General features: G+C 72.1%; 102 protein-coding genes and 1 pseudogene (2 of these 103 cut by a window edge). 67 read left to right on the top strand and 36 right to left on the bottom strand.

The genetic code is table 11. The features are described 5' to 3' along the window. The 3 genes from BLR04_RS15110 to BLR04_RS15100 all read right to left on the bottom strand — a co-directional run. Positions 1–84: the beginning of a TetR/AcrR family transcriptional regulator gene (locus tag BLR04_RS15110; protein WP_090764470.1), read on the bottom strand. The gene continues 486 nt to the left of window position 1, outside the view; only the first 84 of its 570 coding nucleotides appear in the window; its start codon is at positions 82–84; its stop codon lies off the left edge, out of view. Positions 85–119: 35 nt separating this feature from the next. Continuing rightward, positions 120–2,120, bottom strand: coding sequence for a SpoIIE family protein phosphatase (locus tag BLR04_RS15105; protein WP_090764467.1), 2,001 nt, complete (start codon positions 2,118–2,120; stop codon positions 120–122). A gap of 113 nt (positions 2,121–2,233) precedes the next feature. Beyond that, a complete protein-coding gene (locus BLR04_RS15100) occupies positions 2,234–3,391 on the bottom strand; it encodes an erythromycin esterase family protein (protein ID WP_245740258.1) in 1,158 nt (385 codons plus the stop codon). Positions 3,392–3,509: 118 nt separating this feature from the next. On the opposite strand from BLR04_RS15100, the gene BLR04_RS15095 reads away from it, so the two are divergent. The 7 genes from BLR04_RS15095 (at position 3,510) to BLR04_RS15065 (ending at position 10,446) form a co-directional block, all read left to right on the top strand. Continuing rightward, positions 3,510–4,037, top strand: coding sequence for a DUF488 domain-containing protein (locus BLR04_RS15095; RefSeq protein ID WP_090764462.1), 528 nt, complete (start codon positions 3,510–3,512; stop codon positions 4,035–4,037). A gap of 191 nt (positions 4,038–4,228) precedes the next feature. Further along, complete coding sequence (locus BLR04_RS15090; RefSeq protein ID WP_090764459.1) at positions 4,229–5,269, top strand: tellurite resistance/C4-dicarboxylate transporter family protein; 1,041 nt, start codon at positions 4,229–4,231, stop codon at positions 5,267–5,269. 268 nt (positions 5,270–5,537) lie between these two features. Beyond that, positions 5,538–6,365, top strand: coding sequence for a multicopper oxidase domain-containing protein (locus tag BLR04_RS15085; RefSeq protein WP_218128942.1), 828 nt, complete (start codon positions 5,538–5,540; stop codon positions 6,363–6,365). After that, positions 6,365–7,525: a ZIP family metal transporter gene (locus BLR04_RS15080; protein WP_090764453.1), complete on the top strand. Its 1,161-nt coding sequence runs from the start codon at positions 6,365–6,367 to the stop codon at positions 7,523–7,525. Before BLR04_RS15085 ends, BLR04_RS15080 begins: the two co-directional genes overlap by 1 nt. Before the next feature lie 200 nt (positions 7,526–7,725). Beyond that, positions 7,726–8,985, top strand: a complete 1,260-nt coding sequence (locus tag BLR04_RS15075) for an Nramp family divalent metal transporter (RefSeq protein ID WP_143022052.1) — start codon at positions 7,726–7,728, stop codon at positions 8,983–8,985. A 27-nt stretch (positions 8,986–9,012) separates the two neighbouring features. Next, entirely contained in the window at positions 9,013–9,297 is a 285-nt protein-coding gene (locus BLR04_RS15070; RefSeq protein ID WP_090764447.1) for a hypothetical protein, read from the top strand. Positions 9,298–9,303: 6 nt separating this feature from the next. After that, positions 9,304–10,446: an oxalate decarboxylase family bicupin gene (locus BLR04_RS15065; protein WP_090764443.1), complete on the top strand. Its 1,143-nt coding sequence runs from the start codon at positions 9,304–9,306 to the stop codon at positions 10,444–10,446. Positions 10,447–10,491: 45 nt separating this feature from the next. On the opposite strand, the gene BLR04_RS15060 is transcribed toward BLR04_RS15065, so the two are convergent. The 3 genes from BLR04_RS15060 to BLR04_RS15050 all read right to left on the bottom strand — a co-directional run bounded on the left by BLR04_RS15060 (position 10,492) and on the right by BLR04_RS15050 (position 13,576). Further along, a complete protein-coding gene (locus tag BLR04_RS15060) occupies positions 10,492–11,097 on the bottom strand; it encodes an HD domain-containing protein (RefSeq protein ID WP_090764811.1) in 606 nt (201 codons plus the stop codon). A gap of 90 nt (positions 11,098–11,187) precedes the next feature. Continuing rightward, on the bottom strand, positions 11,188–11,952 hold the full coding sequence (locus BLR04_RS15055) for an SDR family oxidoreductase (protein WP_090764808.1): 765 nt from the start codon (positions 11,950–11,952) through the stop codon (positions 11,188–11,190). Positions 11,953–12,151: 199 nt separating this feature from the next. Then, on the bottom strand, positions 12,152–13,576 hold the full coding sequence (locus BLR04_RS15050; protein WP_245740257.1) for an MDR family MFS transporter: 1,425 nt from the start codon (positions 13,574–13,576) through the stop codon (positions 12,152–12,154). 200 nt (positions 13,577–13,776) lie between these two features. On the opposite strand from BLR04_RS15050, the gene BLR04_RS15045 reads away from it, so the two are divergent. Continuing rightward, positions 13,777–14,376: a TetR/AcrR family transcriptional regulator gene (locus tag BLR04_RS15045; protein ID WP_090764437.1), complete on the top strand. Its 600-nt coding sequence runs from the start codon at positions 13,777–13,779 to the stop codon at positions 14,374–14,376. A 28-nt stretch (positions 14,377–14,404) separates the two neighbouring features. Here the strand turns inward: BLR04_RS15045 and BLR04_RS15040 are convergent, their stop codons facing one another. After that, on the bottom strand, positions 14,405–17,221 hold the full coding sequence (locus BLR04_RS15040) for an AfsR/SARP family transcriptional regulator (RefSeq protein WP_143022051.1): 2,817 nt from the start codon (positions 17,219–17,221) through the stop codon (positions 14,405–14,407). Positions 17,222–17,573: 352 nt separating this feature from the next. On the opposite strand from BLR04_RS15040, the gene BLR04_RS15035 reads away from it, so the two are divergent. Further along, positions 17,574–19,073: a glycerophosphodiester phosphodiesterase family protein gene (locus BLR04_RS15035; protein WP_090764429.1), complete on the top strand. Its 1,500-nt coding sequence runs from the start codon at positions 17,574–17,576 to the stop codon at positions 19,071–19,073. 124 nt (positions 19,074–19,197) lie between these two features. Here the strand turns inward: BLR04_RS15035 and BLR04_RS15030 are convergent, their stop codons facing one another. The 3 genes from BLR04_RS15030 to BLR04_RS15020 form a co-directional block, all read right to left on the bottom strand. Continuing rightward, positions 19,198–25,371: an RHS repeat domain-containing protein gene (locus tag BLR04_RS15030; RefSeq protein ID WP_090764426.1), complete on the bottom strand. Its 6,174-nt coding sequence runs from the start codon at positions 25,369–25,371 to the stop codon at positions 19,198–19,200. Between the two features lie 82 nt (positions 25,372–25,453). Beyond that, positions 25,454–28,723, bottom strand: a complete 3,270-nt coding sequence (locus tag BLR04_RS15025; protein ID WP_090764425.1) for a LamG-like jellyroll fold domain-containing protein — start codon at positions 28,721–28,723, stop codon at positions 25,454–25,456. 326 nt (positions 28,724–29,049) lie between these two features. Beyond that, a complete protein-coding gene (locus BLR04_RS15020) occupies positions 29,050–29,769 on the bottom strand; it encodes an SDR family oxidoreductase (RefSeq protein WP_090764422.1) in 720 nt (239 codons plus the stop codon). Between the two features lie 125 nt (positions 29,770–29,894). On the opposite strand from BLR04_RS15020, the gene BLR04_RS15015 reads away from it, so the two are divergent. The 4 genes from BLR04_RS15015 (at position 29,895) to BLR04_RS15000 (ending at position 33,670) form a co-directional block, all read left to right on the top strand. Beyond that, a complete protein-coding gene (locus BLR04_RS15015; protein WP_090764419.1) occupies positions 29,895–30,755 on the top strand; it encodes a LysR family transcriptional regulator in 861 nt (286 codons plus the stop codon). A 20-nt stretch (positions 30,756–30,775) separates the two neighbouring features. Continuing rightward, a complete protein-coding gene (locus tag BLR04_RS15010) occupies positions 30,776–31,927 on the top strand; it encodes a sensor histidine kinase (protein ID WP_090764416.1) in 1,152 nt (383 codons plus the stop codon). Further along, on the top strand, positions 31,924–32,583 hold the full coding sequence (locus tag BLR04_RS15005; protein WP_090764413.1) for a response regulator: 660 nt from the start codon (positions 31,924–31,926) through the stop codon (positions 32,581–32,583). Before BLR04_RS15010 ends, BLR04_RS15005 begins: the two co-directional genes overlap by 4 nt. A 97-nt stretch (positions 32,584–32,680) precedes the next feature. Beyond that, a complete protein-coding gene (locus BLR04_RS15000) occupies positions 32,681–33,670 on the top strand; it encodes an NAD(P)-dependent alcohol dehydrogenase (RefSeq protein ID WP_090764410.1) in 990 nt (329 codons plus the stop codon). Positions 33,671–33,729: 59 nt separating this feature from the next. Here BLR04_RS15000 and BLR04_RS14995 read toward each other — a convergent pair whose 3' ends face one another. After that, on the bottom strand, positions 33,730–34,122 hold the full coding sequence (locus tag BLR04_RS14995) for a winged helix-turn-helix transcriptional regulator (protein WP_090764409.1): 393 nt from the start codon (positions 34,120–34,122) through the stop codon (positions 33,730–33,732). 83 nt (positions 34,123–34,205) lie between these two features. On the opposite strand from BLR04_RS14995, the gene BLR04_RS14990 reads away from it, so the two are divergent. Then, entirely contained in the window at positions 34,206–35,108 is a 903-nt protein-coding gene (locus BLR04_RS14990) for an SDR family oxidoreductase (RefSeq protein ID WP_218128940.1), read from the top strand. Here the strand turns inward: BLR04_RS14990 and BLR04_RS14985 are convergent. Next, positions 35,041–36,285 (bottom strand): MFS transporter, encoded by a 1,245-nt coding sequence (locus tag BLR04_RS14985; protein ID WP_218128938.1) that lies wholly within the window; start codon positions 36,283–36,285, stop codon positions 35,041–35,043. The genes BLR04_RS14990 and BLR04_RS14985 overlap by 68 nt on opposite strands. A gap of 76 nt (positions 36,286–36,361) precedes the next feature. Here BLR04_RS14985 and BLR04_RS14980 point away from each other — a divergent pair, with 76 nt between their 5' ends. Further along, on the top strand, positions 36,362–37,210 hold the full coding sequence (locus BLR04_RS14980) for a helix-turn-helix transcriptional regulator (RefSeq protein ID WP_090764402.1): 849 nt from the start codon (positions 36,362–36,364) through the stop codon (positions 37,208–37,210). Between the two features lie 15 nt (positions 37,211–37,225). Here the strand turns inward: BLR04_RS14980 and BLR04_RS14975 are convergent, their stop codons facing one another. Both BLR04_RS14975 and BLR04_RS14970 read right to left on the bottom strand, forming a co-directional pair. Then, complete coding sequence (locus BLR04_RS14975; protein ID WP_218128936.1) at positions 37,226–38,170, bottom strand: hypothetical protein; 945 nt, start codon at positions 38,168–38,170, stop codon at positions 37,226–37,228. 183 nt (positions 38,171–38,353) lie between these two features. Beyond that, on the bottom strand, positions 38,354–39,154 hold the full coding sequence (locus BLR04_RS14970; protein ID WP_090764394.1) for an SDR family NAD(P)-dependent oxidoreductase: 801 nt from the start codon (positions 39,152–39,154) through the stop codon (positions 38,354–38,356). A gap of 225 nt (positions 39,155–39,379) precedes the next feature. Between BLR04_RS14970 and BLR04_RS14965 the strand changes: the two genes are divergently transcribed. Then, entirely contained in the window at positions 39,380–39,913 is a 534-nt protein-coding gene (locus BLR04_RS14965) for a helix-turn-helix domain-containing protein (protein ID WP_218128934.1), read from the top strand. 25 nt (positions 39,914–39,938) lie between these two features. Here BLR04_RS14965 and BLR04_RS41310 read toward each other — a convergent pair whose 3' ends face one another. Then, positions 39,939–40,103 carry a hypothetical protein gene (locus BLR04_RS41310; protein ID WP_218128932.1) on the bottom strand — a complete coding sequence of 55 codons (165 nt, stop codon included), beginning with the start codon at positions 40,101–40,103 and terminating at the stop codon, positions 39,939–39,941. 46 nt (positions 40,104–40,149) lie between these two features. Between BLR04_RS41310 and BLR04_RS14955 the strand changes: the two genes are divergently transcribed. Then, positions 40,150–41,301, top strand: a complete 1,152-nt coding sequence (locus BLR04_RS14955; RefSeq protein WP_090764391.1) for an RNA-guided endonuclease InsQ/TnpB family protein — start codon at positions 40,150–40,152, stop codon at positions 41,299–41,301. A 94-nt stretch (positions 41,302–41,395) separates the two neighbouring features. Further along, positions 41,396–41,749 carry an MmyB family transcriptional regulator gene (locus tag BLR04_RS14950; RefSeq protein ID WP_176903096.1) on the top strand — a complete coding sequence of 118 codons (354 nt, stop codon included), beginning with the start codon at positions 41,396–41,398 and terminating at the stop codon, positions 41,747–41,749. Positions 41,750–41,751: 2 nt separating this feature from the next. Here BLR04_RS14950 and BLR04_RS14945 read toward each other — a convergent pair whose 3' ends face one another. The 6 genes from BLR04_RS14945 to BLR04_RS14920 form a co-directional block, all read right to left on the bottom strand. After that, positions 41,752–42,327, bottom strand: coding sequence for a YHS domain-containing protein (locus BLR04_RS14945; RefSeq protein ID WP_090764388.1), 576 nt, complete (start codon positions 42,325–42,327; stop codon positions 41,752–41,754). Positions 42,328–42,416: 89 nt separating this feature from the next. Further along, positions 42,417–43,091 (bottom strand): hypothetical protein, encoded by a 675-nt coding sequence (locus tag BLR04_RS14940; protein WP_090764385.1) that lies wholly within the window; start codon positions 43,089–43,091, stop codon positions 42,417–42,419. Positions 43,092–43,182: 91 nt separating this feature from the next. Next, positions 43,183–45,207, bottom strand: a complete 2,025-nt coding sequence (locus BLR04_RS14935) for an ABC transporter ATP-binding protein (protein WP_090764383.1) — start codon at positions 45,205–45,207, stop codon at positions 43,183–43,185. 15 nt (positions 45,208–45,222) lie between these two features. Continuing rightward, positions 45,223–46,107 (bottom strand): ABC transporter permease, encoded by an 885-nt coding sequence (locus BLR04_RS14930; RefSeq protein ID WP_090764381.1) that lies wholly within the window; start codon positions 46,105–46,107, stop codon positions 45,223–45,225. Continuing rightward, positions 46,104–47,063, bottom strand: coding sequence for an ABC transporter permease (locus BLR04_RS14925; RefSeq protein WP_090764378.1), 960 nt, complete (start codon positions 47,061–47,063; stop codon positions 46,104–46,106). The genes BLR04_RS14930 and BLR04_RS14925 overlap by 4 nt, the downstream gene beginning before the upstream one ends. Positions 47,064–47,069: 6 nt before the next feature. Then, complete coding sequence (locus BLR04_RS14920) at positions 47,070–48,788, bottom strand: peptide ABC transporter substrate-binding protein (RefSeq protein WP_218128929.1); 1,719 nt, start codon at positions 48,786–48,788, stop codon at positions 47,070–47,072. Between the two features lie 212 nt (positions 48,789–49,000). On the opposite strand from BLR04_RS14920, the gene BLR04_RS14915 reads away from it, so the two are divergent. Together BLR04_RS14915 and BLR04_RS14910 are read left to right on the top strand one after the other, a co-directional pair. Beyond that, entirely contained in the window at positions 49,001–50,137 is a 1,137-nt protein-coding gene (locus BLR04_RS14915) for an ROK family transcriptional regulator (RefSeq protein ID WP_090764372.1), read from the top strand. Between the two features lie 11 nt (positions 50,138–50,148). Further along, positions 50,149–51,588 (top strand): M81 family metallopeptidase, encoded by a 1,440-nt coding sequence (locus BLR04_RS14910; protein WP_090764369.1) that lies wholly within the window; start codon positions 50,149–50,151, stop codon positions 51,586–51,588. 94 nt (positions 51,589–51,682) lie between these two features. Here the strand turns inward: BLR04_RS14910 and BLR04_RS14905 are convergent, their stop codons facing one another. Then, positions 51,683–52,612, bottom strand: a complete 930-nt coding sequence (locus BLR04_RS14905; protein ID WP_090764366.1) for a LysR substrate-binding domain-containing protein — start codon at positions 52,610–52,612, stop codon at positions 51,683–51,685. A 183-nt stretch (positions 52,613–52,795) separates the two neighbouring features. On the opposite strand from BLR04_RS14905, the gene BLR04_RS14900 reads away from it, so the two are divergent. Beyond that, on the top strand, positions 52,796–53,260 hold the full coding sequence (locus BLR04_RS14900; RefSeq protein ID WP_090764363.1) for a transcriptional regulator: 465 nt from the start codon (positions 52,796–52,798) through the stop codon (positions 53,258–53,260). Then, positions 53,257–54,756: an FAD-dependent oxidoreductase gene (locus BLR04_RS14895; RefSeq protein WP_090764360.1), complete on the top strand. Its 1,500-nt coding sequence runs from the start codon at positions 53,257–53,259 to the stop codon at positions 54,754–54,756. Before BLR04_RS14900 ends, BLR04_RS14895 begins: the two co-directional genes overlap by 4 nt. Here the strand turns inward: BLR04_RS14895 and BLR04_RS14890 are convergent. Both BLR04_RS14890 and BLR04_RS14885 read right to left on the bottom strand, forming a co-directional pair. After that, entirely contained in the window at positions 54,654–55,073 is a 420-nt protein-coding gene (locus BLR04_RS14890) for a tautomerase family protein (protein ID WP_090764805.1), read from the bottom strand. The two genes, BLR04_RS14895 and BLR04_RS14890, sit on opposite strands and share 103 nt — an antisense overlap. Before the next feature lie 320 nt (positions 55,074–55,393). Then, positions 55,394–56,077 (bottom strand): TetR/AcrR family transcriptional regulator, encoded by a 684-nt coding sequence (locus tag BLR04_RS14885; RefSeq protein ID WP_090764358.1) that lies wholly within the window; start codon positions 56,075–56,077, stop codon positions 55,394–55,396. Positions 56,078–56,368: 291 nt separating this feature from the next. Between BLR04_RS14885 and BLR04_RS14880 the strand changes: the two genes are divergently transcribed. Continuing rightward, the gene (locus BLR04_RS14880) at positions 56,369–57,424 is read left to right on the top strand and encodes a cytochrome P450 (RefSeq protein WP_090764802.1); all 1,056 of its coding nucleotides are present in this window, start codon (positions 56,369–56,371) and stop codon (positions 57,422–57,424) included. 647 nt (positions 57,425–58,071) lie between these two features. Beyond that, positions 58,072–58,494 carry a hypothetical protein gene (locus tag BLR04_RS14875; RefSeq protein ID WP_090764355.1) on the top strand — a complete coding sequence of 141 codons (423 nt, stop codon included), beginning with the start codon at positions 58,072–58,074 and terminating at the stop codon, positions 58,492–58,494. Between the two features lie 87 nt (positions 58,495–58,581). Here the strand turns inward: BLR04_RS14875 and BLR04_RS14870 are convergent, their stop codons facing one another. The 3 genes from BLR04_RS14870 to BLR04_RS14860 form a co-directional block, all read right to left on the bottom strand. Then, positions 58,582–59,535: an NAD(P)-dependent alcohol dehydrogenase gene (locus tag BLR04_RS14870; RefSeq protein ID WP_218128927.1), complete on the bottom strand. Its 954-nt coding sequence runs from the start codon at positions 59,533–59,535 to the stop codon at positions 58,582–58,584. 20 nt (positions 59,536–59,555) lie between these two features. Further along, positions 59,556–60,878: an MFS transporter gene (locus BLR04_RS14865; RefSeq protein WP_090764349.1), complete on the bottom strand. Its 1,323-nt coding sequence runs from the start codon at positions 60,876–60,878 to the stop codon at positions 59,556–59,558. A 166-nt stretch (positions 60,879–61,044) separates the two neighbouring features. After that, positions 61,045–62,031 (bottom strand): aldo/keto reductase, encoded by a 987-nt coding sequence (locus tag BLR04_RS14860; RefSeq protein ID WP_090764346.1) that lies wholly within the window; start codon positions 62,029–62,031, stop codon positions 61,045–61,047. 107 nt (positions 62,032–62,138) lie between these two features. On the opposite strand from BLR04_RS14860, the gene BLR04_RS14855 reads away from it, so the two are divergent. Beyond that, a complete protein-coding gene (locus BLR04_RS14855) occupies positions 62,139–62,693 on the top strand; it encodes a TetR/AcrR family transcriptional regulator (RefSeq protein WP_176903094.1) in 555 nt (184 codons plus the stop codon). Between the two features lie 46 nt (positions 62,694–62,739). On the opposite strand, the gene BLR04_RS14850 is transcribed toward BLR04_RS14855, so the two are convergent. Beyond that, positions 62,740–63,339, bottom strand: coding sequence for a TetR/AcrR family transcriptional regulator (locus BLR04_RS14850; protein ID WP_090764340.1), 600 nt, complete (start codon positions 63,337–63,339; stop codon positions 62,740–62,742). Between the two features lie 87 nt (positions 63,340–63,426). Here BLR04_RS14850 and BLR04_RS14845 point away from each other — a divergent pair, with 87 nt between their 5' ends. Further along, entirely contained in the window at positions 63,427–64,194 is a 768-nt protein-coding gene (locus BLR04_RS14845; protein ID WP_090764337.1) for an SDR family oxidoreductase, read from the top strand. A gap of 5 nt (positions 64,195–64,199) precedes the next feature. Here BLR04_RS14845 and mdlC read toward each other — a convergent pair whose 3' ends face one another. After that, positions 64,200–65,801 carry a benzoylformate decarboxylase gene (gene mdlC, locus BLR04_RS14840; RefSeq protein WP_090764800.1) on the bottom strand — a complete coding sequence of 534 codons (1,602 nt, stop codon included), beginning with the start codon at positions 65,799–65,801 and terminating at the stop codon, positions 64,200–64,202. Positions 65,802–65,947: 146 nt separating this feature from the next. On the opposite strand from mdlC, the gene BLR04_RS14835 reads away from it, so the two are divergent. From BLR04_RS14835 to BLR04_RS14820, 4 genes are all read left to right on the top strand, one after another. Further along, entirely contained in the window at positions 65,948–67,462 is a 1,515-nt protein-coding gene (locus BLR04_RS14835; protein WP_176903093.1) for a sensor histidine kinase, read from the top strand. 19 nt (positions 67,463–67,481) lie between these two features. Then, a complete protein-coding gene (locus tag BLR04_RS14830; protein WP_218128925.1) occupies positions 67,482–68,159 on the top strand; it encodes a response regulator in 678 nt (225 codons plus the stop codon). 87 nt (positions 68,160–68,246) lie between these two features. Further along, positions 68,247–68,966, top strand: a complete 720-nt coding sequence (locus BLR04_RS42745; protein WP_090764334.1) for a hypothetical protein — start codon at positions 68,247–68,249, stop codon at positions 68,964–68,966. 211 nt (positions 68,967–69,177) lie between these two features. Beyond that, positions 69,178–70,644: an aldehyde dehydrogenase family protein gene (locus BLR04_RS14820; protein WP_090764331.1), complete on the top strand. Its 1,467-nt coding sequence runs from the start codon at positions 69,178–69,180 to the stop codon at positions 70,642–70,644. Positions 70,645–70,677: 33 nt separating this feature from the next. On the opposite strand, the gene ligM is transcribed toward BLR04_RS14820, so the two are convergent. From ligM to BLR04_RS14805, 3 genes are all read right to left on the bottom strand, one after another. Beyond that, a complete protein-coding gene (gene ligM / locus BLR04_RS14815; protein WP_090764327.1) occupies positions 70,678–72,078 on the bottom strand; it encodes a vanillate/3-O-methylgallate O-demethylase in 1,401 nt (466 codons plus the stop codon). A gap of 85 nt (positions 72,079–72,163) precedes the next feature. Continuing rightward, the gene (locus tag BLR04_RS14810; RefSeq protein WP_090764323.1) at positions 72,164–72,859 is read right to left on the bottom strand and encodes a 4-carboxy-4-hydroxy-2-oxoadipate aldolase/oxaloacetate decarboxylase; all 696 of its coding nucleotides are present in this window, start codon (positions 72,857–72,859) and stop codon (positions 72,164–72,166) included. Beyond that, positions 72,856–73,578: a PIG-L deacetylase family protein gene (locus BLR04_RS14805; RefSeq protein ID WP_090764320.1), complete on the bottom strand. Its 723-nt coding sequence runs from the start codon at positions 73,576–73,578 to the stop codon at positions 72,856–72,858. The genes BLR04_RS14810 and BLR04_RS14805 overlap by 4 nt, the downstream gene beginning before the upstream one ends. 286 nt (positions 73,579–73,864) lie before the next feature. Between BLR04_RS14805 and BLR04_RS14800 the strand changes: the two genes are divergently transcribed. The 6 genes from BLR04_RS14800 (at position 73,865) to BLR04_RS14775 (ending at position 78,652) form a co-directional block, all read left to right on the top strand. Next, positions 73,865–74,761 (top strand): methylenetetrahydrofolate reductase, encoded by an 897-nt coding sequence (locus BLR04_RS14800; RefSeq protein WP_218128924.1) that lies wholly within the window; start codon positions 73,865–73,867, stop codon positions 74,759–74,761. A gap of 28 nt (positions 74,762–74,789) precedes the next feature. Next, positions 74,790–75,134, top strand: coding sequence for a protocatechuate 3,4-dioxygenase (locus BLR04_RS14795; RefSeq protein ID WP_090764318.1), 345 nt, complete (start codon positions 74,790–74,792; stop codon positions 75,132–75,134). Continuing rightward, positions 75,127–75,978 (top strand): class III extradiol dioxygenase subunit beta, encoded by an 852-nt coding sequence (locus tag BLR04_RS14790; RefSeq protein ID WP_090764316.1) that lies wholly within the window; start codon positions 75,127–75,129, stop codon positions 75,976–75,978. The genes BLR04_RS14795 and BLR04_RS14790 overlap by 8 nt, the downstream gene beginning before the upstream one ends. After that, a complete protein-coding gene (locus BLR04_RS14785; protein ID WP_090764313.1) occupies positions 75,975–76,682 on the top strand; it encodes an alpha/beta fold hydrolase in 708 nt (235 codons plus the stop codon). Before BLR04_RS14790 ends, BLR04_RS14785 begins: the two co-directional genes overlap by 4 nt. 14 nt (positions 76,683–76,696) lie before the next feature. Continuing rightward, positions 76,697–76,975, top strand: coding sequence for a muconolactone Delta-isomerase family protein (locus BLR04_RS14780; protein ID WP_090764789.1), 279 nt, complete (start codon positions 76,697–76,699; stop codon positions 76,973–76,975). Positions 76,976–77,299: 324 nt separating this feature from the next. After that, positions 77,300–78,652 (top strand): sensor histidine kinase, encoded by a 1,353-nt coding sequence (locus BLR04_RS14775; RefSeq protein WP_090764310.1) that lies wholly within the window; start codon positions 77,300–77,302, stop codon positions 78,650–78,652. A 53-nt stretch (positions 78,653–78,705) separates the two neighbouring features. Here BLR04_RS14775 and BLR04_RS14770 read toward each other — a convergent pair whose 3' ends face one another. After that, positions 78,706–82,146, bottom strand: coding sequence for a phosphodiester glycosidase family protein (locus BLR04_RS14770; RefSeq protein WP_176903092.1), 3,441 nt, complete (start codon positions 82,144–82,146; stop codon positions 78,706–78,708). 252 nt (positions 82,147–82,398) lie between these two features. Here BLR04_RS14770 and BLR04_RS14765 point away from each other — a divergent pair, with 252 nt between their 5' ends. The 17 genes and pseudogenes from BLR04_RS14765 (at position 82,399) to BLR04_RS14695 (ending at position 97,428) form a co-directional block, all read left to right on the top strand. Next, entirely contained in the window at positions 82,399–82,791 is a 393-nt protein-coding gene (locus tag BLR04_RS14765; RefSeq protein ID WP_090764303.1) for a GntR family transcriptional regulator, read from the top strand. Beyond that, positions 82,788–83,678 carry an ABC transporter ATP-binding protein gene (locus tag BLR04_RS14760; RefSeq protein ID WP_090764300.1) on the top strand — a complete coding sequence of 297 codons (891 nt, stop codon included), beginning with the start codon at positions 82,788–82,790 and terminating at the stop codon, positions 83,676–83,678. Before BLR04_RS14765 ends, BLR04_RS14760 begins: the two co-directional genes overlap by 4 nt. Further along, the gene (locus BLR04_RS14755) at positions 83,675–84,751 is read left to right on the top strand and encodes an ABC transporter permease (protein WP_090764297.1); all 1,077 of its coding nucleotides are present in this window, start codon (positions 83,675–83,677) and stop codon (positions 84,749–84,751) included. The genes BLR04_RS14760 and BLR04_RS14755 overlap by 4 nt, the downstream gene beginning before the upstream one ends. Beyond that, entirely contained in the window at positions 84,748–86,178 is a 1,431-nt protein-coding gene (locus BLR04_RS14750; RefSeq protein ID WP_090764295.1) for a S41 family peptidase, read from the top strand. The genes BLR04_RS14755 and BLR04_RS14750 overlap by 4 nt, the downstream gene beginning before the upstream one ends. Continuing rightward, complete coding sequence (locus BLR04_RS14745) at positions 86,178–87,326, top strand: alpha/beta hydrolase family protein (RefSeq protein ID WP_090764293.1); 1,149 nt, start codon at positions 86,178–86,180, stop codon at positions 87,324–87,326. Before BLR04_RS14750 ends, BLR04_RS14745 begins: the two co-directional genes overlap by 1 nt. A gap of 154 nt (positions 87,327–87,480) precedes the next feature. Then, positions 87,481–88,752, top strand: coding sequence for a sensor histidine kinase (locus BLR04_RS42330; protein WP_090764290.1), 1,272 nt, complete (start codon positions 87,481–87,483; stop codon positions 88,750–88,752). After that, positions 88,749–89,399, top strand: coding sequence for a response regulator (locus BLR04_RS14735; protein ID WP_090764287.1), 651 nt, complete (start codon positions 88,749–88,751; stop codon positions 89,397–89,399). Before BLR04_RS42330 ends, BLR04_RS14735 begins: the two co-directional genes overlap by 4 nt. Positions 89,400–89,551: 152 nt before the next feature. Continuing rightward, a pseudogene (locus BLR04_RS42740) lies at positions 89,552–90,019 on the top strand (SDR family NAD(P)-dependent oxidoreductase); the annotation flags it as partial. Between the two features lie 16 nt (positions 90,020–90,035). After that, positions 90,036–90,329: an SDR family NAD(P)-dependent oxidoreductase gene (locus BLR04_RS41300; protein WP_425413437.1), complete on the top strand. Its 294-nt coding sequence runs from the start codon at positions 90,036–90,038 to the stop codon at positions 90,327–90,329. A gap of 91 nt (positions 90,330–90,420) precedes the next feature. Further along, the gene (mdcA, locus tag BLR04_RS14725; RefSeq protein WP_090764284.1) at positions 90,421–92,079 is read left to right on the top strand and encodes a malonate decarboxylase subunit alpha; all 1,659 of its coding nucleotides are present in this window, start codon (positions 90,421–90,423) and stop codon (positions 92,077–92,079) included. A gap of 5 nt (positions 92,080–92,084) precedes the next feature. Continuing rightward, positions 92,085–92,996 (top strand): triphosphoribosyl-dephospho-CoA synthase, encoded by a 912-nt coding sequence (locus tag BLR04_RS14720; RefSeq protein ID WP_090764788.1) that lies wholly within the window; start codon positions 92,085–92,087, stop codon positions 92,994–92,996. Next, positions 92,984–93,298, top strand: coding sequence for a malonate decarboxylase subunit delta (locus BLR04_RS14715; protein WP_090764281.1), 315 nt, complete (start codon positions 92,984–92,986; stop codon positions 93,296–93,298). Before BLR04_RS14720 ends, BLR04_RS14715 begins: the two co-directional genes overlap by 13 nt. Continuing rightward, a complete protein-coding gene (locus BLR04_RS14710) occupies positions 93,295–94,167 on the top strand; it encodes a biotin-independent malonate decarboxylase subunit beta (protein WP_218128920.1) in 873 nt (290 codons plus the stop codon). The genes BLR04_RS14715 and BLR04_RS14710 overlap by 4 nt, the downstream gene beginning before the upstream one ends. Then, positions 94,164–94,970 (top strand): biotin-independent malonate decarboxylase subunit gamma, encoded by an 807-nt coding sequence (mdcE, locus tag BLR04_RS40640; RefSeq protein WP_176903091.1) that lies wholly within the window; start codon positions 94,164–94,166, stop codon positions 94,968–94,970. Before BLR04_RS14710 ends, mdcE begins: the two co-directional genes overlap by 4 nt. Continuing rightward, positions 94,961–95,572 (top strand): malonate decarboxylase holo-ACP synthase, encoded by a 612-nt coding sequence (locus BLR04_RS40635; RefSeq protein WP_176903090.1) that lies wholly within the window; start codon positions 94,961–94,963, stop codon positions 95,570–95,572. The genes mdcE and BLR04_RS40635 overlap by 10 nt, the downstream gene beginning before the upstream one ends. Next, the gene (mdcH, locus tag BLR04_RS14700) at positions 95,557–96,534 is read left to right on the top strand and encodes a malonate decarboxylase subunit epsilon (protein ID WP_090764278.1); all 978 of its coding nucleotides are present in this window, start codon (positions 95,557–95,559) and stop codon (positions 96,532–96,534) included. Before BLR04_RS40635 ends, mdcH begins: the two co-directional genes overlap by 16 nt. 57 nt (positions 96,535–96,591) lie before the next feature. Then, on the top strand, positions 96,592–97,428 hold the full coding sequence (locus tag BLR04_RS14695; protein WP_090764275.1) for an alpha/beta hydrolase: 837 nt from the start codon (positions 96,592–96,594) through the stop codon (positions 97,426–97,428). On the opposite strand, the gene BLR04_RS14690 is transcribed toward BLR04_RS14695, so the two are convergent. After that, positions 97,367–98,284, bottom strand: a complete 918-nt coding sequence (locus tag BLR04_RS14690; RefSeq protein ID WP_090764273.1) for a PrsW family glutamic-type intramembrane protease — start codon at positions 98,282–98,284, stop codon at positions 97,367–97,369. The genes BLR04_RS14695 and BLR04_RS14690 overlap by 62 nt on opposite strands. Before the next feature lie 101 nt (positions 98,285–98,385). Here BLR04_RS14690 and BLR04_RS14685 point away from each other — a divergent pair, with 101 nt between their 5' ends. After that, a complete protein-coding gene (locus tag BLR04_RS14685; protein ID WP_090764269.1) occupies positions 98,386–99,114 on the top strand; it encodes a MerR family transcriptional regulator in 729 nt (242 codons plus the stop codon). On the opposite strand, the gene BLR04_RS14680 is transcribed toward BLR04_RS14685, so the two are convergent. Then, positions 99,111–101,927, bottom strand: a complete 2,817-nt coding sequence (locus BLR04_RS14680; protein WP_090764266.1) for a helix-turn-helix transcriptional regulator — start codon at positions 101,925–101,927, stop codon at positions 99,111–99,113. The genes BLR04_RS14685 and BLR04_RS14680 overlap by 4 nt on opposite strands. Positions 101,928–102,217: 290 nt before the next feature. On the opposite strand from BLR04_RS14680, the gene BLR04_RS14675 reads away from it, so the two are divergent. From BLR04_RS14675 to BLR04_RS14645, 7 genes are all read left to right on the top strand, one after another. Beyond that, positions 102,218–103,645 (top strand): sensor histidine kinase, encoded by a 1,428-nt coding sequence (locus BLR04_RS14675; RefSeq protein ID WP_090764264.1) that lies wholly within the window; start codon positions 102,218–102,220, stop codon positions 103,643–103,645. A 40-nt stretch (positions 103,646–103,685) separates the two neighbouring features. Next, a complete protein-coding gene (locus BLR04_RS14670) occupies positions 103,686–104,618 on the top strand; it encodes a hypothetical protein (RefSeq protein ID WP_090764778.1) in 933 nt (310 codons plus the stop codon). An 88-nt stretch (positions 104,619–104,706) separates the two neighbouring features. After that, entirely contained in the window at positions 104,707–105,546 is an 840-nt protein-coding gene (locus BLR04_RS14665; RefSeq protein WP_090764262.1) for an ABC transporter ATP-binding protein, read from the top strand. Beyond that, positions 105,543–106,391, top strand: a complete 849-nt coding sequence (locus tag BLR04_RS14660; RefSeq protein ID WP_245740255.1) for an ABC transporter permease — start codon at positions 105,543–105,545, stop codon at positions 106,389–106,391. Before BLR04_RS14665 ends, BLR04_RS14660 begins: the two co-directional genes overlap by 4 nt. Beyond that, positions 106,367–107,581, top strand: coding sequence for a sensor histidine kinase (locus BLR04_RS14655; protein WP_143022050.1), 1,215 nt, complete (start codon positions 106,367–106,369; stop codon positions 107,579–107,581). The genes BLR04_RS14660 and BLR04_RS14655 overlap by 25 nt, the downstream gene beginning before the upstream one ends. Next, positions 107,582–108,211 carry a response regulator gene (locus BLR04_RS14650; RefSeq protein WP_090764257.1) on the top strand — a complete coding sequence of 210 codons (630 nt, stop codon included), beginning with the start codon at positions 107,582–107,584 and terminating at the stop codon, positions 108,209–108,211. It abuts the gene before it with no gap. A 130-nt stretch (positions 108,212–108,341) separates the two neighbouring features. Then, on the top strand, positions 108,342–109,205 hold the full coding sequence (locus tag BLR04_RS14645; protein ID WP_090764254.1) for a universal stress protein: 864 nt from the start codon (positions 108,342–108,344) through the stop codon (positions 109,203–109,205). Here BLR04_RS14645 and BLR04_RS14640 read toward each other — a convergent pair. Further along, entirely contained in the window at positions 109,168–109,635 is a 468-nt protein-coding gene (locus tag BLR04_RS14640; RefSeq protein ID WP_090764249.1) for a DUF6461 domain-containing protein, read from the bottom strand. The genes BLR04_RS14645 and BLR04_RS14640 overlap by 38 nt on opposite strands. A 399-nt stretch (positions 109,636–110,034) precedes the next feature. Here BLR04_RS14640 and BLR04_RS14635 point away from each other — a divergent pair, with 399 nt between their 5' ends. The 6 genes from BLR04_RS14635 to BLR04_RS14610 all read left to right on the top strand — a co-directional run. Beyond that, on the top strand, positions 110,035–110,367 hold the full coding sequence (locus BLR04_RS14635) for a hypothetical protein (RefSeq protein ID WP_090764246.1): 333 nt from the start codon (positions 110,035–110,037) through the stop codon (positions 110,365–110,367). Between the two features lie 142 nt (positions 110,368–110,509). Then, the gene (locus BLR04_RS14630; protein WP_090764243.1) at positions 110,510–112,060 is read left to right on the top strand and encodes an ABC transporter substrate-binding protein; all 1,551 of its coding nucleotides are present in this window, start codon (positions 110,510–110,512) and stop codon (positions 112,058–112,060) included. Next, entirely contained in the window at positions 112,060–113,019 is a 960-nt protein-coding gene (locus BLR04_RS14625) for an ABC transporter permease (RefSeq protein ID WP_143022049.1), read from the top strand. Before BLR04_RS14630 ends, BLR04_RS14625 begins: the two co-directional genes overlap by 1 nt. Beyond that, positions 113,016–113,891 (top strand): ABC transporter permease, encoded by an 876-nt coding sequence (locus tag BLR04_RS14620; RefSeq protein ID WP_218128919.1) that lies wholly within the window; start codon positions 113,016–113,018, stop codon positions 113,889–113,891. Before BLR04_RS14625 ends, BLR04_RS14620 begins: the two co-directional genes overlap by 4 nt. Next, positions 113,888–114,868 carry an ABC transporter ATP-binding protein gene (locus BLR04_RS14615; protein ID WP_090764237.1) on the top strand — a complete coding sequence of 327 codons (981 nt, stop codon included), beginning with the start codon at positions 113,888–113,890 and terminating at the stop codon, positions 114,866–114,868. Before BLR04_RS14620 ends, BLR04_RS14615 begins: the two co-directional genes overlap by 4 nt. Beyond that, positions 114,865–115,343: the 5' end (the start) of an ABC transporter ATP-binding protein gene (locus BLR04_RS14610; RefSeq protein ID WP_245740254.1), read on the top strand. The gene runs 487 nt beyond the window's last position; 479 of the gene's 966 nt are visible here — the first part of the coding sequence; the start codon lies at positions 114,865–114,867; its stop codon lies beyond the right edge, outside the window. Before BLR04_RS14615 ends, BLR04_RS14610 begins: the two co-directional genes overlap by 4 nt.

Here is a 115,343-nt window from a genome sequence, read left to right as displayed (position 1 = left end):
GGTCACCTGGTCGAACCCGACCTCGTCCGCCAGCTCCGCCCCCTCCTGCGCCAGCCGCTCCGGGGTCAGCCCCACTCTCGCCATAACCTTCCTCCTGCTCGGCTATAGCGATTATGCATTTACCTAATAGCTTTAGGCAAATCCGGTACGCGGACGGCGATGACGGCGACGTCGTCCTTCTGGGCCGTGGGCAGCCGGCCGAGCAGCGTGTCGCAGAAGGTGTCCAAGGGGGCCAGGGCCAGGCCGGCGGCGGCGTGGCGCAGGCGTTCCAGCCCGGCGTCGAGGTGCTCGCCAGGCACCTCCACCAGGCCGTCGGTGTAGAGCAGCAGCGTGCTGCCCGGCGGCAACGTCGCGACGCTGGTCGCACGCGGCATGTCGTAACCCACGCCCACGACGGGATCGACCGTGTCGTCCAGGTAACGCGCCGCGCCGTCGCGGGTGACGAGCAGGGGTGGCGGGTGACCGGCCACCGAGTAGTGGAACCGACGCCCGCCGTCGTCGTGCTCCTCCAGGCGGGCGAGGACGCAGGTGCCCATGGCCTCGGGGTAGAGCACCTCGGCGGCGACGTTCAGCCGCCGCAGGGTGTGCCCGGGGGGTTCACGCCGGTCGATCGCTAGGCACCTGAGCGCGTTGCGGATCTGGCTCATGGTGACGGCGGCGCTCAGGTCGTGCCCGGCCATGTCGCCGATGGTCAGGACCAGGGAGCCGTCCGGCAGCAGGAAGGAGTCGTACCAGTCGCCGCCGATCTGCGCGGCGGTGGCGCTCGCGGAGTAGCGTGCGGCGATCTCCAGGCCAGGCACCTTCGGCGGCTCGGGCAGCAGGTACTTCTGCAGGGCCAGCGCGACCCTTTGGGTGCGCTGGAATCGCATCGCGTTGCTGAGGTGGGGGTGCGCGTGGTCGAGCATCCGCCCGATGAGCTCGACGTCCACGGCGCCGAGCGGTTCGCGGTCACCCACGGCCACGGCGTGCACCACCGCCGCCACCGCGCCGTCCACGATCACCGGGATGATGACGCAGCTGTTGACGCCGACGACCGACTCGCCGTTGAGCACGACACCCGGTGGCGTGTGGCCTTGAGGAAAGCTCTGGTGGACCGGCTTGCGGGTCCTGATCGCCACGACGAGGTCGGAGTCGGCGTCGAACACCTCCTGACGCGCCAGAGGAACGGCGCCCGCCGGTACGACGCTGACCACGGGCGTGGTGACGAACGGCAGCGAGATCGGCTGGTCCTCGAACTCCGGCAGCACGTAGATGGCGCACCCGTCGGCCAGATGGGGCACGATCACCTGGGCCAGCGCGCGCAGCACCTCGTCCAGGTCGGCGAGGTTGGCGGTCGCGGCGGCGACCCGGTCGAGCAGCAGCCGGTGCTGTCGTTCCCGCCACTCCAGTTCGATGTCGGCGATGGTGCCGACCCACTCGACGATCTCGCCGTCCTCCATGATCGGTATGCCCAGGACGCGGACATGTCGGTAGTCGCCGCCCGGCGTCCGGATCCGGTAGACCTGGTGGAGGACGTCCTGCCGCTCCACCGCCTCACACCACGTCTCGAAGGCGGGCGCACGATCGTCCGGGTGCACCGCGTCCTGCCAGCCGGCGCCGCGGTGCTCCTCCCATGACTGCCCGGTCAGCCGCTGCCAGCCGGCGCTCGGCTCGCTGACCTGGCCCATGGGATCGGTCACCCACACCGCCTGCGTCTGCAACCGCACCAGGCTGCGGTAGCGCTGCAGGAACCGCTGCTGATCGCGGCCGACGGGACCGTGCAGCCACCCGGGGACGACGCGGTCGGTGACGTCCACGGCCAGGATCAGCAGCCCTTCCTCTCCCTCCCGCGCGATCCTCGACAGGCCGACCGAGGCGAACCGCACGCTGCCCTGGTGCTCGAAGGGAAGCGCCTCGACCGTCGCGGGCTCACCCGTTTCCAGCACCCGGTCGAACAGTTCGAAACGGTCGTCCACGCAGACGCCGCCCAACACGTCCCTGATCGGTTCTCCTCGCTGGTGAACGCCCACCATCTCCTGATAGGCCCTGTTCACATAGCGGAGCCGGTGATCAGAGCCACCGGTCACCAGCACGCCCACGCGAAGGGCGTCGAAGGCGTTGAGGTCCACGTCCAAGACCATGATCTACCCCCCGTGTCGCACTTCCTTCATGCAACGCGGCGGCACGTAGATACTTGTTCACGCATTGTTCATGATTGTTGATGAACGCCGGGTTGTGTGCCCCTGGTCGGCTGTCATTCCAGCTTGACGACCTCCTTGAGGAAGACGACGCCGTCGGTCGTGGCGAGCTGGGTGGGGTCCAGCGGGATATAGCGGAAATCTCCTGAAATACGCGGGGTGGCCTGCCGGAGATGGTCGGCCAGGCTACGGGCATCGACGAGCGCGCGGTCCCACGGCAGCGCGGACAGGACGCCCTCGACGGTGTCCTGAGCCGGGACGTCGTCGCCGACCGTGCCGAGCACCGTGGCGAGGAAGGCGTACCGGTCGCCCAGGTACGTCCCGGCGATCGCCCCCGCGCTCCACCACTCCAGCCGCTGGTCGCCGAACGCCATGTGGCTCCTGCCCCGCTGCAGGTGGACGTTGTGGCTGAAGACCAGGGCCGGGCCGTGCTCGGCGACCGCGCGCAGATTGGCGGCCATCATCGAGGCCCGCAGCGCCGACAGCCGGCCCCACCGGTCAGGGGAGGCGTCGGCCAGCCCGTCGTGGTAACGGAGCAGGCCCGTGGCGGTACGCGCGTACAGCTCGGCCCTTTCCCTGTCCCGCGGGCGGAGGCCCGGCGCCTGCGCGTCGAGCAGCGCCACGAGGTCGTCGGCGATCAGCCGCAGCTCCCGCGCCTCGGTGGACCGGCCGATCGACAGGGACGGGTCCATGGCCGTGGCCTCGTCCGACCACGCGCCGTCGGCGCCCAGCAGGGCGTCGAGCGTCTCCCTCGTGCACGGGAGCGGGCCGTCGAGCAGGTCGTGGAGGCCGGTGAGCGCCTGGCGCGGGCTCTCCGCCCAGTACTCCAGCGGACCGTCGAAACCGAAGAACCGCAGCTTGTCGTCGTGCTCCTCGTTGTACGCCCGCATCCAGCCCACGAGCTCGCGGTTGGCGGGGAACGCGCCGAACCCGTGGCTGAAGCCGCGTGCCATGACGTCGTCGAGCGTGCCCTTGCCCGTCGTGACGTACTCGTCCACCAGCAGGCCCATGAGGCAGTCGCTCTCGGCGGCGAACGAGCGGTAGCCCTCGTGCTCGACCAGGTGCCGGAAGATCTCGTTGCGCGCCTCGCCCAGCTCTCCCACGAAGTGCCTGGCCTCGCCGAGACCGAGCAGCAGGGGCCGGGCGGGAAGGGAACGCAGGAACGCCGAGACGCCCGCGCCGTCGAGCGGACGCGCTGTGTTGTGGATGTCCATGGCTTCAACCGTATCGTTGAACATTCGATGGAAACTTTGACGCACTTTTGCGCGGCCCGGCCGCTGTAAACCCTCAAACACCGATGCAAGCGTAAAGTGGGGAGGCGGAGGCGTCAGGATGGCGAACCGGATCTGCACGGTGGGGCACTCGACGCGCGAGTTCGGCGAGGTGCTGGAGATGCTGCGCGGCAACGACATCACCTGCCTCGTCGACGTCCGCTCGTACCCGTCGTCGCGAAGGTTCCCGCAGTGGAACCAGCAAGCGATCATCGAGGCGTTGCCGCCCGACATCGGCTACCGGTGGATCCCGGAGCTGGGCGGCCGGCGGCACACGCCGGCGGGCGTGCCGAGCGTGAACAGCGGCTGGCGAGTCGAAGCGTTCCGCGCGTACGCCGACCACATGGACAGCGACGCGTTCCGTGCGGGCCTCGACGAGCTGCTGCGGCTGGCCGGGCACGAACGTCCGGCGATCATGTGCAGCGAGGCGGTGCCGTGGCGGTGCCACCGCCGGCTGATCGCCGACGCGTTGATCGTCGCGGGCACGGACGTCGCGCACATCCTCTCCCCCACGACGACGAGACCGGCCGAACTTGACCGGCTGGCGCGGGTGCACGACGGGCACCTGACCTATCCCCCACCAGGGTGACGGCCGCGCGGCGCCCAAGATTCGGGCCGGGCCGTCCCATCACTGGTTTCGCGGTGGGGACGGCGCGGTAGACCGGCACTCGCGGAAACGTCCAGCCGGTCCGGGGGGAGCAGGAGCATGTCGTACGGTGCGCGTCCGCGTGCGGCGGGTGCCGCCTGACCGGCACCGCCGCCCCGCGACGCCACCCGTCCGTGCGGCGCGTCCGCCGGGCGGTCGCCGACCTGCATCCGTCCTCCGCCGCGCTGGTGATGGCGACGGGGGTCGTCTCGACCGGTCTCGCCCTGTTCGAATGGACGCTGCTGTCGTACGCGCTCCTGGTCGTCGCCGTGGCCGCGTTCGCCGTCCTGCTGGTCGCCTACGCCTGGAGGGCGATCGCCTACCCGCGCCGGGTCATGGCCGACGCCCAGGACCCAGGACGGGCTTTCGGCTACTTCACGCTGGTGGCCGCCGCGAACGTGGTCGGGATCCGGCTGGATCTCGACCACCATCTGTTCGCCACCGCCGCGCTGACGCTGGCCGCCGTACCGGTGTGGCTGCTGCTCACGTACGCCGTTCCCGCGGCCCTGGTCACCGGCAACCGCGTGCGGGCGGTGCTGCCCCGGATGAACGGCACCTGGTTCCTGTGGGTGGTGAGCACCCAGTCGGTGGCCGCCGCGGTGGCCACGGTGGCGGGCTGGCGTCCCGGCCTGGCCGGCCCGCTGGCTCCCCTGGCCGTGGCCTTCTGGGGGATCGGCGTGGTCCTGTACGTGATCCTGACGTGCCTGGTCACCACGCGCCTGCTCGCCGACCCGGTCGATCCGCACGCGCTGGGCCCGGCCTACTGGGTGTACATGGGCGACACGGCCATCACCGTGCTGGCCGCGGCCAAGATCCTCGCGCTGCCCGCGACGCTGCCGATCCTCGTCGAGACCCGGCACGTCGTCTCCGGGGTCGCCTTCGTGCTGTGGGCGTTCGGCACCTGGTGGATCCCCCTGCTGCTGCTCTTCACGGTGTGGCGGCACTTCGTCCCGGGCGCGCGCATGGGCTACGAGCCGACGCTGTGGGGCATGGTCTTCCCCCTCGGCATGTACGCGGCGGCGAGCGCGAGCTACGGGGCCGAGACGGGGCTCGGCTTCATGGTGACCATCGCCCGGGTGGAGCTTTGGGCCGGCTTCGTCGCCTGGCTGGGAGTCGCCGTGGCCATGGCCCGCGCCTTGCTGCGGCGCCGGCCCGAGACGACCGGCATTCAATAGCATATTTCGCAATATGCGGTGTTCATTTTGTGTATTGCAACAAGCGCCTTGACAATTTATCGTGTGAATCGTGTCAGAAATCTCGCGACGCACGGCAATAGCCGCATTAGCCCCTTTGGCCGGCTCCGCGGTCGCCGCACAATGGACGACGGATTCGGCCGACCCCGAACGTCATCTGCATCCGCACACCGCAGGTTCGGCGCACGCCGGATTCGCGGCGGGAACGACCGTCGACAACGCGGCAAACGGTTTCCACCCCACCGCTCTGTTGCGCGATTTCGACCGTGGAAAAAGCTCGCGCCTGCCCGGCGGCCGGACCCTCAGGGAATGGACGCTGGAGGCCCATGAGAAGAGCATCGAGGTCGCGCCCGGCGTGACCTACCCCGCCTGGACCTACAACGGCCGCATCCCCGGCCCCACGCTGCGCGCCGACGAGGGCGACCGCCTGCGCATCACCCTCGTCAACCACTCCTCGCACCCGCACACCGTCCACTTCCACGGGGTGCACGCCCCCGAGGTCGACGGGGTCCCCGGCATCGGGCCTGGCCTCGTCCAGCCCGGCGGGCGCACGGTCTACGAGTTCGACGCCCTCCCGTACGGCCTGCACCCGTACCACTGTCATGTCTCGCCGCTCGCCCCGCACATCGCCAAGGGCCTGTACGGCGCGCTGCTCATCGACCCGAAGCAGGGCCGGCCGAAGGCCGACGAGATGGTGATGGTGATGAACGGCTTCGACACCAATTTCGACCGCGCGAACGAGCTGTACGCCGTCAACACGATTCCGTTCGCGTACATGAACGAGCCGGTGCGGGTCGAACTCGGGGAACTGGTCCGGATCTATCTCGTGAACGTCCTCGAATACGACCTCGTCAACTCCTTCCACGTGCACGGCAACTTCTTCGACTGGTATCCCACCGGCACCTCGCTGCGGCCGGTCGAGCACACCGACACGGTGATGCTCTGCCAGGGCCAGCGCGGCATTCTGGAGCTGCGCTTCGGCCACCGGGGCCGTTTCATGTTCCACGCCCACCAGTCGGAGTTCACCGAGCTCGGCTGGATGGGCTTCTTCGAGGTCGGAAGCGACGGGGGACGCTGATGGAACCCGGCGCCCGTTCCCGGGCCGGCACCTGGCTGCTCGGCCTGCTCCCGCTGTGCGTGATCGCGCTCGCCGTGGCCGCCGCCGCCCTGCTCGACGTGCCGGGCCTCACCGGACGGCTCGGCCCGCCGGCCGAGGAGCTGGCGGTCGAGCGTACGGTGCTGCGGCCAGGCTCCATCGAGCTCGTCGTCCGCAACCAGGGCCCCGACCCGGTGACGGTCGCCCAGGTCATGGTCAACGACGCCTTCGTGGACGTCCCGCTCGGCCGGACCGAGATCGGCAGGCTCGGCACCGCGACCGTCAGGGTCGTCCATCCCTGGGTCGAGGGCGAGGCGTACGAGGTCGGCCTGCTCACCTCGACCGGCGGCCTGATCGTCCACGAGATCCCGGTCGCGGTCGCGACGCCCGACCCGTCCGGCTTCCTCGGGCTGATGGCGCTGATCGGCACGTACGTCGGCGTCATCCCGGTCGCCATCGGCATGTTCTGGCTGCCGTGGCTGCGCCGGGTCCCGCCGGGCCGGCTCCGCGGGCTGATGGCGCTGACCGTGGGCCTGCTGGCCTGGCTGGCGATCGACGCGAGCGTCGAGGGGCTGGAGGTGGCGGGCCAGGGCGCCGGCGCGCTGGGCGGCGCGGGGCTCGTCCTGCTCGGCGCCGCCACCGCGTACCTGCTGCTGTCGGGGGTGAGCGCGTGGCTGGCCGCACGGCCGGGCGGGGCCGACGGCCCCCGGCTGACGCTGCTCGTCGCCGTCGGCATCGGCCTGCACAACCTCGGCGAGGGGCTGGCGATCGGCTCGGCGTACGCGGTGGGCGCGCTGGCGCTGGGCGCGACGCTCGTCATCGGCTTCGCGGTGCACAACACCACCGAGGGGCTCGCGATCGTCGCTCCCGTCGCCGACCGCCGCGTCGCACCCGGCAGGCTGGTCGTTCTCGGACTGATCGCCGGTGCTCCGGCGATCGCCGGAGCCTGGCTGGGCGCCGCCGCGGTCCAGCCCGCCCTCGCCGCCCTGCTGCTCGGGTTCGGCGTCGGCGCGATCGTGCAGGTGATCACGCAGCTCGGCCCCACGCTCCGGGACGACGCGGGCCGGACGCTGCACCCGATCAGCATATGCGGCATTTTGGGCGGCATGGCCCTTATGTACGCCACGGGACTGTTGTCCTAACCCGTCAGCAACTTTCCCCCACAGTGCCCTTTCGATTTAGATATTGGTATTTGCAGCACTAATAGCGACGACTTAAGGCGTTGTCGCGTGAAGGAGGTTTCGCGCCCTGATCGCCGGGGGTATCGCTTTCAACGCATCTTCGGGGTAGGGCGCGCCATAAATCACTATGTGTCGGCGGCCGGGGCATTGTGGGGTAATCAGTGAGCGTTCCATACGCGAGCACGCGAGTCGTGCCCGACCGCAGGGAGATCACCCGGGTCGGCCCCATGCTGGGTCCCGCGTTCGTGGCGGCCATCGCCTACGTCGATCCCGGCAACATCGCGACCAACCTCACCGCCGGAGCCACCCTCGGCTACTCGCTGGTGTGGGTCGTCGTGACCGCCAGCCTGGTCGCGATCCTCGTGCAGTTCCAGGCCGCCAAGCTCGGCATGGCGACCGGCCTGAGCCTGTCGCAGCTGTGCCGGCTGCGGTTCACCCGATGGGGCAACCGCATGCTGTGGCTCCAGGCCGAGCTGGTGGTGCTCGCCACCGACCTGGCCGAGTTCGTGGGCGCGGCGATCGGCCTGCAGCTGCTCTTCGGCATGCCGGTCGCGCTCTCGGCCCTGGTGACGGCCGTCGTGTCGCTGGCCCTGCTCGAACTGCGGCGCAAGGGCCGTACCCATCCGTTCGAGCTCATGAGCGCCGCCGCCCTGCTGCTGGTGGGAGCGGGCATCGGCTACGACATCCTCGCCACGGGCCATCAGGACGCGGCCGGCCTGGCCGCCGGGCTCGTCCCCCACCTGGGCGGTCAGAGCGCGCTGCTGCTCGCCATGGGCATCGTCGGCGCGACCGTCATGCCGCACGCCGTCTACCTGCACTCGGCCATCGTCCAGGGGCGTGGCCTCACCGCCGCGGCCGCGCGCAGGCAGCCCGCTCTCGTCCGGCGCATCCTGCGCCTCGACTGCTCGCTCGCCCTCGGGGTCGCCACGGTCGTCAACGTCTCGATGATCGCCCTCGGGGCGGGTCTGGGCGCGGCCACCGCCGGCGGCTGGACCGGCGACCTGATCGCCGCCCACTCCGAGCTGGCGACCCTCGCCGGCGGCGCCGCCGCGCTCGCCTTCGCCGTGGCCCTGCTCTCCTCGGGCGTCTCCAGCGCCGGGATCGGCACCCTGGCCGGTGACATCGTGATGCAGGGCTTCCTTGGCCGGCGCATCCCGGCGTACCTGCGCCGCCTCGTGACGATGACGCCCGCCGTGGCGGCCCTGCTCTCGGGGGCGTCGCTGACCGGGATGCTCGTCCTCAGCCAGGTGGTCATCTCCTTCGGGGTGCCCGTCGTGCTGTTCCTGCTCATGTCCTTCTGCAGCGACCGGGCGCTGATGGGCCCCCTCGTCAACGCCCGGCTCACCACCTGGGTCGCCGCGGCCGCCGCAGGCGTGGTCGCCCTGCTCGCCTGCGGCCTGCCGATCGTCATGCTGTTCTGACCGTTCGCCGAACCGAAGGAGCCTTCGATGCGCGCTCTGCCCGGCAGCACCCCTGTCACCCGCGCTGTCCGGATCATCCCCGACCGGCGCTTCCCGTTCCTCTCCCTGGCCAGGGCCCGCAGGAACCTCCTCGTGCTCGCCGTCCTGGTTGTGCTCTGCGAGACGTTCGACGGTCCCGTCGCGCTCACGCTGCTGCTCGCGCTCGTCGGCGCGGCGATCCCATTCGCGGTGGCGCTGCTGGGAGGGGCCGACATGGTGCGGGCCCTCTTCCTGATGCCGCCGCGCCCTAATGATCTACAGCCGAAAGGATGACGACAGATGAGCACTCACCAGGGCCTCCCGCAGCCGCAACGGGACGGTCAGGGAGGCATCGACACCGGCCCGCGCAACGTCGAACTCGACCTGCAGAACCCGGACATGCTGACCCCGCCCGAGACCGACAGCGGCACCGTCCCGAACATGAAGTTCTCGTTCGGGATGGCGCACACCCGCATCGAGGAGGGCGGCTGGACGCGTGAGATCACGCAGCGGGAGCTGCCCATCGCCACCACGCTCGCCGGCGTCGACATGAAGCTCAACCCGGGCGCCTACCGGGAGCTGCACTGGCACAAGGAGGGCGAGTGGGGCTACGTGCTCGAGGGCAGCTGCCGCATCGGCGCCGTCGACCAGGAGGGCCGCAACTTCCTCGACGACGTGGTGAAGGGTGACCTGTGGTTCTTCCCCAAGGGCGTGCCGCACTACATCCAGGCGCTGGAGGAAGGCGTGGAGTTCCTGCTCGTCTTCGACGACGGCGGGTTCTCGGAGAACTCCACGTTCATGATCAGCGACTTCTTCGCCCACACCCCGAAGAGCGTGCTGGCCAAGAACTTCGGCTGGACGCCGGAGCAGATGGCTAACATGCCGGAGAAGGAGAAGTACATCTTCCAGGGGCAGGTCCCGCCGTCGCTGGAGTCGGACCGGGTCATCAGCCCGACCGGTGACGTGCCCAGCTCGTTCAAGCACCGGATGCTGTCGCAGACGCCGCAACGCTTCAAGGGCGGGTCCGTGCGGATCGTCGACAACACCACGTTCAGGGCCGCCACCACCATCTCCGCGGCCCTGGTCGAGGTCGACCCGGGCGGCATCCGGGAGCTGCACTGGCACAACACCGACGACGAGTGGCAGTACTACATCTCCGGTGTCGGGCGGATGGGGGTGTTCGCCAGCTCCGGCCTGGCCCGTACGTTCGACTTCCGGGCGGGCGACGTCGGCTACGTGCCGTTCGCCTACGGCCACTACATCGAGAACCTCGGCAACGAGCCGCTGGTGTTCCTGGAGATGTTCCGCAACCCGCTCTTCCAGGACGTCTCGGCCGCCCAGTGGATGGCCAACCTGCCTCCGCAGGTCAGCGCCGACGCGCTGAACATGCCGAGGGAGCTGATCGAGGCGCTGCCGAAGGACAAGCGTCCGGTCATCGCCTGAGCACCGAATCGTCCAGGGCCCGCGCGGGGCCCTGGACGCTTCTGGTCACGCCTGCGGGCGGTCGAGCGGGTTGCGGGCGATGCGCTCGGTGATGCCGGCGCGAACGAACCGGCCGGCGAGGCTGTCCGGCTTGCGGGCGCCCTGCTCGGTGACGCACGCGGTGAACTCCTTGGCGAGTTCCAGCCGCGGGTGCAGCGCCAGCACCTCCTTGCGCACCTCGGCGGGGATGTCGTCGGTACGGCGGCCTGAGATGTCCATGCCCGTCGACAGTTCGAGCAGGTGCCCCTCGGGGTCGTCCGCCACGGGCACCTCGTCCCACATGTGGCGGATGATGACCTCGCACGCCCGCTGCCGGCGCTCCGCCGACCATCCGGCCCCGGCGCAGAACGCCCAGGCCACGTGCCCGCCCGCCTCCTCGAACGGCACCGTGTGGCTGTCGAACTCCGGCGCGAGGCCGATGTCGTGCAGCATGGCCGACACGTAGAGCAGTTCGGCGTCGAACGCGATGCCGTTGGCCTTGGCGTACGCCGCCGCCCACAGGTAGGCGCGCACGGAGTGGTTCAGCAGCGACGGCGTGTGGTAGCGGGCGGCCACCTCGTAGGCGCCGCGGCAGGCGGGTGTGTCGGGGATCGTCAGATCGTCAAGTCTCACGTCGATCAGCATCTCCTATCGCGTACGAGATCGCAGCAAGGCCCCGTCACCCCATGAGGCTGTCGCGGTCGGGCACATGATGTCCCATCGTCAGGCGGCGGTGATCCCGCCGTCGATGGCGAGCGCGGCGCCGGTGATGAACCCGGCTTCGTCGCTCAGCAGGAACGCCGTGAACGCGGCGATCTCCTCGGGCCGGCCGATCCGCCCGATCGGGTGCATCGCCGCGGCCGCGCGCAGGGACTCCTCCGGCGTCGGCCCGAGGTTGCCGCGCAGCAGCGGGGTGTCGACGCCGCCGGTGACCAGGGCGTTGACCCGTACGCCCGCGGAGGCCGCGTCGAGCGCGGCCGAGCGGGTGAGCCCCACGACGCCGTGCTTGGCGGCGCTGTAGGCGGCCATGCCCGCCAAGCCGGTGACGCCCGTGTTGGAGGCGTTGTTGACGATCGCGCCGCCGCCGCTCGCCCGCAGGGCGGGAATCTGGTGCTTGAGTCCGTAGAAGACGCTGCTCAGGTTGAGCGCCAGCTCGGCCTGCCAGGCCGCGCCTTCGACGTCGGTGACCGCGCCGACCGCGGTGGCCGCGCCGACGTTGTTGAAGGCGCCGTCGAGCCGTCCGTACTGGCTGACCGCCTGCCGGACCAGCTCCGCCACCTCCTCCTCCACCGTCACGTCGGTGCGGACGAACGTGGCCTCGCCCCCGGCGGCCCGCAGCTCGGCCACCAGCGCGTCACCGGCTTCCTTGCCGCGCGCGGCCAGCACGAGCTTCCCGCCCTCGGCGGCGATCCGCTGGGCGGTGGCGCGGCCCATGCCGGAGGTGGCGCCGGTGATCAATATGACTTTTCCCGCGAAACGTGCGGACATGAACACTCCCTGTACGTGGATGGGTGCACCAGACGGTCGATCCGCGAACGGAGCATGCGTGAGCGCAGCCCGGAGGGGTTCTCGGCGGAGACCAGGTACTAATTCGATACCTTGCCCGGTCTCTGCCGATGCGGCAAGAGAGCACTTTGACGTGCCCAGGTATCGCCGGCAGAACCCATGGGCCTCCGGGCGGCGGAGTTCAGCCCGCCTTGCGGAGCGGCACCTCGACGACGAAGAACGCCGCGACGCAGGCCACGGCGCAGAGCGCGGCGCCGGCCAGGAAGACCGCCCGGGTGCCGTCGACGAATCCCGCGACGGCGGTGGCGTGGCCGTCGCGGGCATGGTTGAACAGGGCGCTGAAGACGGCGACGCCGATCGAGGCGCCCATGCTGCGGAACAGGTTGACGGCGCTGCCGACGGCGCCGATGTCGCGCAGGTCGACGGCGTTCTGGGCGATCGTCCCTGCCATCTGCATGCACTGGCCCGCACCGGCGCCGAGGAGCACCATGAAGCAGCACGTCAGCAGGCGCGGCGTGGTGGCGCTCATGGTGGCGAGCAGGCCCATGCCCACGGTGATGAGGGCCATGCCGGCGATGGGGAAGACGCGGTAGCGGCCGGTGGCGGACATGACCTTGCCCGCGATCGTGGAGACGACGAGCACCGGCAGCATCATCGGCAGCATGAGCAGGCCGGAGTCGGCGGCCGAGGCGCCCTGCACGGTCTGCTGGAACAGCGGCAGGTACAGGCCCGCGCCGAGCATGACCGCGCCCATGACGAAGATGAGCCCGGCCGCGACGGGGAAGTTGCGATGCCCAGTGAACACCCGCAGCGGCAGGACGGGCTCGGCCACCCGGCGTTCGACGGCGACGAACCCGGCCAGCGCCACCACGGCGACGACGGCCGGCCCGGCGGCCTGCCACGACAGCCACGCGAAGCGGTCGCCGCCCCAGATGGTGCCCAGCACGACGGCGGCGATGGCGACGCCGAGCAGGGCGATGCCGGCCCAGTCGAGGCGCGCCCTGACGCGCCGGGTGGGCAGCTTCAGCATGAGCTGGACCCAGACCAGGGCGAGCACACCGAGCGGCAGGTTGATCAGGAACGCCCAGCGCCAGCTCAGGTGCTCGGTGACGAGGCCGCCGAGCAGCGGTCCGCCGATGGTGCCGATCGCCATGACGGACGCGGTCAACCCCTGGTACTTGCCGCGCTCGCGCGGGGGGACGAGGGCGGCGACGAGGGCGAAGGCGCTCGCGCCGATGCCGCCCGCGCCGACGCCCTGGATCCCCCGGGCGGCGATCAGCGCGCCCATGGAGGGAGCGGCGCCGCACAGGACCGAGCCGAGGACGAAGACCGCGACCGAGGCCAGGTGGACGGGCTTGCGGCCGAACAGGTCACCGGCCTTGCCCCAGACGGGCGTGGTCACGGCGGTGAGCAGGGTGTAGACGGTCACGACCCAGGACAGGGAGTCGAGACCGCCCAGGTCGGCGACGATCGTCGGCATCGCGGTGCCGACGACCATGTTGTCGAGCATCGACAGCAGCATGGCGAGCATCACGCCGAGCAGCACCCAGCGGATGTGCCGGGTGACGACGCCGGGGGACGGCGACGCAGGGGTGGTGGTGGACACGGGGGCTCCTCGCGAAGAGTGCGGCGCGGGCGTCCGGGTTGCCGGAGGCGCGCGGCCGGCCAGGTGACCGGCGGGGATTGCCGGAACCTCACCTCCGGCCGGATGGCCGGACAGCGGCGGCAGGCCCACCATAGACACATTTTTTGTGTGACACAAAATTTAGTCGTCACAAAATTTTTGGTGGCTCTATCATTGCCGGCATGGGACTTCGCGAGACCAAGAAGCAGCAGACCCGCCGGGCGATCGCGGACGCCGCCCTCCCGCTCTTCCTGGAACGCGGCTTCGACCAGGTGAGCGTCGCCGAGGTGGCCCGGCACGTGGGCGTCTCAGGGCAGACGGTCTTCAACTACTTCCCGGCCAAGGAGGACCTGTTCTTCGACCGCCAGGCCGAGGCCGAGGACGAGCTCGCCGCGATCGTCCGCACCAGGGAGCCGGGCCGCTGCCCGGTCGAGGCCGTCCGCGAGCACGTCCTGGCCGAGCTCGAGCAGCGCTCTCCGCAGACGCCCGCCCCGTCCGAGATGGTGCGCTTCTGGCAGGTCATCGAGCAGAGCGCCGCCCTGCGCGCCCGCGACCGCGAGATCGCCGAGAACACCGAGGCGGCCCTGGCCGCCGAGCTGCGCAAGGACGGCTCCTTCCCCGCCCCCGACCTGCTGGCAGGGGCCGTCGCCGGGATCCACCGCGCCGTCGAGCGGGAGCTGCGCCGGCGGTGGACCGGGCCCGGGGCGAAGAGCGGCCGCGACCTCGCCGAGTCGGCTCGCCTCGCCTTCGACACGATCTGCCACGGCCTCCACCCCGCCTGACCCGCTCGGGTGGAAGGGACGGGGTGGGTCAGTGGGTGTGGGCGGCCAGGTCGGCGGCGAGCATGGCGCGGACGTCGTCCGCGTCGGGCAGGTCCTGACGCGTCAGGATGGCGAGCGCCTCGGTCAGGCAGGCGCGGGCTCTGCTGCTGCGGCCGAGCTCGCCGAACGCCCGCCCCAGCACGGTGAGCACCTTGCCGCGGATCCACGCCGGCTCGGTGTCGGCCAGGATCGCCAGCGCCTCCTCCGCGTGGTCGACGGCCCGCTCCGGGCGGCCCGCGTTGAGGTACGTCTGCGCCATCCGGCGCAGGGTGAGGCCCACCCAGGTGTGCTGCTTGAGCCGACGGAACTCCGCGCAGCAGGCCCTGAAGCGGGCCAGCGCCTCGTCGTGGCGGCCGGACGCGGCCAGCGCCACGCCCAGCTGGTAGACGATGAGCGGGCTCGGCTCGCCCCCGCGCAGCTCACGCGAGAGGGCGGCGGCCTCCCGCGCCGCCTCGAGCGCCTCCGCGCCCCTGCCCGCCTCGCTCAGCACGACCGCCAGGTTGCCCAGCACCACGGTCTCGTACGAGCGGTTGCCGAGGGTGCGCCAGATCCCGATCGCCTCCTCGTACGTCGCGACCGCCTCGTCGTAGGAGCGCCGGTCGTGGGCGAGCATGGCGAGGATGTTGGCGGCGTGCGCCTGGTTCACCAGCACCTGGCCGTGCGAGTCGAGGTCGCGCACCGTCCTCGCCTCCTCGGCCGCCGCCTCGGCGGCCTTGCCGGCGTACAGGATCTCGGCGCGCTTGCGCCTGGCGTAGGACTCGGCGACCAGGTCGCCGCGGGCGACCGCCGCCTCGACGAGGTGTTGCGCCACCTTCTCGTAGGCGGTGGTGTTCGACTCGAAGTCGAGGACGTCCGACATGAGGTCGATCAGCACGACCGCGTCGTGCAGCGCGGTGCCCGGGGTCGTGGCGACCTGGTGGATGCAGCAGAGCATGTACGGCTCCTCGGCCACGCCCCATTCCAGGCCCGCGTCGAGGCCGGTGAACGAGGGGCCCGAGTGGCTCGGCCGGATCTCGACGAGCCGCGGGTCCTCCGGGTACTCCAAGCGGAAGATCCTCGTCATGCCGGCGAGGTAGAAGCCGAGCAGCCGGTCGAGTGCGGCCCTGCGGATCTCCTCGCGTTCCGGCCGGGACCGGGCGAAGATCTTGAGCAGGTTGTGGTGGCGGTAGCGGCCGGGCGCGGGCGACTCCATCATGTGGAGATTCACCAGGGCCTCGCACAGGTTCTCGGCCTCCGCCTCCGGCAGGTCGAGCAAGGCCGCCGCGGCCCCGGCCGACATGTCGGGCATGTTCGGCACCGCCAGCAGACGGAACGCCGCCGCGTGCGCCTGGTCGAGCTGGTCGTACCCGAGGGCGAACGTCGCCTCGACGGCCAGGCCGTCCACGCTCAGCTCGTCCAGCCGGCGGCGTTCGTCGGCCATCCGGTCGCGCATCCTGGCCAGGCTCCAGCTCGGCCGGGCCGCGAGCCGCGAGGCCACGATCCTGATCGCCAGCGGCAGGTACCCGCAGGCCCGCAGCAGGTCGCGGGCGGCACCCGGCTCGGCGTCCACCCGCGGCCTGCCCACGATGGTGACCAGCATGGCCAGCGCCTCGTCAGGCGGCATCGCGCGCAGGTCGAGGTGCCGCGCGCCGGAGAGCCCGGACAGCCGCGCCCGGCTGGTCACCAGCACCGCACAACCGGCGGCGCCCGGCAGCAGTGGCCTGATCTGGACGGCGCTCGCCGCGTTGTCGAGCAGCACCAGCACCCGCCGGTCGGCGAGCACCGAGCGGTACAGGGCGGACCGCTCCTCCAGCCCGTCGGGGATGCTCGCGGCGTCGACGCCGAGCGCGCGCAGGAACGCCCCGAGCACCGACTCCGGGTCGACCGGCCGCTGGGCGATGCCCTGGAGGTCGACGAACAGCTGCCCGTCGGGGTAGGAGGGGGCCAGCCGGTGCGCCACGTGGACGGCGAGGACCGTCTTGCCCATGCCGCCCGCTCCCGCCACGGCCGCGATCGCCAGCGCGGAGGAGGAGCAATCGCGCAACGCCTGCGCCACCTGCTCGACGTCCGGCTCCCGGCCGGTGAAGTCGGTGACGTCGGCGGGCAGCTGGCGCGGCACCCGCGTCCCGGGCGCGAGCGCGACCGGGTACTCCGGCGGCCTGCCCTCCAGCCCGGGATCGCCGGTGAGGATCTTGTAGTGGAGGTCGGCGAGCTCCACCGACGGGTCGATGCCGAGCTCGTCGTCCAGCAGCTTGCGGGTGTCGGTGAACACCCCGATCGCCTCCGCCCGCCTGCCGGAGCGGTACAGGGCCAGCATGAGCAGGCCGGCGAGCTGTTCCCTGGTCGGGTGCTCGGCGCACAGCACGGTGAGCTCGGGCACGACCTCCGCGTGCCGTCCCATCTCGATGTCCTCGCCGATCCGGCGCTCCAGCAGGGTGAGCCGCCGCTCGGACAGGTGGGTGCGCTGCACCTCGGCGTAGTCGCCCGCGAGCCCGGCCAGGGGCTCGCCCTGCCAGAGCGCGAGGGCCTCGGCGTACCTGCCCTGCCGGGACAGCTCCTCCACGTCGGCGAGGTCGGTGGTGCCGGCGACCAGCGCGTACCCGTTGCCGACGGACACGACCGCGTCCCCGCCGAGCACGGCCCGCAGGCGCGAGACATACGTGCGCAGGATGCTGATGGCGGTGCGCGGGTGGTCCTCGCCCCAGACGGCGTCGAGCAGCTGGTCGTGGCTCACCGCCCGCCCCCTGGCCAGCAGCAGGACGGCCAGGACCAGCCGCTGCTGGGGCGAGCCGACGTCGACCTCGGCCGTCCCCCGCCAGGCGCGCACAGGGCCCAGTAGACAGAACCGCAACCCGGTGTGACTCAAGGGGGCATCAGACAACGCGGCTCGTTTCTTAGGGTGGGCGGGCCTCCGTCCGCGAAGCCGGACGGGATGCGTCTTCCGCTCGCGAGGCACCAGTGCAACAGGTCAAGCAGTATAAAGGACACGATCCGGTTATGTCGGAGAGCTCCCGTTATCGGGTCGAGTCCGCACAGCACCCATCGCACACGCCGTTTCCCCAGGCAGAACAGTTAGGTGATCTTTCACCTTCGCGTAACGGGCGGTCCGCCCACGCCGTGCGAGGATCACCGGCGTCCCGCAGCCGAACCTCATCGCATCCCCCCGAGGTGGTCCTCTCATGCACACGAAGTGGTGGACGGCACTGGCGGTCGCCGCCGTCGTCCTGCCCGCCCAGACCGCGTCCGCGGCGGTGTCCCCGGTGGTGTCCCCGGTGGTGTCCCCGGTGGTGTCCCCGGTGGCGTTCTCCGTGGCGTCCCCGGCGGCCGGGCTCTCCCCCGCCGCCATGACGGCGCCACAGCACCCCGGCCACGGCCCCGCCCGGCCGGTCGACCGGATCCGCGAGCAGTTGCTCCGCCACGACCGCAAGGCCGGCCTGCTGATCGTCTCCCATCGCGGCGACTGGCGCGGCTCGGCGGAGAACTCCCTGCCCGCCGTCGAAGGCGCGGTGAACCTCGGCGCGGACGTCGTCGAGATCGACGTCCAGCGCACCAAGGACGGGCAGCTCGTCCTCATGCACGACACCACCGTCGACCGCACCACCGACGGCACGGGCAAGGTCGCGGACCTCACCCTCGACCAGATCAAGGCGCTCAAACTCCGCATCGGCCTCGGCGGCGCCCAGGCCAGGACGACCGACCTGCGCGTGCCGACGCTCGAGGAGGCACTCGTCGCCGTCAAGGGCCGGGCGCTGGTCAACCTGGACAAGGCCTGGCAGTACCGCGACGAGGCCTACGCCGTGCTCACCCGGCTCGGCATGCTCGACCACGCCCTCTTCAAGAGCTCCGCGCCGATCGCCGAGGTCGAGCAGTTCCTCGCCCAGGACCCCGGCATCCTCTACGCGCACGTGGTCGACGACGCGAACGCCGCCTCCGTCGGCGCCTTCACCCAGCACCCGCCCCTCGCGTACGAGATCAACTTCGACCGGCTCACCGACCCGCAGATCCAGCCCGCCGCGGTCGAGACGGCGCTGCGCACCAGCCGGGTGTGGGCCAACACGATGACCTACGGGTACGCCGCCGGGTACACCGACGAGCGCTCCCTCATCGACCCCGCCCTCGGCTGGGCGACGCTGGCCGCCAGGCACGGCGTCTCCATGATCCAGACCGACGACCCCGCGGCGTTGGACGCCTGGCGCGAGGGCCACCGCGACACCGTGCCGGCCGGCAGCGTACGCGTCCAGGCCGAGGACTACTCCCTCGACGGCAAGGACGTCGGCTACCACGACCTGGAGGACGACAACAAGGGCGGCACCGTGGCCCGCCCCTACGAAGGCGTCGACCTGTGCGACCAGGCGGGCGCGATCGTGGTGTGCTGGATCCGGGCCGGCGAATGGGTGAAGTACACCGTCGACGTCCAGCGGCCCGGCACCTACGAGGTGCGCGCCCGGGTCTCCACCCCCTACGACCCGGCGGGCCGGGTCAGCCTCGCATGGGACGGCGGCGCCGCCGGAGCCCCGGCCGACATCGCGAACACCACCTCGCACAACGCCTTCGCCACCCAGGTGCTGGAACCGGCCCGCCGCCTCGACCGCGGCACCCACACCTTCGTCCTGCGCACCGACCCGGACGCCTACCAGAACTTCAACATCGACTACTTCGAGCTGGTCCGCGTCCGCTAGGGAAAGGGCCGGGTCCGAACGCGCCCGGGTCCCTGGCAGGGAAACCCGCGCTCGTCCCGGGCCGCTGAGACGGGAGGGCCCCGGAACAGGCGTTCCGGGGCCCTCCGTTCGTGGAAACTCGTGATCAGTCCGGACCGCTGCGGGGGCGCAGGATCTGCCACAGGATCCACATGACGGTTCGCTTCTTGCTGCGCGGAGTGTCCGACGCGTACGGCTTCGACGCCGGGCCGTGCCCGGTGCCCTGCCACGGCATCAGCTCCGACTCGCTGCGCGCGGGACGCGTGTGGGACCTCAGCTCGCCGGGCTCGTACCGGCGCACGCCGAGCTGCTCGTCGATCGAACGTCGCTGCGCGTCCGACAGTCCCCTGCGCTGCCCGCCGTTCGCCGGGTTGCGCTGCGCCTTCGGCGGGCTGACCCGCTGCTGCGCCCGCCGGGCGGTCGGCCGGTGATTCGGCCTGGCCCGCGCCACCTTCTCCCGCCTGGCGGCCACCCGCTTGGCCGCCGCCCTGGCCCGAGCCGCCGCCGCGCGCGCCCGCGCCGCCGCCGCTCTGGCCCTGGCCGCCGCGGCCCGGCGCCGCGCGGCCGCCTGCGCCGCCTTCTTCGCCTTCTCCGCGGCCCGTTTGCGCGCCTCGGCCGCGGCCCGCTTCCTCGCCTGCTCGGCGGCCCGCTTCCTGGCCGCCTCCAGCGCCTTGCGCCGCGCGATCTCCGCCGCCTTGCGCCGGGCCGCCTCCAGCGCCTTGCGCCGCGCGAGCGCGGCCGCCGCCCGCCGCGCCGCCGCCAGCGCCGCCCGCCGCGCCGCCACCTGGAGGGCGACCCGCACCACGATGGCCGCCGCGAACCAGAACAGCTGCCCGTCGGGGTCGGTCATGGACGCCGGACTGTTGTTGGCGTACGCGTACGCGTTCAGCTGCTGCGGGTCGAGGTCGTCGATGACGGGGTCCACGGACAGGAACCGGCCGATGGACGGGTCGTACTCCCGGGCGCCCAGATGCACGAGCTTCGTCGTCGCGTCCACCGTCCCGCCGACGAACCCCCGCTCACCCGGCCACCACGGCGGCTCGGCGCCCCGGTCGGCGCCGAACGGGGTCTGCCGGCGCAGCGCCACCGCGCCCGTCTGCGCGTCGACGGCGGCGTTCGCCGTCCCGTGATGGTCGGCGGCGAAGAAGAACACCTTCCCCTCCGACGTCCTGACCGCGACCGCGTCACCGTTCACCGTGTAGTACCGGGTGCCGTCCACCACCTGACGGGCATGGTCGAGCCGCAACTCCATGTCGTCCACGTACAACGTGGTGTCCGTCGGCGTACGGCGGATCAGCCGGTCGCCGTCGGCGTCGTACACGAACGACGTCGTCCGCCCGGCCTCCGTCACCGACTCCAGGTTGCCCTCGGCGTCCCACGTCAGCTGCTGCTCCGCGCCGCCGACCCGGCGCGTCGTCATGTTGCCCGCCGCGTCGTAGGCGTACGACGACGCCGGATCCGACACCGTGCCGGTGGCCGTGACCGCCGTGAGCGCGTGCGGCCGGGCCGCGCCCGCCGCCGGATAGGCGTACGAGCGCACGCCCTGCGCCCGCCCGCCGAACGCGTGCTGCGTCTCCTTCGTCCGGTTGCCGACCGCGTCGTAGACGTAGCTCGTCGCGTACGGCGCCACACCGCCGATCAGGTCCGAGCGCGGCGCGGCCGCCGCGCAGTCGTCGGTCGCCGTCCACGCCGCGGTCATCCGGCGCAGATGGTCGTAGGTGAAGCACTGCGTGTCCACGGCCTTGCCGCCCGGCCGGTCGGCGATCCTGGTGACGTTGCCCATCGCGTCGTAGGAGTAGTGCAGGTCCAGGTCGGAGACCGTGCCGGTGTCCCGGTCGAGCTGCGACCGCACCAGCCTGCGGGTGCCCTCCTCGTGGGTGAACGTCAGCCACGCCTTGCGCGCCCCGCTGCTCAGCTCGTACTGCAGCGTCTCGCCCAGCTTGCTGTACCGGGCGTCGGTCACGTACGTCGACAGGCCCTCGACCGCGCGCGGCTGCCCCATCGCGTCGTACCCGTACGTCACGCTCTCCTCCGGCAGGCCGCCCGCCGCCGGGAACGTGATGGAACGCACCTGGTCGTCGGCGGTGTAGCGGGTGTTGAACAGGTACGTCCCGGCGAGCTTGCCCTCCCGCGCGGGCACGGTGACGCTCTGCCGCAGCGTCCGGTACTCCCGGTCGACGGCCTCGATCCGCGCCACGTACGCCTGTCCGTCGACGTAGCGGATCGACTCGGCCAGATGCCCCTTGGCCAGCACGTCGTAGCGCCACTCGGCCAGCAGCGTCCCGGACGCCGACCCCTCACGCGTGGCCGTCCTACGGCCGAGCAGGTCGTAGGAGTGCACGAGCGTGCGGCCGCGCGCGTCGGTGGTGGACACCTCCTCGTCCAGGTCGTTGAACACCCGGGTCGTCACGCCCTTGTCGGGGTCCTCCGTCCTGTGCTCGCGACCCCGCAGGTCGTAGTGGTGCCGCCACACGTTGCCCATCGCGTCGGTCACCGCCGTGAGCCGCCCCGCCCGGTCGTAGGCGTACTTCGTCGCCTCGTACGCCCCCGACGGGGTCGCGCCCTTGTACTGCCGCAACTCGGTGACGCGGCCCTCGGCGTCGGCCAGCACGGTGCTCGCGGTGCCGCCCGGCGGCGGCGTCACGTGCGCCCGGTCGGCCGCCCGCCGCGTCGAGGTCCGCCACTTCTCCACGCCCTTGACGCGGAAGCTCTGCGCGACCAGTTCCCCCGTCCCGTCATAGGAGGACACGACCTGACCGGCGACGTCGTCGTCGGAGACGGCGAACAGGCTCGTCGCCGCGTCACCGGTGGCGTAGTAGCCCTCGTTCGACCTGGCCACCTCACCGATCGAGTTGTGGAAGACGTCGGTCAGCACCCGGCCGCCGCCCGGCGCCGGCTCCTGCGTCTGCCGCTCGCGCAGCAGCCCGTCGTACAGCTCGTGGCTGACCAGGTACGTCCCGTCGTCCGCGAGCGTCTTCGTGGTGACGACGTTCGGCGCGTCGGTGCGCACCTGGTAGGCGTACTCGGTGTTGGGCGACTGGCCTGCCGACCTGCCGCGGTCGGGCTGCCACACCTTGACCAGCCGGCCGAGCGCGTCGTGCTCCAGGTCCGTACGCCGGCCGTTCTCGTCCACCTCCGCGACCGGCTCACCCCACGCGGGCTCGACGTACGTCACGTCGGCGTGCCCGAGCGGGTTGGCCGACCGGACCTCCGTCGCCTGCCCGCCCGACGCCGGCACGTAGGTGGTCGTGTTCGACCCGCCGCCCGCGTCGCTCTCCGACGTCTCACGCCCGTAGGCGTCGTAGGTACGGGCGATGTCCAGGACGTACCTCGCCGTGGACCCGTCGTAGGAGGCCAGGCTCTCCTCACGGGTCACGTCACCGCGCACCGGCGGCTGCCCGAACGCCCGCCCGTCGAAATGGAACCGCTGGTCCGACAGCACGTCGCCGGGCCGCTGCGGCGTGACCGAGCACGGCTTGCCCACCTTCTCCACCCGGCTGGTGAAGTCGAGCATCCACACGGCCGCGTCGCGTGCGTAGGTGTAACGCGTGCACGTGTCGTCGCCCGTGTCCGCCACGTCGCCCAGCTCGCTCACCTGGGTGACGAACCCGTACTCGTCGTAGGCCCGCTCCTCCGCGGTGCGCCGCCAGCCGCCGTCCTCCTTCAGGTCGCGCGTCGCCATCTTCTCCGGTTGCACGACGTACGCCGTCTTCGTCACGCCCTCGAACGTGAACTCCGCCGTCCTGCGCGACCACGGCTCCTCGACGGTCGCCGACAGGATCGGGCCGCCGTCGCCGTCGTGCACGATCGTCTCCAGGTCCGCGCCGGAGAACTGCTCCAGGTCGTCGCGCGCCTTGCCCTCGGAATCGGTGACCCGCACCGTCCTGCGGGTGCCGTCGGCCAGCCGGTCGCCGTGCATGCCCCGGTAGAACCGGTGCTCGGTCAGCGTGCGCGGCGCGTCCCTGCCGTCACCCTCCCGCACCCGGACCCGGGCGTACCCGCGCCACTCCGACCACGTGCGCTCCTTGGGCTTGACCAGGATGTGCTCGGCGTACCGCCACGCGCCGCCGTCCAGGTACTCGTAGTCCGTCACCACCCACGGCGAGCGCGCCGTCCGGTCGATCTCCACGGTCTGCGCGACCACGTACTTGTGGAACCAGTCGACCACCTCCATCTCGTCCTGCGGCGCCCACCGCTGCGGGAAGCACCGCTTGGTGTTGCGGTCGGCCGCCGGCGCGCTCCCCGGCAGGCACTCCTGCGGCGCGTACGTGACCCGCAGCTCCCCGCCGGCCTCGCTGTACACCGACTGCACCCGCCACTTGTACAGCGGAGCGCGCCCCTCGTCGGCGTCGACCCGGTTCTGCAACTGCACCCCGGCGAACGTCACCGCGGGCAGCGTGACCGTAGCGCCGACATGGCCGGCGTGCTGCACCGACGCCAGCCACAGCGCCGGGCTCAACCCGTCGCCGGTCGCCGGGAACGTGTGCGTGAGCGTCCACGAGTCCACGTCGCGGTACGCCGAGCCCGACCGCACCTGCGTGGTCACCTTCGCCAGCCGCTTACGGCTCCAGAACGTCGGCGACAACCGGTCCTTGCACGTCTCCCCCGCGCCGCAGTTGCGGTCGAACGGCACGTCCGGCCAGTGGCCGGCGGTGTCCTTGGACAGCTGGCCCGGCTCACACGTGACCGCGCCGCCCGGGACGCACCGCTCGGCCACGGTGAAGACGACCCGCGCCGCCGCCGCGACGGTGAACAGCTCGCCGGACCGGTAGCCGTAGTCGACGCGGCTCAGGTGGCCACCCCGCACGTACGGCGTCCCCAGCTCGGGCTTGTCGTTGCGGCCGTAGTGGTTGGTCTCCGTCGCGTACCAGTACGTGGTGGCGTTGCCGTGCCGGTCCACCACGTAGTCGAGGTTCCACCGCCACGCCTGCTGACACCACGCGTTCGCCGGCGTCGCACTGTGGCACGGCTCGCCCGCCTCGTTGCCGAACACCGGCACCGTCCAGGCCGACTTCGTCTCCGCCCGCCCCGACGCCCAGCCCGGCAACCGGTTCAGCCCGAAGTGGTACTGCGTGCCGTCCGTCGTGGTGAGCCGCCAGTACTCCCCGTCGTTGTCGCCGTTTACCGCGCCCGTCAGCAGCTCGACCTTGGTGCCGTCGTCCCGCCTGGGCCGCCACGCCTTCGTCGCCGCGTCCTTCACCAGCTCCACCGCCGAGCCGTTCAGCATCAGCGTCGCGTTCTCGTGGTCCCAGCACAGGTCACCGGTCTTGCGCCCGTCGGCCGTGCACGACTTGTAGCGGCGCTCGACGTAACCTCCCGGCGCCAGGTCGAAACCCTCGCCCGCCCACGACACCTGGTTGTTGGTGGACGACGTCCGCCCGTCCACGCTCTGCGCGGAGTACGCCAGGCTGACCACCGGCTCCTCACCGCCGATCGACGGCGGCACCCGCATCGGCTGGTTCCACGAGAAGTCACCCGACTGCACGCCCACGCTCCACGTCGCCGACGGCGACAGCGACGTGGCCGCGTAGTCACCGGACGCGCCCGCGGCCCCGGCCGTCAACGCGTACAGCGACGCCCCCGACTCCGCCACCTCCACCTCGGCGCTCACCCGGCCGGCCTGGACGTCGTTCTCGCTCGGCACCGGCTCCGGCGCGGGACAGTCCCGCGCGGTGACCGCCGCGCCCCCGCCCAGCGCGCACTCCGGCAGCTTCACCAGCCGCAACCGCGCGGCGTAGTCACCGCCGAACGCGTGCCGGAAACCCGAGTAGTCCAGCTCGACGTTCGCGGGGCCACCGCGCGTCGCGCCCTGGCCGCGCGACAGCCGCAGCGCCACCCCCGGCACGTCCGGCGCCCGCGCCCGGTCCAGCACCTCGACCTTGACCCGCTCCGGCGCCCCCTTCGCCTTCGCCCCGGCCGCGGCGGCGATCCCCACCGGCAGCGAACCCGCGGACGTGCGCGCCGCGCCACCCGGCGTCAACTCGACCGTGCCGGGCTCCGGCCACGACACCGCCGGGGCCGCCTTGAGCGCCCCCTTCGCCGCGGCGTCCGCGCCCTTCGGCAGCACCGGGACCGCGGCCCCCGCAACCGGCTCCTCCTTCTGCACCTCAGGACGCTCCCGGGGCGCGGCCTGCGCCGGCAGCGCGTACACCAGCGACACCACCAGCAGCACGACCAGGGCGGCGCAGCCACGCACGAACCAGCGAAGCTTGCGCCAGGACCACTCGTAGATCAGAAACGTCGAACGTTCGTGCTCCGAGAACTCATCGGATGCGTACATCCTCACCGTCCAGAGTCGAGCAGGGGAATGCGGCCGGGACGGGCGGGGCCGCGACGCGGCCCCGCCACGGGGAAAAGCGCGGTCACTCGGCGGCGAGCCTGGCGACGTCCGTGTCGCTCAGCGCGCCCTGATAGGTGCGTACGTCGTCGACGATCCCGGGCCAGAACCCGGTGAACGACCCGTCGCTCACCACGCGGCCCACCTGCAGCGGCCCCGCGGCGTTCCAGGTGCTCGCGTGGTCGGCCTCGGCGCTCGCCACGTACCGGCCGCCCACGTACACCCGCACCTTCCTGGCGAGCGCGTCGTACACGCCCGCCACATGCGTCCACTCCATCGCGAACGGCACCGCGTCCGACCGGGCCCGCGTCCGCGGCGCGCCGTCCGCGTCGGCGTTCGCCATGCCGAACGACCAGCGCGGCCCGTCCGCCGCGTACCCGAGCGCGAAACCACCGGCCCGCGAACCGCTCTGCGACACCGCCGCCACGTCACCGGCGGGCAGCGTGTCCAGCTGCACCCACGCCGTGACGGTGAAACTGTCGTCGCTGCGCACCGCGGGGCCCGCGGCCTGCGCGTGACCGGTCACGCCGTCCAGCGCGAGCGCGCCGTCGAGCCAGCCGCCCGTCCACGACGCGCCCGCGCCCACGGCGAGCGGCCCGGTACGGTTCGCGGCGTCGGCGGCCGACCCGCCGCTCTCCTCGTCCAGCCTCCAGTGGCCGGTGAGCGTCGCCGCGTGGTTGACCAGCCGCACCACCTCGTCCGGCGCCAGCGCCCGATCGTGGATGCGCACCTCGTCCACCTCGCCCGGCCACGGATCGGTCTGCCTGCCCTGGTAGCGGGCCTGACCGAACTGCACGGCCGTCGCGGGCCCCGCCCCGCCGTGGTAGGCCACCGGCCCCGCGGCGAGCAGCCCGTTCACGTACAGGAACAACGACCTGGACGCCGAGTCGTACACGCCCGCCAGGTGGGCCCACTGGCCCGCGACCGGGACCACCGCGGCGCTCGTCACCCACACGGGCTGCGTCGTGCCGCCCGGATGGTTCATCATGAACGCCCACGACTTCGCCGCCCCCCGGTAACCGAGCCAGAAGCCGCTGTTGTCCTGGCCGCTCTGGCTCACCGCCGCCACGTTGCCCGCGGGCAGCGACGACAGCCGCACCCACGCCGACACCGCCAGGTTGCGGTCCGTGGCGACGACACCGGCCGACGTCGCCGCGTACTGGCCCGCGCCCGCGAAACGCAGCGCCCTGCCCGCGCGGCCCTCGCCCCACGCCGCCCCGGTCACCGCCGCGGGACTCGCGCCCGCCTCGTCGCCGGCCGTCACGCCTGAGCCCTCGTCCAGCCGCCAGTAAGCCGCCGGACCGGTCCCCGCGCGCACGTTGAACACGTAACTGCGGATCGGGCCCTGCCGGCCGGCGGCGTCCTTGCTCCGCACCGACAGCACGTTCGGGCCCTCCTCCATCGGCGTCAGGCGGACCGTCGCCGAGCCGCCCGCCGCGTCGGCGCGCGCCTCCGTCACGGGGTTGGTGTTCAGCCCGTACAGGAACGCCGTCACGTCAGGCACGCCGTTCGCCCCGAGGACGAACGTCCCGGCGCGACCCAGCCCGTCACCCCAGGCGTTCTCCGGATACTGCTCGGAAGCGACGGCGGGCTCGACGCCCGGCGCCGTGGTGTCCACGCCGATCTCGCACCACGGGCTCCACCCGCCGGCCGCCCGGCCGTCCTCGCCCCGCACCCGCCACCGGATCACCGAACCGTCCCCGTACACCCCGGCCGGGACGGCGACGCTGAAGGCGTTGCCCGACGACGCGGCGGGGGTCAGGAACTCGCCCCGCTTCGTGCCCACCGCGTCGTACCACTCGAAGCGGCCCATCACCGAGTTGTCGTCGTCCTTCAACTTCGCCCACAGCTTCGGCGTGGCGGTGCCGACCAGCGGACGGGCCGCGCCCGACACGCACACGCCCCCCGGGTCCGACCACGCGTCCGCGGCCACCGGCGCGGCCGGGACGGAGTTGTACTCCACGACGAGCGTCGGGTTGTTGCGGAACTTCTTCCACGCGTACGTGTCGGTCTCGCTCGTGGCGCGCAGCCCCAGCGTGATGGTCGACCAGTTCTTCGCCGACGCCTGGACCGCCGCCTCGGTCGCGTCGAACTCCACCCCGCCCGCCGGGCACGAGGTGCTCCACCCCTTCGCGACCGTCTCGGTGTCGAGCTTCGTGGCCCACGACGGCTGGTTGTTCCACGTGGTGGACTTGCTGATCGTCCCCGTCAGCCACAGCTCAACCGGCTTCTTCGTGCACGACCACGACCACGTCTCGTACGTACGGAAGGTCGCCTTGATGATCTGCTTGCCGTGGATGGCCGTGCCGGTGTTCATCTGGAAGAACGACCGGCTGGTGCCGCCCGTGTCGTCCTCGTGCCCGACCCGGGCCACGTCGCTCGAGTTGAGATAGTTCGTGGTCGGGTACTTCTTCCAGACCGCCGTCCACGCCCCCCGCGCCGCCGACACCGACGGGTCAAGGAACACCGGATACCGGGTGTCCGGATCGGCCAGCATGGCGCGGTCGGGAGTCAGCGTCATCGTCCCACCGGCCACCGCCAGGCCCATCGCCTCGTGCCGCGAACCCGGGTTCGGCCCCTCCCCCGCGCGGTTCGCCGGCGCCATCCGCTTGCCCTGCTGGTCGGCGGGCGAGTCCCACATCAGCGGGGTCGGCGCCGAGAAGACCTCCGCGCCCGAGCCGTCCACGGCCTGCATCCCACCGCCCCTGCCCTGGAGCACCGACAGGCCCCGCGCACTCAGCCCGAACCGCAGCCGGTCGAGGACGCCGCTCAGCGCCGCCTTCCGCGATCTGACGACCAGCACGTGGGAGAACCCGTCCACGTCCGCCGTCACCTGCAGGTCCACGTCGGGGAAGACCTCCGGGTACGTGGCGGTCGCGCCGTCCAGCACCGGCTCCGGCAGGGTGCCCGGCCACGTCACCGCCAGCGCCTTGCCGCCCCTCGCGACCTCGGCCATCGCGCCTTCGCCGCCGCCGCCGGAGAACCGCACGTCGACGGCGGTCGCGCCAGGAGCGACGGAGCCGTCGGGCAGGCGGCGCAGGGTGGTGTCGACCGGCGTCCACCGGCCGTCCTGGCGCACCCGGATCGGGCGGGCGTGCTGCTCCAGCACGAATCCGCCGTCCGGCTCGGCGTACACGGTGCGGGTCTCCGTACGCAGCGAGCCGACCTCGACCCGGTCCCCGCTCTGCCGGGCCGCCGCCAGGGCGCCCTGCTCGGTGGCCGTGTCGGGTGGCTCCTGCCGATGCCCGGCCGCCGGCGCCTGTGGCGTCGCGGACGCCGGCGCGACTCCGGGCACGAAAAAGGCAGTCGCGGTGGCGACTGCCGTGAGGTAGGTGATGAGCGAGGTGGGGCGTAATAAGCGGGCGCCTCTGCGGCGTCGCGCTGCGGTGCTTACCGGGGCCATCGTGCCTCCGCTGACGCTCCATGAGCAGGGGGAATTGAGCGCAAGTCTCCATGGGGGCAGGGAGGCGATCAATCTTTTGCTCATTTAGCTCGCGGCTTTCCCATCGTCGAGGAGGTGGCGCGACGGCCTTTCCCGCCGTCGAGGGGGTGAGGTGGGCCGCTGTCCCTGTGGGGGCGGCGGGGGTGGCCCCAGCCCGCCGCCTTTACCTTGTAGATTTCTCAGACGAGGATGTGGCCGCCGTCCACCGTGAGGACGGTTCCCGAGGCGAAGGGTTCTGTCATCAGGAAGACGTACGCCCGGGCGATGTCGTCGACCTCGCCGACCCGGCCCACCGGGATCGCGGTGGCGACATCCGCGTACATCCGCTCGCGTTCCTCCTCCCCCATCCCCGACCACAGCGGCGACCGTACGAAGCCTGGCGAGACGACGTTCACCCGGACGGGCGCGAGCTCGACCGCCAGCGCCCTGGTCAGCGACTCCATCGCACCGCAGATGCTCGCCGCGACCGACCAGCCCGGGCCCGGCCGGTCCTTGGCGGTGCCGGTGGTCAGGGTGATCGAGCCGTCCCGGCGCAGGTACGGCAGCGCCGCGCGGACCGCCCCCAGCGCGCCGAAGTAGCGCAGTTCGAAGAAGGTGCGCGCCGCGTCCAGGTCGAGCGTGTCCACCGGCATCAGCGCCAGCGGTTCGCCGGCGGTGTACACCAGGTGCGAGAACTCCCCGACGCTCTCGAACAGCCGCCCCACCGCCCGCGCGTCGGTGAGGTCCACGACGTGCCCGGAGCACTGGCCGGGCAGCAGGGTGAGCGCGTGATCGACGCTCGCCTGCCTGCTGGAGGCGACCGTGACCACGGCGCCCTGGCGTGCGGCCGCCTGCGCGGTGGCCAGCCCGATGCCGGAGGTCCCGCCGAGCACGACGACGCGTTGACCTTGCAGATCCATGAAATCGGTCCTTTGAGTCCGGGATTAGCGACCTGTCCAGAATCGCCCCTGCCGCACTCAGCCGTCCAAGACCCTTCGCCGCATCTGTAATACCCTGGAGGTATCAAGGATGGGAGAACGAGCTGGTGGACGTCGATCTACGAAAGCTGCGCTACTTCGTCGCGGTGGCCGACCGGCTGCACTTCGGGCGGGCGGCCGAGGCGCTGCACATCGCGCAGCCCGTACTGTCCCGCCAGATCCGCGCGCTGGAGGAGGAGCTGAAGGCGCAGCTCTTCGTCCGCAGCAGGCGGGCCACCGAGCTCACCCCCGCGGGCGAGCAGCTGCTCGCCGACGCCGTCCCGCTGCTGGCCGCAGCCGAGGCGCTGCGCCGGCGCGTCGGCCGCGCCGCGCGAGGCGCCCGCACCTTCACCGTCGGGTTCATGCCCGGGCTGATCGTCACCCCAGCGGTACGGGAACTGCGCGAACGCCACTCGGAGCTGACGGTGGAGGTGGTGCGCACCACCTGGGACGACCAGACCGCCGCCATCCACGACGGACGGGTGGACATCGGCTACGTCCGCCTGCCGATCGACCAGCGCGGGCTGAAGGTCGAACCGCTCACGAGCGAGCCGCGCGTCGCCGCCTTGCCCGCCGGTCACCGCCTGGCAGGCAAGGAAGCGATCACCATCGCCGACCTCGCCGACGAGCACCTCCTCCAGGACCCCGACGCCGTTCCCGAGTGGCGCGACATCGCCACCGAGCTGCGGCGACCGGGCCGGCGCCGGCCGGCGCCGGTGTTCCACGCCGTGGAGGAGAAGCTCGAACACGTCGCCGGAGGCCACGGCGTCGCCGTGCTGCCGCTGTCCGTGGCGACCTTCTACACCCGGCCGGACGTCGCGTACGTCCAGGTCACCGACCTGCCGCCGAACCAGGTCTGCCTCGCCTGGGACAGCACCCGCCGCAGCCCCCTGTTCGCCGAGTTCGCCGCCATCGCGGCCGCTTTCTGACAGGTACGTACCATGGGGGCGTGCAGGGGCTGATCCGTTCCTTATGGACCGAACCCCGTCCCGTCCGACCTCCGGGGCGCGGGTGGCGCGACGGGGCGCTGGTGGGCGTGCTCGTCCTGCTCATCGTGCTGGAAGGCACCCTGCGGAGCGACCTGCAGTGGCGGCCTTTGTCGGTGAGCTACGCCCTCGCGATGCTCCCGGCGCTGTTATGGCGGCGGACGAGTCCGCTGCCCGCCCTCGCGGTGCCCGTCGTCGTCTCTGCCCTGCTCCAGCTCCTGGCCGGGGCCGATCCGTCGGAGCTGTCCGCGACGGCATACGTGCTGATCCTCGTCCATGCCGTGTCCCGGTGGGGGTCCGGCAGGGAGGCCGCCGCCGGGCTGCTGCTGATGTGCGGCGCGGTGGCGGCCTCCGTCGCGTCCGGGCACCTCGCGGCGCAGGACAGCGTCGCGGCGCTCACCGTCGTGTCCGCGGCCTTCGCGACCGGCGGCGCCCTCCGGTACCGGGCGCGGGCCCGGATGCGGGAGCTGGAGCAGGTCAAGCTGCTCGAACGCGCTCACCTGGCCCGCGACCTGCACGACACCGTCGCCCACCACGTGTCGGCGATCGCGATCCGGGCGCAGGCGGGCCTCGCCACCGCCGCGGCCAGGCCGGGCGACGCCGCCACGGTCGCCGTCGACGCGCTGCGGGTGATCGAGGCCGAGGCGTCCCGTACGCTCACCGAGATGCGCGCGATGGTCCGGGTGCTGCGCAGCGACGAGCCGACCGGCACCGCGCCCCAACCGCAGGTCGCCGACCTCGAGCAGCTCGCCGGCCGATCGGGGGCCGGGCCGTCCGTCGCGGTGGCGATCAGGGGAGACCTCGACGGCCTCGCGCCCGCCGTCGGGGCGGCGATCTACCGCATCGCCCAGGAGTCGGTCACCAACGCCCGGCGGCACGCCCGGCACGCCAGCCGGATCGAGGTCAGCGTCGCGGCCGACGACACGTCGGTGCGCCTGCGGGTGAGCGACGACGGTGACAGCACCGCGGGCCGTGCCGTCCCGGCCCCCGGGTACGGGCTCCTCGGCATGGCCGAACGCGCCCGGCTGCTCGGCGGCGCCTGCGAGGCCGGCCCCAACCCCGGTCGCGGCTGGACCGTGACCGCCGTACTGCCCAGGACGGGAGCCCTCACATGACCACGACCATCAGGGTGATCGTCGCCGACGACCAGGAGATCGCGCGCGCCGGGCTGCGGATGATCCTCGACGCGCAGCCCGGTATCGAGGTGGTGGCGGAGGCCGGCGACGGGCTGCGGGCCGTCGAGCTGGCCCGGCGGCTGCGGCCCGACGTGTGCCTGTTCGACATCCGCATGCCGCGCTGCGACGGCATCGAGGCGACCGCCCGCCTGGCCGGGCCCGACGTGGCCGACCCGCTGGCCGTCGTCGTCATCACCACGTTCGACCTGGACGAGTACGTCTACGCCGCGCTGCGCGCCGGCGCCCGCGGCTTCCTGCTCAAGGACTCAGGCCCCGCCCTGCTCTCGCAGGCCGTCAGGGCCGCCGCCGGCGGGGACGCGCTCATCGCCCCGAGCATCACGGCCAGGCTGATGGCGGCGTTCGCGGGCGCGGGCCCCACCCCTCCCCCGGCGCAGCCGATCGAGCCGCTCACCCTGCGCGAGGAGCAGATCCTCGCGACCGTGGCCCGGGGACGGACCAACAACGAGATCGCCGACGAGCTGCGCATCTCGCTGAGCACGGTCAAGAGCCATGTCGCGAGCCTGATGGCCAAGCTCGGCGTCCGCAACCGGGTCGAGATCGCCATGTGGGCGTACGAGACCAACCGCGTGCGCTGACCTATAGGCCGGTCGCGTGGTCGTACTTTCGGCTGTTACGCCGTGCGCGGTCCGCCCGCACACTCGTGCGTGTCACCGCACACACGAGGAGATCACGATGAAGGCGTACGTCCTGCGTTCGTACGGCTCGCCCGACGCCCTCCAGCTCACCGACGTGCCCGTGCCGGTCCCCGGTCCCGGCGAGGTGCTGGTGCGGGTGCGTGCCACGTCCGTCCAGCCCTGGGACTGGCATTTCATGCGCGGCGAGCCGTACGTCGCCCGTCTCATGCCGGGCGGCCCTGGGCTGCGCAGGCCGCGGATCACCATCCTCGGCGCGGACGTGGCCGGCCAGGTGGAGGCGGTCGGGCCGGGAGCGACCGAGTTCCAGCCGGGCGACGAGGTGTTCGGGATGCTGCCGGAAGGCGGCGCTTTCGCCGAGTACGTCTGCGTCCCTCAGCGGGACCTGGCTCCGAAGCCGGGGACGCTGTCGTTCGAGGAGGCGGCCGCGGTGCCGCTCGCGGCCTGCACGGCGCTGCTCGCCGTACGCGACGCCGGGCGGGTGCGGCCGGGGCATCGGGTGCTGGTCAACGGCGCGTCGGGCGGGGTGGGCACGTTCGCGGTGCAACTCGCCAAGGCGTACGGGGCGCACGTCACCGGGGTGTGCGGCGGCAGGAACGCGGACCTGGTGCGGTCGCTGGGCGCCGACGAGGTCGTCGACCGCACGAAGGAGGACCTCCCCCGCGACGGCGGCCCGTACGACGTGCTGCTGTACGTCGCGGGGAACCGTTCGTTCGCCGAGTGCCGCAGGGTGCTGACCCCGCGAGGGGTGTGCGTCCTGGTCGGCGGCGCGGCGGGACGGTGGCTGCAGCCGGCCGGACGGATGTTCGCGACGCTGGCGCTGTCGGCGTTCGCCTCGCAGCGGGCGGTGACGGCGGACGTGATCAGGTACCCGTACAGCCGGCGGAACCTGGTCGAGCTGACCGGGCTCATCGAGAGCGGCAAGGTGCGCCCGGTGGTCGACCGCGTCCACACGTTCGACGAGCTGCCGGCGGCGGTGCGGTACCAGGAGGAGGGACACGCGCCGGGGAAGGTCGTCGTCACAGTGTGACGGCCGCCCTCTCCCCTGCCAGGCGCGGATGTCGCGGTCCCGCGCCTTTACAAAGTAGATCAGCTGGTGCGGGCCTCGTCGTACGACTCGCGGGCCGTGAAGACGTCGTCCAGGCGGCGCTCGACCCAGCGGGTCAACGCGTACACCTGCTCGGCCACCTCAGCCCCGAGGGGCGTCAGCGAGTAGTCGACGCGCGGCGGGATGACCGGCTTGGCATCGCGGTGGACGAAGCCGTCGCGTTCGAGGGTCTGCAGGGTCTGCGCGAGCATCTTCTCGCTCACCCCCTCGACATGGCGGCGCAGCTCGCTGAAGCGGTAGGGGCGTTCCCGCAGCGCGGCGAGGACGAGCACCGCCCAGCGGCTGGTGACGTGCTCCAGCACCCCGCGCGACGGGCAGTCGGTGCGGTGGACGTTCGGCGGCGGCGCGGGAACCTGCTTGGCGCTTACTGTCACGTCAGTACCTTACTTGAAAGTGGGTACTTCCGCCGGGCGCAGTACGGCTCCTAGGGTGAGCGAAAGGTGCTGGACCTGCACCTATGACCCACAGAAAGAAGTCGATGAGCATCGTCATCACCGCGGCGAGCGGACGGCTCGGCCGCATCGTCATCGAGGACCTGCTGGCCTCCGGCGTGCCCGCCCGCGACATCACGGCCGTCGCGCGCACCGAGGACAAGGTCGCCGACCTGGTGGCCAAGGGCGTGCGCCGGCACCTCGCCGACTACGACCGGCCCGAGACCTTCGCCGGGCTGTTCCAGCCGGGCGACCGCGTGCTGCTGATCCCGGGCGGCGACGCAGGCCGGCGCGTGACGCAGCACGAGGCGGTGCTCGACGCGGCGCGCAAGGCGGAGGTGGCGCAGCTCGCGTACGTCGGCGCGTTCGGCGGCCCCAAGGCCGACTTCCTGCTCGCCGCCGACCACCGCGAGACCGAGCGCCTGATCCTCGACTCGGGCCTGCCCTACACGTTCCTGCGCAACAACTGGTACTCCGAGGTCTACGCGGGCGACATCGGAGACCTCGCGGGCGTGCTCGAGCGGGGCGTCGTCGTCACCAACGTCGCCCCCGGCAGCCGCATCGCCACCGCACCGCGCCGCGACTACGGACTCGCGGCGGCGGCCGTCCTGCTGCAGGACGGCCACCTCGGCCAGGCGTACGAGCTGAGCGGCGACACCGCGTGGACGTTCGAGGAGTTCGCCGCGGAGGTGTCGCGGCAGAGCGGCAAGGAGGTCGTCCACACCTGCCTGCCCGCCGCCGAGCGCAAGGCGCTGCTCGTCTCCTTCGGCCTGCCGGACGGCTTCGCCGAGACGCTCGTGGACGTCGACGAGGCGATCAGCCGGGGCGCGCTCGCGGGCACGCCGGGCGACCTGTCGCGCCTCATCGGCCGTCCGACGACGCCGATCGCCGACACGATCGCGGACGGGCTCGCGGCCCTGCCGCGATGAGCAGGTGCAGTGCGGCTGCCAGTACGGCGATGCCCGCGCCGACGTAGCACAGCTGAGCCGTCGAGATCGCGCCGAGCAGGACCCCGCCGAGCCCCGCGCCGATCGCTTGGCCGAGGTAGATGCCCGAGGAGTTGAAGGAGATGACAACACTGGGCAGGTGCGGGACGAACTCGGTGAGCCGGTGGTTGTTCGGCGTCGCCACCGCCCACCCGGCCGCGCCGTTGAGTGCCATGACGACGAACGCGAGCGGTAGCGAGGTCGAGACGGCGAGCGCGGCGAGGGTCACGGCGAGCACGCCGATCGCGAGAGACAGGGTGCGGTCGGCGCCCCAGCGGTCGGTGAGCCGCCCGCTCCCGAACGCGCCGACGGCGCCGCCGACGCCCCACGCGAGCAGCAGCAGCGCGAGAGTCGTCCCACGGGCGTGCACGGTGTCGTCGAGGACGTGGGCGATGTAGGTGTAGACAAGGATGGCGGCCGCGCTCTCCAGGAGCATGAACGCCACGATCGCCACCACCCTGGCGTTGGCCAGCACCGCGAACCGGGCGCGGAGCGGCACGGCGGGCGGCAGCGGCAGTGACGGCAGGACGGCGAGCAGGCCGGCCAGCGCGACCGCGCCCACGCACGCGACGAAGATCAGGCTCGCCTGCCAGGACAGATGCTGGCCGATCCAGGTACCGACAGGCACGCCCAGAACGGTGCCGACGGTCAACCCGCCGAGGACGGCCGCGAGCGCCTGCCCGCGATGGGCCGGCCCGGCGAGCGCGGCGGCCGCCGCGCTCGCGTTCGGCGTGTAGAGAGCGGCGCCGAGTCCGGCCGCGACCCGCGCGACGAGCAGGAGCGCCAGCGTCGGCGCGGCGGCCGAGGCGAGGTTGGCCACAACGAACAGGGCCAGCGCGAACGCCATCAGTGGCTTGCGGGGGAGCCTGCTCGTGAACGCGGCGAGGAACGGCGCGGTCAGGCCGTAGGTGAGGGAGAAGACGGTGATGGCCTGGCCGATGGCGCTGATCGACTGGCCTAGCCCGCTGGAAATCTGCGGCAGGATGCCGGCCAGCACGAAGGAGTCGGTGCCCATGGCGAAGGACCCGACAGCCAGAATCGTGACCTGTCCGCGCCAGTCGTTGTCCGCGGTGCGCGTCCGGTCGGCCGGCGATGCCGTTTGCTGTTGCTGAATGCTCACCCGGCCATCATTGGGCTTGGCATTATCGTGGTACAGATGCCGATTACACTGGTATAAACACCACCAGGGCGGTTTCATGGTCAGCATGATGAGGCGTAAGGAGCTGGCAGGGTTTCTGCGCTCTCGACGGGAGTCTCTCGCCCCCGAGGCGGTCGGGTTGGCCGGCGGCTCCCGCAGGCGCACGCCCGGCCTGCGGCGCGAGGAAGTCGCGCAGCTGTCCGGGGTGAGCGTCACCTGGTACACCTGGCTGGAACAAGCGCGAGACATCACCGTCTCCCGCCAGGTGCTCGAGAGCCTCTCACGAACGCTGCAGCTCACACCGGCCGAGCGCAGTCACCTCTTCGCTCTCGCCGACGCACCGCTGCCGGCCGAACCAGCGCGCCGGATGCCGGTCAACCCAACACTGCGGGCACTGGTGGACACGCTCGACCCCAACCCGGCCCACGTGATCAACCCGAGCTGGGACCTGCTGGCCTACAACCGCGCATACGCCAACCTCGTCGGCGGACTGGACGACCTGCCGGACGAGGAACGCAACAGCATCTGGCTGCTGTTCACCCGCCCCGGCATGCGCGCATTGCTCCTCGACTGGCAGCGTGAGGCACGCGACATCCTCGGACAGTTCCGGGCGGCGGCCGGCAAGAACCCCGATGACCCGCGGACCACCGCGCTGGTCGACGCCTTGCTCGCGGCCAGTCCCGCATTCGCCTCCATGTGGTCGGCCCATCCCATCAAGGCATTCGCCTCGGCGACCAAGCATTTCAACCACCCGCATGTAGGGCGGATCGACATCAACTACACGAAGCTGGCCGTCACCGAAGACGTCACCCAGCACCTCGTCGTCTTCCTCCCTGTGACCAGAGACGACGCGAAGAGCCTCGAACGCCTTACGGAACTGGACAGGCCTGTCCCGGCACAAGGCTGACCCGGCTCGTCGAGGTCACTGCTCGAAGTGGCCCGGGCCGAACACCTGCCACGGCTGGGTGGTCGGGTCGCTGATCTGGCGGAACGGGACGGTGAAGCTCATCGCCTGCGACGTGGACCGCTTGATCGCCCACAGCTTGGGCGTGTGCTCGGAACGGTCCCAGGCGATGCCCTGGCCCTCGACGCCCGGCAGGGTGACGGTGGCGACCCACTCGAGCTCGGGGCCCATGGACGGCAGCTTCATCACGTACGCCTCACCGAGGTCGTGGCCGCTGAGCCAGAGCCGCCCGTCGGGGCCCCACGAACCGCCGGAGTTGCTCATCGGCTTGAAGCGGTCGAGGATCGTCTTCGGGATGTTCCACGACTCGACGACCCGGAAGTGGTCGTTCATCTTGACGATCTGGGTGTTGTAGGTGCCGCCGTACGGCTCGGTCTCGCCGTCGGGCACCTCGTCGTAGTTGGCGAAGCCCGCCCACCACGCGCCGTCGTGGCGGTCCAGCCAGGTCAGCGAGCCGCGGTAGATGCCGAGGCTGTACGTGTCGACGTGCTTCAGCGTCTTGGTGTCGAACACCTCGATGGAGCTCTCCATCGGCGACTGGTCGTAGTTGGAGTGCGACGCGTACAGCTTGCCGTCCACCACGACGGCGCTGTCCATGTGGATCAGCGGGCCGCCCGGGTTGGACACGAACTGCAGCAATGGCTTGCCGGTCGCCTTGTCGTGCTTGGTGATCTTCCGGTTGTCGACCACGTAGAAGTACTTCTTGTCGACGGCGACCGCCTGGTTCGCGTCGAAGGTGTCGTACGAGCGGGCCAGGGTGGCGGCGAAGGTGGGCGGCTCGGCGACGGCCGCCGCGGTGGCCGGGGGCGGCTGCGTCGGCTCGGCCGCCTGGGCGGGGGTGACCAGGCTCATGGCCAGCGCTCCGACAGCGATCGAAGCGGCCGCGCCGGCGGCGATTCTCACACGGGCGATCATCATTTCCTCCACAAGGGCACACGTGGGCCGCGCTCCACGACTCAGGAGGAGACTCTGCCGGTCGCGATCCTCATCCGGGCGAACACGGCACGACGATCGGATGAACCCACCGATAAAGGACGAATGATCCTGTAGCACCCATTCGGCTTGGGGGGTGCGGAGGCGTGCCGGTCAGGACAGGCGGGTGGCGGAGATGCCGCCGTCCACGTAGAGCGTGATGCCGTGGACCATCGCCGCGTCGTCGCTGACCACGTACAGGACGCCCTTGGCGATGTCGTCCGGCCGCACGACGGTGCCGGCCGGGGTGGACGCGGTCATCGCGTCCAGCGCCGCGCGGTCCGACTCGTTGCCCGGGGTGAGGGTCGCTCCTGGCGCGACGGTGTTCACCCGCACGCCGCGCGGCCCGTACTCCGCGGCCCAGCTGCGGGTGAGCTGCTCGTCCGCCGCCTTGGTCGCGCTGTACATCGCCGCGTACGGGCCGCCGAGCCGGGCCATCCAGGAGCCGATGGTGACGATGGCGCCGCTGCCCCGCTCGGCCATCGCCGGCGCCATCGCGGCGACCAGGACGTGCGGCGCGCGCACGTTGACCGCGAGCATCGCGTCGAGGTCCGCGTCCGGCAGGTCCTCGGTGAGCGTCGCCGGGTAGATGCCCGCGTTGTTGACGAGGATGTCGACGCGTCCGCCGAGCGTTTCCGTGGCCCGAGCGGCGAAGGCGCGCAGCTCGTCGTAGCCGCCCGCGAGGTCCGCCGGGACGAAGTCGGCCCGCCCGCCGGCCTGCTGGATCTCCTTGACGACCAGCTCGCCGCGGGCCGCGTCCCGCCCGCTGACCGCCACGTGCGCCCCCTCTCCGGCCAGCACGCGGGCGATGGCCGCGCCGATCCCGCTGGTCGAACCGGTGACCACGGCCGTACGACCGGCCAGCCGGGTGCCGGGGGTCGTGGAGGTGCTGTCGTTCATGTGCAGAGATGTCATGGATCCCTTTCTAGGGCGACCGCAGACACGGGGCCAGGCCAGGACGAACCTGGGCACGCCCGAACCACCCTGACCACACGTCGGCCCACGACGGAGGCCCACGACGGAGGCCCAGGACCGTCACGCGAGCCCCCGGAAGACCACGCCCGGCCCGGCCGCCGGCCTCGGAAGGCGCCTGGCGGTCGCCCTGGGCAGCCCGGCTGGTCCGGTCGCCTACTCTGGGGGATGCCACGTGACCGCGCCGCGCTCGGGGCGTTCCTGCGCTCACGGCGGGACCGTCTCACGCCCTCCCAGGCAAGCATCCGGCCCTTCCCCGGGGCCCGGCGGGTGCCCGGTCTGCGGCGCGAGGAGCTGGCCGTGCTGGCGGGCCTGAGCTCCGACTACTACAGCCGGCTCGAACAGGGACGCCAGGCCAACATCTCCGCCGAGGTGCTCGACGCGCTGGCCCGGGCGCTGCGCCTGGACGAGGTCGAGCACGCGCACCTGCGCGACCTCGCCGCCCCGGCCCAGCGGCGCCGCGCCGTCGCGGGGCCCTCCACGGCCCAGCGGCCCGACGCCGGTCTCCTGCGGCTGATGCGCACGCTCGACCACGTGCCGGTGCTGCTGCTCGGCCACCGCGGCGAGGTCCTGGCGCGCAACGCCCTGCTCGTGGAGGTCCTCGGACGTCCGCTGGAGCCGGGCACGTCGTTCGTCCGCTACCGGAATCGTCCGCAGTGCTCCGGCCTTCAGGCCGGGGGTGAAGCGGACTGTCCCGCGTAGCGGGGCAGGGAACGACGAATCGCCGTCAAGGCGATTCGTCGGGTGTCTCGTCGGGTGTCTCGTCGGGTGTCTCGTCGGCGTCGAGTGTGGTCTCCAGCGGGTGCACGATCTGGGAGTTGTGGGACCGGCGGTCGGTGGCTGCGTGGGTGATCAGCCGTGCGTGCACGTCGTCGGGAAGCCGCAGCGCCATCGGAAACAGACATCATTGTGGTGTCGCAAGGGATAAGCTCCGGATCGTGCAGCTCAGATACAACGTCCGCCTCTACCCGACCCCTGGTCAGCGCACCGCGCTGGCGCGGGCGTTCGGGTGCGCGCGGACGGTGTTCAACGACGGGCTGCGCGCCAGGCAGGAAGCCCGTGAGCAGGAGCTGCCGTACCTCTCGGATGGTGACCTGTCCAAGCGGGTCATCACCGAGGCGAAGAAGGCTCCGCAACGCGCCTGGTTGGGGGAGGTGTCGGCGGTGGTGTTGCAGCAGGCCTTAGCCGACTTGAACGCCGCCTACCGCAACTTCTTCGCCTCACTCACCGGCAAGCGCAAGGGGCCGAAGATCGCCCCGCCCCGGTTCCAGTCCAAGAGGGACAGGCGGCAGGCGATCCGGTTCACCAAGAACGCCCGATTCCAGGTCACGGCGGGCGGGAAGCTGCGCCTGCCGAAGATCGGGGACGTGCCGGTCCGCTGGTCGCGTTCCCTGCCTGCGGAGCCTTCCAGTGTGACGGTGGTCAAGGACGCGGCGGGCCGGTACTTCGCGTCGTTCGTGGTCGAGGTCTGTGACGAGCCGCTGCCGGCGACGGCCGCCGAGGTCGGGATCGATCTGGGGTTGACGCATTTCGCGGTGCTGTCGGACGGCCGGAAGATCGGCAACCCGCGTTTCCTGCGCCGTGCCGAACGCCGCCTGCGCAAGGCGCAGCAGGCTCTGTCCCGGAAGGCGAAGGGGTCGGACAACCGCAGGAAGGCCATGGTCAGGGTCGCTCGTGCGCACGCCGGGGTGGCCGACGCGCGCCGGGACTTCGCGCACAAGCTCTCCACGAGCATCATTCGCGACAACCAAGCGGTGTATGTGGAGGATCTTGCGGTGAAGGGTCTGGCTCGCACGAAGCTCGCCAAGAGTGTGCACGACGCCGGATGGGGACAGTTCACGGCGATGCTCGCCTACAAGGCCGCCCGGCACGGCCGGACCTTCGTCAGGATCGACCGCTGGTTCCCCTCTTCCAAGCTGTGCTCGGAATGCGGGGCACTGGCCGGGTCGATGCCGCTCAACGTCCGGACCTGGGAATGCGCCTGTGGTGCTGTCCACGACCGGGACGTCAACGCCGCCAAGAACATCCTCGCCGCCGGACGGGTGGAGAGGCTAAACGCCTGCGGAGGGACCGTAAGACCCGCCGCTTAGCGGAGGGCAGGACCCGGTGAAACAGGAAGCCACAGAGGTGCCGCAGACGCGGCACGGGCTGAATCCCCGGCCTTCAGGCCGGGGAGCGCGTCAAATGTTCCAGGACCCGCTCGCCCGCGAACGGATCGCGAACTGGGCGGACTTCGCCGCGGCCACCGTCGCCACGATGCGCAGGGAGATCGCCCGCCGCCCGCACGACCACCGCCTCGAGGCGCTCATGGCCGAGTTGCGCGCGTCGGACGGCGACGTCGCGCGATGGTGGGACGACCACGCCGTCCGCGACTACGGGCCGGTGGCCAAGCGCGTCCACCATCCGGCCGCCGGTCCGCTGTCCTTCGACATCGAGATCGTCTGCGCGCCGCACGAGCCCGACCAGCGGCTCGTCGTCTACACGACCGAGCCGGGCTCCCCCACCGCCCGCGCCCTGACCACGCTGCGCGGCCGCTGACCTCAGGCGTCGGCGCGCTCGCGCAGCCGCTTGGCGAAGTGGCCACGGCAGTGCGGGCAGCAGAAGCCGTACGTCCGGCCGTCGCGTTCCAGCCAGACGGCGTCCTCGACCGGCAGGGTCGCGCCGCACACCGGGTCGACGACCATGCCCTCGGGGACGGGCGCCGCCGAGCCGGTCCTGGACTGTTCGATCAGGTCGAGCATGTCGGGCGAGCGCCGGACCCGCCCCCGCAGGCCGTATCCCCCCTCGGGGACGCCGATCACGTTGACCACGGCGTCCGCACCGGCGTCCGCCAGCTCCGCGCTGATCCGGGTGACGAGGTGTTCGCTCATCTCCTTGCCCCACACGCCGACGGTCACGTTCACGACGTACCGGGACGGGTCGACGGCGCCTGCCGTCCAGATCCGTTCCTCGCGCACCACCACGGACGTGAGCGAGTCCAGCAGGCCCAGCACACCGGGGTCGACGGCGTCGTGCGTGCCCGCCAGCAGGCGGCGCGCGGTCAGCCGCCCGGCGAGGGCCTGGCGCTCCTGCTCGGTGAGGGTGCCCTGGGGCGTCATGACTTCGATGAACAGCATCGCTGAGGTGTCCTTCCGAAGGGCCGGCTTCCTGCGATGCTCCGTCATCGACGCGCCTGGCGTCGTCGTCCCAGGGAAGGTTCTTCCGGCTACTGCCCCCGGTGTAGACGGATCCTGAGCATCCGGTCGGCGCCGCGCTGGAACTCGTACGGCACCGGCGGGCACGCGGTCCGCGCACCCGTGACCTGTTCGACCTCCGCGCGCAGCCGCCCGAGGAACTCCACCGGCTCGCCGGGGCCGAGATGGACGAGCGGGAAGATCCGCACCTCGCGGCGCGCGACCCGGCACATCTCCAGGACCGCCGCCCGATGCCAGGCATGGTCGTGCTCGCCGGCCCAGGTGAACAGCAGGTGCGAACAGAGCACGAGGTCGACGCTGCGGTCGGCGAGCGGCAGGTACGGCAGCCCGGCGGCCAGGTAACGGCCGGGAGCGCGCCTGAGGTCGGCGAGGAACCGGGTGCCCGACTCGACGCGGATCTCCTGGTAGCGGGCGGGCGATCCGTACCAGTCCCAGACGAACCGGTCCGCCGCCGCCCGGTGCATCTCCTGTGCCCTGACCAGGTCATCGGGCAGGCGTGCGGCGAGCGCGTCGGCTCCCTGCGCGTACAGCGGGTCGGTGGCCAGCACCCTGGCCCCCGCGGCGGAGGCCACGGCGGCGAAGCTCGACGCGCCCGCGGCGCAGTCGAGCGTCACCCCTGCCAGGTCGGCGTCGGAGAGGTCGAACATCGCCCGGTACTCGGCGTGGGAGCGGGACGTGAGCAGCATGCGCGCCTCCTTCGAGGGGTCACTCCCCCGGATCATCCCACTCCGTGCTGCGTCCCCGGCGGCCACCACCGCCGGGGACGTGCGTGGCCGATCAGGCCGCCGAGGTCTCCTGGGCCGGCTCCTGGCGGAGCGGGAAATGGCAGGCGACCTGGTGCGTCCCGCCCTGCAGCGGCGGCTCGGTGGCGCAGATGTCCTGGGCCAGCGGGCAGCGGGTGCGGAAGCGGCAGCCGGTCGGCGGGTTGAGCGCGCTCGGCAGCTCGCCCCTGATGGTGGTGTCCGGTGCCGGTGCGCGGTCCGGGTCGGGCGAGGGGACGGCGTCCAGCAGCGCCTGGGTGTACGGGTGCCGCGCCGCGCGCACCACCTGGCTCGCCGGCCCGACCTCGACCAGCTTGCCGAGGTACATGACGCCGATCCGGTCGGCCATGTAGTCGACCACGGACAGGTCGTGGCTGATGAACACGTACGACAGGCCGAGCTCGTGCTGCAGGTCGCGCATGAGGTTGAGCACCTGCGCCTGCACCGACACGTCCAGGGCGCTGACCGGTTCGTCGGCCACGATGAGCCGCGGGTTCAGCGCCAGCGACCGGGCCAGCCCGATGCGCTGCAGCTGGCCGCCGGAGAACTCGTGCGGGTACCGTTCCAGCGCCCGGCGCGGCAGTCCGACCTGGTCGAGCAGTTCGCTCACCCGGGCGCGGCGCGCGGCGGCGTCGCCCACCTGCTGGATCTCCAGCGGCTCGGTGAGGATCGAGTCGATGCGCATGCGCGGGTTCATGGCCGCGTAGCTGTCCTGGAACATCAGCTGCACCTGCCGGTGCATGTGGTGGCGGGCGCGCCGGTCGAGCGTGGCGATGTCCTGGCCGTCGACGATGATCTGTCCGGCCGTGGCCGGTTCGAGGCCGGCCACGACACGGCCGACGGTCGACTTGCCGCACCCTGACTCGCCGACGATGCCGAGCGTCTCACCGGCCTTGACCTCGAACGAGACTCCGGCCACGGCGCTGACCCGCCCGGCGGTTTTGCGCATGCCTGAGCCGCCCGCGTCGTACTCCTTGACCAGGTCGCGCACGGTCAGGAGCGGCTCGGAGGCCTTCGCGGCGGTCTCGGCCACGGGGGCGGACGCCGTGATCGCGACGGGTTCGGCGACCGGGTGCAGGCAGGCGAACTCGTGCCCGTTCCCTGCGGCGTCCAGGGTGAGCAGGACGTCGCCGGTGCGGCATTCGTCGGTGGCGAACTGGCAGCGGGGCGCGAAGCGGCAGCCCGTCAGCGGCCGCGACAGGTCGGGCGGCAGGCCGGGGATGCTGTAGAGACGGCCCTCGGCGGCCGACTCCGGCAGAGCCCGCATGAGCGCCTCGGTGTAACGGTGGCGCGGTGCGCGGAACAGGTCGGCGGTCGTGCCGGTCTCCACGACGCGGCCGGCGTACATGACGGCGACCCGGTCGGCGCGGCCGGCGATCACCCCGAGGTCGTGGGTGACCAGGATGACCGCCATCTTGAACTCCTCGCGCAGGTCGTCGATGAGTTCGAGGATCTGGCGCTGGGTGGTGACGTCCAGCGCCGTCGTCGGCTCGTCGGCGATGAGCAGGCGCGGGGAGCGGATGAGCGCCATGGCGATGACGACGCGCTGGCGCATGCCGCCCGACAGCTGGTGCGGGTAGTCGTCAACGATCTTGTCGGGACGGGGCATGCCGACCCGGCGCAGGATCTCGATGGCCCGATCGCGGGCCTCGGCCTTGCTGACGCCCTGGTGGACGCGCAGCGGTTCGGCGACCTGCGCGCCGATGCGCATGGTGGGGTTGAGCGAGGTGAGCGGGTCCTGGAAGACCATGCCCATCTCGACGCCGCGCACCCGGCGCAGCTCCTTGGCCTCCAGCCGGCGCAGGTCGCGGCCGTCGAAGAGGATCTCCCCGCCGACGACCTGGCCGCCCGAGGGCAGCAGCCCCATGACCGACAGCACGGTCATGGTCTTGCCGCTGCCCGACTCGCCCACGACGCCGAGCGTCTCGCCCTGCCGGACCTCGAGGTTCACCTTGTCGAGCGCGTGCACGGTGCCGCGGCGCAGCGCGATGTCGGTGCTGAGGTCGCGCAGCCGCAGCAGCGGCTGGGTCGGTGCCTCCATGAACGTACCCTCCTGCTAACGCCGCCGGAGGCGGACCTCGAAGACGTCCCTCAGCCCGTCGCCGATGAAGTTGAAGGCGAGGACGATGAGGATGATGGCGATTCCCGGCGGGTACAGCAGCCACCAGTGGCCGCTGAAGGTGTCCGACAGGCCGTCGGACAGCATGCCGCCCCAGTTGGCCGCGGGTGGCGGCACGCCCAGGCCGAGGAACGACAGGTAGGCCACGTACAGGATCGCGTCGGCGACCTGGAAGGTCGCGTTGACGATCACCGTGCCGATGGCGTTGGGGATGATGTGCCGGCGCACCGCGCGCCCGCCGGCGCCGCCCATGCCGCGCATCGCCATGACGTACTCGCGGGTGCGCAGCGTCAGCGCCTCGCCGCGGACGAGCCGCGCGGGGCCGAGCCAGGCGAAGGCGCCGATGATGACGATGAGCATCGGCACGGTCGGCGTCACGATCGAGGCCATGAGCATGAACAGGAAGAGCGCGGGGATCGACATCATCGCGTCGACCACCCGCATCATGACCGCGTCGACCCAGCTGCCGGCGAAGCCGGCGATGGCGCCCCAGACGGTGCCGACGACCGTGGCGAGCAGGCCGGCGGCGAGGCCGACCACGATGGACGTCTGCCCGCCGAGCATCAGCCGCCCGAGCTGGTCGTAGCCGACGCCGTCGGTGCCGAGCGGATGCCCGTCGGCGCCGGGGGTCAGGTAGACCTTCGTCAGGTCGGTGTGCACCTGGTCGGTGTGGTAGAGCAGCGGCCCGAGGAAGGAGAAGCCGGCCAGCAGGACGAAGATGGCCACGCCCACCAGGGCGAGCCGGTTCTCGACGAAGACTTCGAGGCCCTGGCGCCACATCCCGCGGACGGGCGCCTCCTCCTCGTGCGGGGTGGTGGTCATGAACGGCCTGCCTTGAGTCGCACCCGCGGATCGACCGCGGCGTAGAGCACGTCGGCGACCAGCGCGCCGAGCACGGTGGCCACCGAGATCAGCAGCGTGACGCCGAGCAGGATCGGGTAGTCCCGCTTGAGCGCCGCCTGCCAGAACAGCAGGCCCATGCCCGGGTAGTTGAACAGCCGCTCGACCACGAGGGCGCCGCTGAACAGCGCGGGCAGGTACATGCCGAGCAGCGTGATGACGGGGAACAGGCCGTTGCGCAGCGTGTGCCCGACGATCACGCGTCCTTCGGACAGGCCCTTGCTGCGCGCCGTACGGACGTAGTTCTCGTTGAGGTTGTCGACCATGGACGAGCGGATGTAGCGGGAGTAGACCGCGACGGTGAGGATCGCCAGCGTGACCACGGGCAGCACGAGTCCGGCCGGGTCCGCCAGCACCTCCCCCAGGGTGAAGCCCTGCGGGGCCTCGGGCGGCAGGACCGCCCACACCTGGGAGAACAGGATGATCATCATGAGGCCCATGAAGAAGATGGGCGTGGCGTACGCCAGCAGCGACAGCGCGTTGATGGTGTAGTCGGGCCAGCGGTTACGGCGTACGGCCTGCACCACGCCCAGCGGCACGGCCACGACGACGGCGAGCACCGTCGAGGCCAGCGACATCACCATCGTCTTGGGCAGCCGCTGGGCGATGGCCTCGGCCACCGACTGGTTGAGCTGGAAGGAGTAGCCGAGGTCGCCGTGGACCAACCGCTGCAGGTACAGCGCGTACTGTTCCCACAGCGGCCGGTCGTACCCCATCTCGTGGTTGAACGCGGCGATCTGCTCCAGTGTCGCCTCCTTGCCCAGGATGGCGCGGGCCGCGCCACCCGGGAGCACATGGAGGATCAGGAACGTGATCAGCGTCACCAGGATCACGATGACCAGGGCTTGGCCCAGGCGTGTGAGGAGGTACCGGGTCAAGATCGGCTACTTCCAGGACCAGTCTTGGAAGTACATGCCGTTCATCGGGTCCTGCGGCTCGATGCCCTGCAGATCCGTCTTGTAGGCCGAGACCTGGTAGACGGGGTTCGGCATCCACAGCACCGGCAGGTCCTTGGCCAGGAAGTCGTTGTAGGCCTGCAGCGCGCTGGCGTCACCGGAGAACTGGGCGGCCTCGATGAGCTTGTCGGCCTCGGGGTTGCTGTAGCTGCCGAGGTTGACGGGCGCGTCGGTCTGGAACAGCCGCTCGCCGGAGGCGAAGGCCGGGTAGTACCAGCTGCCCTGCGAGCCGAAGAACGACATGTCCCAGTCGCACTTGGCGTCGTCGGGCTTGCAGGCGGGGGTGACCGCGACCGAGTCGGGCACTTCCTTGATGGTCAGCTGCACGCCGACCTTGGCCATCGTCGACTTGATCTCGGCGAACATCTTCGTGGTCGCCGCGAAGCCGGACTGGCTGGTGACGGTGAAGTCGAGCGGGGCGCCCTTGGCGATGCCGTCGCCGCACAGCGCGGGGTCCTCACAGGTGGTCTGCCCGTCGGGGGTCACCTTCCAGCCGTGCTCCTGGAGCAGCTGCTGGGCCTTGGCCGGGTCGAACGGGTAGACGCAGCCCTCGCCGCTCGGCGATCCCGGCTTGGCCGGCACCGGACCGCAGGTGGGCGCGGCCATGTCCGACCAGATGACCTTGCTGATGGTCGGCTGGTCGATGAGCATCTGCAGCGCCTGGCGCAGGTACGGCTGCTTGAACAGCACCCCGGTCTTGGGGTTGTTGAAGTTCAGCTGGAGGTAGGTGATCGACCACCCGTACCAGGGGGCGACCTTGTAGCCCTTCGACTCCAGGTACGACTTCTGCGACAGGTTCGCCGGCGGGATGTAGCCGTAGTCGATCTGCCCGGCCCGCAGCACGTTGAACTCGGCGTCGTCGCCCGTGAACGGGCGCAGCACGATCTTGTTCAGCTTCGGCTTGTCGGTGCCGGTGTAGGTGTCCTGCTTGGCCAGCACGACCTCGCCGCTCGGGACGTAGCTCTCGAGCTTCCACGGGCCGCTGTTGGTCTTCCACAGCGGGTTGGTCGCGTACGTCTTGGGGTCCTTGGAGGCGGCGGTGAGCTCCTCGAAGGTCTTCTTCGGGTCGCCCTTGTCCCAGGCGTGCTGGGGCAGCGGGACGATCCGGTTGAGCTGGTTGTCGACGAACCAGGCGGTGTTGTACTCCTCCTTCGTGGTCAGGGAGAACGTCTTGTCGTCCTTGACCTTGAAGTCGGAGATGTTGTCGGGGAAGCCACCGGGCCGGTACGAGGCCCACTGCTCCTTGTTCGTCGTGACCAGGTCCCACCAGAACTGGATGTCCTTGGTGGTGATCGGCTTGCCGTCGGACCAGGTGTTGTCCTTCAGCGTGATGGTCAGCGTCTTGCCGCCGTCGCTCACGGCGGGCGGCTCGGCCAGCGAGCGCTCGGTGTCGACGTTGTCGGCGTTGGAACCGTCGAGCTTGTAGGCGTACAGCTTGCGGTACAGGGCGGTGGAGAAGATGTCGTTCTCGCCCTGCGTGAAACCGGGGGCGGAGATCGGCAAGATCCAGTTGGGGGTGCGGAAGGCCACGGTCGCGGTGTCCTTGCCCTGCGCACCGCCCTGCGGCGTACTGCTGCCGGCGCCGGCGCTACAGGCGGTCAGGCCGAGCCCGACGGCAACCACGCCGCACACGATGCGGGTTCTCATCCCCATGTTTCTCCTCGTCGTGACGTGGGCGTGCCCTCCAAGGGCTGTTCAGTCCGAGGAATGTATAGATGACGAAATAGTAAGTCAAGCGAAAAATCTACTTTGTTCACCGGACTTATTTCGGTATAGAGTCCCCGCCAACGAGACGGCTTTTCATGATCGTCCTCGTGACGGATGATGAGCGCCTGGCGCATGCATCAGAGAGGAGCGGCATGTCGGACCCCGCCAGTCTGCGCGAGCAGGCGTTAAACCTGCTGGCCAGCGGCAAGGCCACGTCGCGCGCGGACCTGGTGGAGACGCTGCAGGTGGCTCCCTCCACGGTCTCCACCGTGGTGCGTCGTCTCCTGGACGAGGGCACGATCTGGGAGGAGGGCGTCGGCGCCTCCACCGGCGGACGCCGTCCGAAGATTCTTCGGTTGCGCGAGGCCGGCGGCGTGTTCGCGGTGGCCGAGCTGGGCGCCCGCCATGCCCGCGTGGCCCTGTGCTCCCCCGACGGCGCGCTGCTCACGACCGAGGAGTTCGCCGTCGACATAGGAGCCGGCCCCCAAGCGACTTTCGACCGGGTCAGCGCGGCCTTCGACGACCTCAGGGCCGCCCACGCGCCCGGCCGGCGGCTCCTGGCCGTCGGCATGGCCCTGCCCGGGCCGGTCGACTTCCCCCACGGGCAGCTCGTCGGCCCGGCCAGGATGCCGGGCTGGAGCGGCTACGACGTCCAGTCCGACCTGCGCGACCGCTTCGGCGTGACCGCGCTCGTCGACAACGACGCCAAGGCCGCCGCCATCGGCGAGCACGTCACCCGGCGCGACACCGGCGAAATGATCTACGTCAAGGCCGGCACCGGCATCGGCGCCTGCCTGGTCAGCGACGGCCAGATCTACCGCGGCGGGCGCGGCCTGAGCGGCGACGTCACCCACGTGCGCGTGGCCGACAGCGGCGAGCGTGAATGCTCCTGCGGCAGCCGCGGCTGCCTGGAGACCGTCGCCAGTGGCGCGGCGCTCGTCCGCGAGCTGGCCGGGCGCGGCCTGCCGGTGGCCGGCACGCGCGACGTCATGGACGCGACCGTGAACGCCGACCCGGCCGTGGTCACCCAGGTGCGCCAGGCCGGCCGGCTGCTCGGCGTCGCCCTGTCCGGTCTGGTCAACTTCCTCAACCCCGACAGCGTCGTCATCGGTGGCGCGCTGTCGAGCCTCGACGTTTACGTGGCGGCCGTCAAAGGCATGCTCTACGAGCGCTGCCTGCCGCCGCTCACCCAGTCGCTGTCCATCGAGGCGAGCGTCGCCGGCCCTGACGCGGCCCTCATCGGGCTGGGTCACCTCCTGCGCGAATCAGCCGACATCCGTACCTCGTAGAAAGAACCACCGTGTCCCTCCGCATCGCCGTCTGCGGCATCCACATCGAGTCCAGCACCTTCTCCCCGCACCTGAGCGGCACCGCCGACTTCGACGTCACCCGCGGCCAGGCCCTGCTCGACCGGTACGACTGGCTCGGCGACCCGTGGGCGGCCGAGGTCGAGTGGGTGCCGCTCGTCCACGCCCGCGCCCTGCCGGGCGGCGCCGTCGAGCCCGCCGCGTACGACGCCTGGCGGGAGGAGATCGTCCAGGGCCTCGCCGACGGCCCGTTCGACGGCGTCCTGCTCGACTTCCACGGCGCGATGAGCGTCGTCGGCCGCGAGGACGCCGAAGGCGACCTCATCACCGCCATCCGCGGCGTCATCGGCCCTGAGCCGATGGTGTCGGCGGCGATGGACCTGCACGGCAACGTCTCCCCCACCCTCTTCGCCGGCTGCGACCTGCTGACCTGCTACCGCACCGCGCCGCACGTGGACGTGTGGGAGACCCGCGAGCGCGCCGCCCGCAACCTCGTCGAGGCGCTGCGGCGCGGCGAGCGTCCGCACAAGACGCTCGTGCACGTGCCGGTCCTGCTGCCCGGCGAGATGACCAGCACCCGCGTCGAACCCGCCCGCAGCCTGTACGCCCGCATCCCGGACGTCGAGGCCAGGCCCGGCGTCATCGACGCGGCCATCTGGATCGGCTTCGCCTGGGCCGACGAGCCCCGCTGCACCGGCGCTGTCGTGGCCACCGGCACCGACGCGGCCGCCGCCGAGCAGGCGGCGCGCGAGCTGGGACAGGCGTTCTGGGACGCCCGCGACGACTTCGCCTTCGTCGCGCCCACCGGCTCCATGGACGAGTGCCTGGACGCGGCGCTCAAGGAGGGCGCGGCACGGCCGTACTTCATCAGCGACTCCGGCGACAACCCGGGGGCGGGCGGCGCCGACGACGTCACCTTCGCCCTCGAGCGCATGCTGGCCCGGCCCGAGATCCGCGACGGCTCGGTGCGCGCCGTCTACGCGTCCCTGTTCGACCCCGAGGCGGTGGCCGCCGTCGGTCACCTGCCGGTCGGCGCGCCGGTCAGCGTGCGCGCGGGCGGCCGCGTCGACGCCCGCGACCCGGGGCCGCTGCTGCTGGAGGGCTCGCTGGAGGCGATCGCCGACGACCCCGACGGCGGGCGCGTGGTCAGCGTCCGCATCGGCGGGCTGAGCGTCTTCCTCACCTCGCGCCGCATGCAGTACCGGCTGCTGGAGTCGTACCGGCTGCTCGGGGTGGAGGTCTCCTCGGTGGACGTGGTCACGGTCAAGATCGGCTACCTGGAGCCGGAGCTGTACGAGGCCGCGGCCGACTGGATGCTCGCGCTCACGCCGGGCGGCGTCGACCAGGACCTGCACCGCCTGCCGTACCGCAACCTCAAGCGCCCGATCTTCCCCCTCGACGAGGACGCCGCCCTCACCTTCGACCCTCGCTGACCCGCGCGGCCGGCCGGGCCCCTGGGAGGGGAGGGGCCCGGCCGGCCGTGATCGCGTTCGCCCCGCGGAGCCCGACCCCTGCGCCCGTCGCCGGCTACGCGCCCTCGGCGCCGCCGTCGGCCGGTGCGGCGGCGGTCTCCCCGTCCGCTTCGAGGCGCGCGGCGAGCGCCGCCGCGGCTTCGGAGAGCCCGGCCCGGCGCCGGCTGCACAACAGCAGGTTGCGCTTCGCCCAGGAGTTCGTCAGCTCCACGACCCGCAGGTCGTAGGCACGCCGCCAACGGACGACCGCGCGCGCGGGAACCACGGCGATGCCGACGCCGGCCGCCACCGCACCGCAGATCGCCTCCGTGGTCGGCAGATGCGCCCGGTAGCGGGGCCGGAGTCCGAGCGGCTGGGTCTGTCCGCTCAGATGCTCCTGCAACGGGTTCCCCTCGGTGAAGCCGACGAACGGGTGGCCGAGGCACTCGCTGAACGCGACATGGGCACGCGTGGCCAGCGCGTGGCCCGGCCGGGTGATGACGACCAGGGGGTCGGGACGCAGCACCGCCCGTTCCAGCCGGCCGGAATCGACGGTGTCGGCGATGATCCCCAGTTCCGCCCGGCCCTCGGTGACGGCCGCGACGATCTCGTGGCTCGGCCGCTCCTCGAGTTCCAGGTCGATGTCGGGGTTGTCGGCCATGAAGTCGACGATCACCGACGACACGAGCGTCTCGGTGGCCGACGTGTTGGCCGAGATCACCAATGTGGGCCGCAGGCCGTCGGAATATCGCGACAGATCTGAACGCATCCGGGCCATCTGGCCAACGACCTCACGGGCATGGGCCACCAGCAGCCATCCCGCCGGTGAAGGCACGACGCCACGGCGATGCCGGATCAGGAGCGGCGCCCCCAGAGCCTTCTCCATCGCCTTGATCCTCGCACTGGCCGAAGCCAGCGACAGATGTGCGCGGTCCGCACCCCCGGTGATGCTGCCCTGGTCGACCACCTGCAGGAACAGCTGAAGATCGGTCAGGTCGTACGTCATGGTCGAGACGGTACCCGGGTCGGCCGCACCCGACCAGCCTTCGGCTCAACCGAAGGCTCACCCCGAAGAAGGCTCATTGTGGACGCGTGCTCAAGCGTCCAGACTTTGTAGTGATACGCCGTACTCGGCGCGGTCTGTCTACCAGGACAGGCATCCACCAACCCCCCTTCTTCGGAGGTATCCATGTCATCTCAGGTCGAGCCGGCCGAAGTGACCGAGAGCCGCATCGCCACGGACTGGGGGCTGGACGAGTGGGCGGACCGGGTTCTCGAGCAGGTCGGAGTCGGAGTCACCATCCTGGACCGCCACGGAGCGCTGATGTACTACAACAAGTGGGCTTCTGAGCACCTCGACCGGAAGCCGGAATACATCGGCGACGACGTCAGGAAGCGGCATCGCCGGGCGGTGACCAATCCCCGCTTCGACGCCATGCTCCGGCTCTTCGAGGAGGGCCACGTCGAGCCGGTACGCTACGTCGCCAGGCCCTACGGGGGAATCACGATCCTGGTCACGGTCTCACCGATCCGCATCGACGGCGAACTGGTCGGCTTCTCCCAGCTCATCCTTCTCAAGGACGAGATCCAGGAGCTCTGCGCGCGGTTCGACGAGTCGGGACGCGAATCCTTCGAGAGAGAGATGCTGCCATGAGCGGAGCGGAGCGCCTCGGCATCACGGCGGACGTGCTGGTCATCGGTTTCGGCAAGGGCGGCAAGGATCTCGCGGGAACCATGGGCCGCGAGGGCAGGCGGGTCGTCATGGTGGAGCAGTCCGACCAGATGTACGGAGGCACCTGCGTCAACATCGGCTGCGTACCGACGAAGGCGCTGGTCCACCACGCCGACGTCCGTCGCCCGGGCGACGACCCGCAGAGCTGGTACCACGACGCGATCGGCGCGGTCACCGACCTGACCACGATGACGCGCGGCAGGAACTTCGAGATGCTGGACACCCTCGACACCGTCGCCGTGGTCACCGGCAGGGCCTCGTTCCTCGACGCCACGACGGTCGAGGTCGCGGCGGGCGACGACCGCCTGACCGTCAGCGCCGCGACCATCGTGATCAGCACCGGCTCCGTGCCCGTGGTCCCCGACATCCGCGGGCTGCGCGACAGCGCGTACCTGGCGACGAGCACTGACCTGCTCCACACCAAGGAGCTGCCACGACACCTCGTGGTGATCGGCGGCGGCTACCTCGGCCTGGAGTTCGCGGCCATGTACCGGCAGTTCGGGTCCGAGGTGTCGGTTCTCGAGGCGTTTCCCGGATTCATGGGTCGCGAGGACGACGATGTCGCCGACGTCGTCGTCGGCATTCTCCGCGACCAAGGAATCACGCTCATCCCCGACGCGAAGGTGACCGAGGTCAGGGACGGCTCCGTCGACACCACCGTCTGCTACGAGGTCGGCGGACGTCCGCGGACCCTGAGGGCGGACAAGATCCTCGTCGCCACCGGGCGCGCTCCCGCCGTCGAAGGACTCCACCTCGGCCGAGCGGGCATCCGCACCACCGAACGCGGCGCCATCGAGGTGGACGAGCACCTGCGCACGAGCCGTCCGCACATCTACGCGATCGGCGACGTCAACGGGGGACCGCAGTTCACCTACATCTCCCAAGACGATCACCGCATCGTCGCGGACCTGCTTCTCGGGGACGGCACCCGCTCCACCGCTGATCGACGGGCCGTCCCGCACACGATGTTCATCACCCCGCCGTTCTCCACCGTCGGCCTCACCGAGACCGCCGCCAGAGAACGCGGCCACAACGTGCGGACCGCCGGCAAGCTCGTCGCCCGCGCCACGGCCACGCATCGTCCGAGGATCATGGGCGACACCCGCGGCCTGATCAAACTCGTCATCGACGCGGACACCGACCTCGTTCTCGGCGCGGCACTGATCAGCATCGACTCCCAGGAAGTCATCAACCTGGTCGCCCTGGCCATGCGTCACGACGTTCCTGCCCGCGAGCTCGGCAACTCGATCTACACGCACCCCAGCACGACAGAAGTCCTCAACGAACTCCTCGGCACGGTCGCGCGCGCCGGGGCTCAGGTGCCGGCCGGAGGCCGCCCGGGGATCGCCAGGTCACCGTCGACGTACTGGGCGCGCCCGAAGCCGAACGACCAGTCTTCCGGGCCGTTCTCCGTGTAGCCGAGGAACAGGTCCTCGCCGGCCACTCCGGCGCGTTCCAGGCGGTCGGCGAGCGTGCGGTAGAGACGCTGCTTGTCCGCGGTGTCGCGGCCGCGCTGGGTGAAGACCTGGATGATCACGATCCCGGAAGTCCGGTCGAACCCGAGCCCGGCGTCCTGAGCGATGATCTCTTCCGGCTCGTGCTGGGTGACGATCTGAAAGCGGTCCCCGGCCGGGATTCCCAGGGCCTCCACCAGGGCCTCCTGGACGGCATCGGCGATGGCACGGACCTGATCGGGACTACGTCCGCGGACCATGTCGAGGCGTACCAGCGGCATGTCGGCGCTCCCATCGTCGAACCACATCAGCCCGGGTCACGTCGGCGGCTTCATCACCTGAGTAGGGCTTCCCTCCCAGGCTGGGAAGATGAGGGCAGATCGGCCCTGTTGCATCCTGCACGGAGAGAGCTTGGGAAGCGCTTTGCCCAACCCGCCGCCGGGCGCGCGCTTCTCACCCGCGGCGGGCGGGGGCGCTCAGGACGTCGGCGATGTCGTCCACCGGCAGCCCGCGGCCCGGCCTCGCCTTCGGCGCTGCGATGGACATCGCCCTGTCCCAGGCACGGTACTGCGTGGCGAAGTGCCCCCGCAGGATCCGGTCGTCACCCAGCCCCGGAACCTCGGGCCGCGGATGGGCGTAGCAGCGGCAGCCACACCTCGTCCACGATCTCGACGATCGACTCGTCCGGCACCGCGCGCATCGTCGTGAGCAGGTCGTGGCGCAACAGGTCGAAAGGCAGATTCACCACGCGGGACGAGCGGGGCACGTCGGGCAGCTCGCCACGCTCAACCGCGCGGGCGGCGATCGTCTCGAAGGCCGTCGCCCGGCCCGGCGGGAGGAGGGTGTCGCGTAGCTCGCCGAAGCTGGTGCCGGTGTCGCGGAAGTAGTCCACCAGCTGCACGCTCATCAACGTGATGGTGGGCGCGCGGTCGGCGTTGGCGTTGCGGAGGAAGCCGATCGCGTCGTCGCGGAGGCTGCCGGTGTCGGGCACCGCGATGGGCTGCCAGAACCTTGTGAGAGTGGCCAGCAGCAGGTCGTCGCGCTGCGGCCAGCGCCGGTAGAGCACGGGACGGCTCGTGCCGGCACGGGCGGCGACCGCTTCGTAGGTGAAGCCGTGGTATCCGTGCTCGATCAGCACGTCCCACGCGGCGTCGAGGATCGCGTCCTCGAGTGCGGGGCCGCGTCGACGGGATGCGCCGCTGCCGCGCGTCGTGCGGCCGTCGGTACGACGTTCCGCCGCCTGCGCCCCGAGTTCACCCGCGATCCGCTCGTGCTTACGATTCACTTGCGTATCTTATCGCGTTGACCTATGGTGTCCGCCATTAGATACAGATGCGTACTCTAAAACCCCTTCGAGAAACGGGACGTGCTCATGGCCGACCACAGCTTGACCAGGAAGTCTCCGAGCGTGAGCACCACAGGGATGCGGCGGATCCTGCCGGTGGACATGGTGGAGCGTGGGCGTTGCCCCTTCGATCCGCCGCCGGGTCTGCGGGGAGAGGGCGCGGTGCGGCCGTTGGATCTGCTGAACGGCGCGCGGGCATGGCTGGTGACGGGGTTCGAGGAGGCCCGTACGGTGTTGTCGGACGCGCGTTTCAGTGCCGACAAGGTGCGTCATCGGGACGCGACGTCGCCGCAGCCGCACAAGCCGGCCGAGATGGAGGCGGCGGTGGCGGAGCGCGAGGACGGGCTCTTCGTCTTCATGGACCCGCCTGAGCACACCCGGTTGCGGCGGTTGCTGACGGGTCAGTTCACGGTGCGGCGGATGCGGGAGCTGGAGTCGCGGGTGACGGAGATCGCGGTCGAGCACATCGAGGCGATGAGGGCGGCGGGCACGGAGGCCGATCTGGTGCCGGCGTTCGCGTTGCCGCTGCCGTCGTTGGTCATCTGCGAGTTGCTGGGCGTGGACCACGCCGACCGTGCGCAGTTCCAGGCGCGTACGGCGGTCGGGCTGAACGCGAACTCGACCCCGGAGGAGCAGGCCGCGGCGCGCGCCGAGTTGTATGCGTTCATGCGGCGGCTGGTGGCCGGCAAGCGCTCGAACCCCGCCGACGACCTGCTGTCCGGGCTCATCCACGCCGCCCACCCGCCTTTGACGGACGCGCAGCTGGTCGATGTCGCACTCGTCCTGCTCAACGCGGGCCATGAGACCACGGCGAACATGCTGGGTCTGGGTACGTTCGCACTGCTGGAGCATCCCGACCAGCTCGCGACGCTGCGTGCCGATCCGGGCCTGATCGACAACACGGTGGAGGAGCTGCTGCGGTTCCTGTCGATCATCCAGCTCGGGGTCAGCCGGGTCACCACGGCGCCGGTGACGCTGGGCGGGGTGGACATCCCGGCCGGCGCGACCGTCGTGATCGCAACTCCCGAGGTCAACAGGGACCCGCGGCATTGGCCCGATCCCGACGCGTTCGACCTGCGCCGCTCGCGTACTCCGCACCTGGCATTCGGGCATGGGGTTCACCAGTGCCTGGGTCAGCAGCTGGCCCGGATCGAGATGCGGGCGGGGCTGGGCGAACTGATGTCCCGCCTGCCGAATCTGCGCCTGGCGGTGCCGGCCGAGCAGGTGCCGGTACGCGACGAGATGCTCATCTTCGGCGTGCGTTCCCTGCCGGTCACCTGGTCCTGAGACGGCCGGCGAAGGGCGGCCATCAGCGACGACATGAGCCGGGGCGCCGACGGCCACGAGCATCAGTGCTTCGAAGCCCTGCTGGAGGTGCACTCCTGGACCAGCTGCCTGGACCACTAAGCGCCGCCACCCTCACGGCCGCCGACGCCGCTCTCGTCGAGTCCCACTCCGGCCTGCCTTCGGTCCCGGAAATGCGTACTCGGTGAATCGGCGGTTCATTCGAAATTCGCGAAGATGCGTGTGCCTTTTCGTACACCACCGGCAAGGCACTCCCCGTCGCGTCTCTCCGACGTGCTGCGAAAAACACATCGGGAAACGTCATCCCGGCTGATCGCCGATGGAATTCATCACCGGGACAGTGAATCCGCCCTGGGACCGCTCACGAGTGCGGGAGCCCGCCTCGCCGTCGGGCGTGGGCGTAGGCGGGCTCCATGGCGGCCGGCGGCGCGAAGCGGAATTCCGCCCTGGAACACGCCGCCGACGGAAAATCGGCCGGCTGAATGTGTCGTTGTACGCATTCGGGGTCGAACGTGTATTCCTCCACAGAACGGGCGTTCCTTCCTCCCTAATGTGATGGCTGCCCGGCCGGAACGGGGGCACCGAATCCGGTCCTTCGGGCGTGTATCCATCATCAGGAAGGCAAGAACGTGAAGATCAGCAACATCCTCGGGGGCGCGGCAGTGGTCGGCACCCTGCTCGGCGGCCTGGCCATGGCTCCCTCCGCCCAGGCGGCCACCACCGGCCAGACCGCGGCGACCTCCGTGACCTCGGTGGCCTCCGTGGCGCAGGCGACCACCTTCGGCCGCAACTTCGGCTACTCCTACCGGGGCTACTCCCTCAGGGGCACCTGGTGGAAGAGCAACGGCCGGTACTTCTTCAACTTCAAGCACTTCGCCGGCCGCAACTTCAACAAGCACTACTTCTTCCAGGGCGTTGACAGCCGCGGGCACCGGTTCAGCTACAACTACTCCGACTTCTTCCGTCATTACCGGAACGGCTCCGGCGGGCTGCGTCACCTCGTTGTGATCATCATCGTGGACGGCCACCGTTCCGTTCACCAGCTCTGGTAACCGACCGTGAACGACGGCCTCCCCCCAGCCCTGTGGGCGAGGGGGGAGGCCCTCCGCTTTCCAGCGGAGACATGCACACGGTGAGCGTCACGGCGTGACGGTGATGACGACGTTGCCGATCTTCCGGCCCGTCTCGACGTACCGGTACGCCTCCACGATGTCGTCGAGCGGATACCGCCGGTCGATCACCGGCAGGAACGCGCCCGAGGCCATGAGCTCCGCGAAATGCCGCGCCGTCGCCGCGTCGTTCCTCGGCAGCGGGAACTTCACCCGCCGCCCGCCGAGCAGCGGCCCGGCGAGTGCGAGGAAGGGGTTCTGCCACAGCGGCCCGAGGTCCGACGCGATGTAGCAGCCGCGGGATTTCAGCAGCCGCCTGCATCGCGCGTACGTGCTCTTCCCGACCGCGTCGATGACGGCGTCGTAGTGGCCGCCGTGGGCGGTGAAGTCCTCGGTCGTGTGGTCGATCACGCGGTCGGCGCCGAGGCCGCGTACCAGGTCGGCGTGCGCCGTCTCGCAGACGGCGGTCACCCGGGCGCCGCGGTGCGCCAGCAACTGCACCGCCGCCGAACCGATCGCCCCGGTCGCGCCGTTGACCAGCACGTCGTGCCCCGAACGGACGCCCGCGCCCTCGATGATGGTCAGCGCGTAATGCGAGCCCTCGAGACCGGGGGCGGCCTGCTCGTACGACAGCCGCTCCGGGATGGCGGCGAGCGTGCCGTGCTGGGAGATGGTCAGGTACTCGGCGTGCGCGCCCCAGCCGGCGTCGTCGTAACCGAACACCCTGTCGCCCGGCCGGAACGCCGTCACGCCCGCGCCGACCGCCTCGACCTCACCGGCGAACTCGCTGCCGATGACCGCCGTCCTCGGCCGCCGGAGCCCGGTGGACAGCCGCCAGAAGAACGGCTTGGCCGCCCGCAACGCGCAGTCGGTGCGGTTGACGGTGGTGGCGTGCACCTTCACCAGCAGTTCTCCGTCGCCGGCTAACGGTTTCCGCACGTCGGTGACGCGCACCACGTCCGGCGGACCGTATCGCTCGCGCACCGCGGCTTTCATCGGACGCGTCATCCGGCCGTCGGCGCCGGCGACTCCTCGCCGGATTCGGCGTGCTCCGGTTCGGTGATCCTGCGGATGCCGAACAGGGACACCAGCGTGATCAGGCACAGCGCGGCCACGTACAGGGCGATCGCGGTCGACGACTGGTAGGCGTCGAAGAGCGCGGTCGCCACGATGGGCGTGAGCGCGCCGCCGATCATGCCGCCGAGCTGGTAGGAGATGGAGATGCCGCTGTAGCGGTAGCGCACGTCGAAGATCTCGGCGAACAGGCCGCCCTGCGCGCCCGCCATGAGGCCCTGCACGATCGCGGCCACCATGAACGCCACCAGCGCCGCTCCCCAGTCGCCGGTGTTGACCAGGGCGAACATCGGCACAGGCCACAGGACGGCGGTCACCGCGCCGATGACGTACATGCGCTTGGAGCCGTACCGGTCCGACAGCGCGGCCGACCCCAGGATCGTGGCGATCCACACCACCGTGGAGGCCAGGATCAGGGTGAGCAGCGTGGTCCGCTCGAAGCCGACCACGGTCGTGCCGTACGTGAGCATGTAGACGATCACGGTGTAGCCGACGGCCGGCGCCGCGATCGAGGCGAGGCTCGCCATGATGAGGTTGCGCGGCTGCTTGCGGGCCAGTTCGCCGAAGGGCACCTTGATGACGGTGTTCTGCTGCTTGATCTGCTCGAACTCGGGGGCGTCCTGCAGTCGCCGGCGCACCACGAGGCCGAGGACGACCAGCAGCACGCTGAGCAGGAACGGGATGCGCCAGCCGTACGACAGGAACTCCTCGTCCGACAGGCCGGAGACGGCGAGGAAGGCGAGGTTGGAGGTGAGCACCCCGATGGGCACGCCGAACTGGGCGAAGCTGCCGTAGACGGCGCGGCGGCGCGGCGAGGCGTGCTCGGTGGCGATGAGGATGGCGCCGCCCCACTCGCCGCCGACGCCGAAGCCCTGCACGACGCGCAGGAGGACGAGCAGCAGCGGCGCCCCGATGCCGATGGCGGCGTAGGTGGGCAGCACACCGATGAGGAACGTCGCCCCGCCGGTCAGCAGCAGGGTGAGGATCAGCATCGACTTGCGGCCGATCCGGTCGCCGAAGTGTCCGATGATCGCCGCGCCGAGCGGGCGGGCGACGAATCCGACCGCGAACGTGGCGAACGCCGCGAGGGTGCCCGCCGTGGGCGAGGCCTGCGGGAAGAACAGGCTTCCGAACGCCAGCGCGGCGGCGGTGCCGAAGATGTAGTAGTCGTACCACTCGATCGATGTGCCGACGAAGCTGGCCGCGAACAGGCTCTTCGTCGATGGTTGCCTGGTTGACGCTGGGGAAGCCACGGGGGGTGCTCCTCGAACAGGCGGAGGGTCGGATCCTGAGTGACGAAGATCACACAGGTGCGTTCAATGTAGACGCGCCACCTGACCCGGTCGTCAGTCTTCTGCGGTGCTCGCTCTACGTCATATGTCCTAGCGAGGAACGCACCGGAGCACGTGGCCGGACGTGTCAGAGGTCGGGCGGGGGCGGCATGCGGTCGCCCGCCACCTTCGCCGCGACGGGTTCGAGCGCCGCCAGTTCCTCGCCGGTCAGGTGGATGTCCAGCGCGCCGGCGTTCTCCACCACGCGGGACGGCTTCGAGGTGCCCGGGATGGGCACGACGGTGACGCCGTGCACCCGCTGCCGGTGCAGCAGCCACGCCAGCGCGACCTGGGCCATCGTCACTCCGCGGGCCTGGGCGATGTCCCGTACGGGGGCGAGCAGGGAGGCGTTGTGCGCGGCGTTGGCGGCGGCGAACCGGGGCAGCGCGCGCCGCAGGTCGTCCCCGGCCAGCCCGTCCGTCGAGGTGCGCCGCCCGGCGAGGAACCCTCGGCTGAACGGCGCGTACGCCACGAACCCGATGCCCAGCTCGGCGCAGACCGGCACGACCGACGTCTCGTCGTCGCGGCTGAACAGCGACCACTCGTTCTGCACGGCGGCGATCGGGTGCACCCGGTGACCGGCGCACAGCTGCTCGGCCGAGACGTTGGACAGCCCGAGGTGGCGCACCTTCCCTGCGGCCACCAGTTCGGCCATGGCCCCGACGGTGTCCTCGACGGGCGTGCCGGTGTCGGGGTGGTGCAGGTAGTAGAGGTCGAGGTGGTCGGTACCGAGGCGGCGCAGGCTCGCCTCGCAGGCGTCGCGGACGTACGCGGGGTCGCCGCGCACGCCGATCAGCTCGCCGGTGCCGGGAGCCCGCACGGCCGCGAACTTCGTGGCGATCGTGATCTCCTCCCGCCGCCGTTCGCGGAGGAAGCCGCCGATCAGGCGTTCGTTGGCGAAGTCGACGCCGTAGTAGTCGGAGGTGTCGAGGAGCGTCATGCCGACGTCCGCGGCCCGCCTGAGCGTGGCGAGGGACGCCTCCCTGTCGGTGGGGCCGAAGAACTCGCTCAGGCCCATGCATCCGAGGCCGAGCGCGGAGACCTGCAGGCCCCCGCCGAGTGTGACCATGCGCATAGCGTGTCCCTGGTACGAGGGGATAGAATCGGGACGACCATCCCGTTTAATTCCGAAGATACGGGACAGCCGTCCCGTTTGTCTATGCGTCCGGAGCTCGAATTCCGATGAGCAGGCCATTGCGTGCCGACGCCCAGCGCAACAGGGCGCGGGTCCTGGAGGTGGCGGCCGAGACATTCGCCGCCGAGGGGCTGTCGGTGCCCGTGCACGAGATCGCCCGCCGTGCGGGCGTGGGCACGGGCACGGTGAGCCGCCACTTCCCCACCAAGGAGGCGCTGTTCCAGGCGGTCCTGTTCGACCGGATGGAGCAGCTCGTCCGCCGGGCCGGCGAGCTCGCCGAGCGGGAGGAGCCGGATGAGGCGTTCTTCGGGTTCTTCGCCGCGCTGGTCGAGGCGGGCGCCACCAACAAGGGGCTGGTGGACGCTCTGGCCGGGGCCGGGTTCGACTTCGTGGCGGCGGCTCAGGAGAGTCGCTACGACGTCATGGGCGCCTGGAGCGCGCTGCTGGACGCGGCGCAGCGTTCGGGAGCGGTCCGCGCCGACACCGACATGGCCGACGTGAAGGCCCTGCTCACCGGCTGCGTCGATCGCGAACGCGCCGCCCCCGACCCGCGGGCCCGCGAGCGCCTGCTGTCGATCATCCGCACCGGCCTCCGCCCCTGACACGCCCGATCCGCCCGCCGAGGGCGGCGTTCGGGGGCGCGCCCGTTCAGGCGGCCGAGCGGATCAGTGTTCTGGCCAGGTGGACGGCGAGTTCCTCGGTCAGGGGCGTGTGCGTGATCAACAGGTGGTACCACATCAGGCCGTAGATCTGGTCCATCATCAGCTCCAGGTCGGTCTCCGGCGGCAACTCGCCCTGCTCCACTCCGTGGGTGAGCAGGGCACGCAGGCCCTGCCTGCGGGCGGCGACGAACTCGCGCATGCCCTCGGCGGCCTTGGAGTCGCGCAGCGCCTCGGCCATGAGGCCACGGAACAGGGGCGCGACACGCTCGACGGCGTCGAAGGTGGCGACCAGGAAGCTCTCCACGTCCGTGGCGAGCGTTCCGGTACGGGGGATGCTCGTCTCCTGCTGGGCGCGTTCGACCAGCGCCTCCAGCAGCACCGCCCCCTTGGACGGCCACCAGCGGTAGATCGTGTGCTTGCTGACCCCGGCCGCCTGGGCGATCGCGTCCATCGAGACCGTCAGGCCGTCGGGCCCGGCGAGAAGGTCGGCGGCGGACTTCAGGACGGCCTCACGGACCGCCGGGTTGCGCCGCCGGCCGGTGTGGGGGCGCGGCGCGACCGGCTCACGAGCGACGTCGGACGGCATACGCAGAACGTACCACTTGACGGAACCGACAGTTTCGGCAAGCCTTCTTACCGGAACCAACAGTTCCGGCAAACGGGGAGGACTTAGATGGACCTGAAGCTGCGCGGGAAGAGCGCGCTCGTCACCGGCGCGTCGCAGGGCATCGGCGCGGCGACCGCAGAGGTGCTCGCCGAGGAGGGCTGCGACCTGCACCTGGCCGCCCGCAACGCGGCGGCGCTGGAGGAGCTGGCCCGGCGGCTGCGGCAGGAACACGGCGTCGACGTCCAGGTCCATCCGGCCGACCTGCGGCGGCCGGAGGACCTCACCCGCCTCGCCGACGCCGTTCCTGACATCGACATCCTGGTCAACAACGCCGGCGACATCCCCGGCGGCACGCTCGACGCGATCGACGCGAACACCTGGCGGCATGCCTGGGACCTCAAGGTCCTCGGCTACATCGACCTCACCCGGCTCGTCTACGCACGCATGAGGACCCGAGGCCACGGCGTGATCGTCAACAACATCGGCGTGGCCGGCGAGCGGGTCGACGCGAACTACATCGCGGGGAGTTCCGGCAACGCGGCGCTGATGGCGTTCACCCGGGCGCTGGGCGGCGGCAGCCCGGCCGACGGCATCCGCGTCGTCGGCGTCAACCCCGGAGCGGTGGCGACCGAGCGGATCCTCACCCTCATGAAGAAGCAGTCCGGCAGCAGTTCCGGCGACGAGAGCCGCCTGACGTCGACGTTCCCCTTCGGCCGGGCCGCCGAGCCCCGCGAGGTCGCCGACCTCATCGCCTTCGTCGCCTCCGACCGCTCCGCCTACACCAGCGGCGTCGTCTTCACCATCGACGGCGGCCTGTCGGCCACCGCCGGGTGACGTCTCTAGCCGAGCGCCCGGTGCTCCTGGACGATCGGCACCTCCAGCAGCCGCGGGCCGCGGCCGGGCCCGGTCTTCGCCAGCTCGGCGACCAGCTCGCCAGCGCCCGTGACCCGTCGCGCCGGCATGCCGTAGCCCTCGGCGATCCGCGCGACGTCGAGGCCGGGCAGGTCAAGGCCGGGGGCGTCCGAGACGCCGAGCTGGGTGACGAAGGAGCGCAGCGCGCCGTACGTGCCGTTGGTGAGCACGACGAACGTGACGGGCAGCCGCTCCTGGACGGCGGTCCACAGCCCGGCCACCCCGTACTGGGCCGCGCCGTCGCCGAGCACGGCCACCACCGGCCGGTTGGGGTCGGCGAGCGCCACCCCTACCGCGGCGGGCAGCCCGAAGCCGAGCCCGCCCGCCGCCGGGAAGAACAGGCTCCTGGGACGGTCGAGGTCGAGCTGCTCCCAGAACTGCGCGGTGTTCGACGTCGACTCGTTGACCAGGCGGACGTCGCGGGGCAGGTGGCGGGCCATGGCGGCGAACACCGCCCCGGCGGTGAAGGGCGCCGCGTCCTCCAGCGGCGGCTCGTCCCTGACGAGACCCACGGGGGCGGGCCGCGCACAGGGCTCGGGGAACGCGTCGAGGAGCTGGCGGGCCACCACGCCGGGGTCCGCGACGAGCGCGTCCCCGAACGCGCTGCGCGCCGCCGCCTCGGGGTCGCGTCCCACCGCGACCAGGTGCGCGCCTTCGGGCAGGTACGGGCCTGGCCGGTAGGCGTGATAACGGAAGACGGGCGCGCCGAGCACGAGCACCACGTCGTGACCGGCGAGATGCTCGGCGACGCCGGAGATGCTGGGCGGCAGCACGCCCCGCCACAGCGGGTGCCGGGTGGGGAACGGGCAGCGCGGCGGGGTGGGCGCGGTCCACACCGGCGCCCGCAGCCGTTCGGCGAGCGCGACCACCGCGGCGAAGGCGTCCTCCTCGTCCACCTCGGGACCGGCCACCAGCACCGGCGTGCGCGCCGACCGCAGCAGGCCGGCCAGCTCCACCACCACCTCGGCGGACGCGGCCCCGGCGGCGCGGACGCGGCGCGCGGCCAGATGGGCGACCTGGTCGGCCTGCGCCTCCCGCGCCCAGTCGTCCAGGGGCAGCGACACGAACACCGGGCCGGCCGGGGGCAGCGTGGCCAGGTGGAACGCCTGCGACAGGGCGCGCGGCACGTCCTGCGCGGTGGACGGCTCGAACGCCCACTTGACGTGCGGGGCGGGCACCCGGGTCAGGTCGGGCTCGCCGAGCACCGCGCCGAGCCCGATCATGGGCCTGGCCTGCTGGCCCGCGGTGACGACGAGCGGCGTGTGCGAGGCGCGGGCGTTGGCGAGCACGCCCACCGCGTTGCCGAGCCCGGCCGCGGAGTGCAGGTTGACCAGCGCCGGACGGCCGGTGGCCTGCGCGTACCCGTCGGCCATGGCGAGGACCGCCCCTTCGTGCAGACCGAGCACGTAGCGGAAGTCCGGCGGGAAGCCGTCCAGGAAGGGCAGCTCGTTCGAGCCCGGATTGCCGAAGACGGTCGTCAGCCCCCACGTACGCAGCAGGTGGTACGTGGTCTCGCGCACGGTCGGCATGCGGCGCACTCCCTCGGTCGGTACCGGTCCCGCCCGCCAGACGATCAAGGTTGGGCGCCGCTGTCAACGCCCGGATCACCCCGGTTCGACCGCAACTGTTGGCCGGGGCGGACGGCCGGGGCGATGATGGCGGTGTGCCTCATGCCTTGACGACGACAGCCGGCCCGTCCCTGCGTTGTGCGCCCGCCGAGGACACCCTGAGGGCGCTCGTGGAGGTGTCGGGCGACGGCCTGGCCGTGCTCGACGCGACGGGCCGCTTCGCCATGGTCAACGAGGCGGCCACGCAGGTGCTCGGCCTCCCGGCCGCCGACCTGATCGGGCGTGCGGCCCCGTTCGCGCCCGGCCCCGAGCCGGACGGCCCTGCCGCGCGCCGCACCGTCGCCTGGTCGGCCCCTGACGGACGCCGCTGCGACCTCGAGTACCGCATCCGGCCGGTGGACGACGGAGGGTTCGCCGTCTGGTTCAGCGACGTGACGGAGGCGCGACGCCAGCAGGAGCGGCTGGCCGCGATCACCCGGGCGGCGTCGCGGGTGGCCGGATCGTGCTCGCTGCACGCCACCCTCGACGCGGTCGCCCACGAGATCGTGCTGACCGCGAACATCGCGGCCGTGCAGATCCTGGCCGTGGACGACCCGGCGGACGACCTGCGGGTGCTCGGGATGGCCGGCTTCGGCGAGGCCCCCGACTTCATCGAGCGCCTGGGCGACTGCCGCGGTCGCGGCGCCCTCGTGATGTTCCTGGAGGCGATCAGGACGAGGCGGCCGGTCGTGGTGCGGCACCGCAAGCCCGTCATCATGGCCGATCCGCGCTGGGAGCCGCTGCACGAGATCATGGGCCGCCCCGACTGGGACGACTTCGTGTCGCTGCCGCTGATCGTGCGTGACCGGATCGTCGGCGTCATCAACACCTACTACTACCCCGGCGAGGACCCCTGCTCGAACTCGCTGGCCTTCCTCGAGGCCATGGCCGACCACGCCGCGGTCGCCATCGACACCGCGTCCCTGCTGTCGCAGACCCGCTCGCAGGCGCAGGAGCAGGAACGCCGCCGCCTGGCCCGCGAGCTGCACGACTCCGCGGTGCAGCAGCTGTTCTCCATGCGCATGCAGGCCAAGGCGCTGCGCGCCGAGCTCGACCGCGCCGGCGCCGACCCCGCCGCCGTCTGCCGCGCCGCCGAGGAGATCGCCCAGCTGTCCGAGAGCGCGCTGGCCGACCTGCGCAGGCTCGTGTTCGAGCTGCGCCCGCTCGACCTCGGCGCGCGCTCGCTGCTCGACGCGGTCCGCGCGCACGCGGCGAGCGTCGAGACGCGCACCGGCATCGCCGTACGGGTGCGCATCTCGTGCGACCTCGCCCCCGACACCGGCATCGACCTGCAGGAGGACGTCTACCGCATCGTGCGGGAGGCGCTGCACAACGTGGTGAAGCACGCCCGCGCGACCTCGGCGGAGATCCGCCTCGCCAGGTCGGCGGCGGGCGGGCTGCTCCTCGAGGTCTCCGACGACGGGTGCGGGCCCGGCGCGCCGCCAGGCCCGGCGGCGGCCTCGCAGATCAGGCTCGGGCTCGTGTCGATGCGCGAGCGCGCCGAGCGCTGGGGCGGTCGGCTGGCCGCGGGCCCACGTCCGAGCGGCGGCTGGACGGTCACGGTCACGCTACCGTCGGCGTGATCAACGGAAAGGGATCTCCATGGGCAGCGGCGCGACCATGCCGGACATCATCCGCATCCTGGTGGTCGACGACCACGCGATCGTCCGGCGCGGCCTGCTGGCCTACATCGCCACGGTGCCGTCCTTCGAGATGGTCGGGGAGGCCGCGAGCGGCGAGCAGGCCATCGCGCTGCTGAACGAGTGGCGCACGCTCGGTCAGCCGTTACCGCACGTCGTCCTGATGGACCTGCAGATGCCCGGCATGGGCGGCATCGCGGCCACCGAGACGATCACCAGGACGCACCCCGACGTCAAGGTGGTGGTACTGACCAGCTTCGGCGAGGTCGAGCGGGTGCACGGCGCCCTCGCCGCCGACGCGGCGGGCTACCTGCTCAAGGACGCCGACCCCGACGAGGTCGCCATGGCCGTCCGCGCGGCGGTGACGGGCGGGATGCACCTGAACCCGACCGTCGCCCGCCAGCTGACCCGGCGGATGACGGCCCCGCCCGTCGGGCTCACCTCGCTGACGGCGCGGGAGCGGGAGATCCTCATCCTCATCGCCGAGGGCAAGTCGAACCGGGACATCGCGGCGCAGCTGACCATCAGCGAGCGCACGGCCCGCACCCACGTCAGCAACGTGCTGGCCAAGCTGCAGCTGTCGTCCAGGACGCAGGCCGCGCTGCTGGCGATCCGCGAGGGGCTCGTCCCGCCGGGCTGAGCCGCGACGCCCGCCATGTGTCGCGGTCCACCGTGCGGCACTCTCGCGAGGACGCGCACGGCGGGGCGCTGCCCGCAGTTTCGCGCGGTGCTGGAGCGCATCAAGGTCCGCCTGCCCGTCGGCCGCCCGCGCACCCGTCCGCACGCGGTGGCCGCCGACAAGGCGTACTCCTCCCGCCCCAACCGTGCCTATCTGCGCCGACACCTCAAGGCCGTCATCCCGGAGAAGAGTGATCAAGCGGCCCACCGCAAGAAAGCGACCGTCGCCGCCTCGCTTCCACTCGTCCTCATACTGCTGCTGCGAACCGGCTGGGCCGACCCGGAACGTCGTAAGGTGATCGGCGTTCTGTGGGACGTCGGCACGTTCTGGCCGCGCTCCTATCACCCGTTCGCGCCACCGTCGTACGCCGAGCGGGCGGTGCCGGAGCTTCAGCGCCGGATCTGGTGGCTGCACGACAACGGCGGCCGGGTCGTGCTGACCGCCCACAGCCAGGGATCCGTCCTGGCGGTGGCAGCTCTCGCGCAGCCACCCCAGCGCAGCTCCGGCGACCGGGTGGCGCTCGTGACCTACGGTTCTCCGGTACGCAAGCTCTACAACTGGGGCTTCCCCGCGTACTTCAATGAGGACCTGCTCCGTCGCCTCGACCCTCCCACAAGCCGGTTCCGGTACGGCGAGCCCGTCCCCCGCGTCGGCAGTCACACCGGCTACCAGAGCGACCCGGCTCCGTGGAAGGCGGTGGACCAGGCGGCGGCACTGCTCATCGCGGAACGGCGACAGGACGGCGACCCACCGCACCCGCGCTCGTGACCACCGGGCTGAGCCCGCAGCGGCGAGGTACGTCATTTGTCGCGGTCGGCCGTGCGGCATTATCGCGACGACGCGCCCGGCGGGGCGCTATAGCGTCCTGGCAACACGCCCAGCCGGCAGCTCGCACGGCGGAGTTCCGTCCCTTGCCGGCACCACGCGACCGAAGGGAGGGAGCGACCCGGACACCCCTCCTGTCCGTGCCGCGAACCCTATGACCGCAGAATCGACGTCCGCCGGCGAGCTCGTGACAGGTCTCGTCGTCAACGGCGAGAGCGTCACCACCGACGACAGGATCCCGATCCACGACCCCAGCCGTCCGGACACCGTCGTGGGCTGGACGGCGGCGGCCACCCCTGACGACTGCGAACGCGCCGTCGCCGCCGCGCAAGGGGCCTTCCCCGGCTGGGCCGCGCGATCCGCGGCCGAGCGGGCCGACCTGCTGCTCGCGGCGTTCGACCCGCTCGCCGCGTCGGCCGCCGCCCGCGCCGAGCTGCTCACCAGGGAGAACGGCAAGACCCTGCACGAGTCGCAGATCGACGTGGCCGTCTTCGAGGGCCGCTCGCGGGTGGCCGCGACGCTCGTCGAGGGCTTCCCGCCGGTGACCACGCTCGCGGGCCCGCCCTTCGCCACGCGGATTCACCGCGTGCCGGCGGGGGTGGTCACCATCATCGTGCCGTTCAACTGGCCGCTCGCGATCCTCGGGGCGAGCCTGCCGTACGCGCTCATCGCCGGCAACACGGTGGTGGTGAAGCCGCCGCCCACCGCGCCACTCGCGATGGTGGAGACCCTGCGGGTGATGGCGGAGGCGCTGCCGCCCGGGGTGCTGAACGTCGTCACCGGCGCCAACGACGCCGTGCGGCCGCTGCTCACCGACCCCCGGGTGGCGCACGTGGTGTTCACCGGCAGCACCGCGGGCGGCCGGGCCGTCATGGGCCTGGCGGCGCAGTCGCTGGCCAAGGTCACGCTGGAGCTGGGCGGCAACGACCCGGCGGTCCTGCTCGACGACGTCCGGCTGGACGAGCAGATGGCGGGGGCCCTCGCCGCGGCCGCCTTCATGACCACCGGCCAGGTGTGCATGGCGGTCAAGCGGGTCTACGTCCCGCGTTCCCGGTACGCGGAGCTGGTCGAGGCCCTGGGCGCCGCTCTCGACGGGCAGCGCGTGGGCGGCGGCCTCGACTCGTCGACCACGATGGGGCCGCTGAACACCGCGCGGCAGCGCGACCTCGTCCGGGAGATGGTGGAGCAGGCGCGGGCGAAGGGCGCGGAGATCCGCGAGCACGGCAGCGTGGACGAGGACGCCGTCGCCGCGGGCGGCCACTACCTGCGTCCGGCGCTCGTCCTCGATCCGGCCGAGGACCTGCGGGTGGTCACGGAGGAGCAGTTCGGCCCCGCCCTGCCGATCCTGCCCTACGACGACCTGGACGGCCTGGTCGACCGGCTGAACGGCGAGTGGTCGGGGTTGTGCTCCTCGGTCTGGTCGCCGGACCTCGACCGTGCCTCGGCCGTGGCCGCGCGGCTGCGTACCGGGACGACGTGGATCAACCAGGCCAACGCGTCCGCCTGCGACGACCGGGCGCCGTTCGGCGGGTTCCGGCAGAGCGGCGTGGGCCGCGAGATGGGTCCTGACGGGCTGCTCGCCTACACCGAGCCGCACGTGGTGACCGCCCCGCCCGCGTGAGGTGAAGGGCCGGCCGGGCCGGCCCTTCACCGCTCAGAAGGCGGCGGTGCGCCAGCCGGGCCTGTAGCTCTCCCTGGCCATCGCCGAGTACGGCGCTGGGCTCACGACGGCGCGCACCGCGAACTGCTCGTGCGGTTGCACGGTCGGCTTGCTGCTGCCGCCGTCCGGCTCGCCCCAGATGACCCGGACCTCGGCCCCGAGCGGGACGTCAGGGGCGATCGTCGCGAGCGACAGCACCGTGCGCTCGTTGGCGCTGTAGCCGGTGAACATCGACAGGCCGACGAGCCTGCCGTCGGCGTCCACCACGGAGTCGTAGTTGGACGACCCGTAGTTGGCGTTCGGCAGGTCGAAGAACTGGTAGGTAGGGCCGTCGAGGTCGACGGGCGAAGCCAGCAGCCGCGCCACGTCCTCGGCGTTCCAGGCCAGGGTGACCTTGCGCCGCTGCGTCTGCGGGTCGAGGGCGGCGAGCGCGTCGCGGCCGACGAAGTCGTGGTCGAACTTGACGAACGAGCCGTAGCCGAGGTCCCACGGGGTGACGTAGTAGTCCTCGATCCTGCCGGAGACGAAGCTGCCGGCGAGCGCGTTCGTCGCCTCGTAGCTGTCGGCGCCGAGCCACTCACGGTACGGCCGCAGCTCCTCGCCGGTGTAGACGGCCGGCAGCGGCGAGGGGATCCAGCCCGATTCGAGGGTGTTGCAGGAGTACGCGCGCGCACCACAGGGTTCGAGCCCGAACTCCCGGCCCGCCTCCAGGATGGCGTCACGCACCTTGTCGTAGGTCTCGTACGGACCCCACAGCTCCAGGCCCGGCGCGCCGGCCATGCCGTGGCGCAGCGTGCGGACGCGCTCGCCGGCGACGTTCATGTGCGCCATGCGGAAGAACCGCAGCTGCTCCACCGGACCGCCGTTGACCTTCTCGATGATGTCCCACGCGCGGGGGCCCTGGATCTGGAAGCGCCACAGGTCGCGGGTCACCGCCTTGCCGTACGGACGTGACGGCGAGCGCGGGTCGAGCCGGAGCTCGACGTCGTACCCCTGGCCGGCGCGGAAGGTGAGCCAGTTGGCGACGGGGGCGCGACCGACGAAGACGAACTCCTCGGCCGCCTCGCGGAACAGGATGCCGTCGCCGATGACGCCGCCGTCCGGCGAGACGGGGACGAACTGCTTGGCCGAGTCCACCGGGAAGTTCGCGACGCTGTTGACGCCGGTGTCGGAGATCAGCCGCAGCGCGTCCTGGCCGGAGACGAACAGGTTCACCATGTGGTGCGACTGGTCGTACAGCACCGCCGTCTCACGCCAGGCGATCACCTCGCGGCGGAAGTTCGTGAACTCGTAGGGGACGACCGGGTAGATGTAGGCCCCGAGCTGGGAGTTCCGCAGCAGTTCCACGGTGTTGCCCGCGTGGTCGAGGACTTCTTGGAGGTTCTTCGCGCTCATCGTTCAGCCCGTTCTCGTGCGGCACCAGCCGGGGGTGCCTCGTGCTCGTTCCCGTGGAGCGGGACGGCTCCACGGGGTTCGGTGATCAGCGGTCGTCCTTGTCGGCGCTCACGTACTCGACGCCGAGTTCGGCGAGCTTGGCGCGCAGGCCGTAGCGGTCGAGCCCGAGCTCGCCGTCGCGGAACGCCCGCCGCGTCGCCTCCTCCTTGTCGAGGCGGGCCTGCGCTGCCCCGACGGCGTGGGCGACGTCCTCGCGGGGCACCACCATCACGCCGTCGTCGTCGGCCAGGATCGCGTCACCGGCCCTGATCAGCTGCCCCTCGACGGTGATCGGCACGTTGACCGAGCCGGCCGTCGCCTTGACCGTGCCCTGCGCGCTGACGGCGGCCGACCAGACGGGAAAGCCCATCGCGTGCAGCTCGGCGACGTCGCGCACCCCGGTCGAGGTGACGAGCCCGCGCACCCCGCGCAGCCGCAGGGCGGTGGCGAACAACTCGCCGAACAGGCCGTCCGTGCACGGGGATGTGGTGGTGACGACGAGGACGTCCCCGGGCCGGCACTGCTCGACCGCGGCGTGGATCATGAGGTTGTCGCCCGGCCAGCACAGCACGGTGACGGCGGTGCCGCCGATCCGTGACCCCAGGTGGACGGGGCGCAGCCGCGGCCCGAGGTAGCCGACGCGGCCGAGCGCCTCGTGGACGGTGGCGACCCCGTACCGGGACAGCTCGGTGACGCGGTCGAGGTCGGCGCGCGGCGGGTCGGTGACGATCACGTTCCTCATGACAGGGTCCCGGTGACCTGGGGGTACAGCCGCATGTACGCCTCTCCCATGGTGGTGTGCGGCAGGCCGAGGTTCGGCCCCGCGTTCCGTCTGAGCTGCACGCCGCGCCGCCTGGCCAGGTCGGTGTAGTACTCCCACATGTGCTGCTGGGCCGGCAGGCACTCCATCGCCTTGCGCTTGGCGTCGAACACGGGGGTGATGTCGAGCAGCACGTCCGGCCGGAAGCCGCACTGCTCGGGCTGGTGCGGCTCGAAGAAGAACACCGGCGGCGCCCCGAGCGGCTCGCCCGGCGCGTCGTACCCGGCCGCCTGCGCCAGCACCCGCGCGTGCAGCGCCATCCGGGCCGCCGCGGGGTGATCCTGGTTGTACGGGTCCTCCGTCGGGTGCGTCAGCACCACGGCGGGCTCGACCTCGCGGTAGACGCGCGCGATCCGGTCCACCAGCTCCGGGGTCTCCAGCAGCGGGTAGTCCCCCGCGTCGAGGAACTCGATCTCCGCGCCCAGGACTTCGGCCGCCGCGGACGCCTCCACCCGCCGCAGCTCCTTGATCTCCTCCAGCGTCCGGCCCTCGCGCCAGGCCTTCGCCGACTCGCCGCGCTCGCCGTACGTCAGGCACAGCACCTTGGCGCGGTCGCCGCGGGAGGTCGCGAGCGCGATCGCGCCCGCCGCCCGCCACACGAAGTCCCCGGCGTGGGCACTGACCACCAGCAACGAACCCATCCGGCATCTCCTTCGCAGTGCTCGGCCGCCACCTAGGACGGTAGGAGCCCCGACGCCTCCGGGGTCAGGGCCCGAAGACCGGTCCGGTCTACGTCATTCGGCCCAGCGGCCTTCGCCGTTCCGGCACGTCCTGGGCGTCGGCGGCGGCCACGTCCGGGGCGTCTACCCGCCGGGACGTGCCTGCCGGAAGTGCCGGACGGCCGCCCGCGTCTCGGTCATTTGTCGCACTCGGCTCCGGCGCAATGCCCGACGACACCTCCGGGGGCCTTTGCTCTACTGGTCTGCTGTGAGGCAGGAAGCCTGGAGGTCCCCCACCTCCTCCCTGGCGGAGCTGCTGCGCCGGATCAGCTATGAGGTGGTGCCGCTGCGCCGCACCGAGCAGGACGTGCTGGAGCACGTGCCGGTCACCGTCCCGCTGACCGTCACGGTGACCGAGGCGAGAGGTCTCGACCCGACGCTGGACCTCGCCGGGCGGCTGGCGGGGCACGGCTACGCCGTCGCCCCGCACCTGCCCGCGCGCCAGTTCCTGGACCAGGCGCACGTCGGCGACGTCGTCGCCCGCCTGCGCGAGGCGGGGGTGCGGTCGGTGTTCGTGATCGGCGGCGACGCCCCACGGCCGGCCGGCCGGTTCGCCGACGCGTACGCGCTGCTGCGCGCCATGGAGGACGCCCGGCACCCGTTCGATCAGGTGGGGATCGCCGGGTATCCGGAAGGGCATCCGTCCGTCACGAAGCAGGCGCTCGGCCTGGCGCTGAAGCAGAAGGCGCCGCTGGCTACGCACGTCATCACCCAGATCTGCTTCGACGCCGGCGTCACCGCGGGCTGGGCCGCCGGGCTCGCCGCGGCGGGGGTCGGCCTGCCCGTCCACGCCGGCATTCCAGGCCCGGTGAACAGGCAGAAGCTCGTCCGCGTCACGGCGGGCATCGGGCTGGGGCAGTCGGCTCGGTTCCTGCGCAAGCAGCAGAGCCTGCTGTGGCGGCTGCTGGTCCCGGGCGGCTACGACCCGACCGCGCTGGCCCGGCGGCTGGGCGTCGCCGCGCGGCGGACCGGCGGCAACGTCCGCGGGCTGCACGTCTTCACCTTCGGTGAGCTGAGCGGGACGGAACGGTGGCGCCGGCGGCTCCTCGCCGCGCTCGCCACACAGGACGCGCAGGACGGAAGCGAGCGGGAGGAGACCGCGTGACTGCCCACCATCCGAAGGGCCGGCGACCATGACCGAGGCCCGGGACAACTACCTGAACGACCTGACGGCGACCCGGCGGGGCTATGCGATCAACCGCCTGTGCGCGTCGTTGACCGACCCGGACAACCGGCGCCGCTTCACCGCGGACGAGGCCGCCTACTGCGACGCCCACGGCCTGTCGCCGGAGCAGAAGCGGGCGATCCTCGACCGCGACTGGACCGGGATGCTGGACCTCGGCGCGTCGATCTTCTACACGTTCAAGCTCGCGGTGCTGGACGGCAAGTCGATGCAGCATCTCGGTGGCGTGTTCACCGGCATGTCGGCCGAGGAGTTCACCGCGGCCCTGCGCGCGGGAGGGCGGAGGTTTGGCTGAGATCATCTGGGGTCTGGCGACGTCGCACGTGCCGTCCATCGGCGCCGCCATGGACCACGGCAAGACCGCCGACCCGTACTGGAAACCGCTGTTCGACGGCTACGGGCCCGCGCGCGCGTGGATGGCCGAGCGCACGCCCGACGTGGCCGTGATCATCTACAACGACCACGCGAACGCCGTCGGCCTGGACCTGGTGCCCACCTTCGGGATCGGCACCGCCGCGTCCTACGAGGTGGCCGACGAGGGGTGGGGCCGCCGGCCGGTGCCGCACGTCACCGGCTCCCCCGAGCTGAGCGCGCACCTCGTGGGCGAGCTCGTGGACGCCGGGTTCGACCTCGCCACCTTCCACCGGCTCGACGTCGACCACGGGCTGACCGTGCCGCTGTCGGTGTACTGCCCTGACCCGGGTGAGTCGTGGCCGTGCGCGGTGGTGCCGGTGCTGGTGAACGTGATCCAGTACCCGCAGCCGACGGCGGCCCGCTGCTACGCGCTGGGCAGGGCGCTCGGGGCGGCGATCCGGTCGTTCCCGCGGGACATGAAGGTCGCGGTGTTCGGCACCGGCGGCATGTCGCACCAGCTCGCCGGCGCGCGGGCCGGGCTCATCAACTCCGCGTTCGACCGCATGTTCCTCCAGTCGATCGAGTCGGAGCCGGAGAAGCTGGCCGCGCTCACCCGCGAGGACTACATCCGCGAGGCCGGCACCGAGGGTATGGAGCTCATCATGTGGCTCGTCATGCGCGGCGCGCTGAGCGACAGGATCGCGCGCGTCCACGACACCTACCACGTGCCCGCGTCCAACACGGCCGCGGCGCTCGCGCTGTTCGAGGATCTTGGAGGGTCATGAGCACGTTCGTCCTGGTGCACGGCGCCTGGCACGGCGGCTGGGTGTGGCGGCGGGTGGTCCCGTCGCTGCTGCGGGCCGGCCACGAGGTGCACGCGCCGACGCTTACCGGCGTCAGCGACCGCGCCCACCTGCTGCATCCCTCGGTGGGGCTGTCCACCCACGTCCAGGACGTGGTGGCGCTGATCGAGGCGCACGACCTGCACGACGTCACGCTGGTCGGGCACAGCTACGCCGGGCAGGTCGTCACGGGCGTCGCCGACCGCGTCCCGGACCGGCTGGCCAGGCGCGTCTACCTCGACGCGTTCGTGGGCGACGACGGGGAGGCGGCGATCGACCTGCTGCCCGAGACGGTGGCCGGGCACTACCGGGAGTCGGTCGCCGGTCCCGGTTTCGGCTGGCTGATCCCCGTACGGTCGCTGGCGGTGCTCGGCGTGACGGAGGAGGCGGACCTGGAGTGGCTCTCGCCGCGCCTGACGCCGCACCCGTGGCTCACCTACACCGAGCCGTTGCGGCTGCGGGACGGCTCCGGGCAGGTGCCGGCGGCGTACGTGGAGTGCACGGACTGGATGCGGGTGTTCCGGCCGCACGCCGAGCGGGCCGCGGCGCGCGGCTGGCCGGTGCACCACCTCGCCACGGGCCACGAGGCCATGGTGACCGCGCCGAAGGAGCTCGCCGAACTGCTGCTCGCCGTCAACGGGTCGTGAAAGGGGAAATGCTGATGGAGTTCCTGGTGCGTACGGAGAACCTGATGCCGGCCGACGTGCCGGACGATGTCCGCGACCAGCTGCGCAAGGCCGAGCGGGAACGGGCCATGGAGTTGCGGGAGGCGGGTGTGCTGAAGCGGCTGTGGCGGGTGCCGGGGCGCAACGCCACCATCGGGCTCTACGAGGCCGACGACCCGACCGCGCTGCACGAGGCGCTGACCTCGCTGCCGATGTGGAAGTGGATGGACGTCTCCGTCGAGCCCCTCGCCACCCACCCGCAGGAACAGCGGTAACACCCGGTACAGGCCAGGACCCCGTGCGGGGTCCTGGCCTGTGCGTGTTCGGGGTCCCGCCGATGTGATACCGCGCACGCCGGCCCGGACTCCTGCGCACGGAAGCCCGATGCCGTAGGCGGCCGGGCCGGTGACCTCGCGATAACGAGCCCACTAATTTCCGGCAAACAGGATTAAAAGTACTTAAAGTGCATATAAGGCTGAATATGGGACTACGCCGGAACTCCATGACACGCGGTTTGCCACCACGCGACGCCGGCCGGTCGCCGGCGCCTCACTGTACGGGCCCGGACACTGGAGGTCGCCCGGCGCGGGGTCAGTGACATGGGGTGGTCCTGGCAGTCGTTCCGGTGCCGCAGGACGGTGGCGACCGGAGGCGTCGCGACGCTGCTGTGCACGGTCGTCAGCGTCATGTTCCTGATCTTCGCCGGCTACAAGCAGGCCGACACCGCCCAGAACCAGGTCACCGACGCGTGGAACCGGGTCGTCCCCCTCATCCGGCAGGGCCCGCTGCCGGAGATCCTGGACAGCGGTGAGGTCTCGGGCATCCAGGTCGTGGACGACCGCGGCCACGTGGTCGCGGCCACCCGCAACCTCGCCGGCGCGCCGCCGATCGCCTCCTTCCGCGCTCCCGACACGCAGGTGACCACCGCACGGGTGCTGTGCCCGCCGCCCGGGATGCACGGCTGCATGACCGTCTTCTCCTACCGCGTGTTCCAGCCGCAGGGGCCCTGGGTGCTCTACATCGCGGTGCCGACGATCCCCTGGTACGGCCAGACCGCCTCGCTCCTGCTGGCCGTCGGCGTGTCCGTGCTGATCATCGCGATCCTGACCGGGTGGACGTACCGCGACCTCACCAGGGCCATCAGCCCGGTGAACGCCATCCGGGCCGAACTCGCCGAGATCACCGCCACCGACCTCGGCCGCCGCGTCCCCGTCCCGGCGAAGTACGAGGAGATCAGGTACCTGGCGGAGACCGTGAACGACACCCTCGACCGCCTGGAGGAGGCGTACGCGCGGCAACGGCGCTTCACCGCCGACGCCTCCCACGACCTGCGCACTCCCGTCACCGCCATGCGGACCCGGCTGGAGGAGGCCCTCCTGCACCCGGAGGACGCCGACTGGCCGAGGACGGCCGAGGCCGTCCTGTCCTCGGTGGAGCGGCTGCACCGGCTCGTGACCGACCTGCTCTCCCTGGCCCAGCTGGACGCGCGCACCTCCCTGCACAGCGACCCCACCGACCTGCGCCGGCTGGTCGCCACCGAGCTGGACCACCGGGAACACCGCAAGAAGATCGTCAAGGACCTGCCGGAGAGCGTCGTCATCGACTGCGACCGGCTGCGCATCGCCCGCCTGCTCGGCAACCTGCTCGACAACGCCGAGCGGCACGCGACCTCGCAGATCTCCGTCAGCGTCCGGCGCGACCCGTCCGCGGCGGTCGTGGAGGTCGTCGACGACGGCGCCGGCATCGCGACCGAGGACAGGAAGGCGGTCTTCGACCGCTTCACCCGGCTGGACGCCGGGTACGCCCGCGACGCGAACGGCACCGGGCTGGGGCTGGCCATCGCGCGGGAGATCGCCATGGTGCACGGCGGCACCCTCACCATCGAGGACAGCGACCGGGGCGCCCGCTTCGTCCTGCGTCTGCCCACCGCCGACCGCCAGGTGCCGGCCTGAGCCGGACAGCACCGAGGGCGAGCACGTGTGTGCTCGCCCTCGGCCTGATCGGGCTACTTCTTGCGCAGGACCTCGATGGTCCTCGACGTGGTGATCGGCGCGAGCGAGCTGTCGTCGGTGTAGGCGCGCATCGACTCGTTCGTCACCGTCAGGGTCACCGTGCCGCGGTTGAGCGCGGTGAGCGTACGGGTCCGCGGGTCGAAGATCGCGACCTTGCCCTTGGCGCGGGCCTTGTCGGCGGCCTTGTCGCCGCTGCCGATGGCCAGGTCGGACGAGCCGCTCCAGTCGACCGACATCGGGTACCGCAGCGGCACCACCCGGGTGCCCGCCTCGACGCCCTGCGGCTGCACGATGCTGCCGGACACCTGCGCCGTCTCGCCCACCTTGAGCGAGTCGGGCGCGTCGATCGTGGCGGACTGCGCGAAGGCGCGCACCTCGGCCTCGATCCACTGCTCGTCGGCGTCCTGGCGCGGGTCGACGGCCCAGTCGACCCAGCCGGTGAAGCCGCCGCGGTCGGGGGTGCCGTACGGGTCCTTGCCGGAGGACGGCAGCACCATGTACGGGACGCCCTCGACGCGGTGGACGTTCGCGATCTGGGCGTGCGAGCCGAACATCGCGGCGCCCTTGCCCGTGGAGTCGCGGAAGTCCGTCAGCAGGTTCTCGATCAGCTTGACCTCGTCGCGGTCACCGAGCTGGCTGGACTTGGCCTCGGCGGGGTCGTCCACCGGGTGGTGGGCGAACACCAGCACGTTGTGCACCGACTTGTCCTTCTTGGCGTCGGCGAGCGCCTGCTGCAGCATCGCGAACTGGTCCCACGACGTCGCGCGCAGCGACCCGAGGGAGCTGGCGAGCAGGATGAACCGGGTGCCCTTGTGGTCGAACGTCCGGTACGGCTGTCCGAACTCGCCCACGAAGTTCGTCAGGTCGGACTGGGTGTTGTTCAGACCGTACGACTCGTGGTTGCCCGGCACGTAGTAGCACGGGATCGACGTGGCCTTCGGGTCCGGCGTGCTGTTCTTCGACGGCTCCTCGCCGACGGGCACGAGGTCGCACCCGGCGTCGGTGAGCACCTGGCGGGCGAGCGCGAGGTCCTGCGGCAGGCCGCGGTCGGTGACGTCGCCGTTGAGGACGATCAGGTCCGGCTTCGTCGTGCGGATCCGCTTGATGGCGGCCGTCGCGACCTGGGTCAGCGCCGGGTTGTCCGCGGTGAACTGCACGTCCGACAGCGTGGCGAAGCGCCAGGTGTCGTGGCCGTCGATCAGGGCGGCGTCGTCGGAGATGAGCGGGTCGGGCCGCAGGTCGGGCTGGGCGGGCAGGTCGATCGCCGTCGGGACGTCGGCCTCGATCCGGTCCAGGACGAACGTGCCGGCCTTCTGCTGGGCGGTGCTCGTGTTGATGCCCTGGAAACCGGAGACGGAGATCGGGAACACGGTGTTCGCCGGCAGGGGGAACGTGGCGTACTGCCAGTCGTCGCTCGGGGTCAGGGCGCTGCCGTAGACGCCTGAGCTCTTGCCGTTGCCGTCGTAGAAGGCCAGGTAGGTCAGGCCGTCCGGCACGCCGATGCTCGACTTGAGCCGCATCCGCACCCGCAGCGGCTGGCCGGGCACCGCGATGCGCTGGGCCGCGGACGCCGCCACGACGCCCACGTTGCGCATCGCGCCGAAGTCGATCCGCAGCCCGTCGGGGTCGGCGGAGAACGTGGTGGCAGCGGTGCTGTTGTTGCGCCAGTGGGCGAGCACGTCGTCGTCGAAGTCGTAGACCGTCGTGGTCTGCACGCCGACCGTGATCGGCAGCTGCACCGACGTGCCGGCGACCGACACCGTGAGGATGGTCGCGGCGGCGGTGAGCGGCGTGATCCGCAGCCGGCCGTCCACGGGCTGGATGTCGACGACGCCGTGGTCGTAGTCGAGCGTGAGGTCGCGCGGGTCGATCGGCGCGGTGTAGCCCTCGGCGTCGCGGCCGGTCACAGAGACGGAGACCGCGTTCTGCGGCGTGGCGTCGGCGATCGACAGGCGCTGGGACGACAGCTCGACGCTGTCGAGGGGGCCGAGGACGGTGACCGTGGTCCTCGCCTTCTCGTGGCCCGACTTCACGTCGACCTTGATCTCGTCACGCGGGTTCGACTTCGCGGTGAGCGTGCCGTCCTTGACGGAGGCGCCTTGCGCCGACCAGCGCACCGACTTCGGGTCGACGGCCACCGGGGTCTGGTGGTCGTCGAGGCCCTGCACGACGAACTCGCGGCGCAGGCCGGGGAAGACCTTCACGCCGCCGTCGGCCGCCGCGGCGCCCGGCGCGGGCTTGACGAGGAGCTCGTGCAGCTTGCCGTCGCCCTTGGAGACGAACACGCCGACGCCGTTCGGGTCGTTGCGCTCGTGCCCGTCCGACGGGACGTTGCGGACGGTCGTCACGGACTCGCCGAGCGCGCGGGCGACCATCGTGGTCGAGCCGCCGCCGTCGAGGTTGACCGCGGTCTCCACGCCCAGGGCGACGAGGTCGCGGGCCTCCCTGTCGATGCCGACGCCGCCCTTGCCGGTGCCGCCCGGGCCGTCCCAGGTGGCGAGGACGAGCGTGCGGCCGCCGTCCTTGAAGCCGAGCGCGGTGCGCGGGGCGATCGAGGTGTCGAGACCGGGGACGACCTTGCCGCCGGTGACGACGGTGCCGCCGTGGCCGAGCGCGAACTTCATCGTCCTGGCGACGGCGTCGGCGAGCTCGTAGCGGAGGGCGACCGGGTCGCCGGGCTGGAGCGCGCGCAGGGCGGTGGCGGCGGCGCCGCGGCCGACGAGCACGAACCCGTCGGCCGGGATCGCGCCGGAGCCGGCGGGGCCGTTCTGGGTGACCGACACGACGGCGCCGTTCTGGACCAGGACCTCGGCGATCTGGTCGGCGGGCACGTTCGTCATGCCGCGGTTGCGGCTGTAGTCGCCCCACGCGGAGGTGAACGCGATCAGGCCGTCCTCCGGGACGCCGCCGCCGTTCGCCGCGTTGATCGACAGGACCTTGTGGTCGGCGCCCGCGAAGTTCGCACTGGCGTCGAGCGTGAGGTCCACGAGTTTGGCGATGCCGTCGCTGCCGACGCCGACGTGCTGGCGGCCGCTGATGTCGGGGGACTTGACCAGCTGCCCGTTCTGCACCTCGCCGCCGAGCGCCGCGTTGGAGTTGCCGATGTCGAAGAACTCGCCGTTGACGCCCGCGACGGCGCCGGCCTTGTTGGCGGCCTCGCTGAGCGGGCCGCCGAAGGCGACCGGTCCCGCGGTCAGCAGGTCCGTGCTCACGGCGCGGTCGGACAGGTCGACGGTCAGGAAGTTGGCGTCGTACCAGCCCTTCTGGTCGAGCGCCTTGACGTGCTGCAGGGAGATTCCCGGACCGATCCGCTCGGTCGTGTTGATCAGGGGGATCCCGCCGGTGACCGGCGCGGATGGGCTGTCCGCGTACGCGGCGGCGGGTGAGACCGCCAGCGTGGCGGCGGTCGCGAGCGCCGCCACCATGGGCGTCATGTGCCGATGGTTCAGGACCATCACTTTCATCGGTACCTCAGGTCAAAGGAGACACGGAGGCGATCCCCCCGTGTGCGCCCAGGTCGATCATGGGCGACACATGATTCAAGAGATCGTTCCCGACGCGCCGGTGACGCCTTCGCGATCACCCGATGAACCCTGACGGAAGATCACCCGAGCCGGCTGCCTTTTTTATCTCCGACATACATGTAAAAATCTATTGTCCTATGAAGCTAGATAAATGGAGTTGTCGTGATCGAGTTCCACCTGGATGCCCGGTCCGGTCTCTCGCCGTACCAGCAGCTGGTCCAGCAGGTACGGCACGCGCTCCGGCTCGGCGTGCTGCGCGAGGGCGACCAGCTGCCGACCATCAAGGAGGTCGTGGCGCACCTGGCGATCAACGCCAACACCGTCCTCAAGGCCTACCGGGAGCTCGAGCACGAGGGCCTGGTCGCCGCCCGGCCGGGGGTGGGGACGTTCGTGACGGCGACGCTCACCCACACCTCCCTGGCCGCGCACGGGCCACTGCGCCTGGAGCTGCGGCGCTGGCTGGCCAAGGCCCGCCGGGCCGGTCTAGACGACGAGAGCATCGAGGCCCTGTTCATGACCACCTTTCGGACCGCCGCACAGGAGGACATAGCGTGACCGCTGTCCTGGAAGCCCGGAGCCTCGGCAAGAAGTTCGGCAGACACTGGGCGTTGCGCGACTGCACCATCGACATCCCGGCCGGCCACGTCGTCGGCCTGGTCGGGCCGAACGGAGCCGGCAAGACCACCCTGCTGAAACTGGCCTGCGGCCAGCTCGAACCGACCACGGGCGACGTCACCGTGCTCGGCGGACGGCCGGGGAGCACTCCCGCGCAGCTCGCCAGGGTCGGGTTCGTCGCCCAGGACACCCCCCTCTACGCGGGGCTGACCGTCGCCGAGCATCTGCGGTTAGGGGCACGGCTCAACCCCCGCTGGGACGCCGCCCTCGCGCGCGAACGGATCGCGCAGGTCGGCCTCGTCCCCACACAGCGCGTGGGCAAGCTGTCGGGCGGACAGCGCGCCCAGCTCGCCCTCACCCTGGGCCTGGCCAAGCGGCCCGAACTGCTGATCCTGGACGAACCAGTCGCCTCGCTCGACCCGCTCGCCCGCCGCGAGTTCCTGCAGGCGCTCATGGAGGCCACCGCCGAGCACCGGCTGAGCGTGCTGCTCTCCTCCCACCTCGTCTCCGACCTGGAACGGGTCTGCGACTACCTGATCGTGCTCGTCGACTCCCGCGTACGGATCGCCGGCGAGCTCGACCGGTTGCTCGCCTCCCACCACCGCCTCACCGGCCCGCGCCGCGATCCCGACCGGCTCCCCGCAGACCAGCACGTGGTCTCCGCCCGCCACACCGAGCGGCAGAGCACGTACGTGATCCGCACCGACGCCCCGATCCACGACCCCGCCTGGACGGTCACCGCGCTGAGCCTGGAGGACCTCGTCCTCGCCCACATGGACCGGCGCCCCGAGCAGCCCCGGCGTGACGTCCTGGAGGTGCGGCGATGACCTGGCTGACCTGGCGCCAGTTCCGCGGCTCGGCCGCGATGACGGCCGCCGCCCTCGTCGTCCTCACGGCGGTGCTGGCCCTGACCGGCCCTGGCCTGGCCGACCGCTACGCCGCCGGGATCGCCGGCTGCGTCAACGACGGCACCTGCCACGAGTTCTTCGACCGCTTCTTCGACGACCACCAGCTCGCCTTCCTCGCCCTCACCCTCGTCGTGCTGATCCTGCCGGCGCTGGTCGGGCTCTTCTGGGGCGCGCCGTTGGTCACCCGCGAGCTGGAGGCGGGCACCCACCTGCTGGTGTGGAACCAGAGCGTCACCCGCCGCCGCTGGCTCGCGGTCAAGCTCGCGATCATCGGCCTCATGGCCACGGCCGCCGCCGGCGTCTGCGGCCTCGTGGTGACCTGGTGGTCCGGCCCCCTGGACAGGTCAGCCATTCCCGAGCTGGCCCAGATGTCTCCCCTGGTGTTCAGCGCGCGCGGCATCGCCCCCATCGGGTACGCGGCCTTCGCGTTCGTCCTGGGCGTGACCGTGGGCATCCTGGTGCGCCGCACGCTGCCGGCGATGGTCCTCACCCTGGCCGTCTTCGCCGCGGTGCAGATCGCCATGCCGCTGCTGGTCCGGCCCCACCTCATGCCCCCGGTCACCGGGACCTTCCAGCTCAACCGGGAGAACGTGGACGCGTTCCATCTGCCTCGGGGAGGTGGGCCTGTGGAGGTGTTCCTGCGGACCTCGGCCGTTCCCGGCCACCCGGGCGCCTGGGTCCTGACCAGCGAACTGCTCGATCCGTCCGGACGGACGATCGCCGGCACCGAGCGATCGTCGGGGCCGTCGGCGACCATCGCGCGGGCCATCCCGGTCTCCACGACGTCGGGACCCTGCGCACCGGCCACAGGACCGCCGAACGCCAATGTGTGCGTCGTCGAGATCAACCGGCTCGGTTACCGGCAGCAGGCGACCTACCAGCCCCTCGAACGCTTCTGGCCCCTGCAGTGGATCGAGACCGGGATCTACGCCCTGCTCACCCTCGGCCTCACCTGGTTCTCCTTCCGGTGGCTACGGAGACGCCTGTCATGAGCGTCGTCAGAGCCGCGGCCGCCGCACTCATCCTGCTCCTGGCGGCGGCCTGCACCGCACCGACGCCGCCGCGCAGCCAGGCGGGCACGACTGCGGCGGGCACGGCCTGCGCCGGGCCCCAGGGTCCTCCCGAGGCCGAGAGGGCCACCACGGTCGACGTCATCGAGCAGGCGTACTTCTGCATCCTCGGCAACTACTACAGCGGCGCCACCCTCGACGCCCGATCGCTGCTCACCGCCGGATTCCTCGCCCTGACACAGGAGATCAACCGCAACGGGCGCGAGGTGCCCGAGGCCACCATGCCCATGCTGACCGGCGACCGGGAAGCCGACTGGACCGCCTTCGAGACCGCCTACCGGAAGATCACCGACCAGGTGCCCGACCTGCGCGACAAGCTGGCCGTCGTCACCCTGGAGGCCGTCGTGGCGAGCCTCGGTGACAACCACGCCAGGTGGATTCACGGCGACGAGCGGCCGATCGACTACTACGACGGTGACGGCTACGGTCTGGGCCTCCAGCTGAACGTCACCCGCTCGCAGGTGGACGGCAGCTCCCCCCGGGTCGTCCCCGCCCCGCTGTTCGTCACGGCCGTCGAGGGCGGCGCGGCGCAGGCCGCCGGGGTGAAGCCGGGCGACGTCATCGAGGCGGTCAACGGGTCGACGCCGTTCGTCGGCGGCACGGCCACCGCCGCGATCGCCGCCCTGTACCCGCGCTATCCGGAGGCGCGCCCGGTCGAGCTGCGGCTGCATCGGCCTGCCACCGGCCGCCGCTGGACCGTGCCGCTCGAACCCGGTCTCTACCGGCGGGAGTGGGCCGACCTGCAGGTGGTGAGATCGGAACTGCTGGACGACGACGTCGCCTACGTCCGGATGACCGGCTTCGCACCCGACTCCGCGAACCGGGTGCTCAGGGCCGTCACCGGCCTGCGCAACGGCCGGACCCTGTCCGGCGTCGTGCTGGACCTGCGTGGCAACGGCGGCGGCAGCCCCGCCGAGGCGATCAGGCTGCTGAGCGCGTTCGTCCACGGCGAGGTCACCGCCTACCAGTGCACCGTGGACGGCGCGTGCGCGGCGTCCAGGACCGACGACACCGTCGAGCTGCTCCACCTGCCGCTGGTCGTGCTCGTCGACCACGGCTGCGCCTCGGCGTGCGAGCACTTCGGCTCCGCGGTCAAGGCCCTGCGCGCCGGCCGGTTGGTCGGCACCAGGACGGCCGGTGCGATCTCCGGGGCGGCGCAGCCGTACTTGCTGGCCAACAACACCGTGCTGAGCTTCCCGAGCAGGCATCACCTGGGGCCGGGCCGCGAGGTGGTCGACCGGATCGGCGTGCCGCCCGACCACCACGTCGTCCCGACCCCGCAGGACGCCGCCGCGGGGCGCGACCCCGCTCTGACCAGGGCCCTGGCCTTACTGAACGGACCTCGCTGATGAGACAGATCCTGGCCCTCGTCGCGGGGCTGGTCGTCCTGGCCGCCTGCTCCGCCCCCACGCCTCCCCGGTCCGAGGGAGAGCCGCCGAGCACCCCGGCCGTCGCCGTCCTGCCCGCCCCCACCGGCCCACATCCGGTCGGCACCACCACCCTGCACCTGACCGACGCCTCCCGTCCCGATCCGTGGGATCCCGACGTCGACGCCAGGGAGCTCAAGGTCACCCTGTGGTACCCGGCCGCGCAGCGCGGCGGGCAGCGCGCGGCGTACATGACCCCGAAGGAGTCGGAGCTCCTCCTGGAGGGCCTTCGTGTCACGGGCGTGCCCGCCGACACGCTGAGCAGAACCCGCACGAACGCCGTCGCCGACGCCCCCGTCGCGGGACGCGACCTTCCGCTGGTGGTGCTCTCCCCCGGCTTCACCAAACCCGTGAGCACGCTCACGTCCCTGGCCGAGGACCTGGCCAGCCGGGGGTACGTCGTGGCCGGGATCGACCACACCTACGAGAGCCACGCCACGACCCTGTCCGACGGACGGGTGGCCGGGTGCCTCGCCTGCGACAGCGACACCGACCCTGGCTTCGGCGCGAGAGCGGTCGAGGTCAGGGCGGCGGACGTGTCGTTCGTCCTCGACCGGCTGCCGTCGGCGTGGGAGGGCGGCGGCCTGATCGACCGCTCCCGCATCGCGATGGCGGGCCAGTCGATGGGTGGAGCCGCCGCCGTGGCGGCCATGCTGGAGGACGACCGCGTGCGCGCCGGGATCGACATGGACGGCACCACCTACGCGCGCATCCCCAGGAGCGGGTTCTCCCGGCCGTTCCTGTTCCTGGGCACGCCGCAGCACGTCCCCGGCGGGCGCGACAACTCCTGGGAGCGCGACTGGAGGCTGCTGACCGGGTGGAAACGCTGGATCGTGTTGGCGGGCGCCGACCACCAGTCCTTCACCGACGGCCCGCTGCTGGCGCCCGCCCTCGCCGTCGAACCGCTTCCCGGCGTGCTCCCCGGTGCGCGCGCCGCCGAACTGACCCGCACGTACGTGGCCGCCTTCCTCGACCGGCACCTGAAGTCGCAACGGCGACCCGTCCTGGACGAACCGTCCTCGCGCTTCCCCGAGGCCGGCTTCTGTCCCGGGACGTGCGGCCGGTCATGAGGCCTCCTCCTCGCGGACGTCGCTCCGGCCACTCGGAGGAGGCGGCATCGAGCCGGGGCGGCGACGATGACGGTGTCCGGCATCGTGAGAGCGCGCCCGCCCCGAGCGCGGCGACGTCACCGTCCGTCCCCTAGCCCGACCTGGAGTGGGGCCCATGCTGGTGGGAGAAGGCGAGCGGCTGTTCGGCAGGCACGATGCGCTCGTGCGGCCCGCGGCGCTGCTCGGCCTCGCCGTCGGCTACCTGGTGCTCTTCGCGGCGCCGCGTCTCCCCCACCCCCCGATCACCTGGGCCTTCGTCCTGGCCGCGGTGGCGTTCGGCGTGCTGGGCGGACGTTTCCCGATGGCGGCGCTGTCCGGGCACGCGGCGCTGGTGGGGTCCGTCGGACTGTCCGCCGGCGGGGACGCGGCGGTCGTGGTGAAGATCGCCGCCGGCTTCGCCCTGTTCGAGCTGGCCGTACGCCGCCCCGGGTGGCGGACGGCGATCGGGGCGGCGGTGGTGACCTGCGGGTACGTCCTGCATCTGACCGGCCAAGGTCCTCTGGACCTGCTCGCGCTGCTGTACCGGCTGGCCGTGGTCGTCGGCGTACCGCTGGTGCTGGCCGGGTACATCGGCGCGCACCGGCGGCTCGCCGTGGAGGCCGGGAAACGGGCGGAGGCCGAGTCGCGGCGCGCGGAGGCGGAGGCGGGCAGGGCCAAGGCCGAGTCGCTGGGGCGTGAGTCGGCCATGCTGGCCGCCCGTGCCGCCGAGCGGGTCACGGTCGCGCGGGAGCTCCACGACCTGGTCGCCCATCACGTCGCGTCGATGGTCCTGCGCGTCGGCGTCGCGCTCCACGTGCTGCCCACGACCGACCCGCGCGTCACCGAGACACTGAACGACGTCCATGCGAGCGGCACCGCCGTACTCGGTGACCTGCGGCGGCTGGTGGCCGTGCTGCGCGACCCCGCGACGGTGCGGGACGGTCCCGGCATCGGCCTGGTCGAACCGGAAGGGCTGATCGCGGCGCTGGAGACGGCGGCCGGACGCGCCCGGCAGATCGGCCTCACGGTCGAGACCGACCTCGACCCCGAGGTCGACCACCTCGACGCGATGCGAGCGCTGACGGCGCTGCGGCTGAGCCAGGAGGGCATCACCAACGTGGCCAAGCACGCCGGAGCCGCCGCGCACGTACGGCTGTCCGTCCTGGTGACGCCGGACGGCGCGGTCTGCCTGGACCTCACCGACGACGGCGGCTCGCACGGCGCCGCCGGTTCTCCTCCGCCGAGCGGTGGCCACGGTCTGGCCGGCCTGCGTGAGCGCGTGGAACTGCTGGAGGGCGAGTTCCGCGCCGGACGGCACGGCGAGGGCTGGCGCCTGGCGGCGACGCTGCCCGCCTCCGCGACGGCCGCCGATGCGGGTACTCCACCGGGCGTGGAGCGGCCGTCGTGATCCGGGTGCTGCTGGCCGACGACCTGCAACTCGTCCGTGCCGGACTGCGGATGCTGTGCGAGTCGGCCGGCGACGTGACCGTGGTCGGCGAGGCCGGGGACGGCCGTACGGCGGTGAGGCTCGCCGAGCGGCTCGTTCCCGACGTCGTCCTCATGGACCTGCGCATGCCGCTGATGGACGGCATCACCGCCACCAGGGCGATCACGGCGGCACGTCCTGGCACGAGGGTCATCGCCCTCACCACGTTCGACGACGACGACCACGTCTACCCGCCGCTGGCCGCGGGGGCCTGCGGCTTCCTCGTCAAGGACACCTCACCGGGTGAGCTGCTCGACGCCGTGCGGCGGGCGGCGGCCGGTGAGGACACCTACAATCAGGACGTGCTGCGCCGTCTCGTCGCCGACGCGCTGCGTTCGCGCGCTGCCACGACCCCGGCCGAGCGCGACCTGGCCAAGCTCACCGACCGCGAGCTCGACGTGCTGGCGCTGGTCGGGGCGGGCCTGTCCAACGCCGAGATCGCCGAGCGCCTGCACCTCGGGGTGACCACGGTGAAGACGCACCTCGCCGGTCTCATGACGAAGACCGGCTGCCCCAACCGCGTCCGCCTGGCGGTGTTCGCCGTACGGACCCGGATCGCCGCGCCCTGACCGTTCGTCCAGAAGGCTCCTGCCGGAGCAGGAGCGGACTCCGCCCAGGAAGGCCGGTACGGCGGCCCGCCGACGGAGGCCGGCGGAAGGCGGCCCGGGCGAAGCTCGTGGAGGGCGGAACCGCCCCTCGGCGAGGAAGGACGACGACAGCGATGACACACGACACGGAGCACGAATCCGGCCGGCCAGGGCGGCGCAGCCGGCGGGCGGTGCTGGGGCTCGCCGCGGCGGCCGCCGGGGCGGCGAGCCTGGCCGGCGCGGTGGCCGTCCCGCCGTATCTCACCTCCCCTCCGACGCGGCCCGCTCCGGCGGCGGCCCCGCGGGGGCGCTTCACCGGCAAGGTCGTGCTCATCACCGGCGCGACCTCCGGGATCGGCGAGGCCGCGGCGAAGGCGTTCGCGGCCGAAGGGGTGAAGGTCGGCTTCTGCGGCCGTCGCGTCGAGGAGGGCCGCCGGGTCGAGAGCGAGATCCGCGCCGCCGGCGGCACGGCCGTCTACACGCGCGCCGACGTACGCGACGCCACCCAGCTGAAGCGGTTCGTCGACGACACCGTCACCAGGTTCGGGGCGCTGGACGTGGCCTTCAACAACGCCGGGATCAGCCGTACGGCGCCGCTGCACGAGATGCCCCCTCGACGTGTGGGAGGACGTGCAGAACACCAACGTGCGCGGGGTCTATCTCGCGATCAGGTACGAGGTGCCGTACATGCTGGAAGCCGGGCGCGGCGTGATCATCTGCACGGCGTCCGGGTCGCGGCGTCCGCAGGGCGGCGCCTACACCGCGAGCAAGCAGGCGATCAAAGGGATCGTGGACGCGGCGGCCCTGGACTACGGCCCCCAGGGCATCCGGCTCAACGCGATCGCGCCGGGGACCACCGACACCGCCCTGGTGCGCCCGCCAGGCCTGCCCGACGGTTTCCCCTCCAGGTGAGGACGCCCGCCGTGTCCTTTTTGTCAGGCTTTGAGTTAGGGGTGCGGCATTCGAGGCACTTGACGGTAGCCTGCGCGAACGGGGGCCGACCATGGCAGCCACGCACGTTCCCACGACCACCCGCGACTGGACCCGGCGGCGCGCCGCCAAGCGTGAACGGCTGGCGGCCGTCCAGCCGTTCGTGTCCGGCCGGCTGGTGGACGCCGACCACATGCGGGACGCGCTGCAGGCGCTGCTGCGGCCGGGCGACCGGGTGGCGCTGGAGGGCGACAACCAGAAACAGGCCGACTTCCTGGCCGAGGCGCTGGCCGGCTGCGACCCGGACGCCGTGCACGACCTGCACCTGCTGATCTCCTCGATCAGCCTGCGGGACCACCTCGACCTGTTCGAGCGGGGCGTGGCCCGCCGCCTCGACTTCGCCTACGCAGGGCCGCAGAGCGTCCGCATGGCGCAGCTGCTGGCCGACGGCAAGGTCGAGGTCGGGGCGATCCACACGTACGTCGAGCTGTACGCGCGGATGTTCGTCGACCTCATCCCGGACGTCGCGCTGCTCTGCGCCGAGCAGGCCGACCGCGACGGCAACCTGTACACCGGCCCGAGCACCGAGGACACGCCGACGATCGCCGAGGCGACGGCGTTCTCCGACGGCGTCACCGTGGTGCAGGTGAACGAGCTCGTGGACGAGCTGCCCCGCGTGGACATCCCGGGCGACTGGGTGGACCTGGTCGTGCGCAGCCCGCGCCCGTTCGCCCTGGAGCCGCTGTTCACCCGCGACCCGCGGCACATCGGCCAGGTGGAGATCCTCATGGCCATGATCGCCCTGCGCGGCATCTACGAACGGCACCAGGTGACCAGCCTCAACCACGGCATCGGGTACGACACCGCGGCGATCGAGCTGCTGCTGCCCACGTACGGCGAGGAGCTCGGCCTGCGCGGGAAGATCTGCCGGCACTGGGCGCTCAACCCGCACCCGACGCTCATCCCCGCCATCGAGAGCGGCTGGGTGGAGTCGGTGCACTGCTTCGGCGGCGAACCGGGCACGGAGCGGTACGTCGCCGCCCGTCCTGACGTGTTCTTCACCGGCCGCGACGGCACGCTGCGCTCGAACCGGGTGCTGTGCCAGCTCGCCGGCCAGTACGCGGTCGACCTGTTCATCGGGTCGTCGCTGCAGATCGACGCGGCGGCGAACTCCTCGACCGTCACCGAGGGGCGGCTGACCGGCTTCGGCGGGGCGCCCAACATGGGGCACGACCCGCACGGCCGCCGCCACCCCTCCCCCGCCTGGCTGGGGCTGCTCACCGGCGAGGCGCCCGCGCTGCGGGGACGCAAGCTCGTCGCGCAGATCACGCAGACCTTCCGCACCGGCGGCACGCCGGCGTTCGTGGAGACGCTCGACGCGATCACGGTGGGCAAGGACGCGGAGATGCCCATCCCGCCGATCATGATCTACGGCGACGACGTCAGCCACGTCGTGACCGAGGAGGGGGTGGCCTACCTCTACAGGGCCACGAGCCTGGCGGAGCGGCGCGAGGCGGTGGCGGCGATCGCGGGCGCGACGCCGATCGGGCGCGGCATCGACGAGCGCCGCGTCGACGCGCTGCGCCGCGACGGCCTGGTCGCCCTTCCTGAGGATCTCAAGGTGGACGTCCGCCGCGCGTCCCGGTCCCTGCTGGCGGCCCGCAGCGTCGAGGACCTCGTGGCCTGGTCAGGCGGCCTGTACGACCCACCGGCCCGCTTCCGCACGTGGTGACCGCGATGACCATCACCCCACCCACTACCCCCGCCGTGCTCGCCGGCACGGCGGTCGGTGCGCTGGCCGAGGAGGCGTTGCTGAGCCCGAAGCCGGGGCTGGTGGACCGCCGGGGCGGTGGCGCGCACGACGACATGGACCTGCCGCTCCTGCTGGCCTCCGCCGAGGCGCTGCGGCCCGCGTTCGAGCGGATCGCGTACGTGTCCGCCGGCGCGACGACCGATGTCGGCCTGCGGGAGGAGCTGGGACGGGTCGGCCGCGAGGGAGAGCGGGCGATGACGCGCGCCACCGGAGGGGTCAACACCCATCGGGGCGCGCTGTGGGCGCTCGGGCTGCTGGTGGCCGCCGTCGCGGGCGGCGCCGGTGACGAGCGCGCGGCGGCGCGCGGCGCGGCGGGGCTGGCCGCGCTGCCCGACCGAAGAGCCCCGGAGGAGACCCGCTCCCACGGCGAACGGGCGATGAGCCGCTACGGTTCGCCCGGCGCCAGGGGCGAGGCGACGGCGGCCTTCCCGCACGTCATCGAGGTCGCCCTGCCCCGCCTGCGCCACTCGCGCGCGGCGGGGTTCGCCGAGGAGGCGGCCCGGCTGGACGCGCTGCTCGCGGTGATGAGCCTCCTCGACGACACGTGCGTCCTGCACCGCGGCGGACTCGACGGTCTGCGGGCCGTCCAGGCGGGCGCCGCGCTCGTGCTCGCCGAGGGAGGCGCCGGCTCGGCCCGCGGCCGGGAGGCGCTCATGGCGCTGGACGGGCTGCTGCGCGAGCGGCGGCTGTCCCCGGGCGGGAGCGGCGACCTGCTGGCCGCCGCGCTGTTCCTCGACATGGTGCCGTGGCCAGGCGGCCCGGCCCGGGCCGGACAGGAGGTGCGGCCCCGCCGCTCAGCCCGGCCCGCACAGGAGGTGCTGTCATGCAGACGCTGACGTACGAGTTCCCGGCGAGCCGCCCGGCCGCCCGGCGCACCCACGTGGGCGTGGTGGGCTCGGGCGACCTGGAGGTGCTCATGACGCCCGCCGACGGCACCGCCCGCGTCCGCGTGCGCACCAGCGTGGACGGCTTCGACACGGTGTGGCGGACGGTGCTGGAGCGGTTCTTCGCCCGCAACCCCGTCGCCGCCGACTTCGAGCTCAACGACTTCGGCGCCACGCCCGGCGTGGTCGTCCTGCGGCTCAGGCAGGCCATCGAGAGCGGCAGCTCCCAGGGCGGGACGGAGGGCGCGGCATGACGCGGACCGACTGGCAGGCGATGCTCCGCCGTACGAGCTTCATCGAACTGAACGCCAGACAGCGGGCCAGGGCGCTGCTCGACGACGGCAGCGCCCGCGAGCTGTGCGGTCCCTTCGACCGCATCGAGTCGCCCTGGCTGGAACCCCAGGGCGTCGTGCCGCAGAGCGACGACGGCGTCGTCGTGATGAAGGGCGCGCTCGACGGGGATCCGGCGGTGGTGGTCGCCGTCGAGCAGGCCTTCCAGGGCGGCGGCATCGGCGAGGTCTCCGGGGTGAAGATGGCGACCGCGCTGTCCCTGGCCGCCCGCGACACCCGCGCGGGCACGCCCACGCCCGCGGTGCTCCTGCTGGAGACGGGCGGCGTCCGGTTGCAGGAGGCCAACCTGGGCCTGGCCGCGGTCGCCGAGGTGTGCTCGGCGATCCTGGAGCTGCGCGCCCTGCAGCCCGTCGTAGGCGTCATCGCGGGTTCGCTGGGCTGCTACGGCGGCATGAGCATCGCCGCCGCACTCTGCACCCGGCTGATCATGACGGAGGAGGCCAGGCTCGGGCTCAACGGCCCCGAGGTGATCGAGTCGGAGGCCGGCATCGAGGAGTTCGACGCCTCCGACCACCCGCTCATCTGGTCGCTGGACGGTGGGAGACAACGCGTCGGTACCGGCCTGGCCGACACGCTCGTCCTCGACGACGTCACCGCGTTGCGCACGGCGGTGATCGACGCCGTGCGCGCGGGCATGCCCGCCGAGCAGCGTTCGCGGCGGATCAAGGAGCTGCGGGCCGCCCTCGAGGCCGTCGACCCGGCCCGTCCGCCCGAGCCCGCCGCCCTCGCCGACGTCTGGGCGCGGGCCGGAGCGAAGGGAGACGGCCGATGACCCGCGGCCTCACGTGGACGCGCGCGCTCGCCGACGGCCCCGTGGACGGTGCCGTGCCGTCCGTGATCACGGCGGACTGCACGCTGAACGGCGACACCGCCCGCCTCGTCGCCGTCGTCCCGCACCAGGAGAGCCCCTACCACCGGGCCAGGAAGGGCGAGGTGGGCCTGCTCGAAGGGCTCGGGATCGCCGAGGCGGTCACCGCCGTCCTCACCGAGGACGCCCGGCTGCCCGAGGACAGGCGCCGCCCGATCGTCGCCGTCGTCGACGTGCCGAGCCAGGCGTACGGGCGGGTGGAGGAGCTGGCCGGCATCCATCACGCGCTGGCGACCGCCGTGGACGCCCATGCCCGCGCCCGCACCGCCGGACACCCCGTGATCTCCCTCATCGTCGGGAACGCGCTGTCGGGCGGCCTGCTCGCGCACGGCTCGCAGGCCAACCAGATGCTGGCGCTCGACGACCCTGGCGTGGTGATCCACGCCATGCACAAGCGGGCGGCGGCGCGGGTGACCATGCGCACCGTGGAGCAGCTCGACGAGCTGGCCCGGCGCGTCCCGCCGCTGTCGTACGACGTGAGCGACTGGGCGAAGCTCGGCCTGTGCGACGACCTGCTGAGGGTGGAGCACGCCGACGATCCGGACGAGCAGGACGTGCGCCGGGTGAAGGACGCTCTCGCCGCGGCCGTCCAGCGGGCCCGCTCCGGCCCGAGGGACCTGAGCAACCGCCTCACCTCGCCGGACGCCCTGCGGACGCGGGCCGCCTCGCACCGCGTACGCGAGGAGCTGAGCGCCCAGTGGAGGTGACCCCGCGCCCGCACGACCTGCTGCGGCTGGCCCCTGACGCGGTGACCGGCGGGCTGCCGCGCTGGGCCGCCGCGTCGCTCGCCGCGTGCCCCTGGGCCGTCGTCCGGCGCGCGCCGCACCCGTCCCGGCTGATCCCGGTCGGCGTGCGCGGGGCCGCGCGCTGCGAGAGGCAGGCCGCGCTCGTCCCGTCCACGGCGGTGCTGGGCCGCGTCCCGCCCGAGTGGCTGAACCGGCGGGTTCCCCGCCTGCCCCGGCCGGCGGCCGCGCTGGCCGCCGTCCGCCGGTGCCTGGCCGCCGAGCTGGGCGAGGCGGCCGCGTGGGGGCCCGTCGGCGGCGTCGGCTTCGAGCTCGCCACCGGGCACCGGGTCACCCACCCCGGCAGCGACCTCGACCTGCTGATCCGGACGCCCGACAGGCTGCCGCGGGAGCTCGCGGCGCGGCTCTTGACCGTGTTCTGCGGCCTCGCCTGCGCGGTCGACTGCCAGCTGGAGACGCCGCGCGGCGGGGTCGCCCTCGTCGAGTGGGCCCGTACCGGCGGCCCGGTCCTGGCCCGTACCGGGCGCGGTCCCGAACTGGTGGACGATCCGTGGGCGCCGATCTGAGCGTCGCCTTCCTCTACCCGGGCCAGGGCACCCAGCGTCCGGGGATGCTGCACGACCTGCCCCGCCACCCGGCCGTCGCCGCGACGCTCGCGGAGGCCGAGCAGCTGCTGCCAGGATCGTCGCGGGACGACGCCGAGGCGCTGGAGTCGACCGTCACCACGCAGGTCGCGCTGTGCGTGGCCGGGGTCGCCGCGACCCGGGCGCTCGCCTGCGCCGGCGTGGCTCCCGACGTCGTGGCCGGGCACTCCACGGGCACGTTCCCCGCGGCGGTCGCCGCGGGCGTGCTGACCTTCGGCGAGGCCCTCGACGCCGTACGCCTGCGCGGCGAGCTGATGCGACGGGCCTACCCGTCCGGGTACGGCATGACGGCCGTCCTGGGGCTGGGACCGGCGGCCGTCAGGCGCGTCGTCGAGGCGACCGGCACCGACGACGACCCCGCTTACGTGGCCGTGGTCGACACCGACCAGCAGGTCGTGGTCTCCGGCAGCCTGCGCGCGCTGGAGCGCGTCGCCGCGGCGGCGGCGACGGCGGGGGCCCGGCGGGTGGTGCGGCTGGACATCGCCGTGCCCTCGCACTGCCCGCTGCTCGCCGGTGTCGCCGACGCCATGGCCGGGCACCTGCGGAACGTGCCGAGGCGCCGGCTGAGCGTCCCGTACCTCAGCGACTCCACCGGACGTCTGCTGCACGACGCCGGCACCGTCCTGGACGACCTGGCCCGCGGCGTCGCCACCACCGTGCGCTGGTGGGACGTCACCGGGCTGCTCGGCGAGCTCGGCGCCGCCCTGTTCGTCCAGGCGCCTCCCGGGCAGGTGCTCGCCCGGATGGCCCGCGCGGCGTACCCGCGGGCCCGCGTCCTCGCGTTGGACGACACCGACGTCGCCGACGTGGCCGCGTACGCCCGCCGTACCCGCAGTTCCCACAGTTCCCACAGCGCCCGCGAACCGGCGGTCCCGACACCATGACCCCCGCACCAGGCACGGCGCGGCCAGGACGCCGCCCGTCACACCGCGAGGAGACTCATGATTCCTGCACCGCACCGCACGGCTGTCCACTTCGCGGCGGTGCTCGTCGCGTTCACGTCCGCGCCGGCCGCCACGGCGGCGTCCGCGAACCCGGTGCCCTGCCCCGCGTCGAGGCACGGCAAGCCGACGGTCGTCCTGGTCCATGGGGCCTGGGCCGACACCTCCAGCTGGAACGGCGAGGTGGAGGCACTGAAGCGGGCGGGTTACAGCGCGCGCGCCATCGCCAACCCGCTCAGGAACCTGACCGACGACGCCGCCACCGTCGCCGGCTTCCTGCGGACCGTGCGTGGCCCGATCGTGCTCGTCGGGCACTCCTACGGCGGCTCGGTCATCACGAACGCCGCCGCGAACGTCCCCAACGTCAAGGCCCTCGTCTACGTCGACGCCGCGGCCCCTGACGTGGGCGAGACCACAGCCCAGCTCAGCGGCCGGGGCTCGGCGCTCGGCGCGGACCCCAAGACGCTGTACGAGGAGGTGCCCTACGCCGGAGCGCCCTCGGGCGCGCACGACCTCTATCTCAAGCAGGACCCCTTCGTCCGCTCGTTCGCCTCTGACCTGCCGAGGGACGTCGCCACGCGCCTGTGGGCGACCCAGCGGGCCGCCTCGACCAGCGCGTTCATGACCCCGTCGAAGGCGGCGGCGTGGAAGAAGATCCCGTCCTGGTACTTCATCAGCACCGGCGACCGGATCATCACCGCGGAGTCGCTGTCGTCCATGGCCCGGCGAGCGCGCTCGAAGGTCACCACGTTCAGGGGCGGTTCGCACCTGACCCTCATCTCCCACCCGCAGGCGGTCGCGGCCACCATCGGCAAGGCGATCTGCGGCGTGCGTTAGGACGCAGCCGTGGCGATCTTCCTGCCCTCGCGGCGCCGGAGCACGAGGGCGAGGACGAGGACGGCGACGAAGACAGGCACGAGCACGGCGCCGTAGATCTTGAAGAGGAGATAAGGATCGGGGCTCGCGAGACCGGCCCAGTCCCACACACCGTGCAAGGTGACGGCCACGAACAGGCCCGCGACGACGGGCAGGGTCCGACCGGCGCGCCGGCGCGCCGGCGCGCGCTCGCGGCGATGCCGACGCCGATCCCGGTGAGCGCCACCATGAGCGGGTGGAAAAAGGGCACCATGCCGACGCGCATGAGCAACAGCACACCGAGGGTGATGATCGCGGTGTCATCGGATGCCGCAGCCCCTGCGGCGTCCATGACCGCGCGGCCGAAATAGAGGGAGTTCTCGGTGAACGAGAACCCGGCCCCCGCCAGTCCGGCGAGGACGACGGCGTCGAGCACACCGGTGATCTCCCGCCGCCGGTGGACGAGAAGCCACAGGAGGAACAGGCCCTTCAGCACCTCCTCGGTCACCGGCGTGATGACGAGGGGCCGGACCCACTCTCCGACCTGCGTCCCCATGGTGGCGTCGACCAGGGAATGCAGCCACTGCTGCGACCAGATCGAGCAGAACGCCGCGATCGTCGCGCCCCAGGCGAAGGCGGAGGCGAGCAGCCGCGGACGCTCCCGCCTGCGCCGGTCGAGCCACAGGAGGACGGCCACGATCGGCAGCGTGACGACCGTCGACAGCACCAGGCCGACGCCCACGCCGTCGATCCCGATCTGGCTCCCCACCCACACCATCGAGCCCAGCCACGCGAGTGCGGCGCCAACAGGCCAGACGGCCCGTGTACCAGTTCTCATCGTCCACCCCTGAGTTCTGCAGTCGCCGACGAAGCGATGCGCGTCCAGCAGACACTGTGCCGTTGCGGCATACTCAAGCCCTGCGACGAAGAAGGTGGCCGATGGGGTGGAGCACGCGCGAGGTCGCGCAACTCGCGGGCACGACCCTGCGCGCCGTACGCCACTACCACGATGTCGGGCTGCTCGACGAGCCCGAGCGGATGGCGAACGGCTACAAGTCGTACGGCACAGAACACCTGATCCGGCTGCTCGAGATCCGCCGCCTGACCCGTCTCGGCCTGCCGCTCTCGACGATCGCGGCGATGCGCCGGGACGACGCGGACGGCTTGGAGGAGACCCTGGCCGCGGTCGAGGCCGACCTCGCGGCAAGGATCGCCCAGTTGCGGCAGGCGCAGCAGGAGATCGCGAAACTGCGCCGTCACCCGGTCGAGACGGACCTGCCCTTCGAGGTCTCCGTCGCGGCGAAGGAGGCGGAGCTCTCGACGGCCGACCGCGCCTTGTACGCCGTCATCACGCAGGTGGCGGGTGAGCAGGGGGCACCCCATTGGAGCGCGCTGCTCCGCGGCTCAGCGCACATGCCGGGCGGCGACGAGTTCGACGCCCTCCCTGAGGACGCGGACGAGGCGACCCGCCGGCGTGTGGCGGACCTCATGGCTCCGCACGTGACGTCACTGCTCGCCCGGCGTCCGCTCCCCGCCGACGCGCTGCCGCCCGGTGTCCGCGAGCAGTCCGCGTTCGCCCGGACGGTGATCGAGGCGATGCTCGACCTCTACAACCCCGCCCAGCTCGACGTCGTCGCACGGATCTGGAGAGCAGCGGGGATCGCCTAGTGCCGGAGCAGGGCCGGGTGCTGTTCGGCGACGATGCCCGCCAGTTCGACGCGGGAGGCGATGTCGAGCTTGGCGAAGATCCGGCGCAGGTGGGTGGAGACCGTGTGGGGTGACAGGAACATCCGCTCGGCGGCCTGCCGGTTGGTCAGCCCCTGCGCGATGAGCCCCGCCACCTCGCGTTCGGTGTCGGTGAGGCTGTCCCACCCGAAAGCGGGCCGCTGCGTCTGCGACCAGTGGCGGCGGCGGACGCCCAGGGCGCGCAGCCGCGCCCGGACGCGGGCCGCGTCCCGCAGCGCGCCGATGTGCTGGTAGTCACCGAGCGCCTGGTCGAGGTGGTGGACGGCCCGCTCGCGGTCGGCGTCCCCTGGTGCGGCGGCGAGCAGGGCCCCGAGGTCCTCGGCGGCCGACGCCCGCGCCCACGGTTCTGGCTGGTCGGTGACGGCGGCGGCGAGGGCGTCGGCGTCGCCGTGCAGGATGCCGCGCGCGTGCGCGGCCGAGACGCCGACGACGGGGAAGTCCGGGTTCTCGCGGGTCAGGACGTCGGCCGTGTCGACGACGGTCCGCGCGTACGCGTGGTTGCCGGTGCCCAGCGCCAGCCGGGTCATCCAGGCGGCCATCACCGGCGTGGTGAGGAGCGCCCAGCGGCGTTCTCCGGCATCGGTGTAGATGGCGTCGAGGATCTCGACCGCGCGGTCCGGGTCGCCCTGCGCCTCGGCCAGCGACGCGGTCGCCCACCGCTCCCACACCGACCCGAACAGCATCCCTGGCGCGGCGTGGACGGCGTGGTAGCGCTCGACGTGCCGGACGGCGGCGTCCAGGTCGCCGCGCCGCAGGGCGACGAGCGCGAGCATGGCCGCGCCGACGCGGACGCACCCGTGCGTGCCGAGCTCCTCGGCGATCGTCATCCCGGCCTGGGCCTCGTCGGCGGCGTCGTCGAGCTCACCGGCGGCGAGCCTCAGGACGGAGCGGAACAGCGCGGGCTGCGCGGCGAGGACGGTCAGCCCGAGCGCCTGGATCTCCTCCTCGGCGGCCCGCACGGCGAGCTCGGACGCCTCGAACTGGCGCATGGCCCGGTGGTTGAGGCTGAGCAGCAGGCGCGCGTACGGCCGCTGGACGGGTTCCGCTGCGCCGCGGTTCGTCAGGCGCAGGGCTTCGTGCAGGTGCTGGAAGGAGTTGGCGACCCGCCCGTCGACGACGGCCAGCCGGGCGAGCAGCAGAAGGGCCCCGACGACGACGGCGTCGGTGTGCCGCTCGCGGTGCGCCAGGACCTCCCGGGCCCGCTGCCGTCCCGGCCGGGCGTCGTTGAGGCAGATGAGCCCCCAGAACATCGCCCATTCCGCGGCGCCGCGCAGGTCCTCGGGAACGCCGCTCTGGGCGAGCACGCTCTCGGCCTCGAGCAGCGTCTCGTCAGGACGGCCGCTCAGGAGCAGGATGTGCGCGAGCGAGCAGCGCAGCCGCAGCGCCTCGGCGGGCGAGGCCATGCCGAGTGCGGTACGGGCGAGGTCGGCCGCCTCAGGCAGCCGCCCGACGGCGGTCAGGGCGTCGACCGCCGTCGTGGCGCGGCCGAGCCAGCCCGGGTCGGCGGGGCCGCTGAGTTCGAGGGCCCGCAGGGCGAAGTCGGCGGCGGTGCCGGGTGAGGTCCGCAGCACCTCGCGCGCCGCCCGGTCCAGGCCGCGCAGGGCGGCGGCGTCACCGGGGGTGGCGCCTCGGATGAGGTGGGCGGCGGCGGGCACCGCCGACCCGCCGCGCCGGAGCAGCATCTCGCCGGCGTCGCGGTGCAGGGCCTGCCGCACGGGAGCGGGGATGCTCGCGGTCACCGCCTGCCACAGCGCGTCGTGCCGGAACGTCAGCTCGTGCTCGGCGGCCTGGACGACGCCGGCGGAGATCGCCTCCTCCAGCATGGGCATCAGGCGGCCGGTCGGCTCGCCGAGCAGGTCGGCCAGGTCCTGCACCGCGAACGAACGGCCGAGGACGCCGGCGGCCCGCAGCAGCCGTCCGGTCGGCGGCGACAGCTCCCGCAGGAGTGCGCCGGTCACCGCCTGGGCCCTCGGCAACCGCTCCTGGACCGTCCGCACGCGTCCGTCACCGACCCGGAGCACGCCCTCGCCGCGGAGCCCGTCCAGAAGGGCGATGAGCAGGGACGGCCTGCCGGCCGCCAGCCCGGCGAGGTCGAGCACGTCCGGCTCGGGCGCCGCCCCGAGGACGTCGGCGACGACCTCGGCCACCGCGGCCTCGTCCAGCGCGCGCAGGGTGATCCGGGTCGCGCCGTCCGCGGTCAGCACATCGAAGAGGTGGCCGACGCGCCTGCCGTCACCGTGGCCGGTCGTGCGGGCCAGCATCCAGACGAGCGGGTACGACGACAGGTCCCGCGTCATGGACCGCAGGGCGAGCAGCGTCATCGGGTCGGCCCAGTGCACGTCGTCCAGCGTCAGGAGCAGCGGTCGCGCGGCCGCCCGCCGTTCCAGCGCCGCCCGCAGGCGCTGCTCGGCCGCGCCGCTCGCCGAAGGCGTGCAGGGCTCCTCCCCCAGCGCCGACATCAGGGGCGAAAGCGGGATCGGCTGCGTCAGCAGGTCCGCCGCGCCGCCGGCGACGTCCAGCCCCGCCCGGGCGGCGGCAGCGGCTGCCTCGTCCAGCAGGCGGCTCTTGCCGATGCCCGGCGGGCCTTCGACCAGCAGGACGCCGCCGTGACCGGCCGGCGCCCCGGCGATCAGGCCGTCGATCAGCCGCCACTCGGGCGCGCGGCCGCGCCGGCCCGGTGCGGAAGACCCTCGGGAACCGGGTTCGCCCTGGTCCGCCAAGGTGTGCTCCCCCATGGATTCATTACACAGGGCCTCCGGTCACGTGAACCAAGCATGAAAGCAAAAGTCACACAGATATGCGATACGGGGGGATTCATCACGAATCAGGGTCGTAGGGAACTTCTTCTTGGCGAAGAGTGACCCGCGCAGAACACCACCGAGCAGATGCGAGCGTTTCCGTGAACCTCACGACCTGACGTCCCTCGACGTGCGCTTGCGGAAAGGAAGGCGATGAGCGCACGGCACCCCTTCTCACGGCCGGCCCTCGGCCCGTCCGGGGCGACGGGCTCGGAGCGGGGTCGCCCATGAGGTTGCGTGACCGCGCGCTCCGGGATCGGGTGGCCCTGTTCGCGGGGACGGCCGTGGCGCTGCTGTGCGTCGGCTTCTCGGCCGTCGTCCTGATCACGACGGACCGGGTCGCGACCCAGAACCTCGTCAGCGAGATCGCGGCGGTGGGCGAGCTCACCGCGTACTACGTCGACCGGGGACAGGTGATCAACCCGCTGCCCCCGATCTCGGACGACATGGTCCGCCCCGTACAGGTGGTCGATCCGAAAGGACGCGTGGTCGCCGCGACCAAGGAGCTGCAGAACAAGCCGGTCATGGCGGACTTCGCGCCCGAGAACCCGCAGCGGGTGGCCAGCGAGGTGGTCTGCCATTCCGTCCTGTCGCCCGACCGGTGTCACATCGTCGTCGCCCAGCGCGTGTACCGCGACGGCGACTGGACGATCTACAGCGCCGCGCCCACGCTGCCGTTCTACGCCTACCCGCTGGTGGCCGCGATCCTGCTCGCCGGGACCGTCGTGTTCACCGGCGCCGTCGCGTGGGGAGCGCGGCACACGGTCATCCGCTCACTGCGCCCCGTCGAGGCCATCAGGGCTCAGCTCGACCACTACCGCAGCTTCGACCTGGGCCGCCGCGTGCCCGTACCCAAGCCGGACGACGAGATCCGCCGGCTCGCGGAGAGCGTCAACGAGACGCTGAACCGGCTGGAGGACGCGCTGGAGCGGCAGCGGCGGTTCTGCTCAGACGCCTCCCACGAGCTGCGCACGCCGGTCACCGCCATCCGCGCCCAGCTGGAGGACGCCCTCATGGCGCCGGAGGACGTCGACCCCCTGCTGCTGTGCCACGCCGTCATGCCGAGCGTCGAACGGCTCCAGTCGATCGCGTCCGACCTGCTGACGCTCGCCCGCCTGGACGCGGGCACGCCGCACGAGCGCCGGCCGGTGGAGCTCGCCGGGCTCGTGGCCGACGAGCTGCGCGGCCACCAGGACAGGGAGGTCGTCCAGCACCTGATGCCGGGCCTCACCGTGATGGGCGACGGGTCGCATCTGCGCCAGATGCTCGCCCACCTGCTGCGCAACGCCCAGCGGCACGCGGCGTCCACGGTCACGGTCACCCTGCGCTGCGGCGAGCCCGACCGCCGTGGGGACGTCGCCGAGATCGAGGTCCTCGACGACGGCTCCGGGATCGCCGCCGATCAGCGCGAGACGGTCTTCGGCCGGTTCACCCGGCTGGACACCGCCCGCAGCCGCGACGCGGGCGGCGTCGGGCTCGGTCTGCCCATCGCCCGGCAGATCGCCGAGAGCCACGGAGGCACGCTCACCATCCAGGACAGCGACCGCGGCGCCCGCTTCGTCGTCCGCCTTCCGCTCGCGAGCCACCAGAGCGGGAACGGGAACGGCTCCGCCCTCGCCGTCCGTCACCACGGGACAGGCCAGGAACGGCGCTGAACCCCTGGAACAGGCCGCCCGGTTTACGTAGGGTGCGGTGGTGGACGTGATCGACGAACTGCTGCGGTCCGACCCTGCCATCCGCTGGCAGGCCCTGCGCGACCTCGCCGACGCCCCGCCTGACGTGGTCGCCGCCGAGCGGGCGCGCGTGGCGCACGAGGGCTGGGGCGCACGCCTGCTGGCCCTCCAGGGATCCGACGGCCTGTGGGAGGGCGGCGCCTGCTTCCCTGCCTCCTACACCGGCGGCGAACCGGGCCAGCCCTGGACGGCGACCATGCACACCCTGCAGACCCTGCAGATCCTCGGGCTCGACCCGGCGTCGGAGCAGGCGCGCCGGGCCATCGCGCTCGTCGCGGAGAACGGCCGCTGGGAGCACGCCGGGCAGCGGTACTTCGACGGCGAGGTCGAGCCGTGCATCAACGGCAGGACGATCGAGACCGGCGCCTACTTCGGCGTGGACGTCTCGCCGCTCGTGGAGCGGATCCTCGGCGAGCGGCTCGCCGACGGCGGATGGAACTGCGAGGCGGAGAACGGCTCCGTGCGCTCGTCGTTCGACACGACGATCAACGTGCTGGAGGGGCTGCTCGCCTACGAGCAGGCGGCCGGCTCCTCCCCCGAGGTGCGGGAGGCGCGGCGCGCCGGAGAGGACTACCTGCTCGAGCGCGGCCTGTTCCGCCGCCTCAGCACCGGCGAGGTCGCCGACGCGACGTTCCTCGACTTCGCCTTCCCGTACTACTGGCGTCACGACGTGCTGCGGGCGCTCGACTACTTCAGGCGGTCGGGGGCCGCGCCCGATCCCCGGGCGGCGGAGGCGATGGAGGTCGTCCGCTCGCGCCAGCAGCCCGACGGCCGCTGGCTGCTCGACCGGGTACATCCGGGGCGCGTCCACTTCGCGTTCGAGGACGGCGTGGGCAGGCCGAGCCACTGGAACACCCTCCGCGCGCTCCGCGTCCTGCGCTGGTGGGAGGACTGAGGCAGAACGCTATGTCCTCCGAAAGGAGGACATAGCGGTCCACCGGTCGTTGGTGCCGCCGTCCGCCGCCGGACGAGATCGTTGAGGCATGACAGCGATCAAGGTTCGCGGGCTCACCAAGAGCTACGGCGAGGTGCGGGCGGTGCGCGGCATCGACCTGGACATCCAACCGGGAGAGGTCTTCGCCGTGCTCGGGCCGAACGGCGCGGGCAAGTCGACCACGGTCGAGATCCTCGAGGGCCACCGCCGCCGGGACGGCGGCGAGGTGAGCGTGCTCGGCGTCGACCCGGGGCAGGCGACGCGCGAGTGGCGCTCACGGATCGGCATCGTGACGCAGAACGCCGACGACAAGCCCGAGGCCACCGTACGGGAGCTGGTGACCCACTTCGCCGGCTACTACCCCGCGCCCATGGACCCGGACGAGGTGATGGACCGGGTCGGCCTGCGGGAGAAGGAGCGCAGCAGGGTACGGGCGCTGTCCGGCGGCCAGCGGCGCAGGCTCGACGTGGCGCTCGGCATCGTGGGCCGTCCCCAGCTGCTGTTCCTCGACGAGCCGACCACGGGGTTCGACCCCGCGGCGCGCAGGGCGTTCTGGGAGCTGATCTCGGGCCTGTCCGACGGCGGCACCACGATCCTGCTCACCACCCACTACCTGGACGAGGCCGAGGCGCTCGCCGACCGCGTCGCCGTGGTCGCCCGCGGGCAGGTCGTCGCGCAGGGCGACCCGCACTCGCTGGGCGGACGGACCGGCGGCCAGGCCACCGTGTCGTGGCGGGAGAACGGCGAGCGCAGAAGCGTACGCACCGGCATCCCGTCCAGGACGGTGATCGAGCTGGCCGAGCGCTTCGACGGCGAGGTCCCCGAGCTGACCGTGACCCGCCCCACCCTGGAAGACGTCTACCTGAGCCTGATCGAGGAGACCCCGTGACCCAGTCCGGCACCGCAGCCCCCGCCGCGACCGCCCCGCCGATGCGGTTACCGTCCACGCTCAGGGTGGGCCTGTCCCGCGCCCGGCTGGAGACGCTCCTGTTCTTCCGGGAGCGGACGGCGGTCGTCTTCACGTTCGCCTTCCCGATCATCCTGCTGGTGATCTTCGGATCGATCTTCGACGGCGTCTTCGAGGGCACCGGCATCTCGTTCTCCCAGGTGTACGCGGCCGGGCTGATCGGCGCGGGCGTCATGAGCGCGAGCTTCCAGAACCTCGGTGTCTCCATCGCCGTGGAGCGCGACGAGGGGACGCTCAAGCGGCTGGCGGGCACGCCGATGCCGCCCGTCGCCTACTTCATCGGCAAGATCGGCAGCGTGATCGTCGTGGCCGTGCTGGAGGTCGCGATCCTGCTCGTGATCAGCCTGACGCTGTTCGGCCTGCGGCTCCCGTCGGACCCCGTCGACTGGTTCACGTTCGTCTGGGTGTTCCTGCTCGGCGTCACGGGCTCGTCGCTGCTCGGGATCGCGATGAGCAGCGTCCCCCGGTCGAGCAAGAGCGCGGCCGCGATCGTGACGCTGCCGTTCGTGGTGCTGCAGTTCGCCTCCGGTGTGTACATCCCCGCCACCCAGCTGCCAGACTGGCTGATCGGTTTCGCCTCGGTCTTCCCGCTGAAGTGGATGTGCCAGGGGTTCCGGTCGGTGTTCCTCGGCGACGAGATGGCGATCCTGGAGCTGACCGGATCGTACGAATTGGCGCGCGTGGCCCTTGTCCTGTCGGCCTGGGTCGTCGGAGGCTTGCTGCTGTGTCTCATGACGTTCACGTGGAAGAACCGCAGGGACGGTTAGCACCCCCGTGCGGCCCCGGCGGCGGCCCAGGCGGCGCGGCCGGGGCCGACGCGTGGAACCACGCGGCCACGTGGGAGGCGGTGCTCGTCTTCACCGTGCTCGCCTCCGCGCTCTTCGCCGTCCTCAGCGATCCCGCCCTGCCGTCCGCCTGGGCGGCCGCCGGGCTCCTGCTGGCGCTCCTGCCGCTGTACTACGTCCTCGGCCGCCCGGCGATCCGCTGCGCTTCGGCGCGGCGCACCGGCCTCTACTTCGCCTTGCTGGTGCTGCTGTTCGCGGTCGCCGCCTACCTGGACCCCGTCGCCAACCTCGTGCTCTTCGGCCTGTACCCGCAGTGCTTCATCGCGGCGCCGTACCGGCGGGCGCTGGTCGTCGCCGCCGCGCTGGCCTTCACGCCTCCGCTGCTGACCCTGGTGTTCGCCCGCGACGCGACGGCGCTGCTGGTGATGACCGCGATCGCGGTGTCGCAGGTCGCGTTCGCGGCCCTGTTCGGCTTCTGGATCGGACGGATCATCACCCAGAGCTCCGAGCGGGCCCGTCTCATCAAGGAACTGGAGGACAGCCGGGCCGAGGTGGCCAGGCTGTCGGCGGAGCGCGGCGCCCTGGCCGAGCGGGAGCGGCTGGCGGGCGAGATCCACGACACCCTCGCCCAGGGGTTCACCAGCATCATCATGCTCGTGCAGGCGGCGCAGGCGCAGCCCGACCCGTCCCGGCACCTGAAGCTCGCCGTACGGACCGCGAGGGAGAACCTGTCCGAGGCGCGGGCGTTGATCGCGGCGCTCGCGCCCGCGCCGCTGGACGGCTCGACGCTGGCGGACGCACTCAACAGGCTGACCGCGCGGCTCGGCGAGGAGACCGGCCTCGCGAGCGGGTTCGAGACGCGCGGGACGTCCCGCGCGCTGCCGCCGCCGGTCGACGTGGTGCTGGTCCGCGCCGTCCAGGAGGGCCTATCGAACGTACGCAAGCACGCGCGCGCGTCGCGGGTGCGCGTCGAACTGGAGTACGGTGACCGCGAGGTGGCGCTGCGGATCATGGACGACGGCGCCGGCCTGTCCCCCGCGCAGGGACACGACGGGTACGGGTTGCGCGCGATGCGCACCCGGGTGGAACAGGCGGGCGGCGTGCTGCGCGTCGACGGCGTGCCCGGTGGGGGCACCACACTCGAGATCTTCATACCGGACAAGGAACTGTGAATGAGCGCCATCCGCGTGATGATCGTCGACGACCACCCGGTGGTCCGTGAGGGGCTGCTGGGCATGCTGGAGTCCGAGGCGGGGCTGGAGGTGGCCGGCGAGGCCGGATCCGGCGACGAGGCGGTGGTGCGCGCGGCCGAGCTGCGGCCTGACGTCGTCCTCATGGACCTGCGGATGCGCGGCGGCGACGGGGTGAGCGCGACGGCGCGCATCCTGGCGGACCGTCCTGAGACCCGCATCGTGGTGCTCACCACGTACGAGAACGACCAGGACATCGTCCGGGCGGTCGAGGCGGGGGCGGCCGGCTACCTGCTCAAGGACACCTCCCGTGCGGACCTGGTGGCCGCCATCGCGGCGGCGGCGCGCGGCGAGACCGTGCTGTCGCCGTCGGTGGCCTCCAGGCTCGTCAGCCGGATGCGGGCGCCGTCCACGGTGGCGCTGTCGCCGCGGGAGGCCGAGGTGCTGTCGCTGGTGGCCGAGGGTCTCACCAACGCCGAGATCGGCAGACGGCTGTTCATCAGCGAGACCACCGTCAAGACGCACATGCTGCGGATCTTCGGCAAGCTCGGCGTGTCCGACCGCACCGCCGCCGTCACCACCGCCCTCGCCCAGGGCCTCCTCCCCCGCTGACGCCAACGGCAGGCAGAGGCTTGGCCTACGCCTTCATGTGCGCAGGTCAAGCCCTCCGCGGAGCGGGTGGCGGTCGCTCCGCCGCGGGCACACCCGGTTCGACGGTGCCGGCATCGGTGGGAGGTTCAGGATGGCGATGGACGTGATCGTGGGCTATGACGGTTCCCCCGCGGCCGCCGCGGCGATCGACGCCGGTGCGGCGCTGTTCCCGCGGGCCCACGTGTGGATCACCCACCTGTGGACCCCGCCGTTCGCCAGCGAGAGCCTGCGCCGCCGGCTGTGGACGGGCCGCGCCGACATCTCCGGCTTCATCGAGGCGATCGAACGCGAGGGGGAGGCCGAGGCCCACCGGCTCGCCGACAGAGGCGCCAGGCTGGCGCGCACCGCCGGATGGGACGCCGAGCCGCTGGTGCGCCGCACCTACGGCGGCGAAGGGCTGTACTTCGCGCAACTCGCCCAGGAAGTGGACGCCGACGTCGTGCTGGTCGGCTCCCGCGGACTGGGCGGCACCCAGGCGATCCTGGGAAGCGTCTCGGACACGGTCGTCCATTACACGCCCCGCCCGGTCCTCGTCGTGCCGCATCCTCTGCTGACGACCGAGCAGGCGCCGCTGGCCGGCGGGCCGGTGATCGTCGGCTGGGACGGCTCGGCCGGCGCCGAGGAGGCCCTCAGGGCCGCGGCGCGGCTGTTCGCGGGACGGGAGCTGATCGTCGTGTCCGTGGACGGCGCGTCGCCTGAGGACAGCCCGCCGCCGGCCGAGGGCCTCACCGTCGAGCGGGTGACCGTCGCCGGCAGGCGCGTCATGCACGGACGGGCCGTGGCCGACGAACTCCGCGTGTGCGCCCGTACCCGTGGCGCGGCCGCGGTGGTCGTCGGATCACGCGGGCGCTCGGCGTCCCGGGAGATCCTCACCGGCAGCGTCGCGATGGCCACCCTGCACCACACCCACCGCCCCGTCATGGTCGTCCCCCGGCCCGACAGAAGCTCCACGTGAAGATCGGCTCCGAACCGCCGACGCCGACCGCTACTTGACCAGCGCACGACCGGCCACGGAAGCTGGAATGCCGGGCCAGGAACCAGTCGGCGGCCATGTCGGTGCCCGTGACGCGGCCGATCAGCGCCAGCGTCGAACTGATGCTCTCGGGCGCCTCCACGAGATCGCCGGGGTCGTCGATGCTCAGCTCGAAGCGAAGTCCGTGCATCAGGTGGTCGAGCACGTGCGGGTCGTCGCCGGAGCGCTCGTCCGGCTGGTGCGGCTCGAAGGCGACGAGCACGCGGCCGTCTCGGGCGTACGTGAAGTGCTCGCGGCCGCTGATGTCCATGCGCAGGCCGAGGACCTCGCGGCCGCCTTCGGAGATCGAGCGCAGGCTTTCATCGGAGCCATGCCCCGGCACGACGCCCACCCAGCCGTTGACCTCCGCCACCCAGGACGACCCGTCGTCGATGGCGCGGTCGAGGATCTCGCGCAGGTGGCACGGGGTCCGGGTGGCGGCGTCGAGGTGAAGGGCGTCGAGGTCCGCGCCCTTGATCCAGGTGGCGCTGAAGCCCAGCGCTCACAGGTCCATCTCGTCGAGTCCCTCGGTGAAGATCGTCGAGACCAGCAGGTCGTACAGATGGGTGCGTGAGGGCATGGTCACTCTCCGAAAGGACATTGCCGAGTTTTCAAAGGGACCTGGCAAGACATAGCGCCGCAAATCTATTCCTGGGTGACGCTTTGCACCCGCCGGACGGACTACTTCCGCCCCCCGCATCTACGTTGAAGGAACGCCTGACGCGGCCGCATCGGCGTTTCCATCACACGACCGGGCACCAGGTGATAGCTCATGATCAAGGTATCCACCGCTCTGGCTACGTGCGCGCTGACGGCCTCGCTGATCGCCGCTCCCGCGGTGACATCGATCGCCCCCACCTTCGCGGCCCAGCAGGCCGCCACCACCGCAACCGGTTACGCGCCTCCGTGCGAGCGCGGCAGGCACTCCGAGGAATGCGCCGCCCGGCGCCACCGTGGCGAAGAAGGCCGGCGCCACCGTGGCGAGGAAGGCCGGCGCCACCGTGGCGAGGAAGGCCGGCGCAACCCCGACCGCGGCTACGTCGGTGAGAGCCCGCTCACCGGGCAGGAGTGCACCGGCGGCATCGAGGTCGGCTGCCCCGGCTGAGCCAGGTCGCCCGTTCCGGCGCGCTCACGCCGGAACGGGCAGGCAGCCTGGTGTCACCTCGCCGCCACTCGCCCGCCCCACCGGCGATCACTACGCTGCGTAGCAGTCAGCAGCGTTCCGTAGTCACAGGTGGTGAGGGCCCATGCCGTACCGGCCGGCAGGCGCGCCCGTCGTGGCCGTCCTCATGCTCGTCGCGGCCTGCTCCGACCCGAACGCCATCCCGGCCCAGGGGTCGCCACAGCACGCGATGCACATCCACCTGTACCAGAAGCCGAAGCGCTTCTCCCCGCTCGATCCGCCGAGCGGCCCCGACCAGCAGGTCATGACGTTGATCTTCGACAACCTGCTGACCGTCGACGACACCTACGCCTACGTGCCGCGCCTGGCCGAACGCTGGGAGGTCGCGGCCGACCGGATCACCTTCCACCTGCGCCCCGGCCTGAGGTGGAGCGACGGCACGCCGTTCGGCAGCGGCGACGTCCTGTTCACCTACCGGCTGCTGGCCGACCCGAGGAGCGGCAGCGCGATGGCCGGCAAACTGGCCGGCGCCGCCTTCGAGGCGCCCGACGACACCACGTTCGTCATCAGACCGGCCAGGCCGAACGTCGGCTTCCTCAGCCTGCTCGCCGGCCCGTTCGCGTTCATCCTGCCCGAGCACGTGCTCGGGCGAGTGCCGGTGCACGAGATCGCGGGCCACGCCTTCTTCTCCGCCCCGACGGTCGGCATGGGCCCGTACGTCTTCGTACGGCACAAGACCGACCAGTACGTCGAGCTGGCCGCCAACCCGCACTACCGCAAGCCCGTCGCGATCCCCAGGATCTTCCTGCGGCCCGTCGGCTCCGACGCGGCGACCGCGCAGCTCGGCACCGGCGAGATGGACCTCGTCCAGATCTCCCCCACCGACCTGCCGGTGGTGGAGCAGTTCGAGGGCGTCACCGTGTCGGCGAGGCCGAGCCCCGGCTTCATCAGGATCGCGGTCGACCTGAGCGACCGCCGCTTCGCCGACCCGCGGGTACGTCGGGCCATGCTGCACGCGATCGACCGCGAGGCGCTCGTCGCCAAGCTCCTGGCGGGCCGGGGCCGGGTGCAGAACTCCTCTTTCGTCACCCCGTGGGCGCTGCCCGGCACTCTGGAGGAGTACGCCCACGACCCGGCCAGGGCCCGCGCGCTGCTGGCCGAGGCGGGCTGGCGGGCCGGCGAGAAGGTGACGCTGTCGTGGATCCCCGGCCAGCGCGACCGCGACACGACGGCCACGGTGGTGCAGGGCGCGCTGAGCGCCGCGGGCATGGCGGTCGAGCTCCGCCAGGTGCAGGCGGCCGAGCTGCTGGAGTCGTACCAGAAGCGGACGTTCGACCTGGCGCTGTTCGGGGGCGGGGGCTACGCCGTGGACCCCTCGGCCAGCGCGATGATCCTCGGTTGCACCGATTTTTACCCCGTCGGGGGCAATATCAGCAATTTCTGCGATACGTCGCTCGATGCCCTCACCACCCGCGCCGACGCCCTCACCGACCACGACCGGCGCGCCGAGCTCTACCGGGAGGCGGCCCGCAAGGACAACGCCCAGGTCCCGTACCTGTGGCTGTACAACCCCGACACCCTGTGGGCCACCAGCGCGCGGCTGCGCGGCTTCCGAGGCGGCGGCGACTTCACGGCCGGCTTCTGGAACGCCGACGAGTGGACCCTGGCCGGCTGATGCTCTCCTACCTCCTGCGCCGGCTGCTGACCGGTGCTGCCGTCTTCCTGCTCATCAGCGTCGGCGTGTTCCTCCTGGTGCGCGCCGCGCCGGGCGACCCGGTCCTGATGATGGTCGACCCCGAGCAGCTGGCCGCCGGCGGCCCGGCTTTCCTCGCCGCCAAGCGCGCCGAACTCGGCCTCGACCAGCCGTTGCCGGTCACGTACGGCATCTGGCTGCGCGACGCGCTGGGCGGCGACCTCGGCTACTCGTTCGTCAGCCGCCGCCCGGTGGCCGAGGTGCTCGGCGAGCGGATGGGGCCGACCGTCCTGCTGATGGGCACGGCCCTGGCGATCGGCCTCGTCCTCGCCGTGGCGGCGGGCACGGTGGCCGCGACCCGGCGCAACACCGCGATCGACTACGCCACCACCGTCGCGAGCCTCGGCACGGTCTCGGTGCCCAGCTTCTTCCTGGGCATCGCCACGATCTACCTGTTCTCGCTCAAGCTCGGCTGGACGCCGTCCTCCGGCATGTCCACGCCGGGCGGCGGTGGCGCCGCCGACGTGTCGGCCCACCTGGTGCTGCCCGCGGCCGTCCTCGGGCTGTCCATCGCGGGGCCTTTCACCCGGTACGTGCGCGCCGGGCTGCTGGCCGAGCTCGGCGCCGACTACGTGCGCACGGCCGAGGCCAAGGGCGCCGGCCCGGCCCGGGTGCTGGTGCGGCACGCGCTGCGCAACGCGCTCGTCCCGCTCGTCACCGTCGTGATGATCTCCGTCCCGCAGCTGCTGGCCGGTGCGGTCGCCCTGGAGCAGGTCTTCTCGTGGCCGGGCATGGGGCAGCTCGCCGTCAGTTCGGTCGGCATGCTCGACTACCCGGTGGTGATCGGGTTCGCGATGTTCGTGGCGCTGCTCGTCCTGGTCTGCAACCTCGCCGCCGACCTGCTCTACGCGGCGGCCGACCCGAGGATCAGTCTGTCGTGACGGCCGTCCGTCCCGCCGTCCCGCGCTCGCCGGCCGCGCCGGCCGCGCGGCGCTTCCTGCGCAACCGGATGGCGCGCGCCGGAGCGGTGTTCCTCGCCTGCGTCGGCCTGCTGGCGCTGGCCGCGCCGCTGGTGGCCGGGCACGACCCGAACGCGGTCGATCTGGCGGCCTTCCGCGAGCCGCCCTCGGCCGCGCACCTGCTCGGCACCGACTCCTCCGGACGTGACGTGTTCGCCCGGCTCGTGCACGCGGGCCGCGTCTCCCTGCTGGTGGGCCTGCTGTCGGCGCTGGCGGCGGTCGCCCTCGGCACGCTGCTCGGCGCGCTGGCCGGGATGTTCGGCGGGCCGGTCGACGCCGTCGTCATGCGCGCGGCCGACGTGGTGCTGTCGTTCCCGTCGCTGGTCGTCGTCGTGGTCCTGGCGGGCGTGTTCGGGCCGAGCACCGCGATGCTCGTGCTCGTCTTCGCCGCGGGCAACTGGCCGACCGCCTGCCGTGTGGTGCGCGGGCTGACGTTGTCGCTGCGCGAGCGGGAGTACGTCCAGGCGGCGCGCGCGTTCGGCGCGGGCAGGCCCACGGTGATCGGCCGGCACGTGCTGCCCGCCGTCCTGCCGCAGGTGGCGGTGGTCGGCACACTGCTGGTGGCGCAGCTGATCCTGCTGGAGGCGGTGCTGTCCTTCCTCGGGCTGGGCGTGCAGCCGCCGCAGGCGAGCTGGGGCAACATGCTGACCGACGCGCAGAACCTCACCCTCATCCAGACGATGCCGTGGCTGTGGCTGCCGCCCGGCCTCGCCATCGCGCTGACCGTCCTGGCCGTCAACTTCGTCGGCGACGGCCTGCGCGACGCCGTCGACCCGAAGGGAGCCCGCTCGTGAGGCCGCTGCTCGCCGTCGACGACCTCGCCGTCGAGTTCCCCACCGACGACGGCGTGGTGCGCGCCGTCGACGGAGTCAGCCTGCGGGTCGGACGCGGCGAGATCCTCGGCGTGGTCGGCGAGTCCGGCTCGGGCAAGAGCGTCACCGCGATGTCGGTGCTCGGCCTGGTCCGTCCGCCGGGGCGGGTGACACGCGGCAGCGTCCGCTTCGACGGCGAGGAGCTGCTGACGCTGCCCGCGCGCCGGCTGCGCCGGATCCGCGGCGGCCGCATCGCGATGATCTTCCAGGACCCGATGACGGCGCTCAACCCGGTCGTGCCGGTCGGCGTCCAGATCGCCGAGGCCGTCCGGCTGCACCAGCCGCGCCTCGGCCGCGCGGCCGTGCGGGCCCGCGTGCTGGAGCTGCTGGCCTCCGTCGGCGTCGCCGACCCCGCCCGCCGGTACGGACGGCACCCGCACGAGTACTCCGGCGGCATGCTCCAGCGCGCGATGATCGCGATGGCCGTGGCCAACCGTCCCGACCTGCTCATCGCCGACGAGCCGACCACCGCACTGGACGTCACCGTCCAGGCCCAGGTGCTCGGCCTGCTCGACACGGCTCGGCGGGAGACCGGCGCGGCGGCGGTGCTCATCACGCACGACCTCGGCGTGGTCGCCGAGCTGGCCGACCGGGTCGCGGTCATGTACGCGGGCCGCGTCGTCGAGCACGGCGACGTCCACCAGGTGTTCACCACGCCCCGCCACCCCTACACGCGCGGCCTGCTGGCCGGCCGGCCAGCCCCGGCGACCGCGCCGGGTGATCTGACGCCGATCCAGGGCAGCCCACCCGACCTGCTGGCGCCGCCGCCCGGCTGCGCCTTCGAGCCGCGCTGCGCGCTGGGCGCCGGACGTACGGTCTGCCGGACGAGCCGTCCCGAGCGGGTCGCGGCGGCCGGGGGCCACGTGTCCGCCTGCCATCTGCGCGAGGAGCCGGTGTGAGCGAGCCCGTGCTGGCCGTCGAGGGCCTGGTCAAGCACTATCCGGCGCGCGGGCGCGGGAGGGCGGTGGTGCGTGCCGTCGACGGCGTCGACCTCGCGCTGTGGCCCGGCCGCACGCTCGGGCTGGTCGGCGAGTCGGGCTGCGGCAAGAGCACCACGGGCAGGCTCGTCGTCCGCCTCACCGACCCCACCTCCGGCCGCATCCTGTACGGCGGGCGCGACCTGGCCCGCCTGTCGCAGGCCGAGCTGCGCCCGCTGCGCGGCGAGATCCAGATCGTCTTCCAGGACCCGTACTCGTCGCTGTCGCCGAGGATGACCGTCCACGAGATCGTCGCCGAGCCGCTGCGCACGCGCCGCCGCTACCGCGACGGCGGCCGGGAGCGGGTGGGCGAGCTGCTGGAGCTCGTGGGCCTGCCGCCCGGCCACGCCAACCGCTATCCGCACGAGTTCTCCGGCGGGCAGCGCCAGCGGGTCGG

The sequence above is a fragment of the Nonomuraea maritima genome, from assembly GCF_900100395.1.
Classification (GTDB): Bacteria; Actinomycetota; Actinomycetes; order Streptosporangiales; family Streptosporangiaceae; genus Nonomuraea; species Nonomuraea maritima.
The sequence above is the reverse complement of the archived record's forward strand: the minus strand, read 5'-3'. Positions and strand labels throughout refer to the sequence as shown.

Excerpts from the sequence above, each read along its gene's own strand:
- BLR04_RS14635 (WP_090764246.1), top strand. The coding sequence starts at position 110,035 with ATGATCAAGGTATCCACCGCTCTGGCTACGTGCGCGCTGACGGCCTCG.
- BLR04_RS14625 (WP_143022049.1), top strand. The coding sequence starts at position 112,060 with ATGCTCTCCTACCTCCTGCGCCGGCTGCTGACCGGTGCTGCCGTCTTC.
- BLR04_RS14900 (WP_090764363.1), top strand. The coding sequence starts at position 52,796 with ATGTCATCTCAGGTCGAGCCGGCCGAAGTGACCGAGAGCCGCATCGCC.
- BLR04_RS14890 (WP_090764805.1), bottom strand. The coding sequence starts at position 55,073 with ATGCCGCTGGTACGCCTCGACATGGTCCGCGGACGTAGTCCCGATCAG.
- BLR04_RS14715 (WP_090764281.1), top strand. The coding sequence starts at position 92,984 with ATGCAGACGCTGACGTACGAGTTCCCGGCGAGCCGCCCGGCCGCCCGG.
- BLR04_RS15070 (WP_090764447.1), top strand. The coding sequence starts at position 9,013 with ATGCGCGCTCTGCCCGGCAGCACCCCTGTCACCCGCGCTGTCCGGATC.
- BLR04_RS14810 (WP_090764323.1), bottom strand. The coding sequence starts at position 72,859 with ATGAGGAACGTGATCGTCACCGACCCGCCGCGCGCCGACCTCGACCGC.
- BLR04_RS14930 (WP_090764381.1), bottom strand. The coding sequence starts at position 46,107 with ATGACCACCACCCCGCACGAGGAGGAGGCGCCCGTCCGCGGGATGTGG.
- BLR04_RS14830 (WP_218128925.1), top strand. The coding sequence starts at position 67,482 with ATGGGCAGCGGCGCGACCATGCCGGACATCATCCGCATCCTGGTGGTC.
- BLR04_RS14745 (WP_090764293.1), top strand. The coding sequence starts at position 86,178 with ATGAGACAGATCCTGGCCCTCGTCGCGGGGCTGGTCGTCCTGGCCGCC.
- BLR04_RS15080 (WP_090764453.1), top strand. The coding sequence starts at position 6,365 with ATGGAACCCGGCGCCCGTTCCCGGGCCGGCACCTGGCTGCTCGGCCTG.
- BLR04_RS14980 (WP_090764402.1), top strand. The coding sequence starts at position 36,362 with ATGGTCAGCATGATGAGGCGTAAGGAGCTGGCAGGGTTTCTGCGCTCT.
- BLR04_RS15105 (WP_090764467.1), bottom strand. The coding sequence starts at position 2,120 with ATGGTCTTGGACGTGGACCTCAACGCCTTCGACGCCCTTCGCGTGGGC.
- mdlC (WP_090764800.1), bottom strand. The coding sequence starts at position 65,801 with ATGCCGACCGTGCGCGAGACCACGTACCACCTGCTGCGTACGTGGGGG.
- BLR04_RS15035 (WP_090764429.1), top strand. The coding sequence starts at position 17,574 with ATGCACACGAAGTGGTGGACGGCACTGGCGGTCGCCGCCGTCGTCCTG.
- BLR04_RS14785 (WP_090764313.1), top strand. The coding sequence starts at position 75,975 with ATGAGCACGTTCGTCCTGGTGCACGGCGCCTGGCACGGCGGCTGGGTG.
- BLR04_RS14850 (WP_090764340.1), bottom strand. The coding sequence starts at position 63,339 with ATGCCGTCCGACGTCGCTCGTGAGCCGGTCGCGCCGCGCCCCCACACC.
- mdcE (WP_176903091.1), top strand. The coding sequence starts at position 94,164 with ATGACCCGCGGCCTCACGTGGACGCGCGCGCTCGCCGACGGCCCCGTG.
- mdcA (WP_090764284.1), top strand. The coding sequence starts at position 90,421 with ATGGCAGCCACGCACGTTCCCACGACCACCCGCGACTGGACCCGGCGG.
- BLR04_RS15095 (WP_090764462.1), top strand. The coding sequence starts at position 3,510 with ATGGCGAACCGGATCTGCACGGTGGGGCACTCGACGCGCGAGTTCGGC.
- BLR04_RS14665 (WP_090764262.1), top strand. The coding sequence starts at position 104,707 with ATGACAGCGATCAAGGTTCGCGGGCTCACCAAGAGCTACGGCGAGGTG.
- BLR04_RS15030 (WP_090764426.1), bottom strand. The coding sequence starts at position 25,371 with ATGTACGCATCCGATGAGTTCTCGGAGCACGAACGTTCGACGTTTCTG.
- BLR04_RS14680 (WP_090764266.1), bottom strand. The coding sequence starts at position 101,927 with ATGGGGGAGCACACCTTGGCGGACCAGGGCGAACCCGGTTCCCGAGGG.
- BLR04_RS14945 (WP_090764388.1), bottom strand. The coding sequence starts at position 42,327 with ATGCTGTTCATCGAAGTCATGACGCCCCAGGGCACCCTCACCGAGCAG.
- BLR04_RS14855 (WP_176903094.1), top strand. The coding sequence starts at position 62,139 with ATGAGCAGGCCATTGCGTGCCGACGCCCAGCGCAACAGGGCGCGGGTC.
- BLR04_RS14690 (WP_090764273.1), bottom strand. The coding sequence starts at position 98,284 with ATGAGAACTGGTACACGGGCCGTCTGGCCTGTTGGCGCCGCACTCGCG.
- BLR04_RS14970 (WP_090764394.1), bottom strand. The coding sequence starts at position 39,154 with ATGACATCTCTGCACATGAACGACAGCACCTCCACGACCCCCGGCACC.
- BLR04_RS15045 (WP_090764437.1), top strand. The coding sequence starts at position 13,777 with ATGGGACTTCGCGAGACCAAGAAGCAGCAGACCCGCCGGGCGATCGCG.
- BLR04_RS14750 (WP_090764295.1), top strand. The coding sequence starts at position 84,748 with ATGAGCGTCGTCAGAGCCGCGGCCGCCGCACTCATCCTGCTCCTGGCG.
- BLR04_RS14990 (WP_218128940.1), top strand. The coding sequence starts at position 34,206 with ATGACCCACAGAAAGAAGTCGATGAGCATCGTCATCACCGCGGCGAGC.
- BLR04_RS14755 (WP_090764297.1), top strand. The coding sequence starts at position 83,675 with ATGACCTGGCTGACCTGGCGCCAGTTCCGCGGCTCGGCCGCGATGACG.
- BLR04_RS14685 (WP_090764269.1), top strand. The coding sequence starts at position 98,386 with ATGGGGTGGAGCACGCGCGAGGTCGCGCAACTCGCGGGCACGACCCTG.
- BLR04_RS14935 (WP_090764383.1), bottom strand. The coding sequence starts at position 45,207 with ATGGAGGCACCGACCCAGCCGCTGCTGCGGCTGCGCGACCTCAGCACC.
- BLR04_RS14795 (WP_090764318.1), top strand. The coding sequence starts at position 74,790 with ATGACCGAGGCCCGGGACAACTACCTGAACGACCTGACGGCGACCCGG.
- BLR04_RS14940 (WP_090764385.1), bottom strand. The coding sequence starts at position 43,091 with ATGCTGCTCACGTCCCGCTCCCACGCCGAGTACCGGGCGATGTTCGAC.
- BLR04_RS15000 (WP_090764410.1), top strand. The coding sequence starts at position 32,681 with ATGAAGGCGTACGTCCTGCGTTCGTACGGCTCGCCCGACGCCCTCCAG.
- BLR04_RS14895 (WP_090764360.1), top strand. The coding sequence starts at position 53,257 with ATGAGCGGAGCGGAGCGCCTCGGCATCACGGCGGACGTGCTGGTCATC.
- BLR04_RS14650 (WP_090764257.1), top strand. The coding sequence starts at position 107,582 with ATGAGCGCCATCCGCGTGATGATCGTCGACGACCACCCGGTGGTCCGT.
- BLR04_RS15100 (WP_245740258.1), bottom strand. The coding sequence starts at position 3,391 with ATGGACATCCACAACACAGCGCGTCCGCTCGACGGCGCGGGCGTCTCG.
- BLR04_RS14845 (WP_090764337.1), top strand. The coding sequence starts at position 63,427 with ATGGACCTGAAGCTGCGCGGGAAGAGCGCGCTCGTCACCGGCGCGTCG.
- BLR04_RS14860 (WP_090764346.1), bottom strand. The coding sequence starts at position 62,031 with ATGCGCATGGTCACACTCGGCGGGGGCCTGCAGGTCTCCGCGCTCGGC.
- BLR04_RS42330 (WP_090764290.1), top strand. The coding sequence starts at position 87,481 with ATGCTGGTGGGAGAAGGCGAGCGGCTGTTCGGCAGGCACGATGCGCTC.
- BLR04_RS14630 (WP_090764243.1), top strand. The coding sequence starts at position 110,510 with ATGCCGTACCGGCCGGCAGGCGCGCCCGTCGTGGCCGTCCTCATGCTC.
- BLR04_RS14695 (WP_090764275.1), top strand. The coding sequence starts at position 96,592 with ATGATTCCTGCACCGCACCGCACGGCTGTCCACTTCGCGGCGGTGCTC.
- BLR04_RS15065 (WP_090764443.1), top strand. The coding sequence starts at position 9,304 with ATGAGCACTCACCAGGGCCTCCCGCAGCCGCAACGGGACGGTCAGGGA.
- BLR04_RS14915 (WP_090764372.1), top strand. The coding sequence starts at position 49,001 with ATGTCGGACCCCGCCAGTCTGCGCGAGCAGGCGTTAAACCTGCTGGCC.
- BLR04_RS14675 (WP_090764264.1), top strand. The coding sequence starts at position 102,218 with ATGAGGTTGCGTGACCGCGCGCTCCGGGATCGGGTGGCCCTGTTCGCG.
- BLR04_RS14820 (WP_090764331.1), top strand. The coding sequence starts at position 69,178 with ATGACCGCAGAATCGACGTCCGCCGGCGAGCTCGTGACAGGTCTCGTC.
- BLR04_RS14770 (WP_176903092.1), bottom strand. The coding sequence starts at position 82,146 with ATGACGCCCATGGTGGCGGCGCTCGCGACCGCCGCCACGCTGGCGGTC.
- BLR04_RS14780 (WP_090764789.1), top strand. The coding sequence starts at position 76,697 with ATGGAGTTCCTGGTGCGTACGGAGAACCTGATGCCGGCCGACGTGCCG.
- BLR04_RS14920 (WP_218128929.1), bottom strand. The coding sequence starts at position 48,788 with ATGAGAACCCGCATCGTGTGCGGCGTGGTTGCCGTCGGGCTCGGCCTG.
- BLR04_RS15005 (WP_090764413.1), top strand. The coding sequence starts at position 31,924 with ATGACCACGACCATCAGGGTGATCGTCGCCGACGACCAGGAGATCGCG.
- BLR04_RS14965 (WP_218128934.1), top strand. The coding sequence starts at position 39,380 with ATGCCACGTGACCGCGCCGCGCTCGGGGCGTTCCTGCGCTCACGGCGG.
- BLR04_RS14775 (WP_090764310.1), top strand. The coding sequence starts at position 77,300 with ATGGGGTGGTCCTGGCAGTCGTTCCGGTGCCGCAGGACGGTGGCGACC.
- BLR04_RS14950 (WP_176903096.1), top strand. The coding sequence starts at position 41,396 with ATGTTCCAGGACCCGCTCGCCCGCGAACGGATCGCGAACTGGGCGGAC.
- BLR04_RS15020 (WP_090764422.1), bottom strand. The coding sequence starts at position 29,769 with ATGGATCTGCAAGGTCAACGCGTCGTCGTGCTCGGCGGGACCTCCGGC.
- BLR04_RS41310 (WP_218128932.1), bottom strand. The coding sequence starts at position 40,103 with ATGGCGCTGCGGCTTCCCGACGACGTGCACGCACGGCTGATCACCCAC.
- BLR04_RS14905 (WP_090764366.1), bottom strand. The coding sequence starts at position 52,612 with ATGACGTACGACCTGACCGATCTTCAGCTGTTCCTGCAGGTGGTCGAC.
- BLR04_RS14720 (WP_090764788.1), top strand. The coding sequence starts at position 92,085 with ATGACCATCACCCCACCCACTACCCCCGCCGTGCTCGCCGGCACGGCG.
- ligM (WP_090764327.1), bottom strand. The coding sequence starts at position 72,078 with ATGAGCGCGAAGAACCTCCAAGAAGTCCTCGACCACGCGGGCAACACC.
- BLR04_RS14710 (WP_218128920.1), top strand. The coding sequence starts at position 93,295 with ATGACGCGGACCGACTGGCAGGCGATGCTCCGCCGTACGAGCTTCATC.
- BLR04_RS15055 (WP_090764808.1), bottom strand. The coding sequence starts at position 11,952 with ATGTCCGCACGTTTCGCGGGAAAAGTCATATTGATCACCGGCGCCACC.
- BLR04_RS14645 (WP_090764254.1), top strand. The coding sequence starts at position 108,342 with ATGGCGATGGACGTGATCGTGGGCTATGACGGTTCCCCCGCGGCCGCC.
- BLR04_RS14805 (WP_090764320.1), bottom strand. The coding sequence starts at position 73,578 with ATGGGTTCGTTGCTGGTGGTCAGTGCCCACGCCGGGGACTTCGTGTGG.